Raw genomic sequence first — 111,566 nt, 5'->3', positions numbered from 1 at the left:
ACGATCGACTACGACTACAAGAAGTGACCTTCCGCGCTACGCGGTGCGCGTAGCGGTCGAACCCTCCGATTGCAGGATGCAGAATGGGCCGCATGTCGAACATGCGGCCCGTTTTGTTTTTGCTTCGGTGCGGCGATCGTGCCTGCCGCCCAGCGACGCTCAGTGCTTGATCGATGCCATGTCGACCACGAACCGGTACTTCACGTCGCTCTTCAGCATCCGCTCGTAGGCCTCGTTGATCTGCTGCATCGGAATCGTTTCGATGTCCGACGTGATCCCGTGCTCCGCGCAGAAGTCGAGCATTTCCTGCGTTTCCGCGATCCCGCCGATCAGCGAGCCCGCGAGGCGGCGGCGCTTGAAGATCAGGTTGAACACCTGCGGCGACGGATGGTCGTGCTCCGGCGCGCCGACCAGCGTCATCGTGCCGTCGCGCTTCAGCAGGTTCAGGAACGGGTTCAGGTCGTGCTGCGCGGCGACCGTGTTCAGGATGAAGTCGAAGCTGTTCAGGTGCGCGTTCATCTGCGCTTCGTCCTTCGAGATCACGACTTCGTGCGCGCCGACGCGTTTGCCGTCTTCGATCTTCGACGGCGACGTCGTGAACAGCACGACGTGCGCGCCCATCGCGCGCGCCAGCTTCACGCCCATGTGGCCGAGGCCGCCGAGACCGACGATGCCGACCTTCTTGCCGGGGCCGACGTTCCACTGCCGCAGCGGCGAGTAGGTCGTGATCCCCGCGCACAGCAGCGGCGCGGCGCCGGCCGGATCAAGCGTTTCGGGCACGCGCAGCACGAACGCCTCGTCGACGACGAGCTGCGTCGAATAGCCGCCATACGTGACGTCGCCCGTCACGCGGTCCTGGCCGTTGTAGGTGCCGACGAAGCCGTTCTCGCAATACTGCTCGAGGCCGTCGGCGCAGCTCGGGCAGGTGCGGCACGAATCGACGAGGCAGCCGACGCCGACCAGCTCGCCGACCTTGAAGCGCGATACCTGCGGGCCGGTCGCGGTCACGCGGCCGACGATTTCATGGCCCGGCACGACCGGGAAGATCGTGTTGCGCCATTCGTTGCGGGCCTGGTGCAGGTCCGAGTGGCAGACGCCGCAGTAGAGGACGTCGATCTGGACGTCGAGGTCGCGCAGCGCGCGACGCTGGAATTCGAACGGGGCGAGCGGCGACTGCGAATCGGTTGCCGCGTAAGCGTAGGTGGTGCTCATGCAGGGGGCTCCTTGTCCGGGAATAACATCCGGCGAAACGAACTGCCGTCGCATCATGTGGCGATGCGGCGAGGCAGGACGTCATCGTAAGGAGCGCGGCGCCGCGGCGAAATACACGAAGGTCTGGAAGATTTGCCTATTCCTCTCGAATTGCACGCGAACAGCCGTCAAAACGCATTCATGGTGCTACATTGCGAGCCAGATTCTCTTGCCGGACAGGACCACGCCGATGAGCTTCCAGCCCCTTTTTGCCAATGCGGGCGACCGTGTGCAGCGCCGCATGATCGAGCTGCATACGCGCCTCGCGCCGAACGAGGGCGACACGCTGGCGGCGCTCGACGGCGTGCGCCTGATTCGCGTGAGCCGTCCCGCGCCGCGCATGCCCGTGCTGTACGAACCGAACATCATCGTCGTGTGCCAGGGGCGCAAGCTCGGTTATCTCGGCGATCGTTCGTTCGTCTACGACGCGCAGCAGTATCTCGTGCTGTCGGTGCCGCTGCCGTTCGAATGCGAGACTTTCGCGAGCATGGACGAGCCGTTTCTCGCGATCTCGATCCGCATCGATCTCGCAGTGATCGCCGAGCTCGCGATCCTGCTCGACGAGACGCTCGGCGCGGCCGTCAGCGAGCCGCTCGGCGTCTATTCGACGCCCCTCGACGCGCCGCTGGCCGACGCGGTGGTGCGGCTGCTCGAAGCGCTCGTGTCGCCGCACGACACGCGCGTGCTGGGGCCGGCGATCATGCGCGAGATCGCGTATCGCGTGCTGACGGGCGCGCAGGGCGACGCGATCCGCGCGGCGCTCGTGCAGCAGCATCATTTCGGCCGCATCGCGAAGGCGCTGCGGCGTATCCATGCGGAGCTGAAGACCGATCTCGACGTCGAGACGCTCGCGCGCGAGGCGGGGATGAGCCTCGCGGTGTTCCACGCGCAGTTCAAGCACGTGACGGCGACGTCGCCGATGCAGTACGTGAAGGCCGCGCGGCTGCATCAGGCGCGGCTGATGATGGTGCAGGACGGGGTCGGCGCCGGCACGGCCGCCGCGCGCGTCGGTTATGCGAGCGCGTCGCAGTTCAGCCGCGAGTTCAAGCGGCTGTTCGGCCGGAGCCCCGGTGACGAAGTGCGCTGGATGCGCGAGAGCGGCATCCTTGGGGCGGACGCGGCGCCGGCCAGGCCGGCCGCGGCGGACGTCGGCGCTTGACGATCGGTTTCGCGCGCCGCCTAGCGCCGCACGACCTTGCGTCGCTGCGCGCTGATGCCCGCGTAGTCGGGCAGCGTGTCGAGATGCTTGGCCGTAGCCTTCGCGTACAGCGGCATCAGGTCCGGCAGGCGGTTCAGCAGATCCTGGCGCCGGGCGGCGCTGTACGGATGCGTGTAGATGAAGCCCGTCGCCTTGTTCGCGCGCGTCGCGGCCGCGAGCTTGTCCCACAGCGTGATCGCCGCGCGCGGATCGAAGCCCGCGCGTGCGGCGATGTCGCCGCCGATCACGTCCGCTTCGGTCTCGTCGGTCGGGTCGTAATGGAGCGTCTGCAGGCGCTCGCCGAGGTTCAGTGCCTGCGGCAGCGGATCGCCGACGCCGAACAGCGGCGGCAGCGCGGCCGCGCGCAGCGACGTCTGCGACGCCGCGCTGAAGTTGCTGCGCGCGTGTTCGCGCAGCGCGTGCGCGATGCTGTGCGCGAGGAGCACGCCGAGCTCGTCGTCGTTCAGGCGGATGCGGTCGAGCAGGCCGCTATACACGAGCACCTTGCCGCCCGGCAGGCAAGTCAGGCGGATGTCGCGCGAGCGGATCGCGTTGACGTCCCACGTCCAGTTCTTCACGCGATCGTTCCACTTCACCGAATACGGCGCGAGCTTCGCGACGATCGCGTGCAGGTGCTTCACGCGCGGCTGGTTCGCGGGCAGCAGGCGGTTGCTGTCGGCGGCCGCCTGCACGATCTGCGCGTATTCGTTCCCGGTGAGCTGCTCGAGTAGCGGCGACGGAAGCAGCGTACGGAACGCGATCTCGTTGCCGTAGCGGACCTGCTGCGGCGTCGGCGTATAAGCCTTCGCCGACACGGCGCCGCCGGTCGGCTGCGCGGCTTCGGCGGCTGACGGCGGGACGGGTGCGGCCGAAGCCGCCGGGGTGGCTGGCGTTGCCTGCGCAGCGGCCGGCGCGGAGCCTGCCGCGGCCGCGCCGGTGTCGGCCGCGTGCGCGAATCCTGCGGAGAGTGCCGCGGCACCGACGCTCAACGTAGCCGCAACGCGCGCGAGGCGGTGCAGTCGGTCACTGCGCACGGCTGGCCTCGCCGTTGCGTGCGGCGCCGTTCCACGGCGCGATCCTGAACAGCAGCAGCATGCCGGGAATCGCGAGCGCGGTGCACACGATGAAATAGTCGAACCAGCCGATCTTCGCGACGATGAAGCCGCTCGCGGCCGATGCGAGCGTGCGCGGCACCGATGCGAGGCTCGTGAACAGCGCGAACTGCGTGGCCGTGTAGCGCGGGTCGGTCGTGCTGGCGATATACGCGACGAACGCGGCCATCGTCAGGCCGGTGGTGAAGGTTTCGACGCCGTAGACGAGCGCGAGCGCGACCGTCATCGGGCTGAATTGCGGCGCGACGGCAATGCCGAACACCGACAGCGCCGATGCGATCGCATGGCTCGTCGACACGGTGAAGTCGTAGAGCATCGCGAGAACGGGCGAACCGGGGCCGAGCTGCGCGAGCCACGCGAAGCCGAGCGTCGACACCATCTGCAGCGCGCCGAAGATCCACAGCCCGCGGCCGATGCCGATCTTCACGAGCCAGATGCCGCCGATGATGCCGCCGGCGACGCTCGCGACGAGCGCGGTGGTTTTCGCGACGATGCCGATCTCGGTGCGCGTAAAGCCGATGTCGAGGAAGAACGACGTCGACAGCGTGGTGGCCATCGTGTCGCCGATCTTGAACAGGAAGATGAACGCGATGACGAGCAGCGCGCCGGTCCAGCCGTCGCGCTGGATGAATTCGCGGAACGGCAGCACGATCGCGTCGCGCAGGTTGCGCGGCGGTGCACCGACCACTTCCGGCTCGCGCACGACGAGCGTCATCAGGATGCCCGGCAGCATGAACGCGCCGGTGATCGCGAACACGACGTCCCACGGCATGTGGTCGGACAGGATCAGCGCCAGCGAGCCGGGGATCAGCGCGGCGAGCTTGTACGCGTTCACGTGCACCGCGTTGCCGAGGCCCTGCTCGGTGTCGCGCAGCAGCTCGCGGCGATACGCGTCGATCACGATGTCCGAGCTCGCGCCGAAGAACGCGACGAGCGTCGTGAGCGCGGCAACCGTCCAGATCGAATCGCGCGGCGACACGAAGCCGAGCGCGGCGATCGCGCCCGCGACCAGCACCTGCGTGAGCAGCATCCAGCCGCGCCGGCGGCCCGGCCGCCAGCCGGGCAGGCGCGGGAGGTAGCGGTCCATCAGCGGCGCCCACAGGAACTTCCACGTATACGGGAACTGGATCAGCGCGAACAGGCCGATTTCCTTCAGGTTCACGCCCTCGGAGCGCAGCCATGCCTGCACGAGGTAGACGAGCGTGAACAGCGGCAGGCCCGACGTGAAGCCCAGGAACACGCAGATCAGCATGTGCGTGTTCAGATAGGCTCGCCAGCCGGGGTGATCCTCGTGAGCGGTGAGTGCGGGCGCCTCGTGTGGCGTTTTCGACATGGACTGGAACTGGGTAGCGTTGACTGATTGCGGCGGCAGCGCGCAGCGGGGGGAGCGGCGCGGGCCGGGCCCGGCGTTCGTCAACGGCCCCCCGGCTCAGCTGCGCTTGACGCGGTAGACAGCAAGACTACCACGCCAGTTCGCTCCCCATCGAATCGGCTGGCCTTCGTGCAGCACGACGCGGTCGAGGATCGTGACGCCGACTTCGGGCGCGAGCGCCTCGAAATCCTTGATCGTCAGCACCCGCACGTTCGGCGTGTTGTGCCACTGGTACGGCAGCGATTTCGACACGGGCATCCGGCCGTGCAGCACCGACAGCCGGTGCGACCAGTAGCCGAAGTTCGGGAACGACACGATGCACTCGCGGCCGACGCGCGCCGTTTCGCGCAGGATCGCGGCCGTCTGGTGGATCGTCTGCAGGGTTTGCGACAGGATCGCGATGTCGAAGCTGTGGTCCTCGAACAGGCGCAGGCCGTCCTCGAGGTTCTGCTGGATCACGTTGATGCCGTTCTTCGCGCTCGCGAGTACACCCGCGTCGTTCAGTTCGATCCCGTAGCCGGTGACGTCCAGTTCTTCCATCAGCAGCGCGAGCAGCGAGCCGTCGCCGCAGCCGAGGTCGAGCACCGTCGAGCGCGGCTCGACCCAGCGTGCGATCGTGCGGAAGTCCGCGCGCGCGGACAGGGAATTCAGCGCTTGCTGGTTCATGCACCCACCTCCGTGGCGATTCGTTCGTAATACGCGCGGATCAGGTTGTGATAACGCGCGTCGTCGAGCAGGAACGCGTCGTGGCCGTGCGGCGCGTCGATTTCCGCGTAGCTGACCGTGCGCTTGTTGTCGAGCAGCGCCTTCACGATCTCGCGCGAACGCGCCGGCGCGAAACGCCAGTCGGTCGAGAAGCTCGCGATCAGGTATTTCGCCTGCGTCTGCGCGAGCGCGGCCGTCAGGTTGCCGTCGAACGCCTTCGCCGGGTCGAAGTAGTCGAGCGCGCGCGTGATCAGCAGGTAGGTGTTCGCGTCGAAGTAGTCGGCGAACTTGTCGCCCTGGTAGCGCAGGTACGACTCGACCTCGAACTCGACGTCGAAGCTGAAGTTGTACGCGTCTAGCGCGCCGTCGGCACGGCGCAGCGCGCGGCCGAATTTCTCGGCCATGTCGTCGTCGGACAGGTACGTGATGTGGCCGATCATCCGCGCGACGCGCAGGCCGCGCTTCGGCTTCACGCCGTGCGCGTAGTAGTCGCCGCCGTGGAAGTCGGGATCGGACAGGATCGCCGAACGCGCGACCTCGTTGAACGCGATGTTCTGCGCGGACAGCTTCGGCGTCGACGCGATGTCGATGCAGTGCGCGACGCGCTCCGGATACATCAGGCTCCACGCGAGCGCCTGCATCCCGCCGAGGCTGCCGCCCATCACCGCGGCGAAGCGCTCGATGCCGAACGCGTCGGCGACGCGCGCCTGCGCGTGCACCCAGTCCTCGACGGTGACGACCGGAAAACGCGCACCGTACGGCTTGCCGGACGACGGATCGATGCTCATCGGGCCGGTCGAGCCGAAACACGAGCCGAGGTTGTTCACGCCGATCACGAAGAAGCGGTTGGTGTCGAGCGGCTTGCCGGGGCCGACCATGTTGTCCCACCAGCCGGTGCTGCGCGGATCGTCCGCGTAGACGCCGGCGACGTGATGCGATGCGTTGAGCGCATGGCAGACGAGCACCGCGTTCGAGCGCGCGGCGTTGAGTTCGCCGTACGTCTCGACGACGAGCTGATAGTGGCCGAGCGCGCTGCCGCTTTGCAAGCGCAGCGGTTCGGCGAAGTGCATGGTCTGTGGAGCGACGATGCCGATCGATTCCATTCGTTCCGCCTTATGACTGGGCAGCTAAATGGTGTCGGCGATGCGCGGAGTCGGAGATGCGCGGCTGACGACCTCTTTAGCCGCATTTGTAGTGAACCGCCGGGACGAGGCCCCGGCCGGTTCGCGCGCCCGCAATCGAGTCAGCAAATCGGCGCGCTTCCGACACGCCGCCAAGGAGGCGGCAGGTCGGCAGAGTATAGCGGAATTTGCGGCAAGCGGATTTCGGGGCGGCCGCGGCGGGCCGCCGGCGCATGGTGTCACCACCGGTACTTCGCCGCCAGCTCGCCCTTGACGACCGCATAGTCGGACAGGTTCGACTCCAGCCCGAGGCCGGCCGATACCGCGAAGCGTTTCGACCACTGCCCGGTCGCGCCGATCCGGAATGCCGCGCGATCGCGCGGCACGTCGAACGAGAACGCATTGCCGTCGAGCGTGAGCGTCCGCGACCCGGGGCCATGCCACCAGTTCGCGTCGATGAACGGCCGAAGTTCACGTCCGGACGGCGTGATCGTCACGCCATGCACGCGTACGCCGACGCGGGTCAGCACGTCGGTCGAGCCCTGCCCGTCGAGACGGCCGCCCGCAACGCGATGGGCGTCCGCGCGATAGTCCGACACGACGAGCTGCGCTTCGGGCTCGACATGGAAACGCGTGTCGCCGCGCTCGTAGAAACGGAACGAATAACCACCTTCCAGCGAACCCGTCACGGTGCGCGATCGGTACGAGTCGGCCGCGAGACTGCCGCCGACGCTGTTCGCATAGGCGCCGACCAGGGCCCACGCATCGACGTAAGGGCCGGTCAGAATGTCGCGGTTGCCGTACCAGGTGCCGTACAGGCCGATGTTGTAACCGGACACGCTTCCGCGCGCGGTGGCATCGGCGACGCGCTGCTCGATGGCATTCCACAGCGGGCGAGTCGACCAGCTCGTCTGGCTGCCGTACATGCCCATCGCGCCGACCCGGAAGTGGCCGCCGCGACCGTCGTCGAAACGGAACAGGTCGGCGCCCGCGTGAATCAGGCGGCCGTTTCCGGACACGCTGCGATTGCCGCCCGATATCGATGTGATCTGGCCCTCTGCGCGCAGCCAGACAGCGCCGTCGAACGGGCGTGATGCGGTATCTCCAGTGCGCAGCGTGCGATCTTCCCGCTGATGCAGCGTGTGGATCGCCATCGTCGCGGCGGCGTCGGCATTGGCCAGATACGCGTCGGGCTCGGGTGCGACGGCGCGCGGAGGCGGAGGCGGCGGCGGCGGGATTTCGGGGTGGACAGGCGGTTCGGGATCGACCGGGCCGGGCGGCACCGGCGGCTCGGGCCGCGCGGCGGAAACGAGATACCAGTCGTGTTCCTTTCCGCCGTTTCCGCTGCGCGCGAGCATGTAGTCGTAGCCACCGGCGGACAGCGTGCCGAAGCTGCGGCGGTAACCGTCCGATCCGGTGTCGAGCGTGAATGCGGTGGTATCCGTCGTGCCGCCGTTGCGGGTCTCGACGATCGGGATGCCGACGGTGGTCTGTGCGCCGTTGCCGCCGGCACGCCGGACGGCGATGCCGGTATGGCCGGACGCGTGCCCGCCGTCGATCACGATCCGGTCGGACGGCGATGCGTCGTCGTTCAGCGTCGTGTTGACGACGAGCCTGCCGTCGCGCGCCGCGTAGTCGCCCGAGACGACGAGCGTGCGCGGCGCGCCCGCATCGGAAGCCGCGAATGCGATGGTCGAACCGTTCAGCGCGACGGAGCCGACCGACGAATCCGCGGTGACGGTCCACCGGCTGTTCGTGTCGAGCGACAGCGCGCGTACCGCGTCGGTCGCGCCCGTCCACGCGGCGCCATTGGACAGCACGACATCGGTCACGGCGGGCGACGGCGGGGCGCCGCCGTCCGCCGGCCGGTTCACGATGTCGCCGGCGGCTTGCGCGTCCGTATCGAGCGTCAGCCGCACCGGTGCACCCGAGCGTGCGTCGACGAACAACAGCGTGCCGTTGCCGCCGGCGACGCGCGCGCCGTTTTGCAGCGAGACGCGTGCGTCCGAAACGTCGATCGCGCCGTGCCGCTCACTGACGAGCGAGCCGCCATCGACGGTCAGCGTGCCGCCGTGAATGCCGGCGGCCCACGCGCCGTCGCCAGTCGTGCGCACGTCGGTGCGTGACAGGCCGATCGTGCCGCCGGCGCTTGCCCGCAGCGCCGTGCCGTCCACGCCGCTCGTCGTCACCGTGGCGTCCGTGAGCGACGCCACGGAGCCGGCGCCGCTGGCGAGCACGCCATACGCGCGTTCGCCGCCCGTCGCGATCCCGCCGCGCGTCACGGCGACCTTGCCGCCGAGCCGCGCGACGGCACCGACCGAACGGTCGCCGGCTGTCGTCACGTCAGTGTCCGTTGCAAGCACGACCGGTGTCTCGCTACCTTCCTGCGAGGCATACAGCCCGTGCGTGTTGATGCCTTGCGTGTGCACGTGCGTGCGCGCGAGTTCGACACGGCCGCTGCGCGTGTCGATGCCGAGCGCCTGGTCGCCGTCGGTGGCCACGCGCGCGTCGCTGAACGTGACCGAGGACGCGCCGGGCATGAACAGCCCGGACGCGTAGGCCCCGCTCGTCCGGATGTCGGTGCGAGCAAGCGTTGCATGGATGTCGTCGTAGCTGACGAACGTGCCGTATGCGAAGTCGCCGCTGGTGCGGACGATCGTATCGGTGGCGTTCACGATCGCACCGGGTGCGTTGTTCACCGCGATGCCGTGCGCTTCGCGGCCGCGCGTGACGATCGCGCTGCCGGTGACGTCGACGCGGCTGCCGCTGACGTCGACATAGACGCCGTGTGCACTTCTTCCGTCGGTGTCGATCGAGATGTTTTCGGCTGTCGCGCTGCTGCCTGCGCGAACGTCGATGCCCGTCCCGATGAACCCGCGGGTGCGGATTTCAGTGTCGCGCAGCGCAATGCGCGACCCGTCGCCGAAAGCGGAAGCCCCCGACGAATAGGTGCCGGTCGCGAACAGCCGCGTCTTGCCGGTGGTGGTCAGCATGCCGCCGTTGACTGCGGAAAACACCGGGCTGGCGAAGTTGCTCGTCGAATAGTCGCCGGGAGCGGTTTCCAGCGTGACGCCGTCCGCGCGTTGTGCGCCGCCGTCGGTGATCTGGGCCGATGATGGCCACGGGATGATCGCGCCGGCAAGCAGCGCGGCACGCGCGAGCAGCGTTGCGCGCGGTGCGGACGGCAGCGAACAGCGCGGCGCGGCCACGGCGCGCTGTCGGCCGGAGGACGTCTGACAATGCGGAAACTCGCGATTCACCTGATCACTCCCGTTGTATTGCAAACGGGTGAAAATTAACCCGATCAGAGGGAATGCGATATTGGACGAGTTCGAATTGCGACGCAGCGTCGGCTGCATCGCGAGCGCGCCGGACGCGCGCGTCAGGCGCCGGTCATTGCAGAATCAGCCGCAAATGCGCGTCGGCCTGCTCGCCGGGCGATTTCTGGAACCCGCCCTTCGCGAAGCGGTGCCACCTGCCGATCACATAGCTGACGAGCAGGCTTGCGCGCGCGGCCGGGTCGTAATCGGCCGGCAGCGGGAAGGGCGCCGCACCGTCGGGTGCGGCAGCCTCCGTGCGCGCGACCCGCAGGCACTGCTTGACGGTTGCCTCGATGCGGTCGAGCAACTGGTTCACGCGCTCGGTGAGCCGCTCGTCCTCGCCGACCAGCGCCTCGCCGGTCAGCACGCGCGTCATCCCCGGGTTCTTCGCAGCGAAATTGAGCATCGTCAGCGCGATCGTGCGCGCCTGCTGCACGCCGTTCGGCTCCTTCGCGACGATCTGGTTGACGAGGCCGAACAGCGACTGCTCGATGAACTCGATCAGCCCCTCGTACATCTTCGCCTTGCTCGGGAAATGGCGGTACAGCGCTGCTTCCGACACGTCGAGCCGGGCCGCCAGCGCGGCCGTCGTGATCTTCTCGCGCTTCGGCGCCTCGAGCATCGTCGCGAGCGTCTGCAGGATGTGCACGCGGCGCTCGCCCGGCTTCGGGCGCGTACGGGTGCGGGTGGGTGATGCCTGATCGTCCGTTACGGCTTGGTCCTGCGGGTGAGTCGGCTGCATTTCTGTCGCCCCGATCGAGTGCCCAGTCGAAGCGATTTTAACGAACGAATCCGCTGGTCGACATAAAGCGGGCGGCCGGTACCCGGCAGGTGGCCGGGAAGATGGCCGGTAATCCAGACCGTGCCGATGCCGAGGCGCTTGTAGCGCTTCAGGTGGCCGCGCGTGTCCTCGACGAGGATCGCGTCGGACAGGCGCGCATGCACGGCGCGCAGCGTTCGGCGCAGCATCATGTGGTCGGGCTTCGCGCGCCACGTGCGGCGGTCGCGCATGTGCTCGATCGCGATCACGCGCTCGAACAGCCGCTCGATGCGCAACTCGCGCAGCACCGCGCGCGCATAGTTCTCCGGCGCGTTGGTCAGCACGAACTTGCGGCCCGGCAACGCGGCGATGATGCGTGCGAGGCCGCGCTCGGCGCGCACCATCGCGGGAAGATCGGTGAACGTGTGGACCACGCGCAGGAAGTCGTGCGGATCGATCGGGTGATGGCGCGCGAGGCCGAGGAGCGCGGCGCCGTAGCGCTGCGTGTAGCCGGTGCGCAAGCGGTCGGCTTCGGCGCGCTCGACGTTGAGCGTGTCGATGATGTATTGCGTCATCGCACGGTTGATCTCGGGAAAGATCGCGTGCGATGCGTGGTGCAGCGTGTTGTCGAGATCGAACAGCCAGACGGGCGCGCCGGCGCGCGGCCGGCTGCGCGAGATGCGCCGGCGCCGCAGCGGGGCCGGCAGGTCGGGGCTGGGGGGCTTGCGGCGCGCGCTCAATGCGAGCGGATCATCGTGCCGAACGGCTGCTCGGTCAGGATTTCCAGCAGCACCGAGTGCTCGATCCGGCCGTCGACGATGTGCACCGACTTCACGCCGCTCTTCGCGGCGTCGAGCGCCGACGAGATCTTCGGCAGCATGCCGCCCGAAATCGTGCCGTCTTCGAACAGCGCGTCGATCTCGCGCGCGGACAGATCGGTCAGCAGGTTGCCGTCCTTGTCCATCACGCCCGGGATGTTGGTCATCATCAGCAGCTTCTCGGCGTTCAGCACCGTGGCGAGCTTGCCCGCGACGAGGTCCGCATTGATGTTGTACGACAGGCCGTCTTCGCCGAAGCCGATCGGCGAGATCACCGGGATGAACGCGTCGTCCTGCAGCGCCTTCACGACCGCCGGGTTGATCGCCTCGACTTCGCCGACCTGGCCAATGTCGATGTACTGGCCCGGGTTGTCGCGGTCCGGCATCAGCAGCTTGCGCGCGTGGATCAGGCCGCCGTCCTTGCCCGTCAGGCCCACCGCGTGGCCGCCGAAGTGGTTGATCAGCGTCACGATGTCCTGCTGCACTTCGCCGCCCAGCACCCATTCGACGACTTCCATCGTCTCTTCGTCGGTGACGCGCATGCCCTGGATGAAGGTGCCGGCCTTGCCGATCTTCTTCAGCGCCTGGTCGATCTGCGGACCGCCGCCGTGGACGATCACCGGGTTGATGCCGACCAGTTTCAGCAGGATCACGTCGCGCGCGAAGCCTTGCTTGAGCCGCTCTTCCGTCATCGCGTTGCCGCCGTATTTGATGACCACGGTCTTGCCGTGGTAACGGCGGATGTACGGCAGCGCCTCGGCGAGGATTTCTGCTTTCAGCGTGGGGGCGATCTGCGAGAGGTCGATGGGCTCGGACATGGCGGCGGCTCAGGCTGGGAACGATTGAAACACGGCGAATTGTACAGGAGTGGCGCAGCGCAGCATCGGGTTTTTGGGCTGGCCGGAAGGCGGTCGGCGCGGGTCGGACACCCTGCGCGGCGGCCCGCTGGCTATGGCGCTGCGCGATGCGGGCGGCGGTGCGCGGGCAGTGGCGGCGGGTTGGTCCGCGCGCGTTCGCGACGAACCCCGGCCGGACGACCGGCGTGCAGGATCCGCCCGCCGCGCTATGCTTGTCGCGTGGGGCGACTTCACGCCCGCTTCCGCGATTCCGCCATGACCGATTCCGCCGCCGCCGACCGTTCCGCCCCGCGCCGCGTGCGCTGCCCGCACTGCGGGCGCGGCTTCGACTGCGGCGCGCGCACGCAACCGTTCGAATGCTGGTGCGCGTCGATGCCGGTGCTGCCCGGCGGCACACAGCCGGTGGCCGGCGCGCGCTGCCGGTGCCCCGAGTGCCTGGCCGACGAAATCGCGCAGCGCCTGGCCGGCACGGCCGGCTGACGGCGCTGGTCGTGCATGCGGTCCTCCCGTTTGCCCGCTCCGATCCGGCCCCGCTAGAGGCGCCGCCCGCTAAACGGGTAAACTGCCCGGATGCAACGAATCACCACCACCGGGCGCGTCAACCTCAGTCACCTGTTCTGGCTTCGCAATCTTGCGATCATTGGCCAGCTCGTGACGATCGGCGTCGTGCAGACCTATTTCGGCGTGCATCTGCCGTTGCCGGCGATGCTGATGGTCATCGCGCTCGAAATCGTTTTCAACGCGCTGACCTGGGTGCGCGTGCTGCGCGCGCGGCCCGAGACCAATTTCGAGCTGCTCGGCCAGCTGTGGGTCGACCTCGGTGCGCTGTCCGCGCTGCTGTTCCTGTCGGGCGGCACGACCAACCCGTTCGTGTCGCTGTACCTGCCGTCGCTCGCGATCGCGGCGGCCGTGCTGCCGTGGCACCTGATGATCTGGCTCGCGGCGTTCGCGGTTGCGTGCTACGCGGCGCTCGGCTTCGATTCGGTGCCGCTCAACATGGATAATCCCGCGAACCTGTTCGACTACTACCGCACCGGGATGTGGGCGAACTTCATGGTCAGCGTCGGGCTGATCGCGTGGTTCGTCGCGCGCATGTCGAATGCGCTGCGCCAGCGCGATGCGGCGCTCGGCGAAGCGCAGCAGCACCTGCTGCGCGACGAGCGGGCGGTCGCGCTGGGCGTGCAGGCCGCCACCGTCGCGCACGAGATGGGCACGCCGCTGTCGACGATCGCGATGCTCGCCGAGGAGTTGCGCGACGCGGCGCGCGCCGATCCGGGGCTGGCCCGCTACGAAGCCGACCTGAAGGTGCTCGAGGAACAGATGACGCTCTGCACGTCGGCGCTCGCGCGCCTGCGCAGCCGCGCGAGCGCGCCGGCGAGCCGCCAGCCGGTGGACGACTGGCTCGACACGTTCGTCGAGCACTGGCGCCTGCGGCATCCGCACGTGCAGTTCGAGCTGCTCGGCGCGCGTCCGGCGGGCGTCGCGCTCGACGACACGGTCGCGGCCGGCCAGATCCTGACGATCCTGCTCGACAACGCCGCGCGCGCGAGCCCGCAGCGCGTCACACTGGCCGCGAAGGTCGCGCACGACCGCTCGGCCGACGAGATCGAATTCGAGGTATGCGACGACGGGCCCGGCATTCCGGCCGCGCTGCGCGAATCGCTCGGCGCGATGCCGGTCGACAGCACGCAGGGCGGGCACGGGGTCGGCCTGTATCTCGCGTTCAGTGCGGCCGCGCGGCTCGGCGGCGAGATCGAACTGTCCGATGTCACGCCGCGCGCGGCGGGCGGCAACGGACGAGCCGGCGGTGCGGCGAATGGCCACGCCGCTGCCGCAGCGGGCCAACGCGCGGGCGAACGCGCGACCGAACGAACGGCCGGCACGCCGGACAGCCGCCCGGCCGGCGCAACCGCCGGGCGCGGCACGCGGGCCGTGCTGCGCCTGCCGGTCGTGCGCGTCGCGGCGCCGGCCGCCTCAACCAACACGTAGACGGAGAAACCACATGAGCGAGAACAATTTCCTGGTGATCGACGACAACGAGGTGTTCGCGGGCACGCTCGCGCGCGGCCTCGAGCGTCGCGGTTACGCGGTCCAGCAGGCGCACGACAAGGAGACGGCGCTCAGGCTCGCCGCGGGCGGCAAGTTCCAGTTCATCACCGTCGACCTGCATCTCGGCGAGGATTCGGGCCTGAGCCTGATCGCGCCGCTGTGCGACCTGCAGCCCGATGCGCGGATTCTGGTGCTGACCGGCTACGCGAGCATCGCGACCGCCGTGCAGGCCGTGAAGGAAGGCGCCGACAACTATCTCGCGAAGCCCGCGAACGTCGAGTCGATCCTGGCTGCGCTGCAGACCAACGCGACCGAAGTGCAGGCCGACGAGGCGCTCGAGAATCCGGTCGTACTGTCGGTCGACCGGCTCGAATGGGAGCACATCCAGCGCGTGCTCGCGGAGAACAACAACAACATCTCGGCGACCGCGCGCGCGCTGAACATGCACCGCCGCACGCTGCAGCGCAAGCTCGCGAAGAAGCCGGTGCGGCAGTAAGCGGCGCGCCGCGGCCGCCGCCGCGGGTGGCGATGCCGTACGACGGGCGGTGCGGGTTGCGATGGGCGATCGCGCATGCGGGCAGGCCGTGCCCGGCTGTCTGCCGGACGCCCCAACGAAAACGGGCGACCCGCCGGGTCGCCCGTTTTGCATTCGCCGCCGCGCGCGTTACAGCACGTAGCGCGACAGGTCTTCGTCCTGCGACACTTCGCCGAGCGCCCGGTCGACATACTTCGCGTCGATCGTCACGCGCTCGCCGGCGTGGTTGCCCGCCGAGAACGACACTTCCTCGAGCAGCTTCTCGATCACCGTGTACAGCCGGCGCGCACCGATGTTCTCGGTCTTCTCGTTGACCGCATACGCGATCTCCGCGAGGCGACGGATGCCGTCCTGGGCGAATTCGAGCTGCACGTCCTCGGTCGCGAGCAGCGCCTGATACTGCTTGACGAGGCTCGCGTCGGTCGCGTCGAGGATCGCCTCGAAGTCTTCCACCGACAGCGATTCGAGCTCGACGCGGATCGGGAAGCGGCCCTGCAGTTCCGGGATCAGGTCGCTCGGCTTCGCGAGATGGAACGCGCCGCTCGCGATGAACAGGATGTGATCGGTCTTCACCATCCCGTACTTCGTGTTGATCGTCGTGCCTTCGACGAGCGGCAGCAGGTCGCGCTGCACACCCTGGCGCGACACTTCGCCGCCACTGCCTTCGTTGTTGCGCGACGTGATCTTGTCGATCTCGTCGAGGAACACGATGCCGTTCTGCTCGACGTTCTGCACGGCCTTCGTCTTCACTTCCTCGTCGTTGAGCATCTTCGCCGCTTCCTCGTCGGTCAGCAGCTTCAGCGCTTCCTTGATCTTCACCTTGCGGCGCTGCTTCTTGCCGCTGCCGAGGTTCGAGAACATCGAGCGGATCTGCTCGGTCATCTCTTCCATCCCGGGCGGCGCCATGATGTCCATGCCGGCCGACGGCTGCTCGAGGTCGAGCTCGACTTCCTTGTCGTCGAGCTGGCCTTCGCGCAGGCGCTTGCGGAACGTCTGGCGCGTCGCGTTGTTGTCGTCGTTCGCGTGTTCGGCATTGCCGCCGAAGCCCACCGCGCGCGGTTGCGGCAGCAGGATGTCAAGGATGCGGTCTTCCGCCTGGTCGGTCGCCTTGCTGCGCACCTTGCGCATCTCGGATTCGCGCGTCTGCTTGACCGAGATCTCGATCAGGTCGCGCACGATGCTGTCGACGTCGCGGCCGACGTAGCCGACTTCGGTGAACTTGGTCGCTTCGATCTTGATGAACGGCGCATCGGCGAGCTTCGCGAGGCGGCGCGCGATTTCGGTCTTGCCGACGCCCGTCGGCCCGATCATCAGGATGTTCTTCGGCGTGATTTCCGTGCGCAGCGGATCGGCGACCTGCTGGCGGCGCCAGCGGTTGCGCAGCGCGACCGCGACGGCCTTCTTCGCCTTGTTCTGGCCGATGATGTGCTTGTCGAGTTCCGAGACGATCTCGGCAGGGGTCATGGTGCTCATGGTGCGGTCCTTACTCGATCGTTTCGATGATGCGGTTGTGGTTCGTGTAGATGCACATGTCGCCGGCGATCCCGAGCGACTTCTCGACGATCTCGCGCGGCGACAGATCGGTGTTCTCGACGAGCGCGCGGGCCGCGGCCTGCGCGTACGCGCCGCCCGAGCCGATCGCGCAGATGCCGCCTTCGGGGTCGAGCACGTCGCCGTTGCCGGTGATCACGAGCGTGGTGGTTGCATCGGCCGTGATCAGCATCGCCTCGAGGCGGCGCAGCATCCGGTCGGTGCGCCAGTCCTTCGCGAGCTCGACGGCCGCACGGGTCAGGTTGCCCTGGTGCTTCTCGAGCTTCGCCTCGAAGCGGTCGAGCAGCGAGAACGCATCGGCGGTGCCGCCCGCGAATCCGACCAGAACCTGGTTGTTGTAGATCCGCCGCACTTTCCGCGCGCCACCCTTCATGACGATGTTGCCGAGGGTTACCTGGCCGTCGCCGCCGAGCGCGACCTGGTCGCCGCGCCGGACCGAAACGATGGTCGTGCCGTGAAATTGCTCCATCTGCGTTCCTTGAGAAAAACGGGGAAGAGTCGGGCGGCGCGAGGCGCCGCCGCGTGAATCGCAGTGCGCCGGGGAGCGGCCCGGCGCGCGTCCGTTTCATTTTAGGGCGCGCGCCGGGATATCAAGAGGCGGGAGGCAAATCGGCCGGGAACCGGTGCCGGAAAAACAAAAAGCGCGCGGCAGGCCGCGCGCTTTCGGGAAGCAGCGTGTCGGAGCGGAACGCCGCTCGATCAGTCGCCGAACAGCTTCTGGCGCAACTCGCGGCGCTCCTGCGCCTCGAGCGACAGCGTGGCGGTCGGACGCGCGAGCAGGCGCGGAATGCCGATCGGCTCGCCGGTTTCCTCGCACCAGCCGTAATCGCCGGAATCGATGCGGGCGAGCGACTGCTGAACCTTCTTGAGGAGCTTGCGTTCGCGATCGCGCGTACGCAGCTCGAGCGCGTGCTCTTCCTCGATCGTCGCGCGATCGGCGGGATCGGGCACGATCACCGTTTCGCGCAGGTTCTCGGTCGTCTGGCCTGCATTCTTGAGGATGTCCGCCTGCAACTGTTCGAGCCGATTTTTGAAGAAGGCGAGCTGATCCTCATTCATGTAATCCTTGTCGCTCATCTTCAGGATTTCGGCTTCGGTCAAGAGTTTCTTCGTCATCTGCTTGCTTCTTCAATGTGCGGCAAATCAAGAGATATTGCCTGCACTTTGGGATTACCCGCAACCGCGTTTGCATTCATTTGCGATTTGCCGCCGCGGGGCCGAAAGCCTCTGGAAAACCGGTTCTCAAATACCAGGATAGGCCTGGCGCGGATTTGCGCGCGCGGCGAACCGGTATGCTGCGCGGCAGATCGCATCGGCCGCGGCCGGGTGGCGGATTGGCGATCCGGCGCGGTTGCGATGCCCGGAAAACTGGTTCAGCAAGAACCGGGCCTGTTTGTTGCCGTACTCCAGCGGGCACGTATTGTAACTGAATCGCAAGCGGGCGCCGTATCGGGTCGATCCCCGTCGGCTGCGCCAATATCTAGAAAATATAACGCGCAAATTGGGAAAAAGCGATGACGGCGAAACCCTGCCCGCACGCCGCCGCCGGGGCCGCCGCGAAAGCGGCCGCGCGGGCGGGGCGAAAAGGGGCGAAAACGGCGCCCGCGCGCGTCAGGCGAGGCAGGCGTCGAGGCCGTCGGTGATCAGGTCCTGCGGCAGGTCGACGCCGATGAACACCATCTTGTTGGTCTTCTTCTCGGCCGGCAGCCACTTGGCGGCGAGATCGCTGCCCATCATCTGGTGCACGCCCTGGAATACCACCTTGCGGTCGACGCCCTTCATGAACAGCACGCCCTTGTAGCGCAGCATCCGCTCGCCGTAGATCTGCAGGATGCCGCCGAGGAAGTCTTCCAGCTTGTTCGGATCGAACGGGCGGTCGTTGCGGTACACGAACGACTTGATCTTGTCGTCGTGGTGCGCATGGTGGTGATGGTGGTGGCCGTGGTCGTGATCGTGCGCGCATTGACCGTGATCGTGGTCGCAATCGGCGTGATCGTGATCATGGGCGTGCTCGTGGTGATGGTGCGCGTGATCGTCCTCGGCGAGGAAGTCGGGGTCGATCTCGAGCTTCGCGTTCAGGTTGAAGCCGCGCAGGTCGAAGATTTCCTTGATGTCGGCTTCACCGAAGTTCACGACCTTGATCGCCGCCTTCGGGTTCATGTGCATCAGGCGGTGCTTGAGGCCGGCGACGGTCTGGTCGTCGACGAGATCCGACTTCGTGATGAACAGGCGGTCGGCGAAACCGACCTGGCGCTGCACGACTTCGTGTTCGTCGAGCTGCGCGTCCGCGTGCTTCGCGTCGACGAGCGTGATGACCGCGTCGAGCAGGAAGTCGTCGGCGATTTCGCTGTCGATGAAGAAGGTTTGCGCGACGGGGCCCGGGTTCGCGAGGCCGGTCGTCTCGATCACGATGCGGTCGAAGTCGAGCTTGCCTTCGCGCTTCTTCGCGGCCAGATCGCCGAGCGCGCGTGCGAGGTCGCCGCGGATCGTGCAGCAGATGCAGCCGTTGCTCATCTGGATGATCTGCTCGTTCGAATCCTGCACGAGGATTTCGTTGTCGATGTTCTCTTCGCCGAACTCGTTCTCGATCACGGCGATCTTCATGCCGTGCTGTTCGTTCAGGATGCGCTTGAGCAGCGTCGTCTTGCCGCTGCCGAGAAAGCCGGTAAGGATGGTGACGGGAGTGGCCATGTCGGTCGCCTGTGGTTCGTGAATCGGGGTCAAAACCAGGATGTGCGTCGCGCCCTCGCGTGACGAGCCGGGGCGCACAACCATCCATTGAAACATACCTGTCAAGCCCCCGCCCGTCGTCCGGACGACAGGCGAAAGCGCTGGCCCGCCAGGCGAGGCCGGCGGATCGGGGTGTCCGCCAAGATCGGGGCGATCAGACGATTTGCAACAGCAGGCCCTTCAGATATTCGCCTTCCGGGAACGCGGCGAGCAGCGGGTGATCGACCCCGGCGCCGAGCCGCTTCAGGATGCGCGCGTCGACCTTCGCGTCGGCTGCCGCGCCGGCGACGATCTTCTGGAACAGGTCCATGTCGATCGCGCCCGAGCACGAGTACGTGAACAGCAGGCCGCCCGGACGCAGCAGCTTGAAGCCGCTCAGGTTGATGTCCTTGTACGCGCGCGCCGCGCGATCGACGCTGTCGCGGGTCGGCGCGAACTTCGGCGGATCGAGCACGATCAGGTCGAAACGCTCGCCTTCGTCGACGAGACGGCGCAGCGTCTTGAACGCGTCGGCGTCCAGCCAGGTCGCGCGTTCGGCGTCGAAGCCGTTGGCGACGACGTTCTGCTGCGCGAGCGCGAGCGCATCGCCCGACGAGTCGATCGACACGACGCGTTTCGCGCCGCCCTTGAGCGCCGCGAGCGAGAAGCCGCCCGTGTAGCAGAAGCAGTTCAGCACGTCGCGGTCGGCCGCGTACTGCGCGACGAGCGCGCGGTTGTCGCGCTGGTCGACGTAGAAGCCCGTCTTGTGGCCGTTCGGCACGTCGACGTGATAGCGCACGCCGTTTTCGTTCGCGATCAGCGTCGCGGGCGGCGCGTCTCCTGCCAGCACGCCGGTCGTCTGTTCGAGCCCTTCCTTGTCGCGGATCGACACGTCCGAGCGCTCGTACACGTTCGGGCAGCCCGTCGCGCCGGTGAGCGCCGCGACGATCGCGTCCTTCCACGCTTCGACGCCCGCGGCCATGAACTGGCAGACGAGCTGGCCGCGCGGCGCCGCGCCGGCTTCCGCGGTGTCCGCGACGTAGTAATCGACGATCAGCCCCGGCAGCCCGTCGGCCTCGCCGAACACGAGCCGTACCGCGCCCGTGCCGGACACCATCGTCGTGCGATGCGCGACCGCGCGCTGCACGCGGCGCTTGAAGAACGCATGGTCGATCGGCTCGTTCTCGTCGAAGCTCCACACGCGCACGCGGATCTGCGACTGCGGGCTGTACGCGCCGCGCGCGAGAAAGCGGCCGTCGTGCGTGCGCACGATCACGGTGGCGCCGGGCGCGGGCTTGCCGTCGACACGGTCGATCGCATTGGCGTAGATCCACGGATGGCGACGCAGCAGCGATTTTTCCTTGGACGGCTTGAGTGTGACGGTTTGCATGATGGGATCGAAATGGGCCGCGCGCGACGCCGACCGTTGCCGGTCGCCGCGCGCGGCGGGTAACACGGGACGCGCGTCAGTCGCGCTTCTTCGCGCGCGGATGCGCGCTGTCGTAAATCTTCGCGAGATGCTGGAAGTCGAGCGACGTATAGACCTGCGTCGCGGAGACGCTCGCGTGGCCGAGCAGTTCCTGCACCGCGCGCAGGTCGCCGCTCGATTGCAGCACGTGCGTCGCGAACGAGTGGCGCAGCACGTGCGGGTGGACGTTGGCGGGAATGCCGGCGGCGAGCGCCGCGCGCTTCACGCGCTCGCGCACGACGCCGGGCGACATCCGGTTGCCGCGCACGGACACGAACAGCGGATGCGGGTCGTGCTTCACGAACTCGCCGCGCACCGCGAGCCACGCATTCAGCGCATCGATCGCCTTGCGGCCGACCGGCACCTTGCGCTCCTTGTTGCCCTTGCCGCGCACGGTGACTTCGGCTTCGGCGAGATCGAGCCAGCCGGCCGAACGGTAGCCGTCGGCCTGCGTGTACATGACGTCGAGCCCGATCAGCTCGGCCAGGCGCAGCCCCGACGAATAGAACAGTTCGAGGATCGCGTGATCGCGGATGCTCTCGGTCGTGCCGGCGACCGGCGCGTCCATCAGCGCCGACGCGTCGTCGACCGACAGCGCCTTCGGCAGCGTTTTCGGGCGCTTCGGCGCGCGCACCGCGGCAACCGGGTTCGCGGGCATCTCGATGCGCTGCGCGAGCCAGCGGTAGAACGCGCGCCATGCGGACAGCCGATGCGAGATCGACCGCGCGGACAGCCCGCCCGAATGTGCGCGCGCGACCGCGCCGCGCATGTCGGCGGCCGTCAGCGCTTCGAGCGGGCGGCCGGCCGCGAGCTTCTTCAGTTCGTCGAGTTCGTGCGTGTACGCGCGCAGCGTATGTTCCGACAGCTGCCTGACGTGCTTCAGGTTCGACAGGTAGGCGGCGACCGGATCGTCTGTCATCGCGTGCGCGGTCAGTGCGGCAGCAGGCGCGTGAGCGCCGCGCTCGCGAGCGTGGCGATCTGCGCGAGGAAGTCGGTGGCCATCCCGTCGTGGAAACGGCGCGGATCGGGCGAGCCGAGCACGAGCAGGCCAAACGCGGGTGCATCGGTGCCGGCGAGCGGCGCGCGCAGCGCGAGCAGCGCGACCGATGCGGCCGAGCCGTCGCCGGCCGGCGCGGCTTCGGCGCCTTCCGCCGTACTCGCGGCCGACGCGGCTACCGCGGGCGCGAGCCACTGCGCGGCCTCGAAGCCCGTGTTCGCGCCGCAGTACGGCGTCGACAGGCCGTTCGTGAACAGGCGCACTTCCTCGCCGACCTGGCGCGCGAAGTCGGCCTGCGCGTAGGTGTCGGCGACGTCCCACACGCGCAGTGCGGTTTGCGGCACGTCGAACACGTCGGCGATGCCGTCGGCGATCGTGCGCGGCAGCGCGTACGGATCGCGTTCCGCGATCACGCGCGCGGTCCAGCGGCTGAACTTCGCGGACAGGCTGTCGTTCTCGTGGCCGTAGCGCACGAGTTCGGCGAGGCGGCGCTCGAGATGCTTGTTCTTGTCGCGCAGCATCTCCATCTGCCGTTCCTGCAGCGAGATCGCGGCCTTGCCGTGCGGGTTCGCGAGACGGATCGTCGCGAGCAGTTCGGCGTGCTGCGCGAAGAATTCGGGATTGGCGAGCAGGTAGTCGGCGACTTCGCGATCGTTCATGTGGCTGGCGCGTTCAGTTATCAAGGACGTTGCAGGGTCAGGCGTTCAGGTCGATCTCGCCTTCGAACACGGTCGCGGCGGGGCCGGCCATCGTCAGCGCGGCGGCTTCGTCGCGCGCGCCGTCCCAGCCGATCGTCAGCGTGCCGCCGTGCGTGTGCACGGTCACGGGCGAATCGAGCAGGCCGCGCCGGATGCCGGCCGCGACCGCCGCGCACGCGCCGGTGCCGCACGCGAGCGTCTCGCCCGCGCCGCGCTCGTACACGCGCAGCTTCACTTCGTGGCGCGACACGATCTGCATGAAGCCGGCGTTCACGCGCTCGGGGAAGCGCGCGTGGCGCTCGATCAGCGGGCCCTCTTCCAGCACCGGATACGCTTCGGCATCGTCGACGACCTGCACCGCGTGCGGATTGCCCATCGACACGGTCGAGATCCAGCGCGTCGCGCCGCCGACGTCGAGCGGCCACAGCGTGTCGCGGCCTTCGGTGCGGCCGTCGAGGCCCGACGCAACGAACGGCACCTGCGCGGGCGCGAACACGGGCGCACCCATGTCGACGACGACTTCGCCGTTGTCCTGCAGCGTCAGCGTGATCAGGCCCTTCATGACTTGCACGCGCACGCTGCGCTGGTCGGTCAGGCCGCGGTCGCTGACGAATTTCACGAAGCAGCGCGCGCCGTTGCCGCAGTGTTCGACCTCGCCGCCGTCGCAATTGAAGATCCGGTACTTGAAATCCGCGCCGTCGACGGTCGGTTTTTCGACGAGCAGCAACTGGTCGGCACCAATGCCGAAGTGCCGGTTGGCGAGCGCGCGCACCTGCGCTTCGGTGAGCGGCGGCAACGCGCGCGAATAGCCGTCGAGCACGACGAAGTCGTTGCCCGCGCCGTGCATCTTGGTGAACGAGAGTTTCACTGGGTCCGGGATTCCATGGCGAACAAGGCGGCCAGCACGACGCGAACGGCTCGCGGCCATGCCGGGCGGTGTCGTTCGTCGTGCTGATCTCAACCGCAAATGATACATGCAGCCGACAGGGGCGTCCTGCGCGGGCGGGCGTTTCGCGTCGTCGGCCGACGCGGAATGGGCGGCATCGGCCGATCGGTCGACTGGTATTTTCAATCCGCCCCATCCGGGTGAAGCGCTGCGCGACGACGTGCTGCCTGCGCTCGGCCTCACCGTGACGGAGGCCGCCGCGCAGCTCGGCGTGACGCGCGCGGCGCTGTCGCGGATCCTGCACGGCCATGCGGGCATCTCGCCGGAAATGGCGCTGCGTCTCGAAGCGTGGCTGGGCGAGGACAATGGCGGGCGCGCCGATCGGTGGCTCGCGCAGCAGGTCGCCTTCGATCTGTGGCGGGCGCGCGCGAAAGGCATGCCGAAGGTGGCGAGGGCGCAGGCGCGCGCATGACGGCGCGCCCGCGGGTTTCGCTCGGCAGGGTCAGTACAGGCTCGGTTCGCCGGGCGGGCGCGTCTTGAAGCGCTTGTGGACCCAGTAGTACTGCTCGGGCATCAGCGGGATCTGTTCCTCGAGGAACTCGTTCATCCGCCGCGCGTCGAGATCGTCGTCGCCGGTCGGATAGTTGGCCCACGGCTTGAAGACCTTCAGCCGGTAGCCCTTGTAGTTCGGCAGCACCTCGCCGATAAAGGGCAGAACCTGCGCGTGGCCGGTCTTTGCGAACCGGCCGACTGCCGTCAGCGTGCAGGCGGGTATGCCGAAGAAGGGCACGAACGTCGAGTTGCGCAGCCCGTAGTCCATGTCGGCGCCCAGCATCACCGGCTTGCGGTCGCGCAGCCAGCGCAGCACGGTACGCGCGCTGTCTGCCCGGCTCGCCAGCTCCGCACCGAAGCGGCCGCGGCCGGCCTTGGCCGCGGCGTCGATTTCCGGGTTCTTCATCGGCGTGTAGAGCGAGCCGCACGTGCGGTCGAGCGCGAGATTGATCGCCATCGAGCCGGCCTCGATACCGACGAAATGGAAGCCGAGCAAGAGGGTCGGCGGCATGTCCGGATCGCTGAGGTCGACTTCGCTCTCGACCGTAAACAGCTTGCGGTAGGCCTGCTCCGACGCGAACCACTGGTAGCTGCGCTCGACGTAGCTGCGGATCGCATGGCGGAAATGCTGGCCGGCCACTTCCTCGCGCCGTTCGTCGCTCCAGTCCGGGAAGCAGAGTTTCAGGTTGGTGTGTACGATGCGCTTTCGCCCGCTGGGGATCTGGTACAGCAGCCAGCCGAGACCGTCGCCGAGCCGCGCGGTCAGGCCGTACGGCAACAGGGCGAGCAGCTTCAGGAAGCCGATGGCGAGATGTGTGCCGAGGCGGCCTAGCATGCGGAACCTCCTTGGGGCCGGATGGCTGGCGCGTTGCGAACAGGGTGGTAAGACAGCGGAAGAAACAGCACGGGCGGCGCTCTGTGACAATTCAGGAAAGCCGCTATAATACGGGCTTCGCCGAGTTAACTGACAACTTGCGGGGCGAAGCCGGCTGGCGCGAAGCGCGCTGCCCGGTCCTGGTAATCCGCTAAAGCGTCGCCGCTTCAGGCCCAACGAAGCTGGCTACGTGAAACCGACCGTAACCACACAGGAGCCTGAAAAAGTGGCAAACGATTATCTCTTCACGTCCGAATCCGTCTCCGAAGGCCATCCGGACAAAGTCGCGGACCAAATCTCGGACGCGATTCTCGACGCCATCCTCGAGCAGGACAAATATTCCCGCGTCGCGGCGGAAACGCTGTGCAACACGGGTCTCGTCGTTCTGGCCGGTGAAATCACCACGACGGCCAACATCGACTACATCCAGATCGCGCGCGACACGATCAAGCGCATCGGCTACGACAACACCGACTACGGCATCGACTACAAGGGTTGCGCGGTGCTCGTCGCGTACGACAAGCAGTCGCCGGACATCGCCCAGGGCGTCGATCGTGCACACGACGACAACCTCGACCAGGGCGCGGGCGACCAGGGTCTGATGTTCGGTTACGCTTGCGACGAAACGCCGGAACTGATGCCGCTGCCGATCTACCTGTCGCACCGTCTCGTCGAGCGCCAGGCCAGCCTGCGCCGCGACGGCCGCCTGCAATGGCTGCGCCCGGACGCGAAGTCGCAGGTGACGGTTCGCTACGTCGACGGCAAGCCCGATTCGATCGACACTGTCGTGCTGTCGACGCAGCACGCACCGGACATCGAGCTGCCCGCACTGCGCGAAGCCGTGATCGAGGAAATCATCAAGCCGACGCTGCCGGCCGACCTGATCAAGGGCGACATCAAGTTCCTCGTGAACCCGACCGGCCGGTTCGTGATCGGCGGCCCGCAGGGCGACTGCGGCCTGACGGGCCGCAAGATCATCGTCGACACGTACGGCGGTGCCGCACCGCACGGCGGCGGCGCGTTCTCGGGCAAGGATCCGTCGAAGGTCGACCGTTCGGCTGCGTATGCAGGCCGCTACGTCGCGAAGAACATCGTCGCCGCGGGCCTCGCGTCGCGCGCGCTGATCCAGGTGTCGTACGCGATCGGCGTTGCGGAGCCGACCTCGGTGATGGTCAACACGTTCGGCACGGGCCGCGTGTCGGATGCAGTGATCACGAAGCTCGTGCGCGAGCATTTCGACCTGCGTCCGAAGGGCATCATCAAGATGCTCGACCTGCTGCGCCCGATCTACGAGAAGACCGCTGCGTACGGCCACTTCGGCCGCGAAGAGCCGGAATTCTCGTGGGAAGCGACCGACAAGGCGCTCGCACTGGCCGAAGCGGCCGGCGTGGAGCCGACGGCTCGCGTCGCGTAAGCGTCGTTCGCCCGAAACGAAAAACCCCGGCCAAGCCGGGGTTTTTTTATGGATTCCGATCGCCGGCGCAACGGCGGCGACCATGGCGGGCAGTGCCCGCCGGCGCTGCTTCAGCGTGCGCCGAACCCGAACCAGCCGTCGCTGGCTGCGAGGCGGCGTGGCCGGTTGACGCGGCGTTGCGGGCCGAGCGCCCGGCGCAGCGCGAGCGCGCGCAGCGACGACGGCTTCTGCAGCAGCGAGCGCAGGCCGGCGCGGCGTGCGAACGCCTGCGTGCTCATCATCGAGAAAAACGCGTGGAACCACGCGCGGATGCCGTCGAGCCGGCCATGCGCGGGCACGCGCTCGGCCAGCGCCTGCGTGCGTGCGCGGTGATGGCGCAGCGGACGGGCAGGAGCGGGCGGCACGACGCGCTTCGCGGTGCGGCTGAGACGGGAAGTCAGACGGAATGGCATGTGAACGATGCTTCGCTTGTATGGATGGCGCCCTTGAAGAGCGCACTGGTATGAACGGCCTCGGATGGCGCAACGGATCTTACCGAATGTCGCTGCGCGCCGCGCCCGCCAGAATTGACAGGCCGCGTCAGGCTACAGGGGATTCATGACCGGCAAAAGTCGCGATAAACCCTTGTGCCGCAAGGCGTGTGCCGCATACCGCCTGTCGGTGAGGCCAGCGCCGCGCCGCACAGTTCCCTTGCGCCAGATCAAATCTGCGATTGGCATGCCCCTGCGCACGATAATGGCGCTGTTCGCGGCATCCGGCGCCGATTTACAATCGTCACATTCACACAATAAACGTCTGGCAACCCATGTCGTCTCCATTGCAGTCGGAATCGATCCGCGCGCAAGTCGCGGAATTGCGCGAACGCGGTTTCGTCGTCGCGCGTGGCCTCGTCGGCGAGCAACAGTGCGCGGTGCTCAAACGGATTGCGGAGCGCCAGTTGCAGGAGGCCGCCGAGCCGATCGAGTTCGAGGCGGACCTGCGCTACCCGGGCGCGCCCGAGTCGAAGCATGCGCCGGGCGGACACACGGTGCGGCGGCTGCTCGATGCGTACTCGCGCGATCCGGCATTCGCCGAGCGCGCGATCGCGCCCGAAATCGGCGCGTGGATGCGCGAGTATTTCGGTGAGGAACCCGTGCTGTCGCGCGCGCATCACAACTGCATGATGACGAAGCATCCCGCGTACGGCAGCCTGACCGGCTGGCATCGCGACTTCCGTTACTGGGCGTTCGAGCGCTCGGACATGGTGTCGGTATGGCTCGCGCTGGGGCCCGAAACGAACGAGAACGGCGCGCTGTGGCTCGTGCCGGGTTCGCATACGGCCGAGTTCGGGCCTGAAGCGTTCGACGATTCGAAGTTTTTCCGCGGCGACCTGCCGGAGAACCGGAAGATGATCGACGCGGCCACGTGCCCGTCGCTGCAGGCGGGCGACGTCGTGTTCTTCCACAGCAACACGCTGCATTCGGCCGGGCAGAACCGTTCCGACCAGGTGAAGTTCTCGCTCGTGTACACCTACCACGGCGCGAGCAACCGGCCGGTGCCCGGCACGCGCTCGGCGGCGAAGCCGGAAGTGCAGTTCTAGGCGCGGATCGGACGGCGCGGCGAGGCCGCGACGATCACGCGATGCGGCGCATCGCGGGCGAATGAAGCAACGGGCGGCCTGGCCGCCCGTTTCGTTTTGCGCGGCCCGAACGTGTGACGCGGGCCGTTTGCGCGTCGCGCGGTTGCGCGATCAGCGCTTGCCGCCCGGCATCGCGAGGCCGATCAGGCCGATGAACGACGCGACGGCGCCGCCCACGATCAGCAGGATCGTCTTCGTGGCCGGCGAGCCGGTGAAGAAGCGCGACACGTTGTCGTTGATCGAATGGAACGACTGGCCGCCGAAATACAGCAGCACGACGCCGCCGACGAGCAGCGCAACCGAGATGACCCGGGACATACCAACCTCGCTGAAACGGTGATTCGAGACGCCGCAGTGTAGGCGACGGCCGCGGTCGCGTCCATCGCCGTGCGTGCATCGGCAGCCTTCGTTACCATAGCCGTCGTGCGTTTTCTTCGCCGCCGTCGTGCCTTGGGCGCGGCCGGTGCGCGCCCCTCCCTCCGACGTCCTGACGGGAAATACTCATGGCCTACGAAGCAGCTTCCGAACGTTATGCGGACATGCAATACCGCACCTGCGGCAAATCCGGGCTCAAACTGCCCGCGCTGTCGCTCGGCCTGTGGCACAACTTCGGCGACTCGACGCCGATCTCGACGCAGCGCGAGATCCTGCGCACCGCGTTCGACCTCGGCATCAACCACTTCGATCTCGCGAACAACTACGGGCCGCCGTACGGCAGCGCGGAAACCAACTTCGGCCGGCTGCTGAAGGAAGATTTCCGGCCGTATCGCGACGAGCTGCTGATCTCGACGAAGGCCGGCTGGGACATGTGGCCGGGGCCGTACGGCAGCGGCGGCGGATCGCGCAAGTACGTGCTCGCGAGCCTCGACCAGAGCCTGCAGCGGATGGGGCTCGACTACGTCGACATCTTCTATTCGCACCGATTCGACGCGCACACGCCGCTCGAGGAAACGGCGGGCGCGCTCGCGTCGGCCGTGCAGCAGGGCAAGGCGCTCTACATCGGCATCTCGTCGTATTCGGCGGCGAAGACGCGCGAGATGGCCGAGCTGCTCGCGCAGTACAAGGTGCCGCTGCTGATCCACCAGCCTTCGTACAACCTGCTGAACCGCTGGATCGAGAGCGACCTGCTCGGCACGCTCGACGACGTCGGCGCGGGCAGCATCGCGTTCACGCCGCTCGCGCAGGGGCTGCTCACGTCGAAGTACCTGAACGGCGTGCCGGCCGACGCGCGCGTGAACAAGCCGGGCGGCGGCTCGCTGAAGCAGGATCACCTGAGCGCGGACAACCTCGAGCATGTGCGCAAGCTCAACGCGATCGCCGAACGGCGCGGGCAGAGCCTCGCGCAGATGGCGCTTGCGTGGGTGCTGCGCAATGGCCGCGTGACGTCCGCGCTGATCGGCGCGAGCCGTGCGGAGCAGGTGCGTGAGAACGTCGGCGCGCTGAAGAACCTCGAATTCTCGGCGGAAGAACTCGCGGAGATCGATCGTTACGCGACGGAAGGCGGCATCAATCTGTGGGAAAAGCCGTCCACCGATCAGGCCATCTGACCGGCAGTCGATACGGCATGCGAAACATCGCGTGCCGGTATCACCGGCTTGCAGGCAACACATCGCATCGCTGCGGTGCAGCGATGCGCGTCAGGCACGAGGTGCGCGGCTAGAGCAGCGCGGGCAGACCTTCGACCAGCAATACTGCGACGCCGACGCCGAGGATGACGCCCAGCACGCGCAGCAGGTTGTGGCGGAATTCGGTTGCGCATGGCACCGCGCCGAGAAATAGCGCTCCGGCCAGCGCCATCGGAATCAACAGGATGAAGTCGCCGATCGTGAAATAGGTCGTCATGCGTGTCTCCAGTGTCGGCCGGAGTTGGCGTATCAGTGCTGACTCCAGTCCCATGCCGGGTGTTTCTAGTCTTGGTCCGACCCGATTGCGAGCGGGGCCGTCAGTTCGAGTATAGGTAACCGGCAGCGCTTTTCGCTATCCGAACCATTAAAAATCAGCGGAAAGCCTCGCGAATCGCGCATTTTTCCTGCAAGTTCGACGAACGCCTTGCACGCATCTTTCCCGTGCCTTTCGTTTTTCGCGGCATTGCCGTACGTGTCCGATGCAGGCCGCCGCCCCCGTGGGCGCGGCGGCCTGTCCGCTTACGCGCGGTCGGGTCGTGTACGGGCGGCCGGTGCGCGGAACACGAGCGCCAGCCCCGCGACGATCGCGCCCATGCCGGCGAGCGCGAGCGGCTCGGGCCGGTTGCCGAGCCACACGGCATCCATCAGCGTGGTGACGACGGGCACGAGATAGAACAGGCTCGTCACGTTGACGAGATCGCCGCGCTGCATCAACCGGTAGAACAGCAATTGCGCGATCACCGAGATCACGATGCCGAGCCACAGGAGCGGCACGACGAACGCCCAGCTCATATCGAGCGACACCGGCCGGAACGGCACGATCGCCACGCACAGTGCGAGGCCGATCGCATTCTGCAGCGGCAGCACGTCGGCGGGCGCCGCGCGTACGCGCTTTTGCAGCAGCGAGCCGACGGTCAGCGCGACGAGTGCCGTGAGTGCGCACGCGACGCCCGCGACCGGCAGGCCGGCATCGCCCACGCCGCGGCATACGACGAGCGCGAGGCCGGCCAGCGACAGCGCGAGCCCCGCGATGCGCACCGGCTGCCAGCGCCGCTCGACGATCGCGAGCGTGAGGATCGGCTGCACGCCGAGGATCGTCGCGAGCACGCCCGGTGCGATCCCGCGCTCGAGCGCGAGCAGGTAGAAGATCGAATAGCCACCCATCATCAGCAGGCCGGTCAGCGCGGCCATGCGCCGCTCGCCGCGCGGCGGCAGCCAGCGTTTGCGCACGAAGGCCAGCGCAAGCAGCACGAGCGACGCGAGCGCGAAACGCGCGGTGAGAAAGACGAACGCGGATGCGTGACGCAGACCGAGTTCAGCAAAGATCGCGCCGCTGCTCCACAGCAGCACGAAGAGCGACGTCGCTCCATGCGCGGCAAGCGCGCGTTTGAACGAAACCATGTGAATCCACCTGTCGAACGGATCGGAACGTTCCATCCGCGCGCGCAGCGAAGCGCCGTGCGTCACGACGCACGAGCGGAAGCCGACGGGCGAATGGAAGACGAAACGGAAGCCGGCTGGTCAGCCGGCGCGTGCCGCCGGAGGGGGCGGCGCGGCGCCGACGAGCGGCGGTGCGACAGGAGGCGGGAGGACCGACGGATGCGCGCACGCCTGCGGCCGCGAATCGAACTGCGGCCGGGATTTTGCGAGGGCGGAGGTGAGCGGATGCATCGTGTCGGAATGCGGTTGAACGCGAATGAACGTCAAAGGTACTGCAAGGCCGGCATCCAGCGCAACAACTGTCGGCGGCTCCGCATGACGAAGGACGTGTTGCGGTGATGCCGGGCGACGCGTGCGCGTCGGCGGCTGCGCGAGACGCGTTCCGGGCAGGCGGAGAAGCCGACATCGCACGAGGCAGGCGGCGTGGTGCCGGCACGCTCGGTCACGCGAAATCTGCTGGCGACCTGGCACCGGACAAACGATGCGCGCGTTGCGTCGATCGCGTGCGCGCCGCGGCGCCGGGCGGTTTCGGCGGGCAGTCACATTCGACAGGGTATGATGGGGGTATCCGCCCGTGCAAGCGCACGCGCGGCGCAGTGGTTGATTGGAGACACTCGACGAATTCGCGGCACTTCGCCTGCTGCTTCTTCTTTTCGCGCTTCGATAAACCGTGAACAATGGGATTGCGCGCAACGCTCCGTCGAGAGCGGCGCGGATCGCGCATTTGCCGGCTCGCCAGCGGGCCGGGTTTCAAGATTCAAGAGTGGGGAACCATCATGCATGTCGGGTCGATTGTCTGCACTACCCATATCGCGGTGCCGAAGGGCGCGCGCGGCATCGTCCAGCGCGTCCTGGGCGACATGGCCATGGTGACCTGGTACGCGGGCGTGCCGGGCGAGTCGAAAGAACTCAACACCGAGCCGTTCTTTCTCGAGGACCTGATCGACACCGGCGAATCCGTGCTGCCGGCCGGCGCGGCGCTTCACTGAGCGTGCAAGCCGCACCGGGCGCTCGTCTTTCGGCCCGGCTGGCGGCACAATGCGGGGCATGAACGAAGTCACTTCCGCTCCAGCTTCCCCCGCCGGGCCGCCGCCGTTCGCCGGCCTCACGCCCGAGTGCGTGCTCGACGCGCTCGACAGCGTGCTGATCCCGGCCGGCCTGCGCACCGACGGGCGCCTGCTCGCCCTCAACAGCTACGAAAACCGCGTCTACCAGGTCGGCATCGAAGACGGCCCGCCGGTCGTCGCGAAGTTCTACCGCCCGGCACGCTGGTCGGACGACGCGATCCTCGAAGAGCACGCGTTCGTCGCCGAACTCGCCGCGCGCGAGATTCCGGCGGTGCCTGCGCGCACGTTCGACGGCCGCACGCTGCACGCGTTCGACGGCTTTCGTTTCTCGATCTTCGAGCGGCGCGGCGGCCGCGCACCCGATCTCGATCGCAGCGATACGCTCGAATGGCTCGGCCGCTTCATCGGCCGGATTCATGCGGTCGGCGCGACGCAGCCGTATGTCGCGCGCCCCGTGCTCGACATCGGGACCTTCGGCTACGAGCCGCGCGACTACCTGCTCGCGCACGATTTCATTCCGGATGACGTACGACCCGCGTACGAGACGGCGGTCACGCTTGCTCTCGAAGGGGTCGAGGCCGCGTTCGAACGTGCGGGCGAGATCCGCCTGCTGCGCACGCACGGCGACTGTCATCCGAGCAACGTGCTGTGGACCGATGCCGGCCCGCATTTCGTCGACTTCGACGACAGCCGGATGGCGCCCGCGATCCAGGATCTGTGGCTGCTGCTGCCGGGCGATCGCGAAGGCGCGTCGCGCGCGCTGGCGGACCTGCTGGCCGGCTACGAGGATTTCTGCGAATTCGAGCCGCGCGAGCTGCATCTCGTCGAAGCGCTGCGCACGTTGCGGCTGATCCACTACGCAGCGTGGCTCGCGCGGCGCTGGGACGATCCCGCGTTCCCGGCAGCGTTTCCGTGGTTCAACACGCATCGTTACTGGGAAGAACGCGTACTCGAACTGCGCGAGCAGATCGGCGCGATGCAGGAAGGGCCGCTCTGGCCCGTGTGACAGTGCGCGCGGCACCGACGCCGCGCGACAGGCTTGCGCGGGCCGCGGCGCGATGCACGCGGCCCGTTCCGATCAGAGCTTCAGCATCAGCTTGATCACCGCGGCGAAGCGCTTGCCGTACGGCGGCGCGATCAGGCCGCGCGTGTTCAGCCGCGCCTGCGTGAGCACGGGCTTCATCTTCGAGAACGTCACGAAGCCGTCGTAGCCGTGATACGCGCCCATGCCGCTCGCACCGACGCCGCCGAACGGCAGGCTGCCGCATGCGATGTGCATCAGCGCCTCGTTGACCGTCACGCCGCCCGAGATCGTTTCGCGCATCACGCGGTCGATCGTGCCGCCGTCCTCGTCGAACAGGTAGAGCGCGAGCGGACGCGGGCGCGCATTCACATACGCGATCGCCTCGTCGAGCCGTTCGTACGGCACGAGCGGCAGCAGCGGCCCGAAGATTTCCTCCTGCATCAGTTGCGACGCGGCCGGCACCTGCGTGACCGCGCACGGTACGAAGCGGCGCGACGCCGGATCGGACTGCGCATCGGACAGCGGATGCAGTTGCGCACCGGCCGCCTGCGCATCGCTCGCGAGTTGCTGCAGCCGGGCGTAATGGCGCGGCGACACGATCGTCGTGTAATCGCCGTTGGTCGACAGGTCGGGATACATCTTCGCTAACCGTGCTCGCGCCCGCTCGATGAATGCGGCTTCCATCCCGCGCGGCAGCAGCACGTAGTCGGGCGCGATGCAGGTCTGGCCCGCGTTCAGCGTCTTGCCCGCGACGATCGCGTCGACGGCTGCGTCGAAGCGTGCATTCGGGCCGACGATCGCCGGCGACTTGCCGCCGAGTTCGAGCGTGACGGGCGTGAGGTTGTCGGCGGCCGCGCGCATCACGTGGCGGCCGACTTGCGTCGAGCCGGTGAACAGCAGGTGATCGAACGGCAGCCCGCTGAACGCGGCGCCGACCTCCGCATCGCCGTTCACGACCGCGACGTGGTCGCGCGTGAAGGTCTTCGCGATCAGTTGCTCGAACAGCGCCGACGTGCGCGGCGTCAGTTCGGACATCTTGACGATCGCGCGGTTGCCGGCCGCAAGCGCGCAGATCAGCGGGCCGGCCGCGAGCAGCACCGGGTAGTTCCACGGCACGACGATGCCGACCACGCCGAGCGGCTGCGGAATCACCTTCGCGCGCGCCGGGCGCAGCCACTTGTTCATCGGCTTGCGGATCGGCTTCATCCAGCGCTTGCCGTGCTTGAGCGCGTCGTCGATCTCTTCCTTCGCCATCCAGATTTCCGACAGCAGCACTTCCTGCTTCGAGCGATGGCCGAAATCGGCGCTGATTGCTTCGGCGAGCGCATCCGCGTGGTCGAGCAGCATCGAGCGCAGCGCACGCAGGTGCTGCGCGCGCGTCTCCCAGGCCGGGTACGGTGCGCGCAGGTAGGCCGCGCGCTGGTCGCGCAGCAGCGACGTCAGCGCATCCGCCGACGACAGTGCTTGCGGGGCCAGTTCGGGCAGGTCGTTTTTCATCTCGTCTCCTCCAGTTGGGCCGGGCTGGTCGGCCAGCCGTCACGCCGCACGCGAGCGCTCGGCGAGCGCGGCGGCGCGGATCGGGGTGGTGCGCGTCGCGCGGCGCAGGGCCGGATGCGACGGGTGTTCGAAAACCGGTTGCAGCGTGCGGCGGGCGTCGCATCCGCGCGACGGTTTCCGCATGCGAACGTGGTGCCGCACGGCATGCACGCATGGCCTGATGCGGTAACGACCGGGCACGCGACGCTGCAGCGCGAGCGCTTGCCTGCGCACCGAAGCGGGGTAGTGCGACGCGCATGCTGATTCGAGCCGCAGCACATCGTGCCGCTGCGGCGGACAGCCGTCCAAACGGTCGGCGACGACGCGTGCCGTTCGATTTCGATCGGCTGCGCGCATGACGCCGACCGTCCCTGCGCGGGCAGCCGTTTGAAATGAAATGCAGGCCGCGTGCGGTGCATCCGGACAACCCGGTCGACACACGGCCTGCAGAACCTGGCGCTGCATCGTCGTCTCTCCCGTTTCGCGACGGATCGGCTTCTCGTGGCCGGCGCGTCGCGCGAAGCGAATCGATACATCTTAAATTTAGTTCATGCGGGCGTTTAGAGGAATCGCTCTTGAATCCGCGCGCCGCGTGCATGACGGCCATTCCTACAATGCCCGAGCACTACGGTCTGTTTGCATGGGGAACGCATGTGCGCTCCCTATGCAAACAGGACCTATAAGAGGGGACGCGGTCGCACGGCGGTGCCGGGCGCCTTCCATGACACGACGGAGACGTGACATGCAATACGACTACATCATCGTCGGCGGGGGTTCGGGCGGTTCGAGCCTGGCAGGCCGTCTCGCCGATGCCTGCCCCGACGCGACGATCGCGCTGATCGAGGCCGGCGCGCATACCGAGCGCAACCTGCTCGTCAACATACCGGTCGGCATCGCGGCGCTGGTGCCGTTCAAGCTCGGCACGAACTACGGCTACGAGACGGTGCCGCAGCCGGGCCTCGGCGGGCGGCGCGGCTACCAGCCGCGCGGGCGCGGGATGGGTGGCTCGAGCGCGATCAACGCGATGATCTATACGCGCGGCCACCCGGGCGACTACGACGAGTGGGCGCAGCTCGGCGCGACAGGCTGGGGCTGGCAGGATGTGCTGCCGTATTTCCGCCGAGCGGAAGGCAACGAGCGCGGCGCCGATGCGTGGCACGGCGCGGACGGTCCGCTGTCGGTGTCCGATCTGCGCTTTCGCAATCCGTTCTCCGAACGATTCATCCAGGCCGCGCACGCGGCCGGCTATCCGCTGAACGACGACTTCAACGGCGCGACGCAGGAAGGCGTCGGCTTCTACCAGGTCACGCACCGCGACGGCTCGCGCTGCAGCGTCGCGCGTGCTTACATCTATGGCCGCAACCGCCCGAACCTGCACGTGATCACCGACGCGACGGTGCTGCGCGTCGGCTTCGACGGCAAGCGCGCGGTCGGCGTCGCGGTGTCGCGCAACGGCCGCGTCGAGACGCTCGGCGCGCGCGCGGAAGTGATCCTGTCGGCCGGCGCGTTCAATTCGCCGCAACTGCTGATGTGTTCGGGGATCGGCCCGGCCGAGCAATTGCGCCGGCACGGGATCGCGGTCGTGCAGGATGCGCCGGACGTCGGCACGAACCTGATCGACCACATCGACTTCATCATCAACACGCGCGTGAATTCGTCTGAACTGGTCGGCGTGTGCCTGCGCGGGATCGCGAAGATGACGCCCGCGCTCGCGCGCTATTTCTCGAGCCGCACGGGGATGATGACGAGCAACGTCGCGGAGGCAGGCGGTTTCATCAAGAGCGATCCATCGCTCGCGCGGCCCGACCTGCAGCTGCATTTCTGCACGGCGCTCGTCGACGACCACAATCGCAAGATGCACTGGGGTTTCGGCTATTCGCTGCACGTGTGCGCGCTGCGGCCGTTCAGCCGCGGCACGGTGACGCTCGCGAGCGGCGATGCGCGCGACGCGCCGCTGATCGATCCGCGTTTCTTCAGCGATACGCGCGATCTCGACCTGCTCGTGCGCGGCACGCAGGCGATGCGCCGCATCCTGTCGCAGGCGCCGCTCGCGTCGCAGGGCGGGCGCGAGCTGTACACGCGGGCGGACCAGAGCGAAGCCGAGCTGCGCGCGACGATCGTCGCGCATGCCGACACGATCTATCACCCGGTCGGCACGTGCCGGATGGGCTCCGATGCGCGCGCGGTCGTCGATCCGCAACTGCGCGTGCGCGGCGTCGAAGGGTTGCGCGTGGTGGATGCGTCGGTGATGCCGACGCTGGTCGGCGGGAACACGAATGCGCCGTCGGTGATGATCGGCGAACGCGCCGCGGACTTCATCGTCGCGGCGCGCAAGGGTGGTGTGCCGAGCGGCGCGGCGGCTGCCGCGGTGCACGGCCGCTGAGCGGCGCGCACCGGACGGCAATGCCAGGGCCTGTTCCCGCTAATAACGCACGTTCCCCTGTTTTGGAGAAATTCATTCGTCGGGCTGGCCGCCAGAAGGGCCGATCGCTGCGTCATGCTCCTCGCGAATACGTCGAGTATTCGCTTCGTCGCATTCCTTGCGCCTGGCCCTTCTGGCGGCCAGCGCAAGCCCGTTATTAGCGGGAACAGGCCCTATGCAAACGTATCGACGAGGCCGGCGCGGCTCACGCTCGCGGCGGCCGGTGCGGATTGCGCAGCGTCGGCGGGTGCATCGACGGCTGACGATCCGCCGTTCCCGCGCCGCGACGGCTGGCCGCCTGCGAAGGTCTGTTGCGGGTTCTGCTGCTGCGACGCGAAACCGCCGTCGCTGACGGTCGTGCTGCCGAGCCCGAGCCCGCCGGCTTCCATCGCTTCGCGCAGCTTCGGCAGCGCGGCTTCGACCGCGTCGCGCACCTGCGCGTGCTGCGACACGAACAGCGCGTGCGCGTGGTTGTCCGCGACGCGCAGCACCACCTGCAGCGGCCCGAGATCGGGCGGGTTGAGCGTCAGCTCGGCGCTCTGCTGGTGCGCATTCGACAGGAATACGACCTTCTGGCTCAGCGCGTCCGTCCAGTCGGCGGTGCCGACGTGCGGGGCGAGCACGTGCGTGTTGGCGGCGGCGATCGCGCTCGCCGCAGGCGACAGCTGCAGGTTCGCCTGCGCCGCGGCCGCAGCCGTTGCGCCGGCCGCGAGCGTCGCGCTGGCGGCCGGATCCGTTGCGTCGCTGGCCGCCGCGAGCGCATGCTGCGCGCCGGACTGTGCGTTCGCGTCGGCCTGCAGCGCCTGAGCGGTGGCCTGCGTCGGCGTCTGCTGCGTGGCGAGCGCCCCTTTCGCGTCGGTGAGCGTGCGGTCGAACGTCGGCACCTTCGGCGTCAGCGGAGCGGCGGCGGTCGATGCGGTCGAGGCGGTCGAGGCGGACGATGCCGGCGCCGGTGCCGATGTCGAGGCCGTCGTGCCGGTTGCGGGCATCGAGATCGCACCCGAGCCGCCCGTCAGCTTGGCGAGCGCCGCCTGCAGCGCATCGCGGCTCGACGCCGGCGTGGCCGGCTGGGCGGCCGCATCGTTGGCTGCGTGGTCCGCCAGAGTCGCCGTCGCGTCGGGCTGGCCGGACACGGCCGTCTTTTGCGCGGCAGTGGCAGCAGTGGCAGCGGTGGTGGTAGCGGTGACGGCCGCGGCCGCGGCAGCGGCAGCGGCATCGGCTGGCGTTGCGTTGTCCGTGCGTGCCTGCAGTTGTGCCTGCACGGCGGCGGCCGCCGCAAGTGCGCCGGCGTCGGGGTTGATGGCGGCGTTCGTGTCGTCGGTCGACTGATCGTCGTCCGTGCTGGACGGCTTCGTGCCGGCGGCCAGCTTCGACGCGGCCGGTGTCGTCGACGCATCCGGCGTGGCGGAATTCGCCGCGTCGCGTCGCGTGGTGACACTTTGCTTCAACGTCTGCGCGAACGGCACGGCGGACGTGGCGGTTGTGGCGTCGTTGCCGGCGGCGCTGGACGAACCGGAGCCGCGGGCGGCCTTGAGTGCGGCGCCGGCGGTATCGATCAGCGCGCCGAGCAGGGGCAGAGGAGGCATGAGGTTCTCTCGTTCGAATGCGGTGGTCGGTTACGACGAGCGGGCCGCGTCGGCCCGCATGCGCAGGATCTTCGCGGCGTGTTCGTCGGAGTCGCGCTGTTCGCGCCGGGCGTCGCGCTGCGCTTCCTGCGCGACGCCGCGCGCCTGCAGGATTTCATACGAGCCGACGGTGCGTTTCTTCTGTTGCCAGTTCGGGCGCGCTTCGTCGATGCGGACTTCGGCCGCGGCCAGCACGTTGCGCTGCTGCGCGATCGCCGATTCGAGCGTGTCGATGAAGGCCTGGAAATTGCGCCAGTTGCCGGCCGGCATCCCGTGCTGTGCGGATTGCGCGAAGCGCGCGTGGTATTCGTCGCGATAGCGCAGCAGCGCGTCGAGTTGGTCGGCGGCCGCGCTGCGGTCGCGCTGCGCGGTGCCGAGCTGCTTCGCGGCCGAGTCGAGGTCTTCCTGCGCGCGGTCGAGCAGCAGTTGAAGGGGAAAGCCGTGAGCCATCTGGATCAGCCTCCGTAAGCGTCGAACAGCGCGTCGAGCCCGGCGAGGCTCGACGCGAACGGTGCGCATTCGCGAAAGCCCTGCTGCAGGAACGCCTCGATGCGCGGATAGAGCGCGATCGCACGGTCGAGCTGCGCGTCGCGTCCGGGTGCGTACGCGCCGACCGCGATCAGGTCGCGATTGCGCTGGTAGCGCGACAGCATCTGCTTGAACTGCCGCACGTGGTCGAGGTGCGTTTCGTCGATCAGCGCGGTCATCGCGCGGCTGATCGACGCCTCGATGTCGATCGCGGGATAGTGGCCGGCTTCGGCGAGCGTACGCGACAGCACGATGTGGCCGTCGAGGATCGCGCGCGCGGAATCGGCGATCGGATCCTGCTGGTCGTCGCCTTCGGTCAGCACCGTGTAGAACGCGGTGATCGAGCCGCCGCCTTCGGGCCCGTTGCCGGTGCGCTCGACGAGCGCGGGCAGCTTCGCGAACACCGACGGCGGATAACCCTTCGTCGCGGGCGGCTCGCCGATCGCCAGCGCGATCTCGCGCTGCGCCATCGCGTAGCGCGTCAGCGAATCCATCAGCAGCAGCACGTGCTTGCCCTGGTCGCGGAAATACTCGGCGAGCGACGTCGCGTAGGCCGCGCCCTGCATCCGCAGCAGCGGCGACACGTCGGCGGGCGCCGCGACGACGACCGAGCGCGCGAGCCCGTCCTCGCCGAGGATTTGTTCGATGAATTCCTTCACTTCGCGGCCGCGTTCGCCGATCAGCCCGATCACGATCACTTCCGCGCTCGTGTAGCGCGCCATCGTGCCGAGCAGCACCGACTTGCCGACGCCGGAGCCGGCGAACAGGCCCATCCGCTGCCCGCGGCCGACGGTGAGCAGCGCGTTGATCGCGCGCACGCCGACGTCGAGCACGTGGTGGATCGGTTCGCGTTCGAGCGGGTTGATCGACGGCGCCGACAGCGGCGCATCGACTTTCGACGCGAGCGGGCCGAGCCCGTCGAGCGGGCGGCCCGACGCGTCGACGACGCGCCCGAGCATCTCCCAGCCGACCGGCAGCCGCTTCGCGCCCGCGAGCGGATCGGCGACGGGCGCGCTTTCGAGCGGCCACACGCGCGCGCCGGGCAGTACGCCGGCGACGTCGGTGGTCGGCATCAGGAACAGGCGGTCGCCGGCGAAGCCGACGACTTCCGCTTCCGCGTGCGGCAGCGTGCTGCCGGGCGGCAATTCGATCGTGCACTCGGCGCCGACCGACAGGCGCAGCCCGATCGCCTCGAGCACGAGGCCCGCCGCGCGCGTGAGGCGCCCGCACGGCCGCAGCGGCAGCGCGCGATGGCTGCGCGCGGCGAGCCCGTTCAGGTGCGTACGCCAGTGCGCGAGATGCGGATTGTGCGGCGCGCGCGGTGCGGCGTCGTGTGCGGCCGCCGCCGCAGCGGTTGCGTGCGGCTTCGTGTCGTTTGCGGTGTCGTACGCGGCAGCGGGGCCGAACGATGCGAGCGCGAGTTCGCGTTCGAGCGGCGTCATGCCGTCGTGCGCGAGCGATTCGGGCGACCGCGTCACCACGTGCTCACCTTGCCGATCGCGGCGGCGACGCGCTGCCAGCGCGTGGGCAGCGTCGCGTCGACTTCGCCGGTCGCGGCGTGCGCGCGGCAGCCGCCGCGCTCGATCGACGCATCGGTGCGCACGTTCCAGCCGAGCGTATCGAGATCGTCCTGCAGATAGGCTTCGACGACGGGCAGGTCGGCCGGATTCACCGCGAGATGCGGCGCGCCGGACAGCGCGGGTTCGGCCGCGAGCACGTCGCGCACGGCGGCGACGAGCGCGGCCGGGTCGTGCTTCACGTGCTGGCGTACGACCTGCTGCGCGATATCGAGCGCGAGCTGTGCGATGTCGGACGCGAGATCGTGCTCGGCAGTCGACACGGCCTCGCGGAACGACGCGGCGAGTGCCGCGAGCTGCGCGGCATGTTCGCGCGCATCGGCGAGGCCAGCCTCGAAACCCTGTTCGCGGCCTTGCTCGAAACCGGCCTGGTAGCCGCGCGCCTGGCCTTCGACGTGGCCGGCCGCATGGCCTTCGGCGTGCGCGGCGTCGCGCACGCGCTGCAGTTCCTCGGCGAGCGCGGCGGCGGCAGCGGCCGCGTCGTCGGGCGGCGGCGGGGGCGGCGGCGGGTCGAACGACGCCATCTCCCACCGCTGGTAGGCGGTGAGGGTGCCCGCGCGATCACTCGCCGAATCAGACATACGCGTCTTCCGCCTTGCCGCCGATCACGATCTGGCCGCTCTCGGCGAGGTTGCGCACGATCTGCAGGATGCGGCGCTGCTGCGTCTCGACTTCGGACACGCGCACCGGGCCGCGTGCGTCGAGATCCTCGGCAAGCAGTTCGGCCGCGCGCTGCGACATGTTCGCGAGGAACTTCTGGCGCAGCGCGGGCGGCGCGCCCTTCAGCGCGATGATCAGCGTTTCCGACTCGACTTCCTTCAGCACCATCTGGATCGCGCGATCCTCGAGGTCGAGCAGGTTCTCGAACACGAACATCTGGTCGACGATCTTCTGCGCGAGATCGGCGTCGTACTGGCGCACGCTTTCGAGCACGCCTTCCTCGTGCACGCTCGTCATGAAGTTCAGGATCTCGGCCGCGGTGCGGATGCCGCCCATCGGGCTGCGCTTCAGGTTGTCGCTGCCGGACAGCAGCCCGGTGAGCACGTCGTCGAGCTCGCGCAGCGCGGCCGGCTGGATGCCGTCGAGCGTCGCGATCCGCAGCAGCACGTCGTTGCGCAGCCGCTCGGTGAAGCACGACGCGATCTCGGACGCCTGGTCGCGGTCGAGGTGTACGAGGATCGTCGCGATGATCTGCGGATGCTCGTTCTTGATCAGTTCGGCCACGGCGCCCGAGTCCATCCACTTCAGGCCCTCGATGCCGCTCGTGTCGCTGCCCTGCAGGATGCGGTCGATCAGCACGCCGGCCTTGTCCTCGCCGAGCGCCTTGGTCAGCACCGAGCGGATGTAATCGCTCGAATCGAGCGACAGCGCGGTGTGCTGCTCGGCTTCCTTCACGAAGTCCTGCAGCACGTCCTCGACCTGTTCGCGCGTGACGTTCTTCAGCGCGGCCATCGCGGCGCCGATCTTCTGCACCTCGCGCGGCGCGAGGAACTTGAATACCTCCGCGGCCTCTTCCTCGCCGATCGACATCAGCAGGAGCGCGCTCTTGGTCAAGCCTTCAGCGTTCATCGGACACCCAGTTCTTCACGACGGTGGCGACGATCTTCGGATCCTGGCGGGCGATCGTGCGCGCGTAGTCGAGGTTGCGTTCGTAGCGGTTCTTCTCGGATTCGAAGCCGAGCAGCAATGAGTCGGGCTCCTCGGCCTTGTCCGGCGCCGGCAGGCCGTCGAGCACGACCGGATCTTCCGGCGCCGCGAGCGCCGGCGCGACCGGCTCGGCCGGCGGGAACGCGCGGCGCATCGCCGGGCGCACGAACATGAAGTAGAGCGCCGCCGCGGCCGCCGCGATGCCGAGCCACTTCGCGGCTTCCTTCGCCATCGCGATCATGTCGGGCTGGCGCCACCACGGCAGGTCGGCATACGGGTCGCTCGCGGTCGAGAACGCGCTGTTCACGACGTTCACGGAGTCGCCGCGCTTCTCGTCGTAGCCCATCGCGTCCTTCACGAGCTGTTCGACCTGCGCGAGCTTCGCGGGCGGCAGCGGCTGCATCGTCACGTGGCCCTTCGCGTCGGCGACCGGCTGGTAGTTGACGACGACCGCGACCGACAGCCGCTTCACGCTGCCCATCGGCTGTTCGAGATGGCGGATCGTCTTGTCGACTTCGTAGTTGGTCGTCTGGTCCTTGCGGTCGCTGACCGGCGTCGTCTGCGGCGCGTTCTGGCCGTTGCCGGGGACGACCGGTGCGGAGGCCGGCTGCGGCGGCGTGTTCGACAGCGCGCCCGGCACGCCCGACGCGCCGCCCTGCGCGAGTTCGGTCGCGCTGCTGGTCTGCTGGCTGCGGATCGCGGCCTGCTGCGACGTGCCGTTCGGGCCGTAGCTTTCCGACGTCTGCTCGATCTTCGAGAAATCGAGGTCCGCGCTGACCTGCGAGCGCGCGTTGCCGGCGCCGAAGATCGGCGCGAGGATCGCGTCGATGCGCTTCTGCGTGTTGTGCTCGACCTGCTGCACGTACTTGAGCTGGCTCGCGTCGAGGCCGGACGCCGAAGCCGACTGGGTCAGCAGGTTGCCGTCCTGGTCGACGATCGTCACGTTCTTCGCGGGCATGTCGGGCACGCCGGACGACACCATCCGCGTGATCGCCTGGACCTGGCCCTCGTCGAGCACGCGGCCCGGGTAGAGGTCGACGAACACCGACGCGCTCGGCGCTTCCTTGTCGCGCACGAATACCGACGGCTTCGGGATCGCGAGATGCACGCGTGCGCTGCGCACTGCGTTGATCGATTCGATGGTGCGCTGCAGCTCGCCTTCGAGCGCGCGCTGGTAGTTCACCTGTTCGGCGAACTGGCTGATGCCGAATTTCTGGTTGTCCATCAGCTCGAAGCCGACCGAGCCGCCCTTCGGCAGCCCCATCGCGGCGAGCTTCAGGCGCGTTTCATGCACCTGGTTCGACGGCACGAGGATCGCGCCGCCGGCATCGGCGAACTTGTAGGGAACGTTTGCCTGCTGGAGCGCGGTAATGATCGCGCCGCCGTCGCGGTCCGACAGGTTGCTGTACAGCACGCGGTAGTCGGGCGTCCGGCTCCACAGCACGAGCGCGGTAATCGCGGCGATCGCGAACGCGACGACGATCAGGAACGGCAGCTTCGGGTTGCCCTTCATCCGCGAGATGCCGGGGATGCGTTCCGCGAAGCCGCCGAACCCGAAGTCCGCGCCGGCGACGCCCGCGCCCGGCAACGCGGCGGCCGCGGCGGCGCCGGGCGCCGGGCTGGCGAGGCCCGCGCGGGCGTCGGGGTTGATCAGCGAGTTGGCCTGCGAATCCATGCGTCGAGTTTCTCCGGAGCGGGACGACTGAGCTCGCTCGGACGAGCGGGCGGACAATGACACGATGCGATTATCGTGACCCGGGCCGTACTCCGATCGACCGAAAAGAGCGGGGTTTCCCCCGTACTTTCTCGGCTTTGCCGCGCGGCGCGCTGCTATCCTTTTTCGCGATCCGGCATGGTGCGCGTGGTGCGGCGCCGGCGGAAACGCCCGGTGCGTCCGGGTCTCTTCTCTCAAGTCTGGGGACAGCATGACTGCGAACGTCAGCGGAATCGGTTCGGTGTTGCAACAGATGCAGTCGATGGCCGCGCAGGCGTCGGGCGGCGTCGCGAGCCCGACGGCGGCGCTCGCCGGCTCGGGCGCGGCGACGGCCGGCACGTTCGCGAGCGCGATGAAGGCGTCGCTCGACAAGATCAGCGGCGACCAGCAGCACGCGCTCGGCGAGGCGCGGGCGTTCGAGGTCGGTGCGCCGAACGTGTCGCTGAACGACGTGATGGTCGACATGCAGAAAGCCAACATCGGCTTCCAGTTCGGGCTTCAGGTTCGCAACAAGCTGGTGAGCGCTTACAACGACATCATGCAGATGTCGGTGTGATGCGACGGGCATCCGGCGACGGCCACCGGCGGCGGGCAGCCGGGGACGGCCATCCGGCGACGGCCTCCGGGCTTGCCCGCGGGGGCCGGCAAGCCGGTTTCCCACGCCCGGCGGCGGCCCCGCGCGCCTAAAGCTTTCCAAATCCCTTCCGATAACTCCGGAGAAGGCCGCGTCGTGCGATGCACGGCAGCGGCTCCCGTATAGCCAAGGCATAACAAGGAGAAGCGCATGTTTTCCCCAGGACACGCTGGAGCGAGTGCCTACGCGCGTGTCGGCGTCGAGACGGGGGTGATGGGCGCCTCCCCGCACCGGCTGATCGCGATGCTGTACCAGGGCGCGCGGCAGGCGATCGCGCTGGCGCGCATGTATCTGCAGCAGGGCAATGTGCCTGCACGCGGCGAAGCGATCGGCAAGGCGATCCGGATCGTCGAGAGCGGCCTGCAGGCGTCGCTGAACCGCGACGCTGGCGGCGAGATCGCGGGCCGCCTCGACGCGCTGTATGCGTATATCGGCCGGCGCCTGCTGGAAGCGAACGCGCAGGCGAGCGACGCGATGCTGGTCGAGGTCGACGGGCTGCTCGCCACGCTCGAGGAAGCATGGACGGGCATCGCCCCGGAAGTCGCGCGGATGGCCGCGCAACAGGCAGTGGAAGCAGCACGATGAATCTGAAGGCCGAATACTTCGCGCGTTACGAGGCGCTCGCAGCCGTGTCGGGCCGGATGCTGTGCGCCGCGCGCAGCGCCGACTGGAGCGCGTTGCCGGGGTTACAGGCCGAATTCATGCAGCTCGTCGACGGGCTGAAGGAAGCCGATCCGGGCGTCGCGCTCGACGAATCCGATCTCGGCCGCAAGCTCGACCTGATCCGCCGTATCCTGGCCGACGACGCCGCGATCCGCGATCTCGCGAGCCCGGACGTCGCGCGGCTGTCCGCGCTGTTCGAGGCGCGGCGCTCGACCAAGGTATTGACCGATCTCTACCGCGCGCGCGGGTAGGGCCCGTTTTCCGGGGAGACGGGCGCGAGGCGCCCGCGCCCGTTGCCGCACGTGGCACGCGCGCAGTTCCCGCGGGCGGCACCGTCGTGCTGCTCCCGGATTCGCAACGATGTGGCTGAGGTGAGCAGGCTCCGATCATGACCGGTATCGACCCCGTTGCAGCCGCGCTGCTGGCGAGCCGCCTCGACAGCCTGCTGACCGGCACCGTATCGGCGCCCGCCGGCGGCGGCGCGACCGCGCAAGTCGGCACGCCGGGCGCCGGCGCGTCTTCCTCGCCGCCGGCCGGCGGCCCACCCGCCGCACCGCAAGCCTCCACGCAGACCGCGCTGTCCGACGTCGGGCGCGTGCTCGACGCGATCTCGCGCGCGGGCGGCGACGCGACGCCCGTGATCGCCGGGCGTGCGCCGCTGCTGGCCGATCCCGCCCTGCTGCTGACCGATACAACCGTGCTGATGACGGATACGGCCGTGCCGGTACGTGCGCCGGCCGCGTCCGATCCGGCGACGTCGTCCACGCCTTCTTCCGCTGCAGCGTCATCCGCCGCGGCGGCGCGCGAAACGACCGCGCTGCCGCCGATCGCGGCGTTGCGCGCAGCGCTCGCGCAGGCCGTGAGCGAGAGCGGCCTCTTCTACGAATCCCATCTGGCGCAGTGGATGGCCGGCCAGCGGCCGCTCGCGGCGCTGATGCGCGAGCCTCAGGCGCGCCTGACGACCGCGCTCGCGCCGGCCGACCCGGATGCCGCGCAGCACGGCTCGACCGACGTGCTCGACGAACTGCTCGCACAGCGTCCGCCGCTGCCGGCGGCCACGCGGGCGACCGCGCAAGCGGCCCCGCCGGCCCAAGGCAGTGCACCCGCTCGCGACGCCGCGCAGACGTTGCCGGCGGCCGTCCGGCAGGGTGCGTCGTTGCCGCCCGACACCGCCGATCCGCTTGGCCCGCACGCCGACCCGCGCTGGACGCCCGCGCGTGCCGAGCTGGCCGCCGCGTCGTCCGATCCGCAGGCGCAGACGCTTGCTCCCGTGCATCCGGCCGCCGTGCCGCTCGTCAGGCAGCAGCTCGACGCGCTTGCGACCGACCAGTTCCGCTGGACCGGCGAGGCGTGGCCTGGCGCACGGCTCGACTGGACGATCGAACCCGACGATCCGGGCAGCCGCGCGCCGCGCGGCGGCGACGACGCGGGCGACGGCATCGCCTGGCGCACGCGCCTGACGCTGACGTTGCCGTCGCTCGGCACGGTCGACGCGGAGCTGGTGCTGAACGGCGCGCAGCTCGTCGCGCGGCTGCGTGCGAACCAGACGGGCGCCGACCGCCTCACGCGGCACGAAGCCGCGCTGCGGCAGCGGCTCGAGGGATCGGGGCTGCGGGTGGGCGGACTGTCGATCCGCGCGGTCGACGACGGGCCGGACGGCTTCGACCTGTTTGCCGCGCAGGCGGCCGCTGCCGCGTATGCGCGCGGTGCGGCGGGCGAGCCGGGCACGCGCGTGCCCGGCGCCGACGACGAGGTGCCGCAGTGAGCATGACGTCCCGCAAGCGTGCGGCCGCGCTCGTCTACGATCAGAAAGGCGGCGATGCGGCGCCGCGCGTGGTCGCGAAGGGCTACGGCGTGCTCGCCGAGATGATCGTCGCGCGCGCGCACGACGCGGGGCTGTACGTGCATACCGCGCCGGAGATGGTGTCGCTGCTGATGCAGGTCGACCTCGACGACCGGATTCCGCCGCAGCTCTACCAGGCGGTCGCGGATCTGCTCGCATGGCTGTACGCGCTCGATCGTACCGAGCCCGCGCCGGATGGCGCCGCGCCGCGCTTTCCACTGCCGCCGCTGCGCTGAACGGCGCGCCGTCGCGTCGCTTCTTACGAAATGCTGTCCCGGCCTTGCGAGGTCATTCGGTCGGTATTTGTCGCTGATCGGTCGCCATCGTGGTGCAACGTGCGTGCTTCGTCCGCGTTCCTTCGCTCGTCGAGCCCGCCGCCGCGTAGCCGGACCGATTGAGCCGGAAATCGATTTATGTAATGATATCCATTCTCATTTCATGTTGCCGGGCGGCGCGCGATCTCTGCGCGCCGCCCGTTGTTTTGAACGAATGGATACTTTCGCGTGAACGCGCCCGAAACGATCGACCCGCCCAAGGCGGGTACGCCGCGCGCGGGCGTCACCGTGCTGCACCCGGCGGCCCGCCCGCTGACCGACGACGAACTGGCTGCGCGCCGCCAGCGCTCGCGCCGCGCGACCTTCATCAAGTGGCTGCGCAAGGTACACGGCTGGGTCGGGCTGTGGGGTGCGGTGCTCGGGCTGCTGTTCGGCGTGACGGGCGTGCTGCTGAACCACCGCGCGCCGCCGCTGAAGATTTCGACCGGCGAGCCGCAGGTCGAGCAGATGCAGATCGCGCTGCCCGATCCGGTACCGAAGACACCTGCCGCGATGACGAAATGGCTGCAGCAGGAACTGCACTTCGACGGCCGGCCCGGCCGCGTCCGCAAGGATCCCGCACAGGCCGTCGCATGGGGCGACCAGCGCGTGATGCAGCCCGAGCACTGGCAGTTCGGCCTGTTCGGCCCGCACCAGAACCTGCAGGCCGAATACTGGGTCGGCAACGGCTATGTGTCGGTCAAGCGCACGGACAACACGTTCCTGACGACGCTGAACAACCTGCATCGCGGCGTCGGGATGAACCTCGGCTGGGTGCTGCTGATGGACACGATCGCGGGCTCGCTGATCCTGCTGTCGCTGACGGGCGTGCTGCTGTGGACCGAGCTGAACAAGCGCCGCATGGTCGGCGTCGTGCTGGTGGTCGGTTCGGTTGCCGCGGCGCTTGCCGCCGGCCTGACCTGATCGGCGCTCGCGCCGGCTCGTTGCCGGCGCGAGCCGATTCGTCCGGGTCGGCCACGCGGCCGGCGCGGGCGAGGCGGCTGGCCGGTGCGGCTCAGAGGCCGCAGGCCGCGCCGCTGTTCGCCGCGATTTCTCGCGCGGCCTTGGCGCCCTCGACCTGCAGGATCGTCGGCAGCGACACGTTGTTCTTCGCGGCGGTGATCTCGGCGAGGATCGAGATCGCGATTTCCGGCGGCGTCCGGCTGCCGATGTAGATGCCGGCCGGCCCGTGCAGCCGGCCCAGTTCCGCTTCGTTCAGGTCGAACTCGCGCAGTCGCTCGCGCCGCGCCGCGTTGTTGCGCCGCGAACCGAGCGCGCCGACGTAGAACGCGGGCGTCTTCAGCGCCTCCATCAGCGCAAGATCGTCGAGCTTCGGATCGTGCGTGAGCGCGATCACGGCCGAACGCGCATCGAGCTTCATGTCGAGCACCGTATCGTCGGGCATCGTGTGCACGACGCGCGTGCCCGGCACGTCCCACGCATCCGTGTATTCCTCGCGCGGATCGCACACCGTCACCTGGTAGTCGAGCCCGACCGCGATCTGGCACAGATAGCGCGACAACTGGCCGGCGCCGATCACGAGCATCCGGTAGCGCGGCCCGTGGATCGTCACGAGCCGCTCGCCGTCGAACGCGAGCCCGTCGGCCGCTTGCGCGGGCGACAGCGACGCGCGGCCGGTCGCGAGCGTCATCGTGCGCGTGACGAGCCGGCCGGCCTCGACTTCCGCGCACAGCGCGGCAATCCCGCTGTCGCGCGTGAGCGGCTCGAGCACCAGCTGGATCGTGCCGCCGCACGGCAGCCCGAAGCGGTGCGCTTCCTCGGCCGTCACGCCGTACTTGAGCGCTTCCGGGCGCGCATCGGCCGCGATCCCGCTCGCGTGCACGCGGGCGATCAGGTCGTCCTCGATGCAGCCGCCGGACACCGAGCCGACCACGAGCCCGTCCTCGCGCACCGCGAGCATCGCGCCTTCGGGGCGCGGCGACGAGCCCCACGTCTTCACGACTGTCACGAGCAGTACGCGGCGGCCTTCTTCGATCCAGCGCGCGCTGGACTTCAATACATCGAGATCGACGCTTTCCATCATCTTTATCCTGTTGCCGGACAGCCCGCTGGTCCGGGCCGTCATTCGATGGCGGGATTATGAACCGCCCGGCGCAAGCGTGCAGGAGGGGGCGAGCTGGGAAGCCGCGACGCGGGAAAGAGGGGACGCGCGAATGGCGGGTGCGCCATCCGAAGGCGAGAGCAGTGGCGGAGCCGGTCGGCGTGCCGCCCCGGCGCGGCCGGGTGAGGTGCGCTGGTGCGTTGCCGGGCGGGCGTACCCGCCCGGCGGTGGGATCCGTCAGAGCGATCCGAGGTACTGCGTCAGGTTGCGAATGTCGATGTCGTACGCGCTCGATGAGCCGAGCTCGACGCCGCCGCTACGCACGTAGTACTCGAACGGCACGGAGCGGGTGCCGAAGAACGGAAGGAAATTGTCCGGCTGCAGCGTCGTGCCGTTCAGGCCGATTGCCCAGTTCCTCGACTTGTACAGCTCGAGATCGCGGATCGTCGCGTTGACCGCGTTCGTCTCCGATGCGCGAATCGCGGCGATATGGTGCGTCAGCGTGTCGATGTTCGCCTGGTAGGCGCTCGGCTCGCCGATCGAAACGCCTCGCGCGCGTACGTAGTAGCTGAATGGCAGGTTGCGTTCGGTGAAGAAGGACAGGAAACCATCCGGCGCCAGCGTATCCCCGTTCAGCCCGATCGCCCAGTTCCTGCTCTGATAATCCTTGAGCTCGCCGATCGTCTTGTTGGCGGCGTTGATTTCGACCTTCGCCGTGACGTTAACCAATGTAGTGCTCATAACGGACCCCTCGGTTTCTTGTTGAACTTCGGACAGTGCTGCAACATGCCTCCGCATGGAGGCAATTCAATGCAAACGGTCGGATTATCGGATTCGAATCGGGTCGAATGTAAATCGGCCGAACAGTTCGTTTATTGGCGCTGCCGGGAATTCCAGTTATTGAAAATGAATTTCAATAATGGCAGCCGCGCGGCGCCGCGCGACGGGGGCGGCGCAATGCCAGGCCGCGCCAGGCCAGGCGGGTGTGTGCGTGTGGTCGAACTGAATACTAGGTTGGCCGCTTGAAGAGATCAACGTCGGCCGGATAATTATTTTTCGCCATTCATTTCAATTCAATGAAATTGCACGATGCGTCGATTAATTCAATGCGATGCATCGAATATGCCGGTATTCGGAAAATCGGCCGGAAGGAATCGAAACCGCCGCGCGAATCGTTGCGGGTTTCGCAGCAACGCGGCGGCGTGATCGGGGGAGGGAGGGGGAAGGCGCGGGGCCGGCATCCGGCCCCGTGGGAGTGCGCCGTGCCGCGTGCGGCACGGTGGCGTTCAGTGCGCCTGCTGGCCGTGCGCGAGCTTCGAACGGCTGCGCGAATACGCGAAGTAGATCACGAGGCCGATCACGAGCCACACGACGAACGCGATCCACGTGACGGGCTGCAGGTTCAGCATCAGGAACAGGCACGATGCGACCGCGAGGATCGGCACCACGGGCACGCCCGGGCAGCGGAACGCGCGCGGCAGGTCCGGGTGCGTGCGGCGCAGCACGAGCACCGCGATCGACACCATCGAGAACGCGGCGAGCGTGCCGATGTTGATCAGTTCGGCGAGCACGTTGAGCGGCACGAGCGCGGCGATCAGGCCGAAGAACAGGCCGACGAGCCAGGTCGTCAGGAACGGCGTCGAGTAGCGCGGATGCACGCGCGACAGCGCCGCCGGCAGCAGGCCGTCGCGCGACATCGCGAAGACGATGCGGGTCTGGCCGTAGCTCATCACGAGGATCACGGTCAGCATGCCGAGAACGGCGCCGAGGTCGATGAAGCCCGCGACCCAGTGCTCGCCCGCGGCCTGCAGCGCGTACGAGATCGGGTGCGAGATGTTCGCGTACTGGGCTGACGGCACGATGCCGGTCGCGACCGCGGCGACCGTCACGTACAGCACCGCGCACACCGCGAGCGACGCGATGATGCCGATCGGCAGGTCGCGTTTCGGATTCTTCACTTCCTCGGCGGCCGACGACACCGCGTCGAAGCCGATGAACGCGAAGAACATCACGGCCGCCGCGCCAAACACGCCGTTCCAGCCGTGCGGCATGAACGGCTTCCAGTTCGCGGGCGTCACGTGGAACACGCCGACCGCGATCACGAGCAGCACGACCGACACCTTGATGAACACCATGATGTTGTTGATGCGGGTCGACTCGCGGATACCGATCGACAGCAGCGTCGTGATCACGATCATCACGAGGAACGCGGGCAGGTTGAACCATGTGACGACGCCCGGCACCGCGCCGGGGGCGGCTGTCAGCACGGTCGGCAGCGTGAGCCCGAAGCCCTGCAGCAGCGACTGCAGGTAGCCCGACCAGCCGACCGACACGGCCGATGCCGCGAGGCCGTATTCGAGCATCAGGTCCCAGCCGATGATCCATGCGACGAGCTCGCCGAGCGTTGCGTACGAATACGTGTAGATCGAGCCGGCAACGGGGATCGTCGACGCGAATTCCGCGTACGACAGCGCCGCGAGGCCGCATGCGATCGCGGCGATCACGAACGACAGCATCAGTGCGGGGCCGGCCTGCACGGCGCCGGTGCCGGTCAGCACGAAGATGCCGGTGCCGATGATCGCGCCGATGCCGAGGAAGGTGAGGTCGATCGCGCCGAGCGCTTTCTTGAGTCCGGCGGCATGTGCGCCGGCGATCATGCGATCGACGTTTTTCTTGCGGAAGAGAGACATTGCGGATGAATGGCCAGCGCGCGCGAGCGCGGCGGCGCTGACTGAGTGAAAACCCGTAATTTTAGCCGATTTGGCGAACAAGACCCGCTGCGGCGCAGCGGCGTGCCGTGGAATCGTCCGATAAAACAAGCGCTTGCGCGCGAAACGGGGGGCTGTTGAAGGCGACGCGGCGTGCCGCGTCGTTGGATCGGACGAATCCGATGTATCGGGCGAATCGGACGAATCAGGCGCCGGCCGCGGGCGCCATGTCGACGAGCCGGTTGCTCATCACGTAGAACGTGAGTTCCGCGTTGTTCGACAGCCGCATCTTCTCGAGCAGCCGCGACCGGTACACGCTCACCGTCTTCACGGACAGCGACAGCGTGTTCGCGATGTCGGTGAGCCGCTTGCCCGATGCGAGCATGCAGAGCGTCTGGTATTCGCGGTCGGACAGCTTCTCGTGCGGCAGCGGCTCGTTCTCGAACGACACGTATTCGGCGAGCGCCTCGGCCATCGCGGGGCTCACGTACTTGCGGCCGGCCGCGACCTGCTGGATCGCGCCGACCATCTGCGCGGCATTGACCGTCTTCGACAGGTAGCCGGCGGCGCCGGCCTTCAGCGCGCGCACCGCGTACTGGTCTTCGCGGTACATCGAGAACATCAGCACCGGCGTGCGCGACAGCTTGCGCTTGAGGCGCTTGAGCACCTCGATGCCGTTCGTGTCCGGCAGCGAGATGTCGAGCAGGATCACGTCGAATTCCTGTTTGTCGACGGCGGCCATCGCGTCGCCTCCGGTCTCGGCCTCGGTCACGTCGCGCGCGATGCCGCGATCGATCAGCAACTGGCGGATCCCTTGCCGGACGATCGCGTGATCGTCCACGAGCAGGATGTTCAGGCTCATGCCGACCTCACGAAAGCGACGCGCGGCGTGTCGCGGCAGGCATCGCGAGCAGCGAATTCCACGCGAAGCGCGCGGTGACGCGCGTGCCGTGGCCGGTTTCCGGCGTGGCCGTCTCGAAGTTGCCGCCGAACGCTTCGCAGCGGGCGCGCATGCCGGCGAGGCCATAGCCGGTGCGGCGGCTTCGGGCGAAACCGGTCCCATCGTCGGAGACACTCAGTGTCAGATGCGTGCCGTCGGTGGCGATCCGCACGTCGACGGACGTCGCGCGTGCGTGCTTCGCGACGTTCGACAGCGCTTCCTGCGCGACGCGGAACACCGCGAGCGCGCTGGCGCCGGCGATCTGCGTCAGGCGCACATCGGCCGCGCACACGAAGCTGGTGCGCAGGCCCGTGCGCGTCGCATGGCTGTCGACCCACGACGACAGCGCGCCGACCATGCCCGCGTCGAGCGCCGGCGTGCCGCGCTCGTCGATCAGCCGGCGATTCGCGTCGGTTGCGGCGTCGAGCGCCTGCTGGGCAAGCTCCAGCGCGCGCAGGCAGCCGTCCGGCGCATCGGCCGGCAGCCACGTTTGAACGTTTGCGAGCGCGAAACGCGCGGCGGTGAGTTCGGCACCGAGCCCGTCGTGCAGCTCGCCGGCCAGATGGCGGCGGGCGGCTTCGTCGGCGGCAAGCAGTTGGGCGGACAGCGCCGCGATGCGCGCGGCGCGGGCGTCGCGTTTCGGCGCGGCTTCGGCAATGGGCGGAGTAGCGGCGCAGCCATGCACGAGCTGCCGCGACGGGAACGGGGCGTGGGCGCCCGGGGGCGCGTTAAGCGACGTATCCATGACTCTCCCTGCTCTCAGAAAGCGGTTCAGACACCGGCTGGCTGCGTGGAACGGTTGCTGTTTCGAAGACGGTCGCCGCCGGAGAATCGCCCCATGCCGAGGTAACAAAAGTTACGTTTTGTAACACTTGCATCCGACCCTCCAACACCCATCCGAACAGCAACCGCGCGCGCCGAATAATATCTCAAAAATTTCGCAAAGGTCATGTCGGACGGACATTTAAGGGTAAATGTGAATAATCGGAATGAAGCTGTTGTAGGAAAAACACTGACACCCGAGCACCGGGTGATGACGTATCGAAATGTAACAATTTGAGATGAGATGGTCTCAGTTTGTTACGAGTTCGCCAAGTGGGGACGAAAAAAAACCGGAGCTTTCGCTCCGGTTTTTTGATGCGGCACAAATTCCGGGGACGTATCAGTCCACGAACGCGCGTTCGATCACATAGTGGCCCGGCGCGCTGTTCTTGCCTTCGACGAGGCCGGCCTGCTTCAGCAGGTCGGTCGTGTCCTTCAGCATCGCGGTGCTGCCGCACAGCATCACGCGGTCGTTTTCCGGCGAGAACGGCGGGACGTCGAGATCCGTGAACAGCTTGCCCGTCGCGATCAGGTCGGTGATCCGGCCTTCGTTGTCGAACGCTTCGCGCGTGACCGTCGGGTAGTAGACGAGCTTTTCCTTGATGATGTCGCCCAGGTACTCGTGGCCCGGCAGGTCGTGCTTGATGTAGTCCATGTACGCGAGCTCGCCCTTCAGGCGGCACGTGTGCGTAAGGATCACCTTGTCGAAGCGGTCGTAGATGTCCGGATCGCGGATGATCGACATGAACGGCGCGAGGCCCGTGCCCGTCGACAGCATCCACAGCGTCTTGCCCGGCAGCAGGTTGTCGGCAACCAGCGTGCCCGTCGGCTTCTTGCCGATCAGCACGGTATCGCCCACCTTCAGGTGCTGCAGGCGCGACGTCAGCGGGCCGTTCTGCACCTTGATGCTGAAGAATTCGAGGTGCTCTTCGTAGTTCGGGCTGACGATCGAGTAGGCGCGCGCGAGCGGCTTGCCGTCGACCTCGAGGCCGACCATCGTGAATTCGCCGTTGTTGAAGCGCAGGCTCGCCTCACGGCTGCAGGTGAAGCTGAAAAGCGTGTCGGTCCAGTGGTGGACGGATTGGACGGTGGCGGTGTCGTATTTGCTCATGGCTTTGAAAACGGACGCGCGTAGCGAACGCGTGTAACGGGCCCAAAAATGGGCAAAAAAAACCGAGTGCGACGGCCCGATCGCGGATCGGCCGGCCGGCGCGTCGGACACGCGCCTTCTCGATGACAGACGATTGACGAACTGGTTATTTTACCCTGTTGGCGCTGATCGCGGGCTTGACCCCCGCGGTTGCGCGGATTTGGCGCAACGAATTATTTCAATCAGCTTTCAGCGATCGGCCGCGAGTTTCGCGCCGAGGCCGACGAGCGCGACGCCGCACAGCGCGTCGAGCGGGCGCCGCACGCGCCGGTAGCCGCGCTGCGCGCGCGGGCTCGCGAACAGGTATGCGACGCACGAGTACCAGCCGGCCGACAGCACACCGATCGTTACCAGCACCGCACCGTTGAACCACAGCGGCACATGCGCGGGCAGCATCGCCGCGAATACGCTGGTCCAGAACGCGCACGATTTCGGGTTCGTCAGGCACGTGAACAGGCCGCTGCGATACGCGCGCAGGTAGTCGCGCGCGTGCGGCGCGGCCAGCGGCGCGCGTTCGTCCGGTGCGTCGGCCGGCGCCGCGTCGCGGCGCACGCCCGAGCGCAGCAGCTTGAAGCCGAAATACACCAGGTAGACGGCGCCGCCGATCCGGATCGCCTCGTACAGCCATTCGACCTGGTGCAGCACGGCCGCGAGACCGAGCATCGCGAGCGTCGCCCACGCGACCGACGCGGTGCCGACGCCGAGCGCCGACGCGGCGCCGAGGCTGCGCCGCCCCGCGAGCGACAGTTGCGAAATCATGAAGAAATTCGGGCCGGGCGTGATCGCCGCGACGAGATAGACGACGGCGATTTGCAGCAGGATCGGCAGGTAGGACATGGCGGCGCGGGCTTCGGACGGCTCGGTGGCGGGATGGGCAAGCCGTTAATGTAGCGCGCGCCGCGCGGCCGCGCTTGCGGCGGATCGCGATCGGGACCGTTATTGCGGATCGAGGCGCAGGCGCGCGATGTACGGCAGGTGGTCCGACAGCCACGCGGCCTCGCCCGACGGCGCGCGCCATTCGAGCGGCGTCAGGCCGCGCACGAACATCTTGTCGAGCGCGAGCGCCGGCGAGAACGCAGGGAACGTGCGGCCCGATTCGCCGAGCAGCGTCGCGACCTCGGACATCCCGATCTCGCCGAACAGCGCGACCGAATCGTTGCGCCAGTCGTTGAAGTCGCCGGCGAGCATCAGCGGGCCGTCGCCCGCATTGCGCACGATCCAGTGCGCGATCCAGTGCATCTGCCGCAGCCGCGCGGCGCGCGTGAGCGCGAGGTGTGCGCACAGCAGCGTGACCGGGCGCGCGCCCGCGAGCGTCGCGCGCGCGACGAGCAGCCCGCGCCGCTCGAAGCGGTGCGCGGAGATGTCCCAGCGGCCGCCGAGGTCGAGCGGATGCGGCGACAGGATCGCGTTGCCGTGCCGCCACGACGGCTTGAACACGTTCGGCCCGAGCGCGATCTGCCAGTCGAGCGCATGCGCGATCTCGGTGGCCTGGCAGTGCCACACGTCGTCGACCGCGTCGTCCATCTGCGCGCCGAAGCCGGGGGCGAGCATCGGGCGCGGCATGCGGCGCGCCATCGCTTCCTGCAGGAAATACACGTCGGCGTGCGTCGACTGCATCCAGGTGCGCATCGCGTTCCACGCGGTGAAGCCGAGCGGCGAGCGGCCCTTGTGCAGGTTCCAGCTCACCGCAGTGATTTCGTCGGGGGCGGCGTGCGGTTCGGCGAACGGCAGGGACAGGGCGTTTGCGGACATGACGCTCAGTCCTTCGCGACGTGCGCACGCACGCGGTACACGAGATGCGGACGCTGCTCGACGAGCGTCCAGTCGGTCCATGCGTCGCTGCCGACCGACAGGCCGGGGTGGCTTGCGACGATCTGCCGCGGCGATGCGGGTACGCACGGATCGCTGCGCGTCGCGTTTTCGTCGTCGAGCGTTTCCTGCACGTCGAGCGCGAGCGACACCGTGTTCGCGCCGGCGTCGACGGTGAGCGGCGCGACCGTCACCGCGCGCGAGCGCTCGGTCGGCACGACGCGCGCGGCGTTGCCGCAGCCGACCGGCACGGCGGAAGGATAGCGATGGGTATCGGTGCGGGTCTGACCCACGGTGGTGCGCTGCTGGAATGTGTCGATCGTCTGACCGTCGCGCACCACCTGGATCTCCCATGCGACGGAGGCCGGTGCGGGGCTCTGCGCGTGGGCGGCGAGCGCGACGCTCGCGAGCAGGACGGCCAGGCCGTGTTTCAGCATGAAACGTCTCCGGAAACGCGGGATAGCGGGGAACGGACGCACATCTTACGCCCGATCGATTTCGATCGTGATGTGACGGGACGCGCCGCGGCAGCTTCGCCGCACGATGCGGTCCTGTTCGAAAGGTAGGTGCGCGTCACGTGTTTTCAAGCGAAAAAGCGCGCGAATTCGGCGACGGGTGCGCGTTCGGTGACGAGGCGGTTCTCGATCGCGTCGGGGTCCGCGTGGCCGAGCGACATGCCGCAGACGAATTGCTCGTTGGCGGGAATGCCGAGGTGTTCGGCGACGATCCGGTGAAACGGCACGAACGCGGCCTGCGGGCAGGTATCGAGCCCGCGTGCGCGCGCGGCCGTCATCACGCCCTGCAGGAACATCCCGCAATCGAGCCACGCACCGTACGTCATCACGCGATCGAGCGTGAAGAACAACGCAACGGGCGCATCGAAGAAACGGAAGTTGCGCGCGTGCTGCGCGTGCATGCGCGCCTTCTCGTCGCGGCCGATGTTCAACAACCCATACAGATCCCAGCCGACCTTGCGGCGCCGGTCGAGATACGGCGCTACCCATTCGCGCGGGTAGTAGTCGTACTCGGCCACATATTTCTCGTCGCGCGCGGGATCGTCGTGGGCCGCGGTGAGCGCGGCGGCGAGCGCATCGCGGGTGGCGCCCGTCGCGACGTACACGCGCCACGGCTGGATGTTGGTGCCTGAAGGCGCGCGGCTCGCGGCTTCGAGGATCGCCTCGAGCGTGTCGCGCGGCACGGGTGTCGGCAGGAACGCGCGGACCGCGCGGCGCGACATGAGCGCCGCGTCGACGGCGCCGATCGCATCGGCATCGATGCGCGGGGAAGCAGTGGGGACGGACATCGGCATACCTTCGGGACGGGGCGCGACGCGCCGCGCGGGCGCCGTCGGCGAAGCCTTGGGGCGGGTGGGTGAACCGACGATCATACGCCGCGTCGCGCAGCCGTGCAGCGCACGCCGGGTGTTAGCAGCAGACTCGCACGGCTGCTTGCTTGCGCGGCGATGCGGGCCCGCTACACTGAAATCGTAAGGGTCTGATGGTTGTGCGACAGCAAGCGGCAGCGAGGTTGGTATGACGACGGCGATGGTGAAGCAGGAACTGGCGGTGGCGTCCTTCAGCACGGTGTACGACCTCGAGCAGGTCGAGACGGCGCTGAGCGACCTGAACGAGAGCGCGAGCGACGCATTGCGTGCCACCTACGAAAAGATGCTCAAGACGGGGAATCTGCGTTTTTGCGTGAAGCCGAACCGGATGCCGTCGTTCGACGCGCTCGGCGACGCACTGCCCAATTTCGTCGAACCGCTCGACGACGTGCGCAAGCAGGTTGCGCTGTGTCTCGAAACGGACGACCGGCTCGAACTGATGCCGATCCTGCTGCTCGGGCCGCCCGGCATCGGCAAGACGCATTTCGCGAAGGCGCTCGCGCAACTGCTCGGCACCGCGTACCACTATGTGCCGATGAGTTCGTTGACGGCCGGCTGGATCCTGTCGGGCGCATCGTCGCAATGGAAGAACGCGAAGCCCGGCAAGGTGTTCGAGGCGCTCGTGAACGGCAGCTACGCGAACCCGGTGATCGCGGTCGACGAGATCGACAAGGCCGGCAGCGATGCGCAATACGATCCGCTCGGCGCGCTGTATGCGTTGCTCGAGCACGACACCGCGCGCGCATTCGTCGACGAATTCGCGGAAGTGCCGATCGACGCGGGCAACGTGATCTGGGTCGCGACCGCGAACGACGCGCAGGCGATTCCGGAGCCGCTGCTCAACCGGATGAACGTGTACGAGATCGAGCCGCCCGATGCGGCCGGCGCGCGCCGGATCGCTCAGACGATCTACGACGAGATCCGCACGTCGCACGCGTGGGGGCGGCGCTTCCCCGAGACGCTCGGCGACGACGCGCTCGACGTGCTGGCCGCGACACCGCCGCGCACGATGCGCCGCGCGCTGCTGCACGCATTCGGCGCTGCGCGGCTCGGCGGCCGCGACGCGATCGGGCCGCACGACATCCGCGCCGACGAGGGCGCGGCGAAGCGCAGGCCGATCGGCTTCTGAACCGGCGGCGCGCGCACGGCTGCGGCGTGCGCGCCGCGTCGCGCGCCGTGTCGTCGCGACGCGCTGCAGATGCGTTCGGCAAGCAGATGAACCGGGACGTACAATTCCTTTCTCTCCCCTCGACGCGTTAGCGGCGCGAAACGTCATGGAGCAGATGGATTGTGTAGTGATCGGTGCGGGCGTCGTCGGCCTTGCGATTGCACGCGAACTGGCTGCGCGCGGGCGGGACACGCTCGTGCTCGAGTCTACCGATGCGATCGGCACGGGCACGAGTTCGCGCAACAGCGAAGTGATCCACGCGGGGCTCTACTATCCGCGCGGTTCGCTGAAGGCGTTGTCGTGCGTGCGCGGCCGCGATCTGCTGTACGAATTCTGCGACACGCATCACGTGCCGCACCGGCGCACGGGCAAGCTGCTCGTCGCGACGAGTGTCACGCAGGTGAAGCAGTTGAAGGCGATCGCCGCCCGCGCGGCCGAAAACGGCGTGCTCGACCTGCTGCCGCTCACGCGCGTCGAGGCGCAGACGCTCGAACCCGCGCTCGAATGCGTGGAAGCGTTGTTCTCGCCGTCCACCGGCATCGTCGACAGCCACCAGTTGATGCTTGCGCTGCTGGGCGATGCGGAACGCGACGGCGCCGTGTGCGCGCTGAAATCCCCGGTCGAGTCGATCGACGTGCTGCGCGGCGGGCGGTTCGTCGTGCGCACGGGCGGCGACACGCCGACCGAGATCGAGGCCGCGTGCGTGATCAACAGCGCAGGCCTCGGTGCGCAGGCGCTCGCACGCCGCACGCGCGGCCTCGACCCGCGCTGGGTGCCGCCGCTCTATCTCGCGCGCGGCAATTATTTCAGCCTGTCGGGCCGCGCGCCGTTCTCGCATCTCGTCTACCCGATGCCCGACCGCGCGGGGCTCGGCGTGCACCTGACGCTCGACCTCGGCGGGCAGGCGCGCTTCGGCCCGGACGTCGAGTGGTGCGATTCGCTGCGTTACGAAGTCGATCCGGCGCGCGCGGGCGCGTTCTACGCGTCGATCCGCGCGTACTGGCCGGATCTGCCCGACGACGCGCTGCAGCCTGCGTACGCGGGCATCCGGCCGAAGCTCGCGGGGCCCGGCGAGCCGCCGGCCGACTTCATCGTGCAGGGCGCCGCGCAGCATGGCGTGCGCGGGCTCGTGAACCTGTTCGGCATCGAATCGCCGGGGCTCACCGCGTCGCTCGCGCTCGCGCAGCGTGTCGGCGAGATGACCGCCTACGGCTGACGCAACCACGCGCGCCGTGCCGTGTGGAATCCCTTATCTCCGGCATTTCGGCGCGCACATTTATTCGCTTGGCGGTTATTCTGTCGAACGGCTGTCGCCAGAACAGCTTTCATATCGATAACGTTGGAGCGAGTCCCCATGAAAACATCCCGTCGGAGTTTCCTGATTTCGAGCGTTGGCGTCGTGTCCGCGCTGGCGCTGTCGCGTGAAGCGCTGGCCGATGCGCCGATGCTGTCGGAAACGGATCCGACCGCGGTGGCGCTCGGCTACAAGGCCGATGCCACGAAGGTCGACAAGACGAAGTACCCGAAATACGCAGCGGGCCAGGATTGCGCGGCCTGCATGCTGTACCAGGGCAAGAAGGGTTCGGCTTCGGGCCCGTGCGGCGCCTTCCCCGGCAAGCAGGTGTCGGCGAAGGGCTGGTGCAGCGCATTCTCGAAGATGGGTTGAGGTCCGTGCGGCATCGTGCGATGCCGCAATGTGGCGAAAACCGCAAAACGCCCGCCGTCGGAAGACGGCGGGCGTTTTTATTGCTTGAAAACGGTTCCGTCGCTTTCTACACTCGCTGCAAACCAGCGCGCCGCGGCACACTGCGCCGCGACTTCCGACACGGCGCATTCACGAGGATGAAGACGCATGGCGACGATTGCGAATTCAACGAAAACGATCCGGCCCGAGCGTGCGCTGAACCGACGCGCGGTCGTGGCCGCCGTGATCGGCAATGCGCTCGAGTGGTACGACTTCACGGTGTTCGGCTTCATGACCGTCGTGATCGCCGAGCTGTTCTTCCCGACCTCCAGCGAATACTCGTCGCTGCTCCTGACCACCGCGACGTTCGGCGTCGCGTTCTTCATGCGCCCGATCGGCGGCATCGTGTTCGGGCTGTATGCGGACCGCGCGGGCCGCAAGGCCGCGCTGTCGCTCGTGATCCTGCTGATGACGGCCGGCATCTTCGTGATCGCGATCGCGCCGCCTTATGCGGCGATCGGCATCGGCGGCCCGCTGCTGATCGTGTTCGGCCGCCTGCTGCAGGGCTTCTCCGCGGGCGGCGAATTCGGCAGCGCGACGGCGCTGCTGATCGAGGCCGCGCCGTTCTCGAAACGCGGTTTCTACGGTAGCTGGCAGATGGCGAGCCAGGCGGCCGCGCTGCTGATCGGCGCGCTCGTCGGCGCGGCCGTCACGCGCGGGCTGTCGCACGACGCGCTGCGCAGCTGGGGCTGGCGCGTGCCGTTCCTCCTCGGGCTCGTGATCGGCCCGATCGGCTTCTACATCCGCCGCCACCTCGCCGATTCCGAAGCGTTCCTGCACGCGCAGCAGAGCGCGCGCCGCGCGACGCTCGGCGAAGTGTTCACGCGCCATCCGCGCGAGGTGCTGTGCGGGTTCGGTTCGGTGATCGCGCTGACGGTGACGATCTACGCGCTGATCATCTATCTGCCGACCTTCGCGGTGAAGCAACTGAAGCTGCCGTATGCGGAATCGTTCTACGCGGTGATCGTCGGCAACCTGCTGCTGATGGTGCTGTCGCCGGTCGCGGGCGCATGGTCGGACCGCATCGGCCGCAAGGGACTGTCGCTGTGGTCGCTCGTGCTGACGCTCGCGCTGATGTATCCGCTGTTCGCGTGGCTCGACGCGGCCCCGAGCATCGGGCGGCTGGTCGCGGTGCAGGCCGTGCTGTCGGTGACGCTCGCAGGCTATTACGGGCCGTTCGGCGCGATGATCGCCGAGCTGTTCCCGGCCAACGTGCGCTCGACCGGGCTGTCGATCGCGTACAACGTCGCGGTGATGCTGTTCGGCGGCTTCGGGCAGTTCATCGTCACGTGGCTGATCAAGGTCACGGGTACGCCGCTGGCGCCGACCTACTATGTGATGGCCGGGCTCGCGCTGTCGATCGTCGCGGTCGCGTTCGTGCCCGCGCGCAGCGCCGACCTCGACGCGCCCGCGTGAGGGCATGACGGTGCGAAGACTGTCATCGGATCGTTTCGCAAACCGCAATGATGTGCGGCCAAACACGGGAAACGGCGCGCGGAACCTTCGCGTTCGCGCCCGAATTGTTTAGTCGTCGAACGAAACATGCGCGGAATGAACGGAACTGACGCTCGCGCGCGTTTTCGCATTTTTTGACCGTGCAAAACATCGGCAAAAACCCGCGCGGGCATGTCTAGAAGAGTTTTTTCTCCAGCTTGTTGCAGCATCGCTAGCTCAAGTAATATCCGCGTACGCCGGCCCCTGGCGGGACCGGTTCCGATCTGGAGACCTGGAGGAAACATGGAATACAACCGTCTGTTGCACACCCTGCGTGTTACCGCCATTGCAGGCGTGGCAGCGGCATCGCTCGGCGTCGCGGGTTCTGCATTCGCACAGATCCCGAACAAAACGCTCGTCTACTGCTCAGAAGGCAGTCCGGCGGGTTTTGATTCCGCGCAATTTACGACCGGCGTCGATTTCACCGCCGCCACGTTCACCGTCTACAACCGTCTCGTCGAATTCGAGCGCGGCGGCACCAAGGTCGAACCGGGCCTCGCCGAGAAGTGGGACGTGTCGTCCGACGGCAAGGTGTACACGTTCCACCTGCGCCACGGCGTGAAGTTCCACACGACCGACTTCTTCAAGCCGACGCGCGAATTCAACGCGGACGACGTGCTGTTCACGTTCCAGCGCATGCTCGACCCGAACCAGGCGTTCCGCAAGGCGTATCCGGTGTCGTTCCCGTACTTCACCGACATGGGCCTCGACAAGCTGATCACGAAGGTCGAGAAGGTCGATCCGTATACCGTGAAGTTCACGCTGGCCGAGCCGAACGCGCCGTTCATCCAGAACATGGCGATGGAATTCGCGTCGATCCTGTCGGCCGAATACGGCGACCAGCTGATGAAGGCCGGCAAGGCCGCCGACATCAACCAGAAGCCGGTCGGCACGGGCCCGTTCGTCTTCCGCAGCTATACGAAGGATGCGACGATCCGATTCGACGGCAATCCTGATTACTGGAAGAAGGGCGAAGTGAAGCTGTCGAAGCTGATCTTCTCGATCACGCCGGATCCGGGCGTGCGCGTGCAGAAGATCAAGCGCAACGAATGCCAGGTGATGAGCTATCCGCGTCCGGCCGACATCGCGACGCTGAAGGCCGATTCGAACGTCGACATGCCGTCGCAGGCGGGCTTCAACCTCGGCTACCTCGCGTACAACGTCGAGCACAAGCCGGTCGACAAGCTCGAAGTGCGTCAGGCGCTCGACATGGCGATCAACAAGAAGGCGATCCTCGAATCCGTCTACCAGGGTGCGGGCCAGGCTGCCGGCGCACCGATGCCGCCGACCCAATGGTCGTACGACAAGAACCTGAAGATGGCCGCGTTCGACACCGAGAAGGCGAAGGCGCTGCTCGCGAAGGCCGGCTATGCGAACGGTTTCGAGATCACGCTGTGGGCGATGCCCGTGCAGCGCGCGTATAACCCGAACGCCCGCCTGATGGCCGAGATGATCCAGGCCGACTGGGCGAAGATCGGCGTGAAGGCGAAGATCGTCACGTACGAGTGGGGCGAGTACATCAAGCGTGCGCACACGGGTGAGCAGGACACGATGCTGATCGGCTGGACCGGCGACAACGGCGATCCGGACAACTGGCTCGGCACGCTGCTCGGCTGCGAGGCGATCAAGGGCAACAACTTCTCGCACTGGTGCTACAAGCCGTTCGACGAGCTGGTCCAGAAGGGCCGCACGACGACGGGCCAGGACGCGCGCACGAAGCTCTACACGCAGGCTCAGCAGATCTTCGCGCAACAGCTGCCGTTCTCGCCGATCGCGAACTCGACGGTCTACCAGCCGGTGCGCAAGAACGTGGTCGACATGCGCATCGAGCCGCTCGGCTATGCACGCTTCGACGGTGTCGGCGTGAAGTAATACGACCGGCGTAAGCTGTCTACGAAGACCGAGACCGGTAATTCATCCGGCGGCGGGAGGCCACGAGCTTCCCGTCGCCGGTCGCACATTTCCCACAAGAAAATACGAGACGCATCATGTTCACATTCGTGTTGCGCCGCGTGGGCATGGTGATCCCGACTTTCATCGGCATCACCATCCTGGCGTTTGCGCTGATTCACCTGATACCGGGCGACCCCATCGAAGTGATGATGGGCGAGCGCGGCGTCGATCCCGCCATGCATGCGGAGGCGATGAAACGCCTCGGGCTCGACCAGCCGCTGCCCATGCAGTACCTCCACTACATCGGCCGTGCGACTCACGGCGACCTCGGCACGTCGATCATCACCAACACCAGCGTCGCGGGCGAGTTCTTCGCGCGCTTCCCGGCGACCGTCGAGCTGTCGCTGTGCGCGCTCGTGTTCGCGCTCGCGGTCGGGCTGCCGGCCGGCGTGATCGCCGCGCTGCGGCGCGGCTCGGTCGTCGACCACGGCGTGATGGGCACCGCGCTTACCGGCTACTCGATGCCGATCTTCTGGTGGGGGCTGATCCTCATCATGGTGTTTTCGTCGTACCTCGGCTGGACGCCCGTGTCGGGGCGCATCGCCGTCGAATACGACTTCCCGCATCCGACGGGCTTCATGCTGATCGACGCGCTGCTCGCACCCGACGAAGGCTCGTTCAAGTCGGCGGTCAGCCACCTGATCCTGCCCGCGATCGTGCTCGGCACGATCCCGCTCGCGGTGATCGCGCGGATGACGCGCTCGTCGATGCTCGAAGTGCTGCGCGAGGACTACATCCGCACCGCCCGCGCGAAGGGGCTGTCGCCCGCGCGCGTGGTCGTCGTGCATGCGCTGCGCAACGCGCTGATCCCGGTCGTCACCGTGATCGGCCTGCAGATCGGCACGCTGCTCGCGGGCGCCGTGCTGACCGAGACGCTTTTTTCGTGGCCCGGTGTCGGCAAGTGGCTGATCGATGCGATCGGCCGCCGCGACTATCCGGTCGTCCAGGGCGGCATCCTGCTGATCGCGACGCTCGTGATCGTCGTGAACCTGGTCGTCGACCTGCTGTACGGCGTGCTGAATCCGCGCATCCGCCACACGAGGTAATTCCATGAGCAATCTGCAAAACACCCTGCCGAGCGAATCCGCGCCGGCCGGCGGCCGTGCGCTCGCGCTGCGCGAGTTCTGGGCCAACTTCTCGCGCAACCGCGGCGCCGTCGGCGCCGGCATCGTCGTGCTCGCGCTGATCCTGGTCGCGCTGCTCGCGCCGCTGATCGCGCCGCACAGCCCGGTCGAGCAATACCGCGACTTCGTGAAGATCCCGCCCGCATGGCTCGAAGGCGGCAACTGGAAATTCATCCTCGGCACCGACGAAGCGGGCCGCGACATTCTTTCGCGCCTGATGTTCGGCGCGCGGATGTCGTTCTGGATCGGCTTCGTGTCGGTCGTGCTCGCGCTGATCCCCGGCATCGTGCTCGGGCTCGTCGCCGCGTTCTTCCAGAAGTGGGCCGACACGCCCGTGATGCGCATCATGGACGTGCTGCTCGCGCTGCCGTCGCTGCTGCTCGCGGTCGCGGTCGTCGCGATCATCGGCCCGGGCCTCACCAACACGATGTTCGCGATCGCGATCGTCGCACTGCCGGCCTATGTGCGCCTCACGCGCGCGTCGGCGCTCGGCGAGCTGCAGAAGGAATACGTGACGGCGTCGCGCGTGGCCGGTGCCGGCACGCTGCGCCTGATGTTCTCGCAGGTGCTGCCCAACTGCACGGCGCCGCTGATCGTGCAGGCGACGCTCGGCTTCTCGTCGGCGATCCTCGATGCGGCCGCGCTCGGCTTCCTCGGCCTCGGCGTGCAGCCGCCGACCGCCGAGTGGGGCGCGATGCTGGCGTCCGCGCGCGACTACATCGACAACGCATGGTGGATCGTGACGATGCCCGGGCTGTCGATCCTGATTTCGGTGCTTGCGATCAACCTGCTCGGCGACGGGCTGCGCGACGCGCTCGATCCCAAACTGAAACGGATGGCCTGAACATGAGCCAAGATCTTCTGACCATCCGCAATCTCGCGGTGAACTTCAACGGCCTGCCCGCCGTCGACCGGATCAACCTGTCGATCGCGCCGGGCGAGGTGGTGGGCGTCGTCGGCGAATCGGGCTCGGGCAAGAGCGTGACGATGATGGCGCTGATGGGCCTGATCGACGCACCGGGCAAGGTGACGGCCGACGAGGTCACGTTCAACGGCGTCGACCTGCTGAAGGCGTCGCCGAAGGCGCGCCGCAAGATCGTCGGCAAGGACATCGCGATGGTGTTCCAGGATGCGCTGACGAGCCTGAACCCGAGCTATACCGTCGGCTACCAGATCAAGGAAGTGCTGAAGCTGCACGAAGGGCTGCGCGGCGACGCGCTGCACCGGCGCGCGCTCGAACTGCTCGACCAGGTCGGCATTCCCGATGCGAAGAACCGCATTACGTCGTTCCCGCACCAGATGTCGGGCGGGATGAACCAGCGCGTGATGATCGCGATGGCCGTCGCATGCAACCCGAAGCTGCTGATCGCCGACGAGCCGACCACCGCGCTCGACGTGACGATCCAGGCGCAGATCATGGACCTGCTCGTGAAGCTGCAGAAGGAACGCGGGATGGCGCTCGTGCTGATCTCGCACGACCTGGCCGTGGTGTCGGAGGTCGCGCAGCGCGTCGCGGTGATGTACGCGGGCGAGATCATCGAGACCAACAGCGTGCCCGACATCTTCCGCGCGCCGCATCATCCGTACACCGAAGCGCTGCTCGCGGCGATTCCCGAGCACAACAAGGGGGCGCGTCGCCTTGCCGCATTGCCCGGCATGGTGCCGGGCCGCGATGATCGCCCGTCCGGGTGCCTGTTCGCGCCGCGCTGCAAGTATGTGGTCGACGATTGCCGCAAGGCGCGGCCGGCGCTCGATACGCTGGTGTCCGGCAACGATGCGATGCGCGCGCGCTGCATCAAGCCGCTCAATGTTTCCAACCTCGACCTGACGGCTATGCATGGGACCGGAGTAAGCGCTAAAGCGCAAACTCCGGTCGACAGGAGTCCACGATGAATGCAAATCAAGAAGTGCGCGGCGCGCCGCACGACGAGGAAGTAGTGCTGGTCGCCGACCAGCTCGCGAAACACTACACGGTGAAGCGCGGCATGTTCGGCCACGGCACGGTGAAGGCGCTCAACGGCGTGTCGTTTTCGCTCAGGCGCGGCAAGACGCTCGCCGTCGTCGGCGAATCCGGTTGCGGGAAGTCGACGCTCGCGCGGCAGCTGACGATGATCGAGACGCCGACGTCCGGCCACCTGTCGATCGACGGCAAGGACGTCGCGGGCGCCGACCGGCACCGGGTCGCCGACCTGCGCCGCCGCGTGCAGATGGTGTTCCAGAACCCGTTCGCGTCGCTCAACCCGCGCAAGACCGTCGAGCAGACGCTCTCCGAGCCGCTCGAGATCAACGCGAACCTGACGGCCGCCGAGCGCGCGCAGCGCGTTGCGCAGATCATGCGCACGGTCGGCCTGCGGCCCGAGCACGCGAAGCGCTATCCGCACATGTTCTCGGGCGGCCAGCGGCAGCGGGTCGCGATCGCGCGCGCGATGATCCTCGATCCGCGGATCGTCGTCGCCGACGAGCCGGTGTCCGCGCTCGACGTGTCGATCCAGGCGCAGATCCTGAACCTGTTCATGGACCTGCAGGAGCAGTTCAAGACGAGCTACGTGTTCATCTCGCACAACCTGTCGGTGGTCGAGCATGTCGCGGACGACGTGATGGTGATGTACTTCGGCAGCGTCGCCGAGCTCGGCGACAAGGCGACGATCTACGCGCGGCCGCGCCATCCGTACACGCGTGCGCTGATGTCGGCGACGCCGGCGATCTTCGAGGAAGACCGCCGCGTGCAGATCAAGCTGCAGGGCGAGCTGCCGTCGCCGCTCAATCCGCCGTCGGGCTGCGCGTTCCACCAGCGCTGCCCGTATGCGGTCGAGCGCTGCCGCGCCGAGGAGCCGCAGCTGCGCGAGGTCGACGGACGGCGCGTGGCCTGCCATCGCGCCGAGGAGGTAGGGGAGGCGAATGCCTGAAGCGTTGGCGGCGCGCGTGTCCGGCGTGCGCCGTTCGGGGGCAAGCGGCGCGCGCGTGATGCGCGCGTACCGCTACGCGCGGCGCTGGAGCCTGCGCACCGTCACGGGCGCGGCGCTGGCCGGCGCGTGCGTGGCGGCGAGCCTCGCGGTTCCCGTCGAGGCCGCGCGCGCCGAAGGGCGCGCGCCGGCCACTTCACCGATCCATCCGTCGCAAGTCCCGCCGCCCGGCATGAGCCTGCCGGGCTTCCACGCGCCAGCCGTGTCGAACGGCACGGTCGCGAGCGGTGCGGTGCGCGTGCAGCCCGCGCGCATGCCGTTCTACGTCGCGACCAAGGGCAAGGTCACGCTCTACGTGCTCGGCGCGCTGCACACGGGCGACCCGTCCGACTATCCGAGCGCGCAGCCGTTCCGGCCGCGCATCCTCGCGGCGCTCGCCGCGTCGCCGACGCTCGCGCTCGAACTGTCGCCCGACGATCTGCTCGAATCGCAGGACGACGTGTCGAAGTACGGCGTGTGCCGTTATCCGTGCCTGCAGCGCCTGCTGCCCGAATCGTTATGGGAGCGGCTCGCGGCGCGCCTGCGCGGCAACCCGGCCGCGCTCGCCGAGATTCGCAAGATGCGGCCGTGGCTCGCGGCGCTCGTCGTCGAGACCTACGATTCGCTGTCGGCCGGCCTGCAGACCGAATACGGCACCGAGGCGCAACTGCAGAACGTGTTCCTGAAGAAGAAGGGCGGCCGCGTGATCGGGCTCGAGACGCTCGCCGAACAAATGCGCGCGTTCACCGGGCTGACGCTGGCCGAGCAGCGCGAGATGCTCGCGCAGGACATGGTGCAAACACCCGCGCAAAACGCGGACGACATCAAGTCGCTGCACCGGCTGTGGCGAATTGGCGACGCCGACGCGATCTCGGCGTGGGCCGTCGCGAAGAGCGAGCGGCTCGCGCGTTCGAAGGCGTTGTCGGCGTCGATCGACAACAAGATCCTGTACGAGCGCAACCGGCGCTTCGTTGCACGGATGACGGCAATCGCCGCGCCGAACCGACCGCTGTTCGTCGCGATCGGCGCGCTGCATTTGGGCGGCCCGCGCGGCGTGCTCGAATTGTTGCGCCAGCAAGGATACCGGGTCGACGCGAACTGATCGCGCCCGGCGGCACGCACTGATCTTCCCCTGTTTGATCGACATCGCGCGCCCGGCGCGAGGCGCCTGAGTGGCGGTGTAAATCGATAAGGAAAACCCTCGATTCGTCGGAAAATAGCGTTTAAAACGATTGACATCCCGTTCTGCCAATATCTATTCTTCACCCCACAAGTTGAAAAAATGAAAAGAATAGATAAGTTCTACGGGGTAGCAGAAATAAAGCGCGGGGTTAGCGTTGCCGGCACGTACAGCACGTGCCGGCTGCGGAGTGTCTGCATGCACGGCGGGGCCAATCATCGTCGGACAACACATGCATGCAGGCCGACTTGCAGATAAGCAACGTTCCGTCGTCTGACCGGGGAATGCAGTGATCGGGCGGCGACGGACGTTTTTTAATCCGGAATGTTTTTCCGGTCACCGTCGAAAGACGGTTTCGGGGGGCGAATCGACAGACGGCAAAGCCGCAGCGATTGCGCCAACGTAAAAGCGCCACGAGGGCGCTTTTTTCTTTTGGGCGTTCTGTTGTGCGGCAGGTTTCGTCCATGGCGTGCGCCATGGCGGCGGACGCGCATCGCGCGCGTCGCATGTCCTACGCGCCTTCGTCCGCCTGCAGCGCGCCGGGCGCCACCACATCGACGCCCGCTGCCTCCAGCGCCGCGCGAATCCGCTTCGCGAACGCCAGTGCATGCGGCCCGTCGCCGTGCAGGCAGACGGTCTGCGCATTCAGCGGCACCCATTCGCCGCTCAATGCCCGCACCTGCCGGTTGCGCACCATGTCGAGCGTGCGCGCGAGCACGGCCTCTTCATCGTCGATCAGCGCGCCGGGCTGGCTGCGCGGCACGAGCGAGCCGTCCGCGCGGTAGCCGCGATCGGCGAACACTTCCTCCACGGCGGCGAGCCCCGCATGCCGCGCGGCCGCGACGAACACGCTGTTCGCGAGCCCGAACACCGCGAGCGACGGATCGAAATCGTGAATCGCGGACACCACCGCATCGGCGATCATCGGGTCGCGCGCGGCCTGGTTGTACAGCGCGCCGTGCGGCTTCACGTGCGCGATGCGCCCGCCTTCGGCCTGTGCGATCGCCGACAGCGCGCCGAGCTGGTACAGCACGCCGGCATAGATGTCGCCGGCCGGCAGCTGCATTTCCTTGCGGCCGAAATTCTCCGGATCGTGAAAGCTCGGGTGCGCGCCGATCGACACGCCTTTCTGCACGGCCCAGCGCACGCAGTCGCGCATCGCATTGGCACCGCCCGCGTGCCAGCCGCATGCGATGTTCGCCGACGTGACGAGGTCGAGCAGCGCCTCGTCCGATCCGCATCCTTCGCCGAGATCGGCATTCAGATCGATTTCCATTATGTTCCTCGTCCACTGATTGCGTGGCGCGTCTTTCGTACTGCTTCCGCCATTGTCACGCTGCGCGCGATTGCGCGCGGCGGCGCGCTTCCTCGCGCATGTCGATCGCGACGTCGATCTGCCGCAGATAGGCACGTTCTGCGGTCAGGGCGGCGCGCGCGGCGTCGGGTGTCGTGCGCACGAAGCGGATCGGCAGGTTGAGCCGCGCCTGCGCGAGTTTCCACAGGTCGGCGCGGATCACCGTACCGATCTTGGGGTAGCCGCCGGTGGTCTGCGCGTCGTGCATCAGCACGATCGGCTGGCCGTTCGGCGGCACCTGGATCGTGCCGGGCAGCACCGCGTGCGACAGCAGCTCGACCGGCCGCTCGCGCTCGAGCCCGGCGCCGGCGAGGCGATAACCCATCCTGTTGCTGTTCGCGGTGACGAGCCATTCCTCGTCCCAGAACGCCTGCTGCGAATCGGCGGCGAACGACGCGTAGTCGGGGCCCGGCAGCACGCGCACGGGCATCGCCCACGGCGCGTGCGCGGGGCGGTGGCGGCGCGGCGGCTCGTCGACACGCACGAACGCACACCACGCGGGCGCCTTCACGCCGAATTCGGGCGCATCGGCCGCGAGGCAGCCCGCGCCGGCCGGCGGCACACCGACCGGGAGCCGATCGCCATCGCGCAGCGTGCGGCCGCCGAGGCCGCCGAAGCGCGATGCGAGATCGGTGCTGCGCGAGCCGAGCATCGGCAGCACATCGATGCCGCCCGCGATGCACAAATAGCCGCGCATCCCGCGTTTCGCGGCCGGCAGTACGAGCGTCTGCCCGGCTTCGACCGGCAGGCTCCACCACGAATACACGCGCTGGCCGTCGAGCGTTGCGCCGAATTCGGTGCCGGTGATCGCGATGCGGGTGGCGCGCGTGAAGCGGAAGGCGGCCGGGCCGATCGTGATCTCGACGGCCGCCGCGTCGGGGCGGTTGCCGACGAGCCGGTTGCCGACCTCGAGCGCGAGGCCGTCGAGCGCGCCGCCCTGCGCGACGCCGAGATGGCGCGCGCCGCGGCGCCCGAGATCCTGCACGGTCGACAGCGGGCCGGCCCGCACCACCTCGATGGTGCCCGGTGCGTTGCTCTGGGTCATCGTGCGTCGACTCCCGCAATGGTGAAACGTACGCGGTCGCCGGGCAGCAGCAGCGTCGGCTGCGGCAGCGCCGGATCGAACAGCGTGAGCGACGTGCGGCCGATCAACTGCCAGCCGCCGGGCGACGTGGCCGGGTAGATGCCCGTCTGCGCACCGCCGATGCCGACCGAGCCGGCCGGCACCTCGAGGCGCGGCGCCGCGCGGCGCGGCGCGTGCAGCGACGCGTCGAGGCCGCCGAGATACGCGAAACCGGGCTGGAAGCCGATGAAGAACACGACGTATTCGCCGGCCGCGTGGCGCGCGACGACCTCGTCGGCCGACAGGCCCGTGTGCGCGGCGACGGCCGCCAGATCGGGGCCGGCGGCACCGCCGTACTCGACCGGGATCTCGACGTCGCGACCATCGGCGTGCTCGACGTCGGCCGTCTCCCACGCGTCGCGCAGCGCCGGCGTGAGCGACTCGGCCGTCGCGGCGAGCGCGTCGAACACGATGGTCAGGTTGTTCATGCCCGGCACGACGTCGATCACGTCGGGCCACGCGCGCGCGGCCTCGGCGACGGCCCAGACGCGGCGCTGGCAATCGAGCGTGGCGGGCGGCGGCACCTCGCAGACGAGGGCGGCATCGCCGAGCGGATAAATGCGGGGTTGCGTCATCGGACTGGCACGGTTCGGACGGCAATGTTAGCGCACATTGTCAATAAGATATCGATAACTTACCAATAAGCGTTTTCGCCTAGCCCGTATACCGGGGCTTCTGACGTACACTCGGCACACCCTGACATCCTGCTTGCGCCGCCTTTCCATGAAGCGTTCTCCGACCAAGATCGTGTCATCCGAACACCTCGTTTCCGATTCGAGCGCGGAGCTGTCGGAGCTCGAATACGGGCTCATCATGGCCGGCAACGCGTTCAACCGCTGGATGGTGCGCTGCATGTCGGCGGCCGGCGCGAAGGACATGACGGCGGTCGAGGTGTCGCTGCTGCATCACGTCAGCCATCGCGAACGCAAGAAGAAACTCGCCGACATCTGCTTCGTGCTCAATATCGAGGATACGCACGTCGCGACCTATGCGCTGAAAAAACTGATCGCCCGCGGCTATGTGAAGAGCGAGAAGAACGGCAAGGAAGTGTTCTTCTTCGCGACCGAAGCGGGCCGCGACCTGTGCCTGAAGTATCGCGAGGTGCGCGAGCACTGCCTGATCGAGACGCTGAAGGACAGCGGGCTCACCAACGAGCAGATCGGCGACGCGGCGCAGTTGCTGCGCCACGCATCGGGCCTTTACGACACGGCCGCGCGCGCGGCGGCGTCGCTGTAAACGATTGCGGAAGGCGTTGCGCTGACGGGCGTGCGACGACGACCGCGGCGCCGCGCGCCGCATCATCCGGCGGCCGGGTAGAGCGCGCCGTCGGTCACGATCCAGCGCAGCGCGAGATCGTGCGCTTCGGCCGGCAGCGCATCGACGCGGCACGCTTCGTACGCGATACCGACCGTCACGGGCAGCGTGTCGCCCGGCCACGCGGCGAGCGTGCGGTCGTAGTAGCCGCCGCCGTAGCCGAGCCGGTAGCGCTGCGGATCGAATCCCACGCAGGGAATCAGCAACAGGTCGGGCACGACGACGATTCCCGCCGCCGGTTCCGGAATCCGGTGATGACCTTCGCGCATCGGCGTGTGCGCGTCCCACGCATGGAACGCGAGCGGCGTGTGCCGCTCGCCGATCACGGGCAGCGCGGCGCGCCGGCCGGCGCCTGCCGCACACCACGCGAGCACCGCGTCGCGCGCATCGAATTCGCCCGGCAGCGGCCAGTAAAACCCGACCGTGCGCGGTGCGAGCCGGTCGAGCAGCGTGCGCAGCCGCGCGTCGAGCGCGGCGTTCGCGGCGGGCTGCGACGCGGCGTCGCGACGCGCGCCGGACAGCGTTTTGCGCAGCGCAACCTTCGGGTTCGGCACAGGGTTGCGTGCTATGCTTTCGCTCAATTCGTGCTCCATTCAAAACGATGTCGAACAGCCTTTTCCGAGTATATCGCGCGGTTGCGCTGACACTTTCGGCCGCCGCGCTCGTCGCGGGTACGGCCGCGTGCGCCGCACCGGGCGACGACACGGTCGCCGGGGATGACCAGGTCTTCGTGCAGCTTCGCGAAGCCGCACGCCGCAACGACGCCGCGAAAGCCGCGCAGCTCGCGTCGATGATCCCGAACTATCCGGTCCCGTCCTACGTCGAGTATTTCCAGATCAAGCCGCAGCTGTTCGATTCGACCGGCCGCGCGCGCGTCGACGCGCCGGACGCGCCCGTGCAGTCGTTCCTGCAGCGCTACGACGGCCAGGCGATCGCCGACCGCATGCGCAACGATTACCTGCTCGTGCTCGGCGCGCGCCACGACTGGCGCAGCTTCGACGATCAATACAAGCGCTTCGTGCTCGACGACGACACGCAGGTCAAGTGCTACGCGCTCGAATCGCGCGCGGCGCGCGGCGAGAACGTCGCCGAGGCGGCGCGCGCGCTGCTCGTCGAGCCGAAGAACTACGGCGACGCGTGCGTCGACCTGATCACCGCGCTCACGGTCAACCAGCAGTTCACGAGCGACGACGTGTGGCAGCAGGCGCGTCTCGCGTACGAGCAGAACTACACGACGCTCGGCGGCAAGATCGTCGACGCGCTCGGCCCGCGCCCGGCCGGCTTCGACCAGGCGACGAGCGCGCCGCCGCTGTACCTCGCCCGCGGCGTCGGCTCCGACGCGACGTCGCACCAGCTCGCGCTGATCGCGCTCGGCCGCATGGCGCGCAACGATCCGGATGCGGCCGCCGGGATGCTGACGTCGGTTGCCGGCTCGCTCACGAAGCAGGAACAGGCGATCGCGTGGGGCGCGATCGGTTACCAGGGCGCGATCAAGCGCTCGGCGCTCGCATCGGTCTGGTACGCGAAATCCGCGAATGCGCCGCTGTCGAACCCGGGCTACGAATGGCGCACGCGCGCCGCGTTGCTCGCCGGCAACTGGCCGATGGTGCGCTGGTCGATCGAGCAGATGCCGCCGTCGCTGCGCGACGATCCGGCGTGGATCTACTGGCATGCGCGCGCGCTCAAGCAGAGCGGCGACACGCTGCAGGCGAACCAGGAATTCGAGCAGGTCGCGGGGCAGTTCAACTTCTACGGGCAGCTCGCCGGCGAAGAACTCGGCCAGCGCACGACGATCCCGCCGCGCACGAAGGTGAGCGACGCCGAGATCGACGCGATGGGCAAGATTCCGGGCTTCGCGCTCGCGCAGCGCTTCTACGCGCTGAACCTGCGCCTCGAAGGCAACCGCGAATGGAACTGGCCGCTGCGCGGGATGACCGATCGCCAGTTGCTCGCGGCCGCCGAATACGGCAAGCGCGTCGAGCTGCTCGACCGCACGGTCAATACGGCCGATCGCACGAAGGCCGAGCACGACTTCACGCTGCGCTACCCGTCGCCGTACCGCAATATCGTCGAGCGCTACGCGCAATCGACGGGCCTCGACGTCGAATGGGCGTACGGGCTGATCCGCCAGGAATCGCGTTTCATCACGAGCGCGCGTTCGTCGGTGGGCGCGGGCGGCCTGATGCAGCTGATGCCGGCGACGGCCCAGATGGTCGCGAAGAAGCTCGGCATGGGCGCGATCACGCGCGCGCAGATGCACGACATCGATACCAACATCCAGCTCGGCACCTGGTATCTGGCGGACATCTTCAACAACTTCGACAGCTCGCCGGTGCTGGCCACCGCCGGCTACAACGCGGGCCCGGGCCGGCCGCGCCAGTGGCGCCAGGTGTTGACGCAGCCGATCGAAGGCGCGATCTTCGCAGAGACGATTCCGTTCAACGAGACGCGCGACTACGTGAAGAACGTGCTGTCGAACACCGTCTACTACGCGGCGCTCTTCGAGGGCAAGCCGCAGTCGTTGAAGAGACGTCTAGGCATGATCTCGCCCTGATTCGCAATCTTCACACTGCCGCGCGAGACGCGGCAGTGCTCTTCTGAGGTGTCGAACATGGATCGCCAGACCGTCGCGCTGCTGGGCGGCACCGGCTTCATCGGCAGCCGGCTCGTCAATGCGCTGATCGACGCCGGCAAGCAGGTACGGATCGGCACGCGGCGGCGCGACCACGCGCGCCACCTGCAGATGCTGCCGGTCGAGATCGTCGAGCTCGAAGCGCTCGATACGCGCACGCTCGCGCGCTTCGTCGCCGGCGCGCACGCGGCGATCAATCTGGTCGGCGTGCTGCACGGCGGCCGCGGCACGCCGTACGGGCCCGGCTTCGAGCGCGCGCACGTCGCGCTGCCGGCCGCGCTCGCGAGCGCCTGCACCGAGGTTGGCGTGCAGCGCCTGCTGCACATGAGCGCGCTCGGCGCCGATTCGCGCGGCGCGAGCATGTACCAGCGCTCGAAGGGCGACGGCGAAGCCGCGCTGCATGCGATCGCGGCGACCGATTCGCTCGCGCTGACGATCTTCCGCCCGTCGGTCGTGTTCGGCCCCGGCGACGCATTCCTCAACACGTTCGCGAACCTGCAGCGCACGGTGCCCGTGCTGCCGCTCGCGATGCCCGACGCGCGCTTCCAGCCGGTGTTCGTCGGCGATGTCGTGCGCGCGTTCGTCAACACGCTCGATCTGGCGGCCGCGCACGGCAAGACCTACGAGCTCGGCGGCCCGACCGTCTACACGCTCGAGCAACTGGTGCGCTATTGCGGCACGCTGGTCGGTCGGCAGGCACGCATCGTGCGGTTGCCCGATACGCTCGCGCGGCTGCAGGCAATCGTGTTCGAATGCCTGCCCGGCGAACCGGTGATCACGCGCGACAATCTCGCGACGATGTCGGTGCCGAACGTGCTGTCGGGGCCGCTCGCGCCGGAGCTCGGGATCTCGCCCGCGAGTCTCGAAAGCATTGCGCCCGCCTATCTCGGCAAAGCCGCGGCGCGGTCGCGGTTCGACTGGTTCCGCTCGCGCCGCTAGGCCCGCCCGCGCGCCGTCGTTCGGCACCTCCTTTTCCACCTTCGCGTTTTCCGGAACACCGTCATGAAGCTCATCATTGGAGACAAGAACTACTCGTCGTGGTCGATGCGTCCGTGGCTGCTGCTCGCGCATTTCGGCATCCCGTTCGACGAGATCGCGGTCGAGCTGCGCCGCGACGACACGACCGCGCGCATCCTCGAGTATTCGCCGTCCGGCAAGGTGCCGTGCCTGATCGACGACCACGGCGTCGCGATCTGGGATTCGCTCGCGATCGCCGAAACGCTTGCCGAGCGCTATCCGCAGTTCCCGATGTGGCCGGCCGATCCGCTCGACCGCGCGCATGCGCGCTGCATCGCGGCCGAGATGCACTCGGGCTTCGCGGCGCTGCGCACGCAGATGGGCATGAACGTGCGCGCGTCGATGCCGGGGCGCGGCGCGACGCCCGACGCGCTCGCCGATGTCGCGCGTATCGACGCGCTGTGGAGCGCGTGCCTCGAGGCGTCGGGCGGGCCGTTCCTGTTCGGCGAGTTCGGGATCGCCGATGCGATGTACGCACCCGTCGTGATGCGCTTCAACACGTATGCGCCGGGCCTGTCGCCGGAAGCGGCCGGCTATGCGGCGCGCGTGACGGCGCTGCCGGCGGTGCAGCGGTGGATCGACGCCGCGCGCAGCGAGACCAACGTGATCGCCGAATACGAGCCGCAGCGATGAACATCTACGCAGTAGGCGGTGCGATCCGCGACGAATTGCTCGGCGTGCCCGTGCAGGACCGCGACTACGTGGTGGTGGGCGCGACGCCCGGGCAGATGGCCGCGCAGGGCTTCCGGCCGGTCGGCAAGGATTTCCCGGTGTTCCTGCATCCGCAGACGCAGGAGGAGTACGCGCTGGCGCGCACCGAGCGCAAGACGGCGGCCGGCTATCACGGCTTCCAGTTTTATTACGCGCCGGACGTGACGCTCGACGAGGATCTCGCGCGGCGCGACCTGACGATCAACGCGATGGCGCGCGAGGTGAGCCCGGAGGGCGCGCTGGTCGGGCCCGTGATCGATCCGTTCGACGGGCAGGCCGACCTGCGCGCGCGCGTGTTCCGGCACGTGAGCGACGCGTTCGTCGAGGATCCGGTGCGGATCCTGCGGATTGCGCGCTTCGCCGCGCGGTTCGCGGACTTCACGGTTGCCGACGAAACGCACGCGCTGATGCGGCGCATGGTCGGCGCGGGCGAGGTCGACGCGCTGGTGCCCGAACGCGTGTGGCAGGAAATCGCGCGCGGGCTGATGGAGGCGAAGCCGTCGCGGATGTTCGCGGTGCTGCGCGAGTGCGGCGCGCTCGCGCGCATCCTGCCCGAGGTCGATGCGCTGTGGGGCGTGCCGCAGCGCGCCGACTACCACCCGGAAGTCGATACGGGCGTGCACGTGATGATGGTCGTCGACTACGCGGCGAAGCAGGGCTATTCGCTGCCGGTGCGCTTCGCGGCGCTCACGCACGATCTCGGCAAGGCGACGACGCCGGCGGACGTGCTGCCGCGCCACGTCGGCCACGAGGGCCGCAGCGTCGACCTGCTCAAGCCGTTGTGCGAGCGGCTGCGCGTGCCGAACGAATGCCGCGATCTCGCGCTCGTGGTCGCGCGCGAGCACGGCAACCTGCATCGCGTGATGGAGATGGGCGCGGCCGCGCTGGTGCGGCTGTTCGAGCGCAGCGACGCGCTGCGCAAGCCGGCGCGTTTCGCCGAGATGCTGCAGGCGTGCGAATCCGATGCGCGCGGGCGGCTCGGGCTCGATGCGCAGCCGTATCCGCAGGCCGAGCGGCTGCGCGTGGCGCTCGCAGCCGCGCGCAGCGTCGATGCCGGCGCGATCGCGCGCGGCATCGGCAGCGAAGCGGAGAAGATCAAGGAGGCCGTGCATTGCGCGCGGATCCAGGCCGTCGCGCAGGCGCTCGCGATCGGCGAATAGGGGCAGGGATGACAACGGCGGGCGCCACGCGCCCGCCAGCCGTTACGGCTTCTTGCGCGCGGCTGCCTTGCGTGCCGGCGTGGCGGCGGCCGGGCGCTTGCCGGCGGATGCGCGCGGCTTGCCGGCAGCCTTCTGTTCCGCCGCGCTGGCCGGCCGTGCCGGATCGGCGTCGCGGCCGCGTTTCGGCGCCGGTTCGCTGCGGCTCGCGCGCGGCGCGCCCGGCGCAGTGCGCACGACCGGTGCGGGCTGCCTGATTTCCATCGTCGCGGACACGAATTCGGCGCAACTGTCGTCGAACAGCGGCAGCGTGCTGACCGCGATCAGCTCGGCGGGCCCGTCGCCGACGTTGGCGACGCGATGCCGCTTGCGCGCGTCGAAGTGCAGCGAGTCGCCGGGCGCCAGCGGGTAATCCTTCTTGCCGACCGTGTAGCAGATGCGGCCGGTCAGCACGTAGACGAATTCGTCGCCGCCGTGCGCCACCCATTCCGAGCGGTAGCCTTCCATCATCTGCACCTTGACCGCGTTGATCTGGCTGCCGTCGAACGTGGTGGACAGCCGTTCGTACCACTGCGACGCGCTGTCGACTGCGTACGGCTTGCGGCTGCCTTCGTGCGAATCGGGCTGCGCCTGGCGCGGCTGGTCGATCAGCGCACCGAGCGGCACGCCCAGCGCCTTCGCGACGTTGACGAGCGACGACAGCGAGATGCCCGTGAGATGGCGCTCGACCTGCGACAGGAACCCGACCGACAGCTTCGCTTCGGTCGCGACTTCCAGCAGCGTCTTCTTCGCTTCCCGGCGCAGGCGGCGAATGCGCTGGCCGATACGCATGATGTCTGAATCCATGAATCTCTTTCGTGGCAACGAGTCGGGACGCGAGCGGAGGGGCGGTGCGGTCGCCGGGACGTTGCTTTCCGCGCATCGCACGAAGCACGGCCGTCGGGACGACGATGCCGGCGCATTGTACCGCGCGGTGTCGCCGGACGACGCCACGCTGCGCCTGCATGCGGCACCGTGCCGCCGATTTTAGTCCTACGAAAATTTTAGCTTGACCTCAATTTCAGCCTGCTCTAGATTCTGTCGCGCGTATCAAACAAAGTTAAGTGAGACAAAAATTCCCGCGGGCCTGCCGCCGGCACGACACGGCGGCCCGGCGACGCGCAGTGCCGCGCGTCGTTCGCGCAGCCGCGCCGTGTCGCGTCACGCCTGCTTCAGGCATGCGCTCCGCCGCGTCACGCCGCCGACCGCCGACAACGATGAATAACGTGGGCATCCGATGATCGATCGACTGAAATACAGCTTCTCCGGCCTTCCCCCGTACGACGCGTCCGTCGCCGACACGCAGGCGGGCCTGTCGCGCCTGCTCGACGCCGCGCGGCTCGACGCGGTGGTGGTCACGTCGCAGGACGAATACGTCACCGAGTACCTGCCGCGCAGCAATAACCCGCGCTATGCGCTGTCGGGCTTCGACGGCTCGGCCGGCTGCGGGATCTTCCTGAGCGCGGCGACCGCGCAGGCGCTCGGCGTGCCGCCGTTCGTCCTGTTCGTCGACGGCCGTTATCACCTGCAGGCCGAGCAGCAGTGCGATCCGGCGCGCGTGCGGATCGAAAAGCTCGGGATGAGCGTGACGATCTGGCAGGCGATGGCCGACTGGCTGCTCGCGCACGCGAGCCACCTCGCGCGGGTCGGCTACGACGGGTTGCGGATCAGCGTCGCGCAGCGCGACCGGCTGCTCGAACAGACGCAGGCCGCGGTGCTCGACTGGACGAGCCTCGCCGATCGCGAGATCGACCGCGCGATCGCGCTGCCGGGCTGGGCCGTCGAGCGGCCGATCTTCGAGTTGCCGGAATCGATGACGGGCCTGAGCGTCGCGCAGAACCTCGACGCGCTGAACCGCAAGCTCGCCGCGCATACCGGCGCGGCCGACGGCAAGACGGCGTTCTTCACGTGCGCGTCGGACGATCTCGCCTATCTGCTGAACAGCCGCGGCTATCACATCCCGAATGCGTCGTCGCACCTCGGCTTCCTGTTCGCGGTCGGCGGGCAGGTCGCGCTGTTCCTGCCGGAAGGCTGCGACCGCTGCGACGTCACGCTCGAGTCGTATCCGGCGCTGCACGTGATCCGGCGCGATGTCGCGGCGCTCGAGCGCTTTCTCGCGCAGTTCGCGGTCGACCACGTGTGTTACGGCTTCGAATCGGTGAACTGCGCGCTCGTCGATGCGGTGAGCCGCGTATGGCCGCACGCGCGCCATGCCGACTTCAATCCGGTCGAGGCGATGCGGGCCGCGAAGACGCCGGCGGTGCTCGACCGGTTCCGCGATGCGTTCGCGCGCAGCTCCGCGGCGATCGCCGAGACGATGCGCTGGGCGAAGACCGGCGAGCCGGGCGCGCGCCACACCGAATACGACCTGGCGCGCACGATCAACGACGCGTACGGCGCGCGCTCGGCGGTTGCGCTGACGTTTCCGTCGATCGCGGCGAACGGCGCGAACAGCGCGTTCGCGCACTACACGGCGGCGAGCGCCGATGTCGAGCTGACGGAAGGCGAGCTCGTGCTGCTCGACAGCGGCGCGTACTACGAAGCCGGTTTCGCGACGGACTGCACGCGCGTCGTGCTGCGCCGCACGCGCGCGGAGACGGTCGCGCAGCCGTGGCAGCGCGAGATCTACACGGTTGCGCTGAAGGCGTGCATCAAGGGGCTCGTCACGCGCTTCCCGAGCACGGCGACGGGCGGCGACGTCGATGCGCTCGTGCGGCAGGTGTGCCGCGAGCACGGCCACGATTTCGGCCACGGCACCGGGCACGGCGTCGGGATTCACGTGCACGAGGGCGGTGTGCGCTTCGCGCCGGGCGCGAAGTACGGACTGGTGCCGAACGCGGTGATTTCGGTCGAGCCGGGCATCTACGTGCCGGGCAAGGGCGGCGTGCGGATCGAGAACATCGTGATCATCCGGCAGGACGACGCGCAGCCGGATACGGTGACGTTCGAGAACATCGTGACGGTCGGCTACGACTGGGACCTGATCGATCTCGACCTGCTGGACGACGACGAGCGCGCGTACCTGCGCGACTACGAGCGGCTGTGCGTGGCGCGCGGCACGCAGGTGACGGCGTGCCCGTTGCTGTAAGCAGCGCCGGCGCGGGCGGCGTCGGCCGCCCGCTGTCCGTCGGTCATCGATGACGGATCACCGGATCCGGAACCGAATCCGGATCCGTTTCAATCCAGCAAGCGCGCGCGCACGAACGGCGTGATCCGCTCGGCGAGCCACGCGTGCGTGCGCGTCGTCGGGTGCAGCGTGTCCCAGAACACGAAGCGCGCCGGGTCGCGGCAGTCCGCGCGCGGCGTCTGTGCGGCCAGGTAGGTGAACGACGACGGCTTCGGGATGTCGAGGCACGAGCGCTTCGCATCGTCGAAGCCGTATTGCGCGGGGTGGCTCAGCAGATCGTCGAACGGCGCGTACGCGTCGAACACCTCGAGCCGCAGCGTCGCGCCGTAGCGGGCGCGCACGGCGGCGGCCGCGTCGGCGAGCCGCCGGTTGTAGTCCTTCACCTGCGCGGCGACGCTGGCGGTGTCGGTGCGCGTCGCGAATACCGGCGCGCGCGACACGTCCGGCAGCGTGACGAGCAGGATGCGCGTCGCGCCGGCCGCGGCGAGCCGCTCGAGGCTGTCCCGCACCGCGTTCGCCGCCTGCTCGGGCGTGCGGCCGTAGTTCACGAGATCGTTGCCGCCCGCGAACACCGCGAACAGCGTATTGGCGGGCCGGTAGTCCGGCGCGCGATCCATGTATTCGCGCCACGAGTCGACTTCCTGCACCAGGCCCGGCACGACCAGGTGCTGGTCGGTCGCCGCACCGCCGATCGCCCAGTTGTAGAACGGCAGCCGCAGCGCGTTCGCGACGTATTCGGCCCACACCGGCCCGTTGCTGAAGCGTCCGGCGTGCCAGCTCGTGCCGTTCGGCAGCTTCCACTGGCTCGCGTTGAACATGTTCTGGGTGTCGGACAGGCTGTCGCCGAACACGATCAGCTTGTTGACCCGCGCGTCCTGCTGCGCGGCGTCGATCGTCCAGACCGTGTAGTTGAACGACAGCGCGTTGTTCGCCGCGACCGCCTGCGTCAGGTTCGCGCGGATGCCGCGCGCGGCGAGCGTCTTGCGGCACACGTCGGCGAGCGTATCCTGCGCCGTCGCGCTGTAGAACATGTTCTTCCACTGCGTGATGCCGTCCGCCCACCAGTAGCCGGGAACGCGATACCAGTCGCCGCCCGCGGGATCGCGCGCCCATTCGTAGGTCGCCTCGGGCTTGAGCGGATCGTCGCTGATCCGGTACCAGCAGCGCAGATAGGTGTAGGTGTCGCTGCCGCGCGTCGCGGCGCGCGGCGCTGCGCCGGGCGGTGCGGACGCCGGCGCCGCGAGCGGGCCGGCCGGCGACAGCGTCATGTCGCCGGTCGGCGTCGGCAGCGGGGCCGCGGCGGCCGGCGCGAGCGACGCGGTGAACGTCAGCGCGGCGCCGAGCGTAGCGATGGCGGCCGCACGGCGCGCGGATTCAAAACGGGAATGATGATGCATCGATGCCCTCCGATCTGTTGTTGTTGGATCAGGCAGCGCGGCTGCGCTGCCGCGTATCGGGGGGACACGTGCGCCGGACTGGAGCCCGGTCTGTCGAAGCGGAATTCGGGATGAAGCGGATGAAGCGGATGAAGCGGATGAAGCGGATGAAGCGGATGAAGCGGATGAAGCGGATGAAGCGGATGAAGCGGATGAAGCGGCGGGGCGGACTACCGACCGCCGCAGGGCGTCAGCGCATCAGCGCCGACACGCGCCCGTCAGGGCCGTAGACGCCTGCCGGTGCGGGGGCCGAGCGCAGCACCGCGAGTGCGCGCTCGTTATAGTCCATCCGGATCCGGATCAGCATCCCGTTGTTCGCGTTGGCCTGGCGCGCGCGTTCGGCGGCCTGCTGCAGCAACTGCCAGCGGCCGGCGAGGCGTGCATCGCGCTCGGCGGCCTGATCCATCCCTTTCTTGCCCGCCGCAAAGCCGAGCGCGGACAGCTGCGTGTCGCGCGTGCGCTCGAGCTGTGCGAGCCGGTCGATCAGCTCGCTCTTCTTCTCGACGATCCCGGGCAGCATCTCGAGCGGCTCGGGCGTCGTCAGCGCTTTTTCTTCATAGGCGAGCAGGGACGCGAACGCCTCGACCGTCGCGTGTTCGTCGTTGACCGTGGCCAGCAGCTCTTCTCTCATCGCGTCATGCTCGTCGCGCCGGCGCGCGGGGTGCGGCGCGCCGGCAAACCGGGGGACCGGCCGCGAGGCGGCCGGCTCAGCTGCCCTGCGGGCGCTGCTGCTGCAGCAGCTCGCGGGCGGTATTCAATACGCCGTCGGCAATCTTGTTCGCGTCGATCGTCAGCGTGCCGTTGTTCAGCGCTTCCTTGATCGACTGGACCAGGCCCGTGTCGATATCGGCGTTGGCGGACGCGGATGTCGAGCGCAACTGGCCGGACAGACCCGACAGGTTCACGGTCGTGTCGCCGCCGGTCGATCCTGCATCGGCCGCCTGCGCGGACGACTGGGCCGTGCCGGATTGCGCACGGGTCGCGCCGTTGCCGGTCGGCGCGAGGGGGCTCGGGTTCGGAGTGGAATCGATCTTCACGATGGGTTTCCTGTACGGTTTGACCCAGATAACGGCCGGGTCGGCCCGAACTTTAGCATCGTGAGCCCGAAATTCTCCGAATAAACAATTCTTTGCAATCTTGCAGCGGTATCCGTCCCTACAGCGGAATTTCCACGGTGCCGGCGTCCTTGACGATCGCGGTGACGATCTGGCCCGCCGCCATCCGCACCCGCACCGACTGGCCGGGCGCCGCATTCGCGAGCACGCTGCCTTCGGCCGAAATCGTGAAACCGGGGCCGGCTGCGACGACCCGCACCGTCTGGCCGGCCGACACCGATGCCGCGCTCTTCAGCATGTCCTGGCGCAGCGGCAGCCCGGCCGAGATGCGTGCGAGCGCGGTCGAGCCGATCGCCTGCGCCGGATCGGTGATCACCGCGAGCGGCAGAACCGTCAGGTCGCCGTCGCGCGCGATCAGGTCGGCCGCGCCCAGCGGCTCGCCGGGCGCGATCTGGCGCGCGGCGACGTAATAGGTGGCCTGCACGGCGACCTTCGCCTGCAGGTAGACGGTCCACGGCCGCTCGCCCGCGCAGCGCACGCCGACCGTGGTGCGGCCCCACAGGCGCGCGCCGGTCGGCAGGAACGGCTCGAGCGTCGTGCATGCGGCGAGCCCGCGCGGAAACGCGGTCGTGACCGTCGCGGTGGTCTTGCCGGGCAGGCCCGCGATCTGCTGCTGCAGGAACGCGAGGGCCGCGCGGCGGATCGACTCGGGGTCCTGCTGGCCGGGCGGCGTCGCGGGCTGGGCCGCCGCGGCCGCCTGGCCCGGGTTGGCGGAAGCCACCGGCGTGCGCGGCGACGGCGCGGCTGACGCGGCGCGGGCCGCCGCCGTGCGCGCGGCGACTGCCGGTGGCGTTGCGGGCCGCGCGGGATTCGACGCGGGTTCGGCCGTGCCAGCGACGACCGTCGCGATCGCGTTGGGGTCGGCGGCGCGCGGCGCGCCGTAGGCGGCGTTCGCGCGAGCGGCCGTGTACACGGGAGCTGGCGCGGCAGCCGGCGCGGGGGCCGGCGGCGGGACGTTCGTCACGACCATCGTGCCGGCCGGCTGTGCTGCGTAGCCGGCAGCGGCAGCCCCGGCCGTACCACCTGCACCGGCTGCCGCACGTCCCGCGTCCGCCGCGATGCCTGCACCCGAGGCCATCCCCGCATTCCCGCCGAACTGCCCGCCGCTCGCCGCATTGGCGTGCGCGAGCGCGGTTTCGGCGGTCTCGCCGCGTCCGGGAATCACGATCATCCCGTCGTCCGCGTGCGCGGCCGGTGCGGCGATCCACAGCGCCGCGGCGAGCGCAAACGCACGCCGGACGTGCGTGAGCCGCCCGTTCCTGCCGCGAAGTGCGCTGCCCGTCATCGCCGTGTCCTCGATCCGTTGATCCGAGTTGCATTCTAGGGAGCCGGGCCGCCACGCAAACGATGAATAGAGGGGGCCTTTGCCGCGTTATTCGCCCGATTGCCGGTTGCGTGCCGCGCCTACCATCGCTGTCATGGAAAAAAGCCTCTCGGGTCGCCATCCGGCGCGAGGGGCGTGCAGCGCTTCATACGGAGAGACGCACACATGCTGGACAAACTCGATGCGGAATTCGCGTTCGGCCGACAGGCGCTCGACGTGCGCGCCTACCGGCAGGAACTGCTGTCGTCGAACATCGCGAACGCCGACACGCCCGGCTACCAGGCCCGCGACGTCGATTTCGCGTCGACGCTCGCGCGCTCGCTGAAGCAGACGAACGGCGGCCTCGCGCCGAGCAACGCCGCGCAACTGCCGATGACGCAGCCGGCCGGCGTGACGAGCGGCATGTCGATGGTGTCGACGGCGGCGGGCCACATGGCCGGCACCGCGAAGCTGATCCCGACGGGCGGCCCGGCCGACGACTACGGCCGCGCGCAGTACCGGATGCCGCTGCAGCCGTCGCTCGACGGCAACACGGTCGATCTCGACGTCGAACGCGTGCAGTTCGCGAACAACGCGCTGCACTACGAAACCGGGATGACCGTGATGACCCAGCAGATCAAGGCCATGATCGCCGCGATCTCGACGAACTCGTAAGCGCGCCGCTTCCGAACCCGCGCACAAGCACAAGGAGCCTCCATGCCTTCGTTGATGAACATCTTCGGCGTCGCCGGTTCGGCGCTGTCCGCGCAATCGCAGCGCCTGAACGTCACCGCGTCGAACCTCGCGAACGCCGACAGCGCCACCGGCCCCGACGGCAAGCCGTACAAGGCCAAGCAGGTCGTGTTCGCGACCGACCCGATGGGCGGCGCGCGCACCGCGTCCGGCCAGGGCGTGGGCGGCGTGCGCGTGACGAAGGTGATGGACGACCCGTCGCCGATGAAATCAACCTACGACCCGGCGAACCCGGCCGCCGACGCGAACGGCTACGTGCAGATGCCGAACGTCGATCCGGTGCAGGAGATGGTGAACATGATCTCGGCGTCGCGCTCGTACCAGGCCAACGTCGAGACGCTGAACACCGCGAAGACGCTGATGCTCAAGACGCTGACGATCGGCTCGTAAGCCGCGCGCCGACCGAACTCACAGACCCGACAGTTTCGACAGAAGGCCACCCAGGATGACTTCCTCCAACACGACGATCGGCAGCAACGGCACGAACGTGTCGACCTTGCCGACCGACACGATGAACACCAACAAGGTGTCGTCGACCAACGGCACGTCGGCGAGCGACCTGCAGGCGACGTTCCTGAAGCTGCTCGTCACGCAGCTGCAGAACCAGGATCCGACGAGCCCGGTCGACAGCTCGCAGATGACGACGCAGCTCGCGCAGATCAACACCGTGAGCGGCATCGCGCAGCTGAACACGTCGCTGACGTCGCTGTCGACGCAGCTCGCGGCCGGCCAGCAGACGCAGGCCGCGCTGCTGATCGGCTCGAACGTGCTCGCGCCGGGCAATTCGGTCGCGGTGAAGAGCGGCGCGGCATCGCCGTTCGGCGTGTCGCTCACGAGCGACGTGTCGAACCTGACGATCACCGTGAAGAACAGCTCGGGCGCCGTCGTCAACACGATCAACGCGGGCAAGCAGTCGGCCGGCACCGTGCCGTTCAACTGGACGCCGACCGACGCGGCCGGCAATGCGCTGCCGGACGGCGCCTACACGGTCAGCGCGCAGTACACCGGCACCGACGGCAAGACCTACGCGCCGACCGTGCTGGCGGCCGCGCAGGTGCAGAGCGTGATCAAGCAGGCCGACGGCACGGCGGGGCTGGTGCTGTCGAACGGTACGACGGTGGGGCTCACCCAGGTCGCGTCGATCTTCCCGAACGTCAAGACGTCGTCCTCGTCCGGCAACACCACCACCAACTGATCGAGTTTTTTCGAAACGGAGACCGAAATGGGTTATCAGCAGGGTCTGAGCGGCCTCGCCGGCGCGTCGAACGCGCTCGACGTGATCGGCAACAACATCGCGAACGCGAACACGGTCGGCTTCAAGTCGAGCACCGCGCAGTTCGCCGACATGTACGCGAATTCGGTCGCGACGTCGGTCAACACGCAGATCGGCATCGGCTCGTCGCTCGCATCGGTGCAGCAGCAGTTCGGCCAGGGCACGATCAATACGACGAACTCTTCGCTCGACGTCGCGATCAACGGCAACGGCTTCTTCCAGATGTCGAACAACGGCGTGACGACCTACTCGCGCGACGGCACGTTCCAGCGCGACAAGAACGGTTTCATCGTCGACGCGCAAGGCCGCAACCTGATGGGCTACGCGGCTGGCTCGGGCGGCGTGATCAACACCGCGCAGACCGTGCCGCTGCAGGCGCCGACGACCAACATCGCACCGACCGCGACGACCAAGATCACCGGCCAGTTCAACCTGAACTCGCAGGACACGGTGCCGGTCAAGACGCCGTTCAGCGCGACCGACACCACGACCTACAACTACTCGACGTCGATCCAGGTGTACGACTCGCTCGGCGGCTCGCAGGCGGTCAACATGTACTTCGTGAAGTCGGCGGCCGGCACGTGGGAAGCGTACGCGGGCGTCCAGGGCGGCGCGACGACCGATCTCGGCACGGTCACGTTCAATTCGTCGGGCGCGATCCAGAGCACGACGACGGGCACGCCGGCGACGCCGACCACGTCGCTCGGCCAGTTCCAGTTCACCGTGCCGAACACCGACGGCTCGGCGACGCCGCAGAGCCTCACGCTCGACCTGACCGGCACGACGCAGTACGGCGGCAAGGACGGCGTGAACAACCTCGCGCAGAACGGCTACGCGAGCGGCACGCTGACGACCTACTCGATCGGCACCGACGGCAAGCTGACCGGCAACTACTCGAACGGCCAGACCGCGGTGCTCGGCCTGATCGCGCTCGCGAACTTCAACAACCCGAACGGGCTGGTGAACCTCGGCGGCAACCAGTACGCGGAGTCCTCCGCATCGGGCGTGCCGCAGATCTCCGCGCCGGGCAGCACGAACCACGGCACGCTGCAGGGCAGCGCGCTCGAGAACTCGAACGTCGACCTCACGTCGCAGCTCGTCAACCTGATCACCGCGCAGCGCAACTACCAGGCGAACGCGCAGACGATCAAGACGCAGCAGACCGTCGACCAGACGCTCATCAACCTGTAAGCGCGGATAACCGGCAGCCATGGACCGACTGATCTACACGGCGATGACGGGCGCGTCGCAGTCGCTCGACCAGCAGGCGATCGTCGCGAACAACCTCGCGAACGCATCGACGACGGGCTTTCGCGCGCAGCTCGCGACGTATCGCGCGGTGCCGATGAATTTCGGCGACGGCAGCAACATCGACCCGACGACGACGCGCACCTACGTGCTCGCGTCGACGCCCGGCGCGGACTACGCGCCGGGTCCGATCACGCGCACCGGCAATCCGCTCGACGTCGCCGTGCAGGGCGCCGGCTGGCTGTCGGTGCAGACGGCCGACGGCAGCGAGGCGTACACGCGCGCCGGCAACCTGCACGTCGACGAGAACGGCCAGCTCGTCAACGCGAGCAACCTGCCGGTGATCGGCAACGGCGGCCCGATCTCGGTGCCGCCGAACGCCGAGGTGACGATCGGCAAGGACGGCACCGTTTCCGCGCTGATGCCGGGCGACCCGCCGACGGCGGTCGCGATCGTCGACCAGATGAAGCTCGTCAATCCCGATCCGGCCACGCTCACGCGCGGCAACGACGGGTTGTTCCGCACCGCCGACGGCAATCCGGCCGACGCCGACACGAACGTGGTCGTCACGCCGAATTCGCTCGAAGGCAGCAACGTCAACCCGGTGACCGCGATGGTCGCGATGATCGACAACGCGCGCGCGTTCCAGCTTCAGTCGAAGCTGATCCAGACGGCCGACCAGAACGAGCAGTCGGCGAACCAGCTGCTCAACTTCAGCTGAGCGCCCGCGCCAGCCTACGCAGGAGACCTTACAAGTGAACCGTTCGCTCTACATCGCCGCCACCGGCATGAATGCGCAGCAGGCGCAGATGGACGTGATTTCGAACAACCTCGCGAACACCAGCACGAACGGCTTCAAGGCGTCGCGCGCGGTGTTCGAGGATCTGCTTTACCAGACGATCCGCCAGCCCGGTGCGAACTCGACGCAGCAGACCGAGCTGCCGTCGGGCCTGCAGCTCGGCACCGGCGTGCAGCAGGTCGCGACCGAGCGCCTGTACACGCAGGGCGGCCTCACGCAGACCGGCAACTCGAAGGACGTCGCGATCAACGGCTCGGGCTTCTTCCAGGTGCTGATGCCGGACGGCACGAACGCGTACACGCGCGACGGCTCGTTCCAGACCAACGCGCAGGGCCAGCTCGTCACGTCGAGCGGCTACCAGATCCTGCCGGCGATCACCGTGCCGCAGAACGCGCAGTCGCTGACGATCGGCAAGGACGGCGTCGTGTCGGTCACGCAGCCGGGCTCGGGCAACGCGGTGCAGATCGGCTCGCTGCAGATCGCGACCTTCATCAACCCGGCCGGCCTCGAGGCGCGCGGCGAGAACCTGTTCTCCGAGACGACGTCGTCGGGCGCGCCGAACGTGTCACAGCCGGGGCTGAACGGTGCGGGCGTGCTCAACCAGGGTTATGTCGAAGCGTCGAACGTGAACGTCGTGCAGGAGCTCGTCAACATGATCCAGACGCAGCGTGCCTACGAGATCAACAGCAAGGCCGTGACGACGTCCGACCAGATGCTGCAGACCGTCACGCAGATGAAGAGCTAACCGGAACACCCCGTCGTCGCCATGAAGCAGGTTCGCCTCCCCTCGTCAGCCACCGTCCGCGCCGCATGCGCGGTCGCGGTGGCGGCGCTCGCCGGTTGCGCGCAGATTCCGCGCGATCCGATCATCCAGCAGCCGATGACGGCGCAGCCGCCCGCGCCGATGTCGATGCAGGCGCCCGGCTCGATCTACAACCCCGGCTACGCGGGGCGGCCGCTGTTCGAGGATCAGCGGCCGCGCAACGTCGGCGACATCCTGACGATCATGATCGCGGAGAACATCAACGCGACCAAATCGTCGGGCGCGAACACGAACCGGCAGGGCAACACCGATTTCAACGTGCCGACGGCCGGCTTCCTCGGCGGGCTGTTCGCGAAGGCGAACCTGTCGGCGGCCGGCAACAACAAGTTCGCGTCGACGGGCGGCGCGAGCGCGGCGAACACGTTCAACGGCACGATCACGGTGACCGTCACCAACGTGCTGCCGAACGGCAACCTCGTGGTCAGCGGCGAGAAGCAGATGCTGATCAACCAGGGCAACGAATTCGTGCGCTTCTCGGGCGTCGTGAACCCGAACACGATCTCGGGCGCGAACTCGGTCTACTCGACGCAGGTCGCCGACGCGAAGATCGAATATTCGGCGAAGGGCTACATCAACGAAGCCGAGACGATGGGCTGGCTGCAGCGCTTCTTCCTCAACATCGCGCCGTGGTGATGACGATGCAGAAGACCCTGTTCAACCGCCTGTCGTCCCGCGCGCAAGCCTTCGCGCGGTTCGCCGTCGCGTTCGCCGCCGCGGCCTGCGTGTTCGGCGCGGCCCCCGCGCACGCGGAACGCCTGAAGGATCTCGCGCAGATCCAGGGCGTGCGCGACAACCCGCTGATCGGCTATGGCCTCGTCGTCGGTCTCGACGGCACGGGCGACCAGACGATGCAGACGCCGTTCACGACGCAGACGCTCGCGAACATGCTCGCGAACCTCGGCATCTCGATCAACAACGGGTCGGCCAACGGCGGCACGTCGTCGCTGAACAACATGCAGCTGAAGAACGTCGCGGCCGTGATGGTGACCGCCACGCTGCCGCCGTTCGCGCGGCCCGGCGAGGCGCTCGACGTGACCGTGTCGTCGCTCGGCAACGCGAAGAGCCTGCGCGGCGGCACGCTGCTGCTCACGCCGCTGAAGGGGGCGGACGGGCAGGTGTACGCGCTCGCGCAGGGCAACATGGCGGTCGGCGGCGCGGGTGCCAGCGCGAACGGCAGCCGCGTGCAGGTGAACCAGCTTGCGGCCGGCCGGATCGTCGGCGGCGCGATCGTCGAGCGTTCGGTGCCGAACGCGATCGCGCAGATGAACGGCGTGCTGCAACTGCAGCTGAACGACATGGACTACGGCACCGCGCAGCGGATCGTGTCCGCGGTCAATTCGAGCTTCGGCCCGGGCACCGCGACGGCGCTCGACGGCCGCACGATCCAGCTCGCGGCGCCGGCCGATTCGGCGCAGCAGGTCGCGTTCATGGCGCGGCTGCAGAACCTCGACGTGAGCCCGGACAAGGCCGCGGCGAAGGTGATCCTGAACGCGCGCACCGGCTCGATCGTGATGAACCAGATGGTCACGCTGCAGAGCTGCGCGGTCGCGCACGGCAACCTGTCGGTCATCGTCAACACGCAGCCGGTCGTGTCGCAGCCGGGGCCGTTCTCGAACGGGCAGACGGTGGTGGCGCAGCAGTCGCAGATCCAGCTCAAGCAGGACAACGGCGCGCTGAAGATGGTGACGGCCGGCGCGAATCTCGCCGACGTCGTGAAGGCGCTGAACACGCTCGGCGCGACGCCGGCGGACCTGATGTCGATCCTGCAGGCGATGAAGGCGGCAGGCGCGTTGCGCGCCGACCTGGAGGTCATCTAGATGGCAGCGAATCTTCCGAACGCGAACGACCTCACGCAGCGCTTCGCGCTCGACGTGCAGGGTTTCGACGCGCTGCGCGCGCAGGCGAAGCAATCGCCGCAGGCCGGCGCGAAGGCCGTCGCGGGCCAGTTCGACGCGATGTTCACGCAGATGATGCTCAAGAGCATGCGCGACGCGTCGCCCGACGGCGGGCTGTTCGATTCGCATACGTCGAAGATGTACACGTCGATGCTCGACCAGCAGCTCGCGCAGCAGATGTCGACGCGCGGGATCGGCGTTGCCGACGCGCTGATGAAGCAACTGCTGCGCAATGCGGGCGTGAGCGCGGGCAGCGACACGGCGGCCGACGCCGGTGCGGGCGGGCTGGGCGCGGCCGGCTTGGGCGCCGGCGGCCTCGGCACGGCCGGCAACGAAGGCAGCCTCGCCGCGATGAACGCGATGGCGCGCGCGTATGCGAACGCGGCCGGGAACAACGGCGGGCTCGCCGGCGCGCGCGGCTACTCGGCCGGCAGCGCGCTGACGCCGCCGCTGAAGGGCGCGAGCGGCGCGCCGGACGCCGACGCGTTCGTCGACCGGCTCGCGGCCCCCGCGCAGGCGGCCAGCGCGTCGACCGGCATCCCGGCGCGTTTCATCGTCGGCCAGGCCGCGCTCGAATCGGGCTGGGGCAAGCGCGAGATCCGCGCGGCCGACGGCTCGACCAGCTACAACGTGTTCGGCATCAAGGCGAACAAGGGCTGGACGGGCCGCACGGTGTCGGCGCTGACGACCGAGTACGTGAACGGCACGCCGCGCCGCGTGGTCGCGAAATTCCGCGCGTACGACTCGTACGAGCACGCGATGACCGATTACGCGAACCTGCTGAAGAACAATCCGCGCTACTCGGGCGTGCTGAGCGCGAGCCGCAGCGTCGAGGGCTTCGCGCACGGGATGCAGAAAGCCGGTTACGCGACCGACCCGAACTACGCGAAAAAGCTGATCTCGATCATGCAGCAGATCGGCTGACGGGCCAGGGCCTGCTCCCGCTGATAGCCGGCCCGGCCCATCGCCAGTTACCCTCTCAGGACCGCGCCCGGCAGCCCGCCGCGCGCGGTTTCAACGTTTGCGCGAAAAAAATCGGCAAATCGATCTAAACTTTCGGTCAGCACTGCCGCTAAGTGTGAGAGACCTGCGACCGGGCCCATGCTCCGGCCCCGTTTTATTGCGCACCGGTTGCCCCGGGGCGCCCATGACAAGAAAGACCGGCTAGCCATGAATATCGAAACGTCGACGGACCCCAGCCTGGATGCAGGCCACTCCGGGCCCGACTATGCCCGCCGCAATCCGCTGGAAATCGGCGTCCAGCTGCGCAACCTCGTGAACCGCGGCGATTTCCTGACCGTCCAGTACCCGGGTGGCCAGCTCGTCACGCGCCTGCTGGAGGTCGACGTCGGCGCGCGGACGTTCACGTTCGACTGGGGTGCGCTGTCCGAGCAGAACGCCGGCATCCTCGGCGCGTCGCACTGCACGTTCGCGGCCTCGCCGGAGGGCGTGCGCGTCGAATTCACCACGGGCACGCCGCGCGAGACGCGCTACGAGGGGCTGCCCGCGTTCGTCGCCGATTTCCCCGACGTCCTGATGTGCATCCAGCGCCGCGAATATTTCCGGGTCGATGCGCCGATCGTCGATCCGTTCCTGTGTCGCGGCAAGCTGCCGGACGGCGAGAGCTTCCTGTTCGAGGTGCACAACCTGTCGCTCGGCGGCGTGGGGCTGCGCACGGCCGACGAACGCGTCGAGGCGCTCGAGGTCGGCACGCTGCTGCCGGACGTCGAACTCGAGCTGACCGGCCACGGCAAGCTGTCGCTCGACCTGCAGCTCGTGTCGCAGCGTTCGACGCAGATGCCGAACGGGTCGCGGCGCTACCAGCTCGGCTTCCGCTACATGTCGCTGCCGGGCAGCGCGGAGAACACGCTGCAGCGGCTGATCACGCAGCTTGAAATGAAGCGCCGCTCGCTCGCGCGGGCCTGACGCGCACGCGGTCGCCGGCCCCGCACGGGCCGCCCCGCGCCCCGGCGCTCCGGCGCCGGCCCCGCCTGCCGGTCGCTCCGACCCGCGACGCGCGTGTCGCGCGTCGCGCGTGCATTTTTCCCTCAATTTTTTCGATCCGCGGCCGATATACCGGGAGTCACGCAACCCGGCGGCCGCAGCGCGGCCGGCTCATCAGGATCGCGCATGTCCAACACACTCATGAACCTCGGCGTCAGCGGCCTGAATGCCGCGATCTGGGGCCTTACGACGACCGGCAACAACATCAGCAACGCCGCGACGCCCGGCTATTCGGTCGAGCGGCCCGTCTATGCCGAGGCGAGCGGCCAGTACACGGGCAGCGGTTACATGCCGCAGGGCGTGAACACCGTCACCGTGCAGCGGCAGTACAGCCAGTACCTGAGCGACCAGCTGAACACCGCGCAGACGCAGGGCGGCGCGCTGTCGACGTGGTACACGCTCGTCGCGCAGCTGAACAACTACATCGGCAGCCCGACGGCGGGGGTCTCGACCGCGATCACGAGCTACTTCACCGGGCTGCAGAACGTCGCGAACAACGCGTCCGACCCGTCGGTGCGGCAGTCCGCGATCAGCAATGCGCAGACGCTGGCCAACCAGATCAACGCGGCCGGCCAGCAGTACGACGCGCTGCGCCAGAGCGTGAACACGCAGCTCACCAGCACCGTGTCGCAGATCAACACGTACACCGCGCAGATCGCGCAGCTGAACCAGCAGATCTCGGCGGCGAGCAGCCAGGGGCAGCCGCCGAACCAGCTGATGGACCAGCGCGACCTCGCGGTGTCGAACCTGTCGAGCCTCGCCGGCGTGCAGGTCGTGCGCAACGACAGCGGCTACAGCGTGTTCCTCGCGGGCGGCCAGCCGCTCGTCGTCGCCGACAAGAGCTACCAGCTCGCGACCGTCACGTCGCCGTCGGACCCGAGCGAGCTGACCGTCGTGTCGCAGGGGATCGCCGGCGCGAACCCGCAGGGGCCGAACCAGGCGCTGCCCGATGCGTCGCTGTCGGGCGGCACGCTCGGCGGCCTGCTCGCGTTCCGCAGCCAGACGCTCGACCCCGCGCAGGCCCAGCTCGGCGCGATCGCGACCAGCTTCGCCGCGCAGGTCAACGCGCAGAACGCGCTCGGCATCGACCTGTCGGGCAATCCGGGCGGCAACCTGTTCACGACGCCGTCCCCGACCGTGTACTCGAACCAGGGCAATACCGGCACCGCGTCGCTGTCCGTGTCGTTCGCCAACGCGTCGCAGCCGACGACGAGCGACTACACGCTGTCCTACGACGGCACGAACTACACGCTGACCGACCGCGCGAGCGGCGCGGTGGTCGATCAGAAGCCCGGGCCGATGCCGGTTTCGCTCGGCAACCTGAATTTCTCGATCCCGTCCGGCACGATACAGCCCGGCGACAAGTTCACCGTGCTGCCGACGCGCGGCACGCTGAACGGCTTCGGCCTCGCGACGACCAGCAGCTCGGCGATCGCGGCCGCGTCGCCGGCCGTCACGTCGGCGACGAGCACCAACACCGGCACGGGCAAGATCACGCTGAGCGGGGTGACCGCAGGCTACCAGGTGCCGACGACCAAGCTGACCTACGACGCGACGGCGAAGACGCTGACGGGCTTCCCGGTTGGCACCACGGTGACGATCGGGACCACGCCGCCGACGACGGTGACGATCGCCAGCCCGACGGACACCGTACCGTACAACCCGGCGTCCGGCGCGACGATGACGATGTCGGGGACCGCCGCGGGCGCGCTCAACGGCGTGAGCGTCACGCTGTCCGGCGCGCCGGCGACCGGCGACTCGTTCAACATCGGGCCGTACGCGGGCGGCACCAGCGACGGCTCCAACGCGCTCGCGCTGTCGAAGCTCGTCAATGCGAAAGCGCTCGGCAACGGCACGGCGACGCTCACGGGCGCGTATGCGAGCTACGTGAACGGCATCGGCAACACGGCGACCCAGCTGAAATCGTCGAGCGCCGCGCAGACCTCGCTGGTCGGCCAGATCACCCAGGCGCAGCAGTCGGTGTCGGGCGTGAACCAGAACGAGGAAGCGGCCAACCTGATGCAGTACCAGCAGCTTTACCAGGCGAACGCGAAGGTGATCCAGACGGCGGCGACGCTGTTCCAGACCGTGCTCGGCCTGTTCAACTGACCGGATTCGAGGAATACAAGCGATGCGGATTTCCAGCGCCCAGTTCTTCCAGCTGAACGTTTCACAAATGAACGACCAGCAGGCCCAGCTCGCGCAGCTGTATCAGCAGATCTCGAGCGGCGTGAGCCTGCAGACGGCGGCCGACAACCCGATCGGCGCGGCGCAGGCCGTGCAGCTGTCGATGACGTCGGCGACGCTGTCGCAGTACGCGACCAACCAGAACACGGCGCTCGCGTCGCTGCAGGCCGAGGACCAGACGCTGCAGAGCGTGAGCGGCGTGCTGACGAGCGCGCAGACGCTGCTCGTGCGCGCCGGCGACGGTTCGCTGGCGGACAGCGACCGCTCGGCGCTCGCGACGCAGTTGCAGGGTTACCGCGACCAGTTGATGACGCTCGGGAACACGAACGACGGCGCGGGCAACTACCTGTTCGCCGGCACGAAGAATTCGGCGGCGCCGTTTACGACCACGCCGAGCGGCAGCGTCACCTATGTCGGCGACTCCGGTACGCGCCAGGTGCAGATCGCCGATTCGAGCAGCGTGTCGCAGGGCGACACGGGCGCGGCCGTCTTCATGTCGGTGCCGGGGATCGGCAGCTCGCCGGTGCCGTCGGCCGGCGCGGCCAACACGGGCACCGGCACGATCGGCACGGTCACGGTGACGAACCCGTCGATCGCGACGAACGGCCACCAGTTCACGATCCAGTTCGGCGGCACGGCCGCCGCGCCGACCTACACGGTGACCGACAACACGGCCAGCCCGCCGACCACCACGCCGGCACAGGCCTATTCGGCCGGCTCGGCGATCTCGCTCGGCGGCGGGATGACGGTGGCGGTGTCGGGCACGCCGGCCGCCGGCGACACGTTCGCGGTCGCACCCGCGCCGCAGGCGAGCGGCGGCTCCGACGTGTTCTCGACGCTCGACGCGATTATCTCGGCACTGAAGACGCCCGTGACGAGCAATGCGGTGGCGGGCGCGGCGCTGACCAACGCGCTGATGACGGGCTCGACCAAGATCGGCAACACGATGCGCAACGTCACGACGATCCAGGCGTCGGTCGGCGGCCGCGAGCAGGAAGTCAAGGCGATGCAGGCCGTCAACCAGACGGCGACGCTGCAGACGACCAGCAACCTGTCGGACCTGACCAGCACCAACATGGTGACGACGATCAGCCAGTACCTGCAGGTGCAGAACGCGCTGACCGGCGCGCAGAAGGCCTACGTGCAGTTGCAGAACCTGTCGCTGTTCCAGTACATCAATCCGTGATGCACGTGGCGCCCGACGCGATGTGAGCGCACGCCTGCATCGCCGCCGGCGCCATCCGCCGCCGCCCGCGCGCAACGCACGGGCGGCCGCTGCACCGGGCCGCGCGGCCGCGCGCCGGTTCGCGCATGCGGCGAGTCGCGCCCGCGCTTTCCGGCGGCCCGTTCGGGCTTGCCGCGCTTGCCAGCCTTATTCCCGCTCCGTAAACTCGCGCCAGATTCCAGACCGGCGCGCCCTCCGCAGCCGGCGACAGACCGACAGGAGCCCTTTCCCCATGTCCGATTCCTATTTCCCGCGCTGGCGGGTGCAATCGACCGGCGCGGCAGCGCGCGTGGTCGGCCCCGACGAGCGCCTGCCGTGGCCGCAGATGGTCGCGATGGGCGTGCAGCACGTCGTCGCGATGTTCGGCTCGACCGTGCTCGCGCCGCTGCTGATGGGCTTCGATCCGAACCTGTGCATCTTCATGTCGGGCATCGGCACGCTGCTGTTCTTCGCGCTGGTCGGCGGCCGCGTGCCGAGCTACCTCGGCTCGAGCTTCGCGTTCATCGGCCTCGTGATCGCGGTGACGGGCTACGGCGGCAGCGGCCCGAACCCGAACATCCCGGTCGCGCTCGGCGGGATCGTCGCGTGCGGCGTCGTGTATGTCGCGCTCGGCGCGCTGGTGCAGGTGATCGGCACGCGCTGGATCGAGTCGCTGATGCCGCCCGTCGTCACCGGCGCGGTCGTCGCGGTGATCGGGCTGAACCTCGCGCCGATCGCGGTGAAGGGCGTATCGGCGTCGACCTTCGATTCGGTGATGGCGCTCGTCACGGTGCTCTGCGTCGGCGGCGTCGCGGTGTTCGCGCGCGGGATGATGCAGCGCCTGCTGATCCTCGTCGGGCTCGCGATCGCGTACGCGATCTACGCGATCGCGACCAACGGGATGGGCCTCGGCAAGCCGATCGACTTCGCGATCGTCGGGCATGCCGCGTGGTTCGGCGTGCCGGCGTTCCGCGCGCCGGTGTTCGACCCGCACGCGATGCTGATGCTCGCGCCGATCGCGGTGATCCTCGTCGCGGAGAACCTCGGCCATATCAAGGCCGTCAGCGCGATGACGGGGCAAAACCTCGACCGCTACGTCGGCCGCGCGTTCATCGGCGACGGCCTGGCGACGATCGTGTCGGGCAGCGTCGGCGGCACGGGCGTCACGACCTACGCGGAGAACATCGGCGTGATGGCCGTCACGCGGATCTACTCGACGCTGGTGTTCGCGGTCGCCGCGCTGATCGCGATCGGGCTCGGCTTCTCGCCGAAATTCGGCGCGGTGATCCAGACGATCCCGGGCCCCGTGCTCGGCGGCGTGTCGATCGTCGTGTTCGGGCTGATCGCGGTGACGGGCGCGCGGATCTGGGTCGTCAACAAGGTCGACTTCTCCGACAACCGCAACCTGATCGTCGCGGCCGTCACGCTCGTGCTCGGCGCCGGCGACTTCTCGCTGAAGATCGGCGGCTTCGGGCTTGGCGGGATCGGCACCGCGACGTTCGGCGCGATCATCCTGTACGCGATCCTGCGCAAGGAAAAGGAACCGGGCCCGGTGGTCTGACCGGGAGCGGGCGGCGCAACGCCGCCCGCCGGCGCGCACTCACGCGCCGGTATTCGACTGCGCCTGCAGCCACGCGCAGAACTGCGCGACGAGCGGATCGTCGGCCGGCGCGCGCGGCGCGATCCACCAGTAGCTGCGCGTCGCGATGCGCGGCCCGGGCAGCGGCATCACGAGCCGGCCGCTCGCGAGCTCGTCGTCGATCAGCGGCAGCGGGCCGAGCGCGACGCCGAGCCCGTCGACGGCCGCCTGCAGCGCCAGGTAGAAGTGGTCGAACGACTGCCGCTTGCGCCCCTTCATCGTCACGCCGGCCGCCGCGAACCAGTCGCGCCAGCCTTCCGGCCGCGTATCCGAATGCAGCAGCACGTGCCGGGCGAGGTCGTCCGCGCGCGCGATCGGCGCGCGCTTGAGCAGCGCGGGGCTGCAGACCGGAATCACGCTTTCGTCGAGGAAGTGGCCGCTCGTGCAGTTCGGCCAGTGGCCGGGGCCGCGGCGGATCGCGACATCGAAGCCGTCGAGCGCGTCGAGCGGCGCGTTCGACGTCGACAGCTTCAATTCGACGTTCGGCACGTCGCGCTGGAACCGCGACAGGCGCGGCAGCAGCCATTTCATTGCGAAGGTCGGCAGCGCATTGATGCGCAGCACGCGCGCCGCGCCGGTGTTGCGCAACTGGTCGGTCGCGTGCGCGATGCTGTCGAACGCCGCGCGCACCGTATCCAGGTAACGGCGGCCTTCGTCGGTGAGCTTCACGCGCTTGCCGTAGCGGTGGAACACCGGCTTGCCGAGCCACGCCTCGAACGCGGCGATCTGCCGGCTGATGGCACCGTGAGTCACATGCAGCTCATCGCCGGCGGCGCTGAAGCTTTCATGTCGTGCGGCGGCTTCAAAGGCCCGAAGCGCGGAAAAGGGTGGGAGGTCGCGTGCCATGCTTGTGATTCTAGATCACAAGGACGCGCCGATAAAATCGTTTTGCCGGGATCGGCAACGGCGGTAACCTCGCCTGACCGTTCGATGAGGAGCCCCATGCAATCCGTTTCCCCGCCGTCTGCCGCGTCTCCCCGCAGCGTCGGTCTTGTCGAGCTGTTCACCGGCTTCCTGTCGCTCGGGCTCATGTCGTTCGGCGGCGCGCTGCCGTTCGCGCGGCGCACGATCGTCGACGAGCGCAAGTGGCTCTCCGCCGACGAATTCACCGATCTGCTCGGCCTGTGCCAGTTCCTGCCGGGCGGCAACGTGATCAACCTGTCGGTCGCCGTCGGCATGCGCTTTCGCGGCGTCGCCGGCGCATTCGCGGGCATCCTCGGGCTGATCGCGGGCCCGACGCTCGTCGTCGTCGCGCTCGGCGTGCTGTACGCGAAGACGCAGAGCGATCCGCGCGTGCAGCACCTGTTCGGGGGGCTTGCCGCCGCGGCCGCCGGGCTGCTCGTCGCGATGGCCGTGAAGGTCGCGAAGCCGCTGCGGCACGCGCGCGCGGCGGCCGGCATCGCGGCGCTCGCGTTCGTCGCGATCGCGGTGCTGCGCATTCCGCTGCCGACCACGATGCTCGTGCTGACGCCCGTCAGCGTGTGGTTCGCGTCGCGGCGCCGCGACGCGCTCACGCCGCAGCCGGCGCAGGCCCCGGTGCGCGATACGCAGCCGGGAGGCCGGCCATGACCGACACGCTGGTCGCGATCGCGACGATCTTCAGCCAGTTGTCGCTGCTCGCCTTCGGCGGCGGCAACACGATCCTGCCGGAGATGCAGCGGCAGGTCGTCGACGTGCATCACTGGATGAGCGCGCACGAGTTCACCGCGCTGTTCGCGCTGGCGCAGGCGGCGCCCGGGCCGAACATGATGATCGTGTCGCTGGTCGGCTGGCACGTGGCCGGCTGGGCCGGGCTGCTGGTCGCGTCGCTCGCGAAGTTCGGGCCGTCGTCGATCGTCACCGTGCTCGCGCTGCATGCGTGGGAGCGCTTTCGCGACCGGCCGTGGCGCCGCTACGTGCAGCAGGGGATGATGCCCGTCACGGCCGGGCTGGTCGCGGCGAGCGCGGTGCTGATCTCCGAGGCGTCGAACCGCACGGCGATCCAGTGGGGCATCACGGCCGCGTGCGCGGTGCTCGCGTGGCGCACGCGCATCCATCCGCTGTGGCTGCTCGCGGGCGGCGCGCTGATCGGGCTCACGGGCTTCGGGCAGTAGACGGAGCACGGATCGCCTCCCTTGCCGCATACTGGCGCGTCTGTTCACGGGAGGATCGATGGATCTCGACGGCGCCAGCCGCAATCTCACTGTCGCGGCGTTGCTGACGCTGTCCGGCGGCTACCTCGACGCGTACACGTACGTCGGCCACGGCCATGTGTTCGCGAACACGATGACCGGCAACGTCGCGCTGCTGGGCATCAACCTGTCGGCCGGCGAATGGGCGGCCGCGCTGCATCACGTGCCGCCGCTCGTCGGCTTCGTGATCGCGGTGTTCGTCGCGCACCTGCTCGGCCTCGTCGCGCAGCGCGGCTGGATGCGGCACACCGCGTTCGCGAGCCTGATCGTCGAGATCGCGTTTCTCGGCGTCGCCGCGAGCGGCCTCGTCGGCGCGTCGAGCGCGTGGCTGATTCCGGGCATCTCGTTCGTCGCGACGCTGCAGACGCTGTCGTTCACCCATCTCGAGGAACTGTCGTACACGTCGGTGATGACGACCGGCAACCTGCGGCGCGCCGCGCAGAAGCTGTTCGTCGGGTTGATCCCGCGCTACGACGCGGGCGCGCTGCACGACTCGGCGCTGCTCGCGACGATCAGCTTCTGCTTCCTGGCCGGCGCGGTGGTCGGCGGGCTCGTGACGCGGCTCGTGCCGGACGTCGCGCTGTGGGGCGCCGTGCTGCTGCTGGTCGGTGCGTTCGCGGAGATCGTGCGGCGCGCGTGGCGCCGCGCGGGGAACGGCGGCGATGGTGGTCGCGGCGACGACGGGGCGGCGCAAACGGCCTGACGGCGTGCTTCACGCGGTAGCCGCTGGTGCCGTGTTCCGGATTCACCGCGTTACCGCGTTATTGCTTCATCAATTCACCGATTCGCCTATCCACCGACCCGCCGACCCGCCGACCCGCCGACCCGCCGACCCGCCGACCCGCCGACCCGCCGACCCGCCGACCCGCCGACCCGCCGACCCGCCGACCCACCGATCCACCGGCGCACCCGAACGCGGGCCGGTTGCACCGGCCGCGCCCGCTGCGGGTGTTCGCGACACATTCCGGTTGCATCGACCGCACCGGCCGGCTCGCCGCGCTACGCCCTTTACCGCGCCGCACCCTCGCCGATCCTTACAGCACCGCGCGCACACGCCGACACCGCCGCGACTCGTCCCGCCGGCGCGCGACGCAAGCCCGGCACGGGAAGCGTTGTTCCCGGGCGACAGTCACGCGATTACCGCGCGTTTCAATTTCTTTCAGCGATTGCTGTCGTCATATGATTCAAGCCACATTGCGCGCGCCAAAAACGTGTGCGATCGCCACCCGGCTGCGCACGCGGCCGGCAATGAACGGAGACACCTACAAAAAGGAAAGCTCATGAAGCAGACCACCCGACTCGCAGCCATCGCAGGGGGCGCCGCGCTCGCATTCGCCAGCCAGTACGCGGCTGCACAAAGCTCGGTCACGCTCTGGGGCGTCGCCGACGTCAGCGTCCGTTACCTGACCAACGCAAACGCCAAGAACGACGGCCTGCTGTCGATGACCAACGGCGCGATCACCAACAGCCGCTTCGGCATCTACGGCACGGAAGACCTCGGCAGCGGCCTGAAGGCCGTGTTCAAGCTTGAGAGCGGCGTGAACCTGCAGAACGGCGCATTCGCCGACAGCGGCCGCCTGTTCAACCGTGCGGCATACGTCGGCCTGGATAGCCCGTACGGCACGGTGACCCTCGGCCGCCAGAAGACGCCGCTGTTCGACCTGCTGTCGGACACCTACGATCCGCTGACGGTCGGCAACTACTTCGAAAATGCCTGGCTGCCGGTCGCACTCGGCGGCGGCCTGTATGCGGACAACCAGATCAAGTACACGGGCACGTTCGCGGGCCTGACCGCGAAGGCGATGTACTCGACGGGCACCAACTACGAATCGACCGGCGCCGGCGGCTTCTCGGGCCAGATCCCGGGTTCGCTCGGCAAGGGCAATGCGTGGGGCGTGTCGCTGTCGTACGTGATGGGCCCGCTCAGCATCGCGGCCGGCGCGCAGCAGAACAGCGACAACTCGGCGCGCAAGCAGACGATCTACCACGCGAACGTCGTGTACGCGTTCAGCAAGGCGAAGGTCTACGCGGGCTACCTGCGCTCGAAGGACGACACGGGCTTCGTCGACAGCCTGCTCGCGCAGCAGACGATTCCGGTCGCGAAGGGCACGGGCCGGATCGACGACGGTCCGTTCGCGGGCGTGAGCTGGCAGGTCAGCACGCCGCTGACGCTGACGGGCGCGTTCTACTACGACCACATGCGCAATGCGATGACCGCGAACGGCACGCTCGCGAGCGGCAACCGCTACGCGATCGTCGGCATCGCCGAGTACGCACTGAGCAAGCGCACCGAAGTCTACGGCACCGTCGACTTCAACAAGACGAACGGCGCGGCGAACGTCGAGCTGCCGGGTCGCAGCAACCAGACGGGCATCGCGATCGGCCTGCGCAATATCTTCTGACGAACGTCGGAACGCACGCGCCGGCATTCGTCCGGCACGCATCGAAGAGGCGCCGCAAGGCGCCTCTTTTTTTTCGTCATGCGGTGTTCATACGCGCACACGACTATTCGGCAATCGCTTCATCACGGAATCCCCGCGCCGTAAGCGATCCGTCGGCATTCCAGAACATACTTTTACAGTACGCGCGCAGGCTTTCCGCTACGCTGCGTGCATTGCCCGCTGCGTGCCGTCGTGCACGCGCGTGCGTCGTTCCGGTGGCGCTCGTCGAGCGCGGCCGGCCTGGTGCGTAACTTGTGTATCCGGTGATGACAGACACGGTCTGCCGGTTTTTTTTCGTGGGACGATCGGTCTCACGATTTCTTGAAAGGGGATGACGATGGGTATCCTGAACACCGTGGGTGAAATCGCCGGCGCAGTGGCGGCAGTCGAAGGCGCGGAAAAGCTGGATCCGGATGCGGGCCTGCTGACCAAGGCGGCAGCGGCCGTCGCCGGTTTCAAGGGCGCCGAGGCGATCGAAGGCATGCTCGAGAAGAAGGAAGAGAAGCCCGAACAGGCGGCAGACGACACGCAGGCGACGGACGGCAGCGACACGTCGCAGGCCTGAGCATGGCGGCTGGTCCGGCCGCGGGCGCGCCCTTCGCGCGCCCGGGCGGACCCGGTGCCGCGCGCCGGCAGGTCGGGCATGCGGTCGATCGGTGACGCATGACACACCCGGCAGCTGGTTTGACCGGCGAGAGGCGACGCTTCTCGCCGTTTTTTGTTGGGCGCGCCGCATGCGGCGCCGTGCCCCGCACGAAATCCGGAATCTTGCTATCGTGCCGTCATCCGAACTGCGATGAGGCAATGCGATGGATTTCGACTACGACCTGTTCGTCATCGGGGCCGGCTCGGGCGGCGTAAGGCTCGCGCGAATGTCGGCATCATACGGCGCGCGCGTCGGCATAGCGGAACAAGAGCAGATCGGCGGCACCTGCGTGCTGCGCGGCTGCATTCCGAAGAAGCTGCTCGTCTACGCATCGCACTACCCGCATGAAGTCGAGGACGCGAAGGGCTTCGGCTGGACCTTCGGCGCCGGCACGCTCGACTGGCCCGCGCTGATCGCCGCGAAGGATCGCGAGATCAATCGGCTGAGCGACATCTACATCAACCTGCTGCGGCAATCGGGCGTCGAGATGCACGAGGGGCGCGCGACGCTCGTCGATGCGCACACCGTCGCGATCGGCGCACGCACGATCCGTGCGCGCCACATCGCGATCGCGACCGGCTCGCGCCCGTCGCTGCCGCCGCGGCCCGGCATCGAGCATGCGATCACGTCGCGCGAGGCGCTGTCGCTCGCGACGTGCCCCAGGCGCATCGCAGTGGTCGGCGGCGGTTATATCGCGGTCGAGTTCGCGGGCATCTTCAACGGCTTCGGCAGCCACGTCGACCTGTTCTATCGCGGCGAGAAGATCCTGCGCGGCTTCGACGACGACGTGCGTCAATTCCTGACCGACGAGATGACGAAGCAGGGCGTGGCGATCCATTCGCGCGCGGTGGTCGAATCGATTGCCCGCGCGGACGACGGCACGCTGAGCGTGCACGTCGGCGATGCGCGGCACGGGCCGTACGACGCGGTGCTCTATGCGACCGGCCGCGTGCCGAATGTCGACGGGCTCGGGCTCGAACAGACGGGCGTCTTGCTCGACGCGCGCGGCGCGATTGCCGTCGATGCGTATTCGGCGACGTCGGTCGCGTCGATCCATGCGATCGGCGACGTCACGTCGCGGCCGCAGCTCACGCCGGTGGCGACGCGCGACGGCGCGCTGCTCGCACGCACGCTGTTCGGCGGGTCGCGCGTCGCGGCCGATCACGAATGGGTGCCGTCGGCCGTGTTCAGCCAGCCCGAGGTCGCGACGGTCGGCCTGACCGAGGCCGATGCCCGCCACGGATACGGCGACGTCGACATCTACCGCACGTCGTTCAAGGCGCTGCGTCACACGCTGTCCGGCCGCGACGAGCGCACGCTGATGAAGCTCGTCGTCGCGCGCGACAGCCAGCGCGTGGTCGGCGCGCACATGGTCGGCCGCGATGCGGGCGAGATCATCCAGGGGATCGCGATCGCGATTCGCGCGGGTGCGACGAAGGCGCAGTTCGACGACACGATCGGCATCCATCCGACCGCGGCCGAGGAGTTCGTGACGTTGCGGCAGAAGGTGGCCGACTAGCGGCGCAAGGGAGTGCGTCGACGTGCGTGACGCATGGCAAGCGGGCGCATTCGATTTTCTGCCCCGATTGCTTTCCGGATGCCGAGGACGAATCGGCGTCCCGTTCGGCAATGGCCAGCATGCGCCAATTGCCGATCGTCCGCACGCAATGGCATCGGCCAATGAGCCGTGGACACGGAGCGCGGCGCCCGGATTCGTCCGGTGTCGATACCGGGCGATCGCCGCCGCCGTGCTGCCGCGATACAAACTTCGTCAATTATCTAAAAGACGTCCCGTCTCAATAAATACGTTTGGTATCATCGCGCAAAATCATACGGGGGCCGTATCATGCGCGATCAACAGCGCAGCATCCGCAATATCGGGGTAACGGGCGCGCACGCGCATGTCGCGTGTCCTGCCGCCTTTCCGCTTTTCGCCGCAACCCGCCCGTTGCGCGCACCTTTCCTTCGAATGTCGTAGTCGCCCGTGCGGCGATGAATCAGGCCGTCCGTGCGCCGCGTCGATGCGCGCACGTTCGCACCGACACGCCCGTTCCGGGCAATCTTTCCACGCAAGGAGACCAGCAGTGAAAATCCAGACACGACGCACTGTAATCGTGGCGGCCGCCGCCGTCGCAGCGCTGTCCGGCTGCGCGACCGAATCGTCGCGCACGCTCGACGTGCCGGTTGTGAGCAGCGCGCAGAAGCCGTATGCAGGCAAACCCGTTGCGATCGCGGTCGGCAAGTTCGACAACCGCTCGAGCTACATGCGCGGCATCTTCTCGGACGGCATCGACCGTCTCGGCGGGCAGGCGAAGACGATCCTCGTCACGCGCCTGCAGCAGAGCCGGCGCTTCAACGTGCTCGATCGCGAGAACCTCGACGAGATCAAGCAGGAAGCCGGCTTCATGAAGAAGGCGCAGGCCGTGAAGGGCGCGAACTACGTGGTGACGGGCGACGTGACCGAATTCGGCCGCAAGGACGTCGGCGATCACCAGCTGTTCGGCATCCTCGGCCGCGGCAAGACGCAGGTCGCGTACGCAAAGGTCAACCTGAACATCGTCGACACGACGACGTCGGAAGTCGTCGCATCGAGCCAGGGCGCGGGCGAGTTCAGCCTGTCGAACCGCGAAGTGATCGGCTTCGGCGGCACGGCCGGCTACGACTCGACGCTCAACGGCAAGGTGCTGGACCTCGCGATCCAGGAAGCCGTGAACCATCTGGTCGACCAGGTCGACGCCGGGGCGCTGAAGGTCGCACCGTAAGTACCGCAGTACGTGCCGCAGCGGGCGCCGGGGCCGGCGTCGCGCTCGACCGATTCACCACGACATCAAAAGAGAAAAGACCATGAAACGGGGTAACTGGCTGCCGGCGACGGCAGCTGCATTGCTGCTCGCCGGCTGCGCGAGCTCCACGCCGCCGCTCTATCAGTGGACCGGCTACCAGCCGCAGGTGTACGAATACTTCAAGGGGCAGAAGTCGCCGCAGGAGCAGATCGACGCACTCGAAAAGGCGTTGCAGGACATCCGCGGGAAGGGCCATACGCCGCCGCCGGGCTTCCATGCGCATCTCGGGATGCTGTATGCGAGCGTCGGCAACGAGCAGCAGGCCGAGCAGGAACTGCAGGCCGAGAAGCAACTGTTCCCGGAATCGTCGACCTACATGGATTTCCTGCTGAAGAAGAAGACCGGCGCGGCGAAACCCGCGGATCAGAAGGCTGCCGGGCAGAAGGGTGCCGACCAGACGATCGCCGGCCAGAAGAACGCCGATTCGAATCCCGCCAAACAGTGACGCGCCCGCCATGTTCAAGACTCTCTCATTCAAGCTGATGTCCGTGCTGTCGATCGTCGCGCTGCTGAGCGCGTGCGCGCAGCCGGTGAAACGACCCGACTACACGGCGTTCAAGAAGAGCCAGCCGCGCTCGATCCTCGTGCTGCCGCCGATCAACGACACGTCCGAGGTCGGCGCGACCTACGGGTTGCTGTCGCAAATGACGCTGCCGCTCGCCGAGTCCGGCTATTACGTGGTGCCGGTCGCGGTGATGGACGAGACGTTCAAGCAGAACGGCCTGACCAATGCGGCCGAGATCCAGGGAACGTCGCCCGCGAAACTGCGCGAAATCTTCGGCGCGGATGCCGCGCTGTATTCGAAGGTTTCGCAGTACGGCACCGTGTACCGGATTCTCGCGAGCGCGACGGTCGTGTCCGCGTCGGCGAAGCTCGTCGACCTGCGCACGGGCGACGTGCTGTGGCAGGGCCGGGCGAGCGCGAGCAGCGACGAGGGCGGCAACAACGGCGGTGGCAGCCTGATCGGGATGCTCGTGGTGGCCGCGGTCAAGCAGATCGCGAACACATTGATGGATCAGAGCCACGACGTCGCCGCGTTCACGAGCAACCGGCTGTTGTCGGCCGGGCCGCCGAGCGGGTTGCTCTACGGGCCGCATTCGCCGAAGTACGGCACGGACTGACCGGCGCAAGCTGCCCGCTGCATGGGGCATCGAAACGGAGCGGCCGCGCACGTCAGGTGCGCGGCCGTTTTGCGTCGATGCAGCCGCGGAAATGCGGATGGAAAGCGGCCGGCGCCGCGCCAACGCTCAATGCACGCCGAACGCGTCGAGCAGCCGATACCAGCTCATCGCGAGCACCAGCGCCGGCGTGCGCAGTGCCTCGCCGCCCGGGAAGTCGCGATGCCGGATCTTGTCGAACAGGTCGAAGCGGCTCGCCTGTCCGTCGATCGCCTCGGCGATCAGCTTGCCCGCGAGCGCGGTCGTGTTCACGCCGTGCCCCGAGAATCCCTGCGCGAAGTACATCGTCGGCGCGACGCGGCCGAAGTGCGGCGCGCGGTTCATCGTGATGTCGACGAAGCCGCCCCATGCGTAGTCGACCTTCACGTCCGCGAGCTGCGGGAACGTCTTCAGCATGTCCTGGCGCATCGCGGCCGCGAGATCGCGCGGCTCGCGCGTCGAATAGCTGACCTTGCCGCCCCACACGAGCCGCGTATCGGGCGCCGGCCGGAAATAGTCGAGCACGAAGCGGCTGTCGCAGATCGCCGCGCGCGCGGGCATCAGCGCGGCGGCACGCGCTTCGCCGAGCGGCTCCGTCGCGATCACGTAGGTGCCGACCGGCATGATCTTCTTCGACAGCGCGGGCGCGAGCGTGCCGACGTAGGTATTGCACGCGAGCACGACGAAGCGCGCGCGGACGTTGCCGCCGCTCGTCTCGACGACGTGGCCGCCCGCGACGTCGCGCACGCGCGTCACGCAACTGTCCTCGTGGATGCGCACGCCCGCGCCGGTCGCCGCACGGGCGAGGCCGAGCGTGTAGTTGAGCGGGTGCAGGTGGCCGCTGTCCGGATCGTACAGGCCGCCGCAATAACGATCGGACTGCACGTAGTCGCCGAGTTCGTCGGCTTCGACGAAGTGGAAGCGGTCGTAGCCGAAGCGCTTCGCGGCTTCGTCGCGCCAGCGCTTCAGCGCATCGGCGTCGCGTTCGGTGTTCGCGGCGGTCAGGTAGCCGGGCACCAGCGCGCAGTCGATGTCGTGCTGCGCGATGCGCGACTTCACGAGCGACAGCGTTTCGAGCCCCATGTCCCAGATGCGCTTCACGTCGCCTTCCGGCATGAATTGCCCGAACGTGTCGATGTCGCACGCAAAGCCGCCGATCAACTGGCCGCCGTTGCGGCCGCTCGCCGCCCATCCGACCCGCGACGCTTCGAGCACGGTCACCGAATGGCCGCGCTCGGCGAGGTTGAGCGCGGCGGACAGGCCCGTGAGGCCCGCGCCGATCACGCACACGTCGGCGTCGGTCGTGCCGGCGAGCGGCGCGTGGCGGGTCGTATCGTTGGCGGTCGCCGCGTAGTAGGACGCGACGTGCGGCTGGTTGGCGAATGTCTGCATGTTTAGGAAAACGGAGAAAGAGGGCTCAGAACAGCTCGCGCACGCGGTGGTACAGCATCCCGAGTTCGAGCGCGGGTTGCCGCCATGCGTCGCCGCCGGGGAAGCGCCGGTGACGCATGCGTGCGAACAGGTCGAACGCGCGCGTGTCGCCCGCGATCGCGCCGGCGACCGCGCGTCCGGCGATGCCGGTGAGCGCGACGCCGTGCCCGCTGAAACCCTGGACGTAGAAGAAGTTCGGATCGAGCGCGCCGAAGTCCGGCGCGCGATTGCGCGTGACGTCGACGAAGCCGCCCCATGCGTGGTCGACGCGCACGTCGCCGAGCTGCGGGAACACGCCGACCATGCGCTGCCGGATCGTTTCGGCGAGCGTTGCGGGCGACGCGCCGGCCGAATTCGCGCGGCCGCCGAACAGCATCCGGTGGTCGGCCGACAAGCGGAAATAGTCGAGGAAGAAGTTGTTGTCGCACACGGCTTCGCGCTGCGCGATCAGCGCGTCGGCGCGTGCCTGGCCGAGCGGCTCGGTCGCGATGATGTACGACGCGATCGGCGCGATGCGTGCGGCGGTCGCGGCCGGCAGCACGCCACCGGGGCCCGCGTTGCAGCACGACACGACGCAGCGGCAGCGCACCTCGCCCGACGGCGTGCGCACGACGGGCCGCGCGCCGCGCACGATGTCGAGCGCGGGCGTGTGCGCATACAGCGCGACGCCTTCGCGGCATGCGGCATCGGCGAGGCCGAGGCAATACTTGAGCGGATGCA

At 68.3% G+C, this 111,566-nt stretch carries 108 protein-coding genes (2 of these 108 only partly in view); 56 read left to right on the top strand and 52 right to left on the bottom strand.

What is annotated here, in order from left to right; all coding sequences use genetic code 11:
* Positions 1–27 carry the final stretch of an exodeoxyribonuclease III gene (locus LXM88_RS21870; RefSeq protein WP_262537965.1) on the top strand. It extends 747 nt beyond the left edge of the window, so the window shows 27 of its 774 coding nt (coding positions 748–774); its start codon lies off the left edge, out of view; the stop codon is at positions 25–27.
* 132 nt (positions 28–159) lie between these two features.
* Here the strand turns inward: LXM88_RS21870 and LXM88_RS21865 are convergent, their stop codons facing one another.
* Positions 160–1,212, bottom strand: coding sequence for an NAD(P)-dependent alcohol dehydrogenase (locus LXM88_RS21865; protein WP_262537962.1), 1,053 nt, complete (start codon positions 1,210–1,212; stop codon positions 160–162).
* 229 nt (positions 1,213–1,441) lie between these two features.
* Here LXM88_RS21865 and LXM88_RS21860 point away from each other — a divergent pair, with 229 nt between their 5' ends.
* On the top strand, positions 1,442–2,410 hold the full coding sequence (locus tag LXM88_RS21860; protein ID WP_262537959.1) for an AraC family transcriptional regulator: 969 nt from the start codon (positions 1,442–1,444) through the stop codon (positions 2,408–2,410).
* Positions 2,411–2,430: 20 nt separating this feature from the next.
* Here LXM88_RS21860 and LXM88_RS21855 read toward each other — a convergent pair whose 3' ends face one another.
* The 8 genes from LXM88_RS21855 to argB all read right to left on the bottom strand — a co-directional run bounded on the left by LXM88_RS21855 (position 2,431) and on the right by argB (position 12,475).
* Complete coding sequence (locus LXM88_RS21855; protein WP_262537957.1) at positions 2,431–3,483, bottom strand: M48 family metallopeptidase; 1,053 nt, start codon at positions 3,481–3,483, stop codon at positions 2,431–2,433.
* Positions 3,473–4,894 (bottom strand): AmpG family muropeptide MFS transporter, encoded by a 1,422-nt coding sequence (locus tag LXM88_RS21850; RefSeq protein ID WP_262537954.1) that lies wholly within the window; start codon positions 4,892–4,894, stop codon positions 3,473–3,475. Before LXM88_RS21850 ends, LXM88_RS21855 begins: the two co-directional genes overlap by 11 nt.
* Positions 4,895–4,990: 96 nt before the next feature.
* A complete protein-coding gene (gene metW / locus LXM88_RS21845) occupies positions 4,991–5,599 on the bottom strand; it encodes a methionine biosynthesis protein MetW (protein ID WP_021156285.1) in 609 nt (202 codons plus the stop codon).
* Positions 5,596–6,741, bottom strand: a complete 1,146-nt coding sequence (metX, locus tag LXM88_RS21840; protein ID WP_262537950.1) for a homoserine O-succinyltransferase MetX — start codon at positions 6,739–6,741, stop codon at positions 5,596–5,598. The genes metW and metX overlap by 4 nt, the downstream gene beginning before the upstream one ends.
* Before the next feature lie 257 nt (positions 6,742–6,998).
* Complete coding sequence (locus LXM88_RS21835) at positions 6,999–9,968, bottom strand: autotransporter family protein (protein ID WP_262537948.1); 2,970 nt, start codon at positions 9,966–9,968, stop codon at positions 6,999–7,001.
* 184 nt (positions 9,969–10,152) lie between these two features.
* Positions 10,153–10,821: a nucleoid occlusion factor SlmA gene (gene slmA / locus LXM88_RS21830; RefSeq protein ID WP_262537945.1), complete on the bottom strand. Its 669-nt coding sequence runs from the start codon at positions 10,819–10,821 to the stop codon at positions 10,153–10,155.
* A complete protein-coding gene (locus LXM88_RS21825; RefSeq protein ID WP_262537940.1) occupies positions 10,788–11,579 on the bottom strand; it encodes a pyrimidine 5'-nucleotidase in 792 nt (263 codons plus the stop codon). Before LXM88_RS21825 ends, slmA begins: the two co-directional genes overlap by 34 nt.
* Positions 11,576–12,475, bottom strand: coding sequence for an acetylglutamate kinase (argB, locus tag LXM88_RS21820; RefSeq protein ID WP_006754950.1), 900 nt, complete (start codon positions 12,473–12,475; stop codon positions 11,576–11,578). The genes LXM88_RS21825 and argB overlap by 4 nt, the downstream gene beginning before the upstream one ends.
* Positions 12,476–12,769: 294 nt before the next feature.
* Between argB and LXM88_RS21815 the strand changes: the two genes are divergently transcribed.
* From LXM88_RS21815 to LXM88_RS21805, 3 genes are all read left to right on the top strand, one after another.
* A complete protein-coding gene (locus tag LXM88_RS21815; RefSeq protein WP_262537937.1) occupies positions 12,770–12,994 on the top strand; it encodes a cysteine-rich CWC family protein in 225 nt (74 codons plus the stop codon).
* Between the two features lie 90 nt (positions 12,995–13,084).
* Entirely contained in the window at positions 13,085–14,503 is a 1,419-nt protein-coding gene (locus LXM88_RS21810; RefSeq protein ID WP_262537935.1) for an ATP-binding protein, read from the top strand.
* A 13-nt stretch (positions 14,504–14,516) separates the two neighbouring features.
* On the top strand, positions 14,517–15,059 hold the full coding sequence (locus LXM88_RS21805) for a response regulator transcription factor (RefSeq protein WP_011546464.1): 543 nt from the start codon (positions 14,517–14,519) through the stop codon (positions 15,057–15,059).
* Positions 15,060–15,227: 168 nt separating this feature from the next.
* Here the strand turns inward: LXM88_RS21805 and hslU are convergent, their stop codons facing one another.
* The 8 genes from hslU to dapF all read right to left on the bottom strand — a co-directional run bounded on the left by hslU (position 15,228) and on the right by dapF (position 23,389).
* Positions 15,228–16,571, bottom strand: a complete 1,344-nt coding sequence (gene hslU, locus LXM88_RS21800; RefSeq protein ID WP_262537931.1) for an ATP-dependent protease ATPase subunit HslU — start codon at positions 16,569–16,571, stop codon at positions 15,228–15,230.
* A gap of 10 nt (positions 16,572–16,581) precedes the next feature.
* A complete protein-coding gene (hslV, locus tag LXM88_RS21795; protein WP_069618205.1) occupies positions 16,582–17,118 on the bottom strand; it encodes an ATP-dependent protease subunit HslV in 537 nt (178 codons plus the stop codon).
* Positions 17,119–17,348: 230 nt separating this feature from the next.
* A complete protein-coding gene (gene dksA, locus LXM88_RS21790) occupies positions 17,349–17,765 on the bottom strand; it encodes an RNA polymerase-binding protein DksA (RefSeq protein WP_006477498.1) in 417 nt (138 codons plus the stop codon).
* 495 nt (positions 17,766–18,260) lie between these two features.
* Positions 18,261–19,436, bottom strand: coding sequence for a CobW family GTP-binding protein (locus LXM88_RS21785; protein ID WP_262537844.1), 1,176 nt, complete (start codon positions 19,434–19,436; stop codon positions 18,261–18,263).
* Positions 19,437–19,533: 97 nt separating this feature from the next.
* The gene (locus tag LXM88_RS21780; protein ID WP_174421409.1) at positions 19,534–20,748 is read right to left on the bottom strand and encodes a class I SAM-dependent rRNA methyltransferase; all 1,215 of its coding nucleotides are present in this window, start codon (positions 20,746–20,748) and stop codon (positions 19,534–19,536) included.
* Between the two features lie 76 nt (positions 20,749–20,824).
* On the bottom strand, positions 20,825–21,745 hold the full coding sequence (xerC, locus tag LXM88_RS21775; protein ID WP_262537838.1) for a tyrosine recombinase XerC: 921 nt from the start codon (positions 21,743–21,745) through the stop codon (positions 20,825–20,827).
* An 11-nt stretch (positions 21,746–21,756) separates the two neighbouring features.
* Positions 21,757–22,482, bottom strand: coding sequence for a DUF484 family protein (locus LXM88_RS21770; RefSeq protein ID WP_262537835.1), 726 nt, complete (start codon positions 22,480–22,482; stop codon positions 21,757–21,759).
* 37 nt (positions 22,483–22,519) lie between these two features.
* On the bottom strand, positions 22,520–23,389 hold the full coding sequence (dapF, locus tag LXM88_RS21765) for a diaminopimelate epimerase (protein WP_262537833.1): 870 nt from the start codon (positions 23,387–23,389) through the stop codon (positions 22,520–22,522).
* Positions 23,390–23,585: 196 nt separating this feature from the next.
* Between dapF and LXM88_RS21760 the strand changes: the two genes are divergently transcribed.
* A complete protein-coding gene (locus LXM88_RS21760) occupies positions 23,586–23,879 on the top strand; it encodes a HigA family addiction module antitoxin (protein WP_262542891.1) in 294 nt (97 codons plus the stop codon).
* A 30-nt stretch (positions 23,880–23,909) separates the two neighbouring features.
* On the opposite strand, the gene LXM88_RS21755 is transcribed toward LXM88_RS21760, so the two are convergent.
* A complete protein-coding gene (locus LXM88_RS21755; protein WP_262537830.1) occupies positions 23,910–24,794 on the bottom strand; it encodes a lipid A biosynthesis lauroyl acyltransferase in 885 nt (294 codons plus the stop codon).
* A gap of 265 nt (positions 24,795–25,059) precedes the next feature.
* Here LXM88_RS21755 and metK point away from each other — a divergent pair, with 265 nt between their 5' ends.
* The gene (metK, locus tag LXM88_RS21750) at positions 25,060–26,247 is read left to right on the top strand and encodes a methionine adenosyltransferase (RefSeq protein WP_006482984.1); all 1,188 of its coding nucleotides are present in this window, start codon (positions 25,060–25,062) and stop codon (positions 26,245–26,247) included.
* 110 nt (positions 26,248–26,357) lie between these two features.
* Here the strand turns inward: metK and LXM88_RS21745 are convergent, their stop codons facing one another.
* The gene (locus LXM88_RS21745; RefSeq protein WP_262537780.1) at positions 26,358–26,699 is read right to left on the bottom strand and encodes a hypothetical protein; all 342 of its coding nucleotides are present in this window, start codon (positions 26,697–26,699) and stop codon (positions 26,358–26,360) included.
* Between the two features lie 353 nt (positions 26,700–27,052).
* Between LXM88_RS21745 and LXM88_RS21740 the strand changes: the two genes are divergently transcribed.
* Positions 27,053–27,826 carry a phytanoyl-CoA dioxygenase family protein gene (locus LXM88_RS21740; RefSeq protein WP_262537778.1) on the top strand — a complete coding sequence of 258 codons (774 nt, stop codon included), beginning with the start codon at positions 27,053–27,055 and terminating at the stop codon, positions 27,824–27,826.
* A gap of 150 nt (positions 27,827–27,976) precedes the next feature.
* Here LXM88_RS21740 and LXM88_RS21735 read toward each other — a convergent pair whose 3' ends face one another.
* Positions 27,977–28,183, bottom strand: a complete 207-nt coding sequence (locus LXM88_RS21735; protein WP_011353528.1) for a DUF3185 family protein — start codon at positions 28,181–28,183, stop codon at positions 27,977–27,979.
* Positions 28,184–28,368: 185 nt separating this feature from the next.
* On the opposite strand from LXM88_RS21735, the gene mgrA reads away from it, so the two are divergent.
* Positions 28,369–29,412: an L-glyceraldehyde 3-phosphate reductase gene (gene mgrA / locus LXM88_RS21730; protein WP_262537758.1), complete on the top strand. Its 1,044-nt coding sequence runs from the start codon at positions 28,369–28,371 to the stop codon at positions 29,410–29,412.
* Positions 29,413–29,521: 109 nt separating this feature from the next.
* Here mgrA and LXM88_RS21725 read toward each other — a convergent pair whose 3' ends face one another.
* Together LXM88_RS21725 and LXM88_RS21720 are read right to left on the bottom strand one after the other, a co-directional pair.
* On the bottom strand, positions 29,522–29,707 hold the full coding sequence (locus LXM88_RS21725) for a hypothetical protein (protein WP_014895742.1): 186 nt from the start codon (positions 29,705–29,707) through the stop codon (positions 29,522–29,524).
* Between the two features lie 302 nt (positions 29,708–30,009).
* Positions 30,010–30,891, bottom strand: coding sequence for a DMT family transporter (locus LXM88_RS21720; protein ID WP_262537738.1), 882 nt, complete (start codon positions 30,889–30,891; stop codon positions 30,010–30,012).
* A gap of 815 nt (positions 30,892–31,706) precedes the next feature.
* Here LXM88_RS21720 and LXM88_RS21715 point away from each other — a divergent pair.
* Positions 31,707–31,919, top strand: a complete 213-nt coding sequence (locus LXM88_RS21715) for a hypothetical protein (RefSeq protein ID WP_011353523.1) — start codon at positions 31,707–31,709, stop codon at positions 31,917–31,919.
* A 49-nt stretch (positions 31,920–31,968) separates the two neighbouring features.
* Positions 31,969–33,003: a serine/threonine protein kinase gene (locus tag LXM88_RS21710; RefSeq protein ID WP_412524124.1), complete on the top strand. Its 1,035-nt coding sequence runs from the start codon at positions 31,969–31,971 to the stop codon at positions 33,001–33,003.
* A 72-nt stretch (positions 33,004–33,075) separates the two neighbouring features.
* Here LXM88_RS21710 and LXM88_RS21705 read toward each other — a convergent pair whose 3' ends face one another.
* Entirely contained in the window at positions 33,076–34,518 is a 1,443-nt protein-coding gene (locus LXM88_RS21705) for a coniferyl aldehyde dehydrogenase (protein ID WP_262537734.1), read from the bottom strand.
* Between the two features lie 39 nt (positions 34,519–34,557).
* Positions 34,558–34,914: a hypothetical protein gene (locus LXM88_RS21700; protein ID WP_262537732.1), complete on the bottom strand. Its 357-nt coding sequence runs from the start codon at positions 34,912–34,914 to the stop codon at positions 34,558–34,560.
* A gap of 385 nt (positions 34,915–35,299) precedes the next feature.
* Here LXM88_RS21700 and LXM88_RS21695 point away from each other — a divergent pair, with 385 nt between their 5' ends.
* The gene (locus tag LXM88_RS21695) at positions 35,300–36,940 is read left to right on the top strand and encodes a GMC family oxidoreductase (protein ID WP_262537729.1); all 1,641 of its coding nucleotides are present in this window, start codon (positions 35,300–35,302) and stop codon (positions 36,938–36,940) included.
* 212 nt (positions 36,941–37,152) lie between these two features.
* Here LXM88_RS21695 and LXM88_RS21690 read toward each other — a convergent pair whose 3' ends face one another.
* Genes LXM88_RS21690 through fliF form a run of 6 tightly spaced genes read right to left on the bottom strand, consistent with a single transcriptional unit; the run spans position 37,153 to position 44,031 of the window.
* Positions 37,153–38,565 (bottom strand): flagellar hook-length control protein FliK, encoded by a 1,413-nt coding sequence (locus LXM88_RS21690; RefSeq protein ID WP_262537727.1) that lies wholly within the window; start codon positions 38,563–38,565, stop codon positions 37,153–37,155.
* Between the two features lie 30 nt (positions 38,566–38,595).
* A complete protein-coding gene (gene fliJ, locus LXM88_RS21685; RefSeq protein WP_262537725.1) occupies positions 38,596–39,054 on the bottom strand; it encodes a flagellar export protein FliJ in 459 nt (152 codons plus the stop codon).
* A gap of 5 nt (positions 39,055–39,059) precedes the next feature.
* Positions 39,060–40,613 carry a flagellar protein export ATPase FliI gene (gene fliI, locus LXM88_RS21680; protein ID WP_262537724.1) on the bottom strand — a complete coding sequence of 518 codons (1,554 nt, stop codon included), beginning with the start codon at positions 40,611–40,613 and terminating at the stop codon, positions 39,060–39,062.
* Complete coding sequence (gene fliH / locus LXM88_RS21675; RefSeq protein ID WP_262537723.1) at positions 40,607–41,290, bottom strand: flagellar assembly protein FliH; 684 nt, start codon at positions 41,288–41,290, stop codon at positions 40,607–40,609. Before fliH ends, fliI begins: the two co-directional genes overlap by 7 nt.
* Positions 41,283–42,278, bottom strand: a complete 996-nt coding sequence (gene fliG / locus LXM88_RS21670; RefSeq protein ID WP_262537722.1) for a flagellar motor switch protein FliG — start codon at positions 42,276–42,278, stop codon at positions 41,283–41,285. Before fliG ends, fliH begins: the two co-directional genes overlap by 8 nt.
* The gene (fliF, locus tag LXM88_RS21665) at positions 42,268–44,031 is read right to left on the bottom strand and encodes a flagellar basal-body MS-ring/collar protein FliF (protein WP_262537719.1); all 1,764 of its coding nucleotides are present in this window, start codon (positions 44,029–44,031) and stop codon (positions 42,268–42,270) included. Before fliF ends, fliG begins: the two co-directional genes overlap by 11 nt.
* Positions 44,032–44,281: 250 nt before the next feature.
* Here fliF and fliE point away from each other — a divergent pair, with 250 nt between their 5' ends.
* From fliE to LXM88_RS21635, 6 genes are all read left to right on the top strand, one after another.
* The gene (gene fliE, locus LXM88_RS21660; RefSeq protein ID WP_175005021.1) at positions 44,282–44,626 is read left to right on the top strand and encodes a flagellar hook-basal body complex protein FliE; all 345 of its coding nucleotides are present in this window, start codon (positions 44,282–44,284) and stop codon (positions 44,624–44,626) included.
* Between the two features lie 228 nt (positions 44,627–44,854).
* Positions 44,855–45,289 (top strand): flagellar export chaperone FliS, encoded by a 435-nt coding sequence (gene fliS, locus LXM88_RS21655; RefSeq protein ID WP_262537714.1) that lies wholly within the window; start codon positions 44,855–44,857, stop codon positions 45,287–45,289.
* Positions 45,286–45,618: a flagellar protein FliT gene (locus LXM88_RS21650; protein ID WP_262537712.1), complete on the top strand. Its 333-nt coding sequence runs from the start codon at positions 45,286–45,288 to the stop codon at positions 45,616–45,618. Before fliS ends, LXM88_RS21650 begins: the two co-directional genes overlap by 4 nt.
* Positions 45,619–45,755: 137 nt before the next feature.
* The gene (fliK, locus tag LXM88_RS21645) at positions 45,756–47,132 is read left to right on the top strand and encodes a flagellar hook-length control protein FliK (protein ID WP_262537711.1); all 1,377 of its coding nucleotides are present in this window, start codon (positions 45,756–45,758) and stop codon (positions 47,130–47,132) included.
* Positions 47,129–47,446, top strand: coding sequence for an EscU/YscU/HrcU family type III secretion system export apparatus switch protein (locus tag LXM88_RS21640; RefSeq protein ID WP_262537710.1), 318 nt, complete (start codon positions 47,129–47,131; stop codon positions 47,444–47,446). The genes fliK and LXM88_RS21640 overlap by 4 nt, the downstream gene beginning before the upstream one ends.
* Positions 47,447–47,713: 267 nt before the next feature.
* On the top strand, positions 47,714–48,448 hold the full coding sequence (locus tag LXM88_RS21635) for a PepSY-associated TM helix domain-containing protein (protein ID WP_262537708.1): 735 nt from the start codon (positions 47,714–47,716) through the stop codon (positions 48,446–48,448).
* A gap of 91 nt (positions 48,449–48,539) precedes the next feature.
* Here LXM88_RS21635 and LXM88_RS21630 read toward each other — a convergent pair whose 3' ends face one another.
* The 10 genes from LXM88_RS21630 to LXM88_RS21585 form a co-directional block, all read right to left on the bottom strand.
* Positions 48,540–49,565 (bottom strand): XdhC family protein, encoded by a 1,026-nt coding sequence (locus LXM88_RS21630; protein WP_262537706.1) that lies wholly within the window; start codon positions 49,563–49,565, stop codon positions 48,540–48,542.
* Positions 49,566–49,823: 258 nt separating this feature from the next.
* On the bottom strand, positions 49,824–50,327 hold the full coding sequence (locus LXM88_RS21625) for a hypothetical protein (RefSeq protein ID WP_262537704.1): 504 nt from the start codon (positions 50,325–50,327) through the stop codon (positions 49,824–49,826).
* Between the two features lie 545 nt (positions 50,328–50,872).
* Positions 50,873–52,276 carry an amino acid permease gene (locus LXM88_RS21620; RefSeq protein ID WP_262537702.1) on the bottom strand — a complete coding sequence of 468 codons (1,404 nt, stop codon included), beginning with the start codon at positions 52,274–52,276 and terminating at the stop codon, positions 50,873–50,875.
* Positions 52,277–52,499: 223 nt separating this feature from the next.
* A complete protein-coding gene (gene rqpR / locus LXM88_RS21615; RefSeq protein ID WP_262537700.1) occupies positions 52,500–53,156 on the bottom strand; it encodes a response regulator transcription factor RqpR in 657 nt (218 codons plus the stop codon).
* 7 nt (positions 53,157–53,163) lie between these two features.
* The gene (rqpS, locus tag LXM88_RS21610; RefSeq protein ID WP_262537698.1) at positions 53,164–53,979 is read right to left on the bottom strand and encodes a quorum system sensor histidine kinase RqpS; all 816 of its coding nucleotides are present in this window, start codon (positions 53,977–53,979) and stop codon (positions 53,164–53,166) included.
* Positions 53,980–54,396: 417 nt separating this feature from the next.
* Entirely contained in the window at positions 54,397–55,167 is a 771-nt protein-coding gene (locus LXM88_RS21605) for a ferredoxin--NADP reductase (protein WP_096471990.1), read from the bottom strand.
* Positions 55,168–55,395: 228 nt separating this feature from the next.
* Positions 55,396–56,043, bottom strand: a complete 648-nt coding sequence (locus LXM88_RS21600; RefSeq protein WP_048248299.1) for a LysE family translocator — start codon at positions 56,041–56,043, stop codon at positions 55,396–55,398.
* Positions 56,044–56,142: 99 nt separating this feature from the next.
* Positions 56,143–56,958: an endonuclease/exonuclease/phosphatase family protein gene (locus tag LXM88_RS21595; RefSeq protein WP_262537693.1), complete on the bottom strand. Its 816-nt coding sequence runs from the start codon at positions 56,956–56,958 to the stop codon at positions 56,143–56,145.
* A gap of 5 nt (positions 56,959–56,963) precedes the next feature.
* Positions 56,964–57,452 (bottom strand): hypothetical protein, encoded by a 489-nt coding sequence (locus LXM88_RS21590; protein ID WP_262537692.1) that lies wholly within the window; start codon positions 57,450–57,452, stop codon positions 56,964–56,966.
* A 146-nt stretch (positions 57,453–57,598) separates the two neighbouring features.
* A complete protein-coding gene (locus tag LXM88_RS21585; RefSeq protein WP_262537689.1) occupies positions 57,599–58,318 on the bottom strand; it encodes a nitroreductase in 720 nt (239 codons plus the stop codon).
* 229 nt (positions 58,319–58,547) lie between these two features.
* On the opposite strand from LXM88_RS21585, the gene LXM88_RS21580 reads away from it, so the two are divergent.
* The 10 genes from LXM88_RS21580 to LXM88_RS21535 all read left to right on the top strand — a co-directional run bounded on the left by LXM88_RS21580 (position 58,548) and on the right by LXM88_RS21535 (position 69,926).
* Positions 58,548–59,528, top strand: a complete 981-nt coding sequence (locus LXM88_RS21580; RefSeq protein WP_262537686.1) for an AAA family ATPase — start codon at positions 58,548–58,550, stop codon at positions 59,526–59,528.
* Between the two features lie 145 nt (positions 59,529–59,673).
* The gene (locus LXM88_RS21575) at positions 59,674–60,783 is read left to right on the top strand and encodes an NAD(P)/FAD-dependent oxidoreductase (protein ID WP_262537683.1); all 1,110 of its coding nucleotides are present in this window, start codon (positions 59,674–59,676) and stop codon (positions 60,781–60,783) included.
* Positions 60,784–60,921: 138 nt separating this feature from the next.
* Positions 60,922–61,233 (top strand): high-potential iron-sulfur protein, encoded by a 312-nt coding sequence (locus LXM88_RS21570; RefSeq protein ID WP_014895772.1) that lies wholly within the window; start codon positions 60,922–60,924, stop codon positions 61,231–61,233.
* Between the two features lie 186 nt (positions 61,234–61,419).
* Positions 61,420–62,727, top strand: coding sequence for an MFS transporter (locus LXM88_RS21565; protein WP_262537680.1), 1,308 nt, complete (start codon positions 61,420–61,422; stop codon positions 62,725–62,727).
* 321 nt (positions 62,728–63,048) lie between these two features.
* Positions 63,049–64,677, top strand: a complete 1,629-nt coding sequence (locus LXM88_RS21560) for an ABC transporter substrate-binding protein (RefSeq protein WP_262537678.1) — start codon at positions 63,049–63,051, stop codon at positions 64,675–64,677.
* 116 nt (positions 64,678–64,793) lie between these two features.
* Positions 64,794–65,804 carry an ABC transporter permease subunit gene (locus LXM88_RS21555; protein ID WP_262537676.1) on the top strand — a complete coding sequence of 337 codons (1,011 nt, stop codon included), beginning with the start codon at positions 64,794–64,796 and terminating at the stop codon, positions 65,802–65,804.
* Between the two features lie 4 nt (positions 65,805–65,808).
* Positions 65,809–66,726: an ABC transporter permease subunit gene (locus LXM88_RS21550; protein ID WP_262537673.1), complete on the top strand. Its 918-nt coding sequence runs from the start codon at positions 65,809–65,811 to the stop codon at positions 66,724–66,726.
* 2 nt (positions 66,727–66,728) lie between these two features.
* Positions 66,729–67,775: an ABC transporter ATP-binding protein gene (locus LXM88_RS21545; protein WP_262537671.1), complete on the top strand. Its 1,047-nt coding sequence runs from the start codon at positions 66,729–66,731 to the stop codon at positions 67,773–67,775.
* Entirely contained in the window at positions 67,772–68,788 is a 1,017-nt protein-coding gene (locus LXM88_RS21540) for a peptide ABC transporter ATP-binding protein (RefSeq protein WP_262537668.1), read from the top strand. The genes LXM88_RS21545 and LXM88_RS21540 overlap by 4 nt, the downstream gene beginning before the upstream one ends.
* Entirely contained in the window at positions 68,781–69,926 is a 1,146-nt protein-coding gene (locus LXM88_RS21535; RefSeq protein ID WP_262537666.1) for a TraB/GumN family protein, read from the top strand. Before LXM88_RS21540 ends, LXM88_RS21535 begins: the two co-directional genes overlap by 8 nt.
* A gap of 589 nt (positions 69,927–70,515) precedes the next feature.
* Here LXM88_RS21535 and pxpA read toward each other — a convergent pair.
* From pxpA to pxpB, 3 genes are read right to left on the bottom strand one after another with little or no spacing between them, the layout of a single operon-like run.
* The gene (pxpA, locus tag LXM88_RS21530; protein WP_047899257.1) at positions 70,516–71,280 is read right to left on the bottom strand and encodes a 5-oxoprolinase subunit PxpA; all 765 of its coding nucleotides are present in this window, start codon (positions 71,278–71,280) and stop codon (positions 70,516–70,518) included.
* A gap of 55 nt (positions 71,281–71,335) precedes the next feature.
* Positions 71,336–72,403 (bottom strand): biotin-dependent carboxyltransferase family protein, encoded by a 1,068-nt coding sequence (locus LXM88_RS21525; protein WP_262537662.1) that lies wholly within the window; start codon positions 72,401–72,403, stop codon positions 71,336–71,338.
* The gene (pxpB, locus tag LXM88_RS21520) at positions 72,400–73,056 is read right to left on the bottom strand and encodes a 5-oxoprolinase subunit PxpB (protein ID WP_262537659.1); all 657 of its coding nucleotides are present in this window, start codon (positions 73,054–73,056) and stop codon (positions 72,400–72,402) included. Before pxpB ends, LXM88_RS21525 begins: the two co-directional genes overlap by 4 nt.
* Positions 73,057–73,204: 148 nt before the next feature.
* Here pxpB and LXM88_RS21515 point away from each other — a divergent pair, with 148 nt between their 5' ends.
* Entirely contained in the window at positions 73,205–73,717 is a 513-nt protein-coding gene (locus tag LXM88_RS21515; RefSeq protein WP_262537657.1) for a winged helix DNA-binding protein, read from the top strand.
* Between the two features lie 62 nt (positions 73,718–73,779).
* Here LXM88_RS21515 and LXM88_RS21510 read toward each other — a convergent pair whose 3' ends face one another.
* Positions 73,780–74,388 carry a 5-formyltetrahydrofolate cyclo-ligase gene (locus LXM88_RS21510; protein WP_072437551.1) on the bottom strand — a complete coding sequence of 203 codons (609 nt, stop codon included), beginning with the start codon at positions 74,386–74,388 and terminating at the stop codon, positions 73,780–73,782.
* A gap of 8 nt (positions 74,389–74,396) precedes the next feature.
* Here LXM88_RS21510 and LXM88_RS21505 point away from each other — a divergent pair, with 8 nt between their 5' ends.
* From LXM88_RS21505 to LXM88_RS21490, 4 genes are all read left to right on the top strand, one after another.
* The gene (locus tag LXM88_RS21505; RefSeq protein ID WP_262537653.1) at positions 74,397–76,349 is read left to right on the top strand and encodes a lytic transglycosylase domain-containing protein; all 1,953 of its coding nucleotides are present in this window, start codon (positions 74,397–74,399) and stop codon (positions 76,347–76,349) included.
* Positions 76,350–76,406: 57 nt separating this feature from the next.
* A complete protein-coding gene (locus LXM88_RS21500) occupies positions 76,407–77,366 on the top strand; it encodes a complex I NDUFA9 subunit family protein (RefSeq protein WP_262537650.1) in 960 nt (319 codons plus the stop codon).
* A 63-nt stretch (positions 77,367–77,429) separates the two neighbouring features.
* Positions 77,430–78,077, top strand: coding sequence for a glutathione S-transferase family protein (locus LXM88_RS21495; protein ID WP_262537648.1), 648 nt, complete (start codon positions 77,430–77,432; stop codon positions 78,075–78,077).
* A complete protein-coding gene (locus LXM88_RS21490; RefSeq protein WP_262537646.1) occupies positions 78,074–79,315 on the top strand; it encodes a multifunctional CCA addition/repair protein in 1,242 nt (413 codons plus the stop codon). Before LXM88_RS21495 ends, LXM88_RS21490 begins: the two co-directional genes overlap by 4 nt.
* 42 nt (positions 79,316–79,357) lie before the next feature.
* On the opposite strand, the gene LXM88_RS21485 is transcribed toward LXM88_RS21490, so the two are convergent.
* Positions 79,358–80,158 (bottom strand): helix-turn-helix domain-containing protein, encoded by an 801-nt coding sequence (locus tag LXM88_RS21485; protein WP_262537644.1) that lies wholly within the window; start codon positions 80,156–80,158, stop codon positions 79,358–79,360.
* A gap of 430 nt (positions 80,159–80,588) precedes the next feature.
* On the opposite strand from LXM88_RS21485, the gene LXM88_RS21480 reads away from it, so the two are divergent.
* Positions 80,589–82,439 carry a M24 family metallopeptidase gene (locus LXM88_RS21480; RefSeq protein ID WP_262537642.1) on the top strand — a complete coding sequence of 617 codons (1,851 nt, stop codon included), beginning with the start codon at positions 80,589–80,591 and terminating at the stop codon, positions 82,437–82,439.
* Positions 82,440–82,528: 89 nt separating this feature from the next.
* Here LXM88_RS21480 and LXM88_RS21475 read toward each other — a convergent pair whose 3' ends face one another.
* From LXM88_RS21475 to flgA, 4 genes are all read right to left on the bottom strand, one after another.
* Positions 82,529–83,875 (bottom strand): SGNH/GDSL hydrolase family protein, encoded by a 1,347-nt coding sequence (locus LXM88_RS21475; RefSeq protein ID WP_262537639.1) that lies wholly within the window; start codon positions 83,873–83,875, stop codon positions 82,529–82,531.
* 229 nt (positions 83,876–84,104) lie between these two features.
* A complete protein-coding gene (locus LXM88_RS21470; RefSeq protein WP_262537637.1) occupies positions 84,105–84,545 on the bottom strand; it encodes a flagella synthesis protein FlgN in 441 nt (146 codons plus the stop codon).
* A 76-nt stretch (positions 84,546–84,621) separates the two neighbouring features.
* Positions 84,622–84,951, bottom strand: coding sequence for a flagellar biosynthesis anti-sigma factor FlgM (gene flgM / locus LXM88_RS21465; protein ID WP_262537635.1), 330 nt, complete (start codon positions 84,949–84,951; stop codon positions 84,622–84,624).
* 118 nt (positions 84,952–85,069) lie between these two features.
* Complete coding sequence (flgA, locus tag LXM88_RS21460) at positions 85,070–86,314, bottom strand: flagellar basal body P-ring formation chaperone FlgA (protein WP_262537632.1); 1,245 nt, start codon at positions 86,312–86,314, stop codon at positions 85,070–85,072.
* 204 nt (positions 86,315–86,518) lie between these two features.
* Here flgA and flgB point away from each other — a divergent pair, with 204 nt between their 5' ends.
* From flgB to LXM88_RS21395, 13 genes are all read left to right on the top strand, one after another.
* Positions 86,519–87,007 carry a flagellar basal body rod protein FlgB gene (gene flgB, locus LXM88_RS21455; RefSeq protein ID WP_034179269.1) on the top strand — a complete coding sequence of 163 codons (489 nt, stop codon included), beginning with the start codon at positions 86,519–86,521 and terminating at the stop codon, positions 87,005–87,007.
* Between the two features lie 42 nt (positions 87,008–87,049).
* The gene (gene flgC / locus LXM88_RS21450) at positions 87,050–87,475 is read left to right on the top strand and encodes a flagellar basal body rod protein FlgC (protein WP_006485701.1); all 426 of its coding nucleotides are present in this window, start codon (positions 87,050–87,052) and stop codon (positions 87,473–87,475) included.
* Between the two features lie 55 nt (positions 87,476–87,530).
* Positions 87,531–88,280, top strand: coding sequence for a flagellar hook assembly protein FlgD (locus LXM88_RS21445; RefSeq protein ID WP_262537564.1), 750 nt, complete (start codon positions 87,531–87,533; stop codon positions 88,278–88,280).
* 27 nt (positions 88,281–88,307) lie between these two features.
* Positions 88,308–89,549: a flagellar hook protein FlgE gene (gene flgE, locus LXM88_RS21440; protein ID WP_262537561.1), complete on the top strand. Its 1,242-nt coding sequence runs from the start codon at positions 88,308–88,310 to the stop codon at positions 89,547–89,549.
* Between the two features lie 19 nt (positions 89,550–89,568).
* Positions 89,569–90,327 (top strand): flagellar basal-body rod protein FlgF, encoded by a 759-nt coding sequence (flgF, locus tag LXM88_RS21435; RefSeq protein ID WP_262537558.1) that lies wholly within the window; start codon positions 89,569–89,571, stop codon positions 90,325–90,327.
* 34 nt (positions 90,328–90,361) lie between these two features.
* A complete protein-coding gene (flgG, locus tag LXM88_RS21430) occupies positions 90,362–91,150 on the top strand; it encodes a flagellar basal-body rod protein FlgG (protein ID WP_262537556.1) in 789 nt (262 codons plus the stop codon).
* A gap of 21 nt (positions 91,151–91,171) precedes the next feature.
* Complete coding sequence (flgH, locus tag LXM88_RS21425; protein WP_262537554.1) at positions 91,172–91,861, top strand: flagellar basal body L-ring protein FlgH; 690 nt, start codon at positions 91,172–91,174, stop codon at positions 91,859–91,861.
* A gap of 5 nt (positions 91,862–91,866) precedes the next feature.
* Positions 91,867–93,045 carry a flagellar basal body P-ring protein FlgI gene (locus LXM88_RS21420; RefSeq protein WP_262537552.1) on the top strand — a complete coding sequence of 393 codons (1,179 nt, stop codon included), beginning with the start codon at positions 91,867–91,869 and terminating at the stop codon, positions 93,043–93,045.
* Entirely contained in the window at positions 93,046–94,047 is a 1,002-nt protein-coding gene (gene flgJ / locus LXM88_RS21415; RefSeq protein WP_262537550.1) for a flagellar assembly peptidoglycan hydrolase FlgJ, read from the top strand.
* Positions 94,048–94,293: 246 nt separating this feature from the next.
* A complete protein-coding gene (locus LXM88_RS21410; protein WP_096471956.1) occupies positions 94,294–95,049 on the top strand; it encodes a flagellar brake protein in 756 nt (251 codons plus the stop codon).
* A 204-nt stretch (positions 95,050–95,253) separates the two neighbouring features.
* Positions 95,254–97,236: a flagellar hook-associated protein FlgK gene (gene flgK / locus LXM88_RS21405; protein ID WP_262537548.1), complete on the top strand. Its 1,983-nt coding sequence runs from the start codon at positions 95,254–95,256 to the stop codon at positions 97,234–97,236.
* 22 nt (positions 97,237–97,258) lie between these two features.
* Positions 97,259–98,500: a flagellar hook-associated protein FlgL gene (flgL, locus tag LXM88_RS21400; RefSeq protein ID WP_262537545.1), complete on the top strand. Its 1,242-nt coding sequence runs from the start codon at positions 97,259–97,261 to the stop codon at positions 98,498–98,500.
* A 271-nt stretch (positions 98,501–98,771) separates the two neighbouring features.
* Positions 98,772–100,079, top strand: a complete 1,308-nt coding sequence (locus LXM88_RS21395; protein ID WP_262537543.1) for a solute carrier family 23 protein — start codon at positions 98,772–98,774, stop codon at positions 100,077–100,079.
* A gap of 39 nt (positions 100,080–100,118) precedes the next feature.
* On the opposite strand, the gene LXM88_RS21390 is transcribed toward LXM88_RS21395, so the two are convergent.
* Entirely contained in the window at positions 100,119–101,003 is an 885-nt protein-coding gene (locus tag LXM88_RS21390; protein ID WP_262537541.1) for a transcriptional regulator GcvA, read from the bottom strand.
* 96 nt (positions 101,004–101,099) lie between these two features.
* Here LXM88_RS21390 and LXM88_RS21385 point away from each other — a divergent pair, with 96 nt between their 5' ends.
* The 9 genes from LXM88_RS21385 (at position 101,100) to LXM88_RS21345 (ending at position 109,379) form a co-directional block, all read left to right on the top strand.
* Positions 101,100–101,726, top strand: a complete 627-nt coding sequence (locus LXM88_RS21385; RefSeq protein ID WP_262537538.1) for a chromate transporter — start codon at positions 101,100–101,102, stop codon at positions 101,724–101,726.
* A complete protein-coding gene (locus tag LXM88_RS21380; RefSeq protein WP_096471950.1) occupies positions 101,723–102,250 on the top strand; it encodes a chromate transporter in 528 nt (175 codons plus the stop codon). The genes LXM88_RS21385 and LXM88_RS21380 overlap by 4 nt, the downstream gene beginning before the upstream one ends.
* Before the next feature lie 58 nt (positions 102,251–102,308).
* On the top strand, positions 102,309–103,031 hold the full coding sequence (locus LXM88_RS21375) for a YoaK family protein (RefSeq protein ID WP_262537535.1): 723 nt from the start codon (positions 102,309–102,311) through the stop codon (positions 103,029–103,031).
* 577 nt (positions 103,032–103,608) lie between these two features.
* Entirely contained in the window at positions 103,609–104,730 is a 1,122-nt protein-coding gene (locus LXM88_RS21370) for a porin (protein ID WP_262537534.1), read from the top strand.
* A 376-nt stretch (positions 104,731–105,106) separates the two neighbouring features.
* The gene (locus LXM88_RS21365) at positions 105,107–105,334 is read left to right on the top strand and encodes a hypothetical protein (protein WP_047901084.1); all 228 of its coding nucleotides are present in this window, start codon (positions 105,107–105,109) and stop codon (positions 105,332–105,334) included.
* 244 nt (positions 105,335–105,578) lie between these two features.
* Entirely contained in the window at positions 105,579–106,934 is a 1,356-nt protein-coding gene (gor, locus tag LXM88_RS21360) for a glutathione-disulfide reductase (RefSeq protein ID WP_262537530.1), read from the top strand.
* Positions 106,935–107,499: 565 nt separating this feature from the next.
* The gene (locus LXM88_RS21355; RefSeq protein ID WP_412524123.1) at positions 107,500–108,177 is read left to right on the top strand and encodes a CsgG/HfaB family protein; all 678 of its coding nucleotides are present in this window, start codon (positions 107,500–107,502) and stop codon (positions 108,175–108,177) included.
* A gap of 82 nt (positions 108,178–108,259) precedes the next feature.
* The gene (locus LXM88_RS21350; protein ID WP_262537527.1) at positions 108,260–108,703 is read left to right on the top strand and encodes a DUF4810 domain-containing protein; all 444 of its coding nucleotides are present in this window, start codon (positions 108,260–108,262) and stop codon (positions 108,701–108,703) included.
* A 10-nt stretch (positions 108,704–108,713) separates the two neighbouring features.
* Positions 108,714–109,379 (top strand): DUF799 domain-containing protein, encoded by a 666-nt coding sequence (locus LXM88_RS21345; RefSeq protein ID WP_262537524.1) that lies wholly within the window; start codon positions 108,714–108,716, stop codon positions 109,377–109,379.
* Between the two features lie 126 nt (positions 109,380–109,505).
* On the opposite strand, the gene LXM88_RS21340 is transcribed toward LXM88_RS21345, so the two are convergent.
* Both LXM88_RS21340 and LXM88_RS21335 read right to left on the bottom strand, forming a co-directional pair.
* The gene (locus LXM88_RS21340) at positions 109,506–110,807 is read right to left on the bottom strand and encodes an NAD(P)/FAD-dependent oxidoreductase (RefSeq protein ID WP_262537522.1); all 1,302 of its coding nucleotides are present in this window, start codon (positions 110,805–110,807) and stop codon (positions 109,506–109,508) included.
* Between the two features lie 25 nt (positions 110,808–110,832).
* On the bottom strand, positions 110,833–111,566 hold the 3' portion of the coding sequence (locus tag LXM88_RS21335) for an NAD(P)/FAD-dependent oxidoreductase (RefSeq protein WP_262537519.1). Its footprint extends 571 nt past the window's final position; only the last 734 of its 1,305 coding nucleotides appear in the window; its start codon lies beyond the right edge, outside the window — the gene reads right to left on this strand; the stop codon is at positions 110,833–110,835.

The sequence above is a fragment of the Burkholderia sp. S-53 genome, from assembly GCF_025560745.1.
Lineage (GTDB): Bacteria > Pseudomonadota > Gammaproteobacteria > Burkholderiales > Burkholderiaceae > Burkholderia > Burkholderia pyrrocinia.
The sequence above is the reverse complement of the archived record's forward strand: the minus strand, read 5'-3'. Positions and strand labels throughout refer to the sequence as shown.

What these genes read in the sequence shown, in the direction of transcription:
- LXM88_RS21865 (WP_262537962.1), bottom strand. Translation starts at nt 1,212, where the DNA reads ATGAGCACCACCTACGCTTACGCGGCAACCGATTCGCAGTCGCCGCTC.
- LXM88_RS21860 (WP_262537959.1), top strand. Translation starts at nt 1,442, where the DNA reads ATGAGCTTCCAGCCCCTTTTTGCCAATGCGGGCGACCGTGTGCAGCGC.
- LXM88_RS21850 (WP_262537954.1), bottom strand. Translation starts at nt 4,894, where the DNA reads ATGTCGAAAACGCCACACGAGGCGCCCGCACTCACCGCTCACGAGGAT.
- metW (WP_021156285.1), bottom strand. Translation starts at nt 5,599, where the DNA reads ATGAACCAGCAAGCGCTGAATTCCCTGTCCGCGCGCGCGGACTTCCGC.
- metX (WP_262537950.1), bottom strand. Translation starts at nt 6,741, where the DNA reads ATGGAATCGATCGGCATCGTCGCTCCACAGACCATGCACTTCGCCGAA.
- slmA (WP_262537945.1), bottom strand. Translation starts at nt 10,821, where the DNA reads ATGCAGCCGACTCACCCGCAGGACCAAGCCGTAACGGACGATCAGGCA.
- argB (WP_006754950.1), bottom strand. Translation starts at nt 12,475, where the DNA reads ATGTCCGAGCCCATCGACCTCTCGCAGATCGCCCCCACGCTGAAAGCA.
- LXM88_RS21815 (WP_262537937.1), top strand. Translation starts at nt 12,770, where the DNA reads ATGACCGATTCCGCCGCCGCCGACCGTTCCGCCCCGCGCCGCGTGCGC.
- LXM88_RS21810 (WP_262537935.1), top strand. Translation starts at nt 13,085, where the DNA reads ATGCAACGAATCACCACCACCGGGCGCGTCAACCTCAGTCACCTGTTC.
- LXM88_RS21805 (WP_011546464.1), top strand. Translation starts at nt 14,517, where the DNA reads ATGAGCGAGAACAATTTCCTGGTGATCGACGACAACGAGGTGTTCGCG.
- hslU (WP_262537931.1), bottom strand. Translation starts at nt 16,571, where the DNA reads ATGAGCACCATGACCCCTGCCGAGATCGTCTCGGAACTCGACAAGCAC.
- hslV (WP_069618205.1), bottom strand. Translation starts at nt 17,118, where the DNA reads ATGGAGCAATTTCACGGCACGACCATCGTTTCGGTCCGGCGCGGCGAC.
- dksA (WP_006477498.1), bottom strand. Translation starts at nt 17,765, where the DNA reads ATGACGAAGAAACTCTTGACCGAAGCCGAAATCCTGAAGATGAGCGAC.
- LXM88_RS21785 (WP_262537844.1), bottom strand. Translation starts at nt 19,436, where the DNA reads ATGTTTCAATGGATGGTTGTGCGCCCCGGCTCGTCACGCGAGGGCGCG.
- LXM88_RS21780 (WP_174421409.1), bottom strand. Translation starts at nt 20,748, where the DNA reads ATGCAAACCGTCACACTCAAGCCGTCCAAGGAAAAATCGCTGCTGCGT.
- xerC (WP_262537838.1), bottom strand. Translation starts at nt 21,745, where the DNA reads ATGACAGACGATCCGGTCGCCGCCTACCTGTCGAACCTGAAGCACGTC.
- LXM88_RS21770 (WP_262537835.1), bottom strand. Translation starts at nt 22,482, where the DNA reads ATGAACGATCGCGAAGTCGCCGACTACCTGCTCGCCAATCCCGAATTC.
- LXM88_RS21755 (WP_262537830.1), bottom strand. Translation starts at nt 24,794, where the DNA reads ATGCTAGGCCGCCTCGGCACACATCTCGCCATCGGCTTCCTGAAGCTG.
- LXM88_RS21745 (WP_262537780.1), bottom strand. Translation starts at nt 26,699, where the DNA reads ATGCCATTCCGTCTGACTTCCCGTCTCAGCCGCACCGCGAAGCGCGTC.
- LXM88_RS21740 (WP_262537778.1), top strand. Translation starts at nt 27,053, where the DNA reads ATGTCGTCTCCATTGCAGTCGGAATCGATCCGCGCGCAAGTCGCGGAA.
- LXM88_RS21735 (WP_011353528.1), bottom strand. Translation starts at nt 28,183, where the DNA reads ATGTCCCGGGTCATCTCGGTTGCGCTGCTCGTCGGCGGCGTCGTGCTG.
- mgrA (WP_262537758.1), top strand. Translation starts at nt 28,369, where the DNA reads ATGGCCTACGAAGCAGCTTCCGAACGTTATGCGGACATGCAATACCGC.
- LXM88_RS21725 (WP_014895742.1), bottom strand. Translation starts at nt 29,707, where the DNA reads ATGACGACCTATTTCACGATCGGCGACTTCATCCTGTTGATTCCGATG.
- LXM88_RS21720 (WP_262537738.1), bottom strand. Translation starts at nt 30,891, where the DNA reads ATGGTTTCGTTCAAACGCGCGCTTGCCGCGCATGGAGCGACGTCGCTC.
- LXM88_RS21715 (WP_011353523.1), top strand. Translation starts at nt 31,707, where the DNA reads ATGCATGTCGGGTCGATTGTCTGCACTACCCATATCGCGGTGCCGAAG.
- LXM88_RS21710 (WP_412524124.1), top strand. Translation starts at nt 31,969, where the DNA reads ATGCGGGGCATGAACGAAGTCACTTCCGCTCCAGCTTCCCCCGCCGGG.
- LXM88_RS21705 (WP_262537734.1), bottom strand. Translation starts at nt 34,518, where the DNA reads ATGAAAAACGACCTGCCCGAACTGGCCCCGCAAGCACTGTCGTCGGCG.
- LXM88_RS21700 (WP_262537732.1), bottom strand. Translation starts at nt 34,914, where the DNA reads ATGCGCGCAGCCGATCGAAATCGAACGGCACGCGTCGTCGCCGACCGT.
- LXM88_RS21695 (WP_262537729.1), top strand. Translation starts at nt 35,300, where the DNA reads ATGCAATACGACTACATCATCGTCGGCGGGGGTTCGGGCGGTTCGAGC.
- LXM88_RS21690 (WP_262537727.1), bottom strand. Translation starts at nt 38,565, where the DNA reads ATGCCTCCTCTGCCCCTGCTCGGCGCGCTGATCGATACCGCCGGCGCC.
- fliJ (WP_262537725.1), bottom strand. Translation starts at nt 39,054, where the DNA reads ATGGCTCACGGCTTTCCCCTTCAACTGCTGCTCGACCGCGCGCAGGAA.
- fliH (WP_262537723.1), bottom strand. Translation starts at nt 41,290, where the DNA reads ATGTCTGATTCGGCGAGTGATCGCGCGGGCACCCTCACCGCCTACCAG.
- fliG (WP_262537722.1), bottom strand. Translation starts at nt 42,278, where the DNA reads ATGAACGCTGAAGGCTTGACCAAGAGCGCGCTCCTGCTGATGTCGATC.
- fliF (WP_262537719.1), bottom strand. Translation starts at nt 44,031, where the DNA reads ATGGATTCGCAGGCCAACTCGCTGATCAACCCCGACGCCCGCGCGGGC.
- fliE (WP_175005021.1), top strand. Translation starts at nt 44,282, where the DNA reads ATGACTGCGAACGTCAGCGGAATCGGTTCGGTGTTGCAACAGATGCAG.
- fliS (WP_262537714.1), top strand. Translation starts at nt 44,855, where the DNA reads ATGTTTTCCCCAGGACACGCTGGAGCGAGTGCCTACGCGCGTGTCGGC.
- LXM88_RS21650 (WP_262537712.1), top strand. Translation starts at nt 45,286, where the DNA reads ATGAATCTGAAGGCCGAATACTTCGCGCGTTACGAGGCGCTCGCAGCC.
- fliK (WP_262537711.1), top strand. Translation starts at nt 45,756, where the DNA reads ATGACCGGTATCGACCCCGTTGCAGCCGCGCTGCTGGCGAGCCGCCTC.
- LXM88_RS21630 (WP_262537706.1), bottom strand. Translation starts at nt 49,565, where the DNA reads ATGGAAAGCGTCGATCTCGATGTATTGAAGTCCAGCGCGCGCTGGATC.
- LXM88_RS21625 (WP_262537704.1), bottom strand. Translation starts at nt 50,327, where the DNA reads ATGAGCACTACATTGGTTAACGTCACGGCGAAGGTCGAAATCAACGCC.
- LXM88_RS21620 (WP_262537702.1), bottom strand. Translation starts at nt 52,276, where the DNA reads ATGTCTCTCTTCCGCAAGAAAAACGTCGATCGCATGATCGCCGGCGCA.
- rqpR (WP_262537700.1), bottom strand. Translation starts at nt 53,156, where the DNA reads ATGAGCCTGAACATCCTGCTCGTGGACGATCACGCGATCGTCCGGCAA.
- rqpS (WP_262537698.1), bottom strand. Translation starts at nt 53,979, where the DNA reads ATGGATACGTCGCTTAACGCGCCCCCGGGCGCCCACGCCCCGTTCCCG.
- LXM88_RS21605 (WP_096471990.1), bottom strand. Translation starts at nt 55,167, where the DNA reads ATGAGCAAATACGACACCGCCACCGTCCAATCCGTCCACCACTGGACC.
- LXM88_RS21600 (WP_048248299.1), bottom strand. Translation starts at nt 56,043, where the DNA reads ATGTCCTACCTGCCGATCCTGCTGCAAATCGCCGTCGTCTATCTCGTC.
- LXM88_RS21595 (WP_262537693.1), bottom strand. Translation starts at nt 56,958, where the DNA reads ATGTCCGCAAACGCCCTGTCCCTGCCGTTCGCCGAACCGCACGCCGCC.
- LXM88_RS21590 (WP_262537692.1), bottom strand. Translation starts at nt 57,452, where the DNA reads ATGCTGAAACACGGCCTGGCCGTCCTGCTCGCGAGCGTCGCGCTCGCC.
- LXM88_RS21585 (WP_262537689.1), bottom strand. Translation starts at nt 58,318, where the DNA reads ATGTCCGTCCCCACTGCTTCCCCGCGCATCGATGCCGATGCGATCGGC.
- LXM88_RS21580 (WP_262537686.1), top strand. Translation starts at nt 58,548, where the DNA reads ATGACGACGGCGATGGTGAAGCAGGAACTGGCGGTGGCGTCCTTCAGC.
- LXM88_RS21575 (WP_262537683.1), top strand. Translation starts at nt 59,674, where the DNA reads ATGGAGCAGATGGATTGTGTAGTGATCGGTGCGGGCGTCGTCGGCCTT.
- LXM88_RS21570 (WP_014895772.1), top strand. Translation starts at nt 60,922, where the DNA reads ATGAAAACATCCCGTCGGAGTTTCCTGATTTCGAGCGTTGGCGTCGTG.
- LXM88_RS21565 (WP_262537680.1), top strand. Translation starts at nt 61,420, where the DNA reads ATGGCGACGATTGCGAATTCAACGAAAACGATCCGGCCCGAGCGTGCG.
- LXM88_RS21560 (WP_262537678.1), top strand. Translation starts at nt 63,049, where the DNA reads ATGGAATACAACCGTCTGTTGCACACCCTGCGTGTTACCGCCATTGCA.
- LXM88_RS21555 (WP_262537676.1), top strand. Translation starts at nt 64,794, where the DNA reads ATGTTCACATTCGTGTTGCGCCGCGTGGGCATGGTGATCCCGACTTTC.
- LXM88_RS21550 (WP_262537673.1), top strand. Translation starts at nt 65,809, where the DNA reads ATGAGCAATCTGCAAAACACCCTGCCGAGCGAATCCGCGCCGGCCGGC.
- LXM88_RS21545 (WP_262537671.1), top strand. Translation starts at nt 66,729, where the DNA reads ATGAGCCAAGATCTTCTGACCATCCGCAATCTCGCGGTGAACTTCAAC.
- LXM88_RS21540 (WP_262537668.1), top strand. Translation starts at nt 67,772, where the DNA reads ATGAATGCAAATCAAGAAGTGCGCGGCGCGCCGCACGACGAGGAAGTA.
- LXM88_RS21535 (WP_262537666.1), top strand. Translation starts at nt 68,781, where the DNA reads ATGCCTGAAGCGTTGGCGGCGCGCGTGTCCGGCGTGCGCCGTTCGGGG.
- pxpA (WP_047899257.1), bottom strand. Translation starts at nt 71,280, where the DNA reads ATGGAAATCGATCTGAATGCCGATCTCGGCGAAGGATGCGGATCGGAC.
- LXM88_RS21525 (WP_262537662.1), bottom strand. Translation starts at nt 72,403, where the DNA reads ATGACCCAGAGCAACGCACCGGGCACCATCGAGGTGGTGCGGGCCGGC.
- pxpB (WP_262537659.1), bottom strand. Translation starts at nt 73,056, where the DNA reads ATGACGCAACCCCGCATTTATCCGCTCGGCGATGCCGCCCTCGTCTGC.
- LXM88_RS21515 (WP_262537657.1), top strand. Translation starts at nt 73,205, where the DNA reads ATGAAGCGTTCTCCGACCAAGATCGTGTCATCCGAACACCTCGTTTCC.
- LXM88_RS21510 (WP_072437551.1), bottom strand. Translation starts at nt 74,388, where the DNA reads ATGGAGCACGAATTGAGCGAAAGCATAGCACGCAACCCTGTGCCGAAC.
- LXM88_RS21505 (WP_262537653.1), top strand. Translation starts at nt 74,397, where the DNA reads ATGTCGAACAGCCTTTTCCGAGTATATCGCGCGGTTGCGCTGACACTT.
- LXM88_RS21500 (WP_262537650.1), top strand. Translation starts at nt 76,407, where the DNA reads ATGGATCGCCAGACCGTCGCGCTGCTGGGCGGCACCGGCTTCATCGGC.
- LXM88_RS21495 (WP_262537648.1), top strand. Translation starts at nt 77,430, where the DNA reads ATGAAGCTCATCATTGGAGACAAGAACTACTCGTCGTGGTCGATGCGT.
- LXM88_RS21490 (WP_262537646.1), top strand. Translation starts at nt 78,074, where the DNA reads ATGAACATCTACGCAGTAGGCGGTGCGATCCGCGACGAATTGCTCGGC.
- LXM88_RS21485 (WP_262537644.1), bottom strand. Translation starts at nt 80,158, where the DNA reads ATGGATTCAGACATCATGCGTATCGGCCAGCGCATTCGCCGCCTGCGC.
- LXM88_RS21480 (WP_262537642.1), top strand. Translation starts at nt 80,589, where the DNA reads ATGATCGATCGACTGAAATACAGCTTCTCCGGCCTTCCCCCGTACGAC.
- LXM88_RS21475 (WP_262537639.1), bottom strand. Translation starts at nt 83,875, where the DNA reads ATGCATCATCATTCCCGTTTTGAATCCGCGCGCCGTGCGGCCGCCATC.
- LXM88_RS21470 (WP_262537637.1), bottom strand. Translation starts at nt 84,545, where the DNA reads ATGAGAGAAGAGCTGCTGGCCACGGTCAACGACGAACACGCGACGGTC.
- flgA (WP_262537632.1), bottom strand. Translation starts at nt 86,314, where the DNA reads ATGACGGGCAGCGCACTTCGCGGCAGGAACGGGCGGCTCACGCACGTC.
- flgB (WP_034179269.1), top strand. Translation starts at nt 86,519, where the DNA reads ATGCTGGACAAACTCGATGCGGAATTCGCGTTCGGCCGACAGGCGCTC.
- flgC (WP_006485701.1), top strand. Translation starts at nt 87,050, where the DNA reads ATGCCTTCGTTGATGAACATCTTCGGCGTCGCCGGTTCGGCGCTGTCC.
- LXM88_RS21445 (WP_262537564.1), top strand. Translation starts at nt 87,531, where the DNA reads ATGACTTCCTCCAACACGACGATCGGCAGCAACGGCACGAACGTGTCG.
- flgE (WP_262537561.1), top strand. Translation starts at nt 88,308, where the DNA reads ATGGGTTATCAGCAGGGTCTGAGCGGCCTCGCCGGCGCGTCGAACGCG.
- flgF (WP_262537558.1), top strand. Translation starts at nt 89,569, where the DNA reads ATGGACCGACTGATCTACACGGCGATGACGGGCGCGTCGCAGTCGCTC.
- flgH (WP_262537554.1), top strand. Translation starts at nt 91,172, where the DNA reads ATGAAGCAGGTTCGCCTCCCCTCGTCAGCCACCGTCCGCGCCGCATGC.
- LXM88_RS21420 (WP_262537552.1), top strand. Translation starts at nt 91,867, where the DNA reads ATGCAGAAGACCCTGTTCAACCGCCTGTCGTCCCGCGCGCAAGCCTTC.
- flgJ (WP_262537550.1), top strand. Translation starts at nt 93,046, where the DNA reads ATGGCAGCGAATCTTCCGAACGCGAACGACCTCACGCAGCGCTTCGCG.
- LXM88_RS21410 (WP_096471956.1), top strand. Translation starts at nt 94,294, where the DNA reads ATGAATATCGAAACGTCGACGGACCCCAGCCTGGATGCAGGCCACTCC.
- flgK (WP_262537548.1), top strand. Translation starts at nt 95,254, where the DNA reads ATGTCCAACACACTCATGAACCTCGGCGTCAGCGGCCTGAATGCCGCG.
- flgL (WP_262537545.1), top strand. Translation starts at nt 97,259, where the DNA reads ATGCGGATTTCCAGCGCCCAGTTCTTCCAGCTGAACGTTTCACAAATG.
- LXM88_RS21395 (WP_262537543.1), top strand. Translation starts at nt 98,772, where the DNA reads ATGTCCGATTCCTATTTCCCGCGCTGGCGGGTGCAATCGACCGGCGCG.
- LXM88_RS21390 (WP_262537541.1), bottom strand. Translation starts at nt 101,003, where the DNA reads ATGGCACGCGACCTCCCACCCTTTTCCGCGCTTCGGGCCTTTGAAGCC.
- LXM88_RS21385 (WP_262537538.1), top strand. Translation starts at nt 101,100, where the DNA reads ATGCAATCCGTTTCCCCGCCGTCTGCCGCGTCTCCCCGCAGCGTCGGT.
- LXM88_RS21380 (WP_096471950.1), top strand. Translation starts at nt 101,723, where the DNA reads ATGACCGACACGCTGGTCGCGATCGCGACGATCTTCAGCCAGTTGTCG.
- LXM88_RS21375 (WP_262537535.1), top strand. Translation starts at nt 102,309, where the DNA reads ATGGATCTCGACGGCGCCAGCCGCAATCTCACTGTCGCGGCGTTGCTG.
- LXM88_RS21370 (WP_262537534.1), top strand. Translation starts at nt 103,609, where the DNA reads ATGAAGCAGACCACCCGACTCGCAGCCATCGCAGGGGGCGCCGCGCTC.
- LXM88_RS21365 (WP_047901084.1), top strand. Translation starts at nt 105,107, where the DNA reads ATGGGTATCCTGAACACCGTGGGTGAAATCGCCGGCGCAGTGGCGGCA.
- gor (WP_262537530.1), top strand. Translation starts at nt 105,579, where the DNA reads ATGGATTTCGACTACGACCTGTTCGTCATCGGGGCCGGCTCGGGCGGC.
- LXM88_RS21350 (WP_262537527.1), top strand. Translation starts at nt 108,260, where the DNA reads ATGAAACGGGGTAACTGGCTGCCGGCGACGGCAGCTGCATTGCTGCTC.
- LXM88_RS21345 (WP_262537524.1), top strand. Translation starts at nt 108,714, where the DNA reads ATGTTCAAGACTCTCTCATTCAAGCTGATGTCCGTGCTGTCGATCGTC.
- LXM88_RS21340 (WP_262537522.1), bottom strand. Translation starts at nt 110,807, where the DNA reads ATGCAGACATTCGCCAACCAGCCGCACGTCGCGTCCTACTACGCGGCG.